This window comes from Collinsella sp. HCP28S3_E12 (genome assembly GCF_052065595.1).
In the GTDB taxonomy this organism is placed as follows: domain Bacteria; phylum Actinomycetota; class Coriobacteriia; order Coriobacteriales; family Coriobacteriaceae; genus Collinsella.
The window spans coordinates 1-95,747 of record NZ_JBQHTS010000008.1 but is presented as its reverse complement, the minus strand read 5'-3'; the positions used below and the strand labels follow the sequence as shown (position 1 = coordinate 95,747).

Here is a 95,747-nt window from a genome sequence, read left to right as displayed (position 1 = left end):
TCGAAGAGCCCGATCGCCGCCTTCCTGGCCTCGATGTCGTGCTTCACCCTCAAGTCGACACGCATAAAAAGCCTCCCATTTCTCATGTCCAAGAAATGGGAGGCAGTTCAAATTAGCTACAAGTGTGGGAAAAATAGCCCCGTTTCATACTTGCTGCTATCAAAAGTAGAGCGGATTACGGGGCAAGATTGGTGATGCCTGACCACAGCAAAAATGGCCTAAATAAAACCGCAGGTAGATGGTTTGTTGAAATTTGCAAATTACCGGAATGGATAGAGGTTGCCAATTCGGCCCCGTAATCCGGCAGGGTTTTGAAATGTTACAAACTTAGCATCAGCCCGAAATCCCATCTAAAGAAAAGTTGCGGTGAAATGGATCCTGTTTGGCCGTTGAAAGGGCTGATTCAGGAACTATTTCACCGCAACTCATCAGGAAGCCTGGGTGTCGGGACCGCTTGTCGCTAGTGGTTATGTGGGCAGTCGGCGCAGCAGCCACTGGTGGCGCTGGTGCTGGACCCGCCACTGCGCTGGTCGGTGTTGTAGAAACCGCTGCCGTCGAACTTAATGCCGCTGGCCGAGAACGTCTTGGATGCCGGGGCGCCGCAGCTGGGGCATACAACCTCGGGAGTCTCGGACATGGGGTGCTCAACCTCAAAAACGTTGCCGCAGCTCGTGCACTTATATTCGTAGCGCGCCATAATACTTCCTTTTCAGCACAAAGCGGGCAGATCGCTCTGCCCGCAAAAATTCAAACGTTTGTAACTGTACCCTATATCGAGGGTTTTATCACGCTTCGCCCCAGAATCTATGGGTGCTGCGCAGGAGCTTCGCAGTTTTCTCTTCGGCCTCCGCAACGTCTGCCTCTTGTGCCTGCCACGTCCAGTTGCCTGTGGCTACACCCGGCACGTTCATACGTGCGTCATCGCCCAGCCCCAGCACATCCTGCAGCGGCATCATCACCAGGGGGGCGTCGCTTGCGAGCGCGTCGCCCATCAGCTTGGCCGCCACCTCAGCACCGCTCGTCTCGTCGCCGCCTGCAAAGGAGCGCGTGCACCAGCCAGCGAGCGTCGAAGTGTCGTGCGTCGAGGTGTACAGGATTTTGTCCGTCGTGGGATGAATTCCGCAGCGAACGTCGTAGTCACTAAACTCCAGTACGTCCATGCCGGGAAAACCGCAGGTCGAAGCCATAGCGCGAACGCCAGGCGTCAGATAGCCCAGATCCTCGGCAATAAAATTGAGCGGACCCAGCTCGTCGTAGGCGGTCTGGAACAGGTCCTTGCCCGGACCAGCAAGCCAGCGGCCGTCGGCACAGGCTTTGCCAGCGGGAATGCTAAAGTAGTTGTGGAAGCCCAGGAAGTGGTCCAGGCGCACGCGGTCGTAGAGCGCGAACGCTCGGCGCAGGCGATCGAGCCACCAGCGATAGCCGCTCTCCTTCATGTGATCCCAGCGGAAGGTGGGGTTTCCCCACACCTGACCTTCGGGCGCAAAGTTGTCGGGCGGCGCGCCGGAGATCTCGATTGCCTTGCCGGTATCGGACAGCCAGAAGTTCTCGGGCTCGCTCCACGCATCTGCCGAATCGTCCGACACATACATCGGGATATCGCCGATGACCTCGATGCCCTTCTTGTGCGCATAGTTCATGAGCTCGCACCAAGCCAGGTCAAAGCGGTACTGCATGTAGGCCTGAAGCTCGGCCTCGTCGTGGAAGCGCTTGTCGTCGATCAGATGCTCGTTGTAGCGCGCGACATCTGCCGGCCAATTGTGGCGCGACTCGCCCTCAAAGTATTTCTTAACGGCCATGTAGACGCAGTACTTCTCGAGCCAATCGGCATTGCGATGTTTAAACGCGGTGTACAGCGGGTCGGCATCTTCGCCACCGTGGGCCTTCCAAGAAGCGAAGTCGGCGGCCAGCTCCTCGTGACTCTCGGGCAGCAGGTCGATGTTACCCGCAAAAGCCGAGGGTCCGGCATAGGGGGAGCGGAAGAAATCCGTCGGGTTGACGGGCAGGACCTGCCAGTAGCGCATGCCCATGGCGGCCAGGTGGTCGATAAAGCGGCGCGTGGGCGCGCCGATCGTACCCGGCTTGCCATCGTCAGTCGGCACCGAGGTAATGTGGCACACGACGCCCGCGCCATGATCGAGCGGCTCCTGCAGGCGCCTCTCGGCATGGTGATAGATGATCGAAGAGCCCAGCGGGTACAGGTCGAGCGTGACCGTACCGTTGTGGATCTCGCACTCGTGGCCGCTGATCACGTCACTCGCGCATTCACCGAGCGCTGGAATCGTCACGCGGTGCGAATTGCGCAGGCTGCGATTGACGATAACAGTCGCAGCCTCGCCGTCTTTGCCCGTGCGGGTGTAGGCTAGGACGTCGTCGTTAAGCGCGAAGGCCTTGATCTCGCCGTCAACCATAAACGGCAACGCGCGGCGCAGGGCGGATGCGTTCTTCACGATGGCCAACGTATCGAAATCGTGGAGCTGGTCCTTTGTCGGCAGGGTACGGCGGTTGCCCGGATCGGTGAGGCCCTCCAGGCCGTACTCATCGCCATAATAGATCGAGGGCACGCCGGGGAAGGTCATCTGCATGAGCGTCGCCAACCAAAAGCGCCTCTTGGCCAGGTCCATGGAGTTCTCGTCCAAGCGCCATTTGCTACGCTCGCTCTCGGGTAGCTGCGACTCGTCGGGACCACCGCCGAGCACCGAGATAATACGCGGACGGTCGTGGCTCGAAAGCAGATTGAGCGCGCAGGCCAGTGCCTCGCGCGGGTAGTTCTCACGCAGTGTCTCGATGTCCTCGGCAGCCTGATAGGCATCTCTGTAGCCCATCAAAAAGCCGATGACCATGTCGCGGAAGGGGTAGTCCATGGCGGAATCGAGTTCGGAGCCCTGCAGATAACGGCGCAGATGGCCATAGCTGATCTTGTTGGAGGCGTCCTCCCAGACTTCGCCGAGCAGCAGCGCATCGGGCTTCTCTTCGAGCACGGCGGCCTTGATATCGGCCAGGAAGTCATCGGAAAGCTCGTCGGCCACATCGAGTCGCCAGCCGTGGGTACCGGCGCGCAGCCACTTGCGAATGACGCCGTCCTTGCCCAGAAGCTTTTTACGCACGAGCTCGGAATTCTCGTTGAGGGCGGGCATGTTGCTCACGCCCCACCAGCAGTCATACGAACCGTCCTCGTGGAAGGTAAACGCATCGCGCCACGGGGAGTCCTCGCTCTGCCACGCGCCGACGCCGGGATAGTTGCCGTAGCGGTTAAAGTAGATCGAGTCGTCGCCCGTATGGTTGAAGACGCCGTCCAGGATGATGGAAATGCCGAGCTTCTCGGCCGCCTCGCATAGCTCCGTAAAGTCCTGCTCGGTTCCCAGAATCGGGTCGATCTTGGTGTAATCGGCCGTGTCGTAGCGGTGGTTGCTCGCGGCCTCAAAGATCGGGTTGAGGTAAATGGCCGTAAAGCCCAGCTCGGCGATGCGGGGCAGGTCATTTTGGATACCCTTGAGCGAGCCGCCGTAAAAATCCCAAGTCTTGATGGATCCGTCCTCGGCACGCTCGTACACGGGCGGCTCGTTCCAGTCCTCGACCATGCGACGCTGGATTCCCTTACGCGGTTTTTCGACCTCGGCCAGCGTGCGTTCGCGCCAGTTTTCGTCGCGGGCGTAGCGGTCGGGGAAGATCTGGTAGACCATGCCGTGCTCGTACCAGGTGGGACGGTTCTCGCGGTGCTTGTAGACGGTAATCTGGAAGGACGGAACCTCGGCGTAGTCGTATACAACGCCCTCGCCGCCGGTGCGACCCTGCGGCGCACCCAAGCGGACCTCGGACTGGCCTTCGATATTGCATATAAAGCTGTACCATACAAGACAGGGCTCGGCGCAGTTGAGCTCACCGGTAAAGATGCCATCGCCCTTGTGCTCCATGGGGATCAAGGTCTCTCCGATGCCGTCGACCCAGGTGCGCAGGGTGAGCGTTGCCTGGTTGGGGTCGGCATCCTCCAAAATCACCGAAAGCGAAACGGAAGTTCCAGTGGTCACAGCGCCAAAAGGAGTGCGAAACTGCGTCAGGCGGCTGTTGTGTATCAATCTCATAGTACGGTCCAGTTCTATACAATCATGGCCAGCGGGTCATGGTCTTAACGCACAGTGCATAAGTATATCCGTTGCACTTTAGTTGTATAAACTACAGTCGCTCACTATCGGCGAACGGTTGTCCTAGAAAATCGTTTTACCAACTATCTACAGAGAAGGGGCGCCCGGTTGGAGCGCCCCTTGTTTAGGGTTTTTATTAGGTTTTAGATCGTCTGTGGACTAGCGGCGCTTGCGGGTGGCCGTTGCCTTGCGGACGGAGGTCTTCTTGGTCGGAGCCTTTTCCTCGGCTGGAGCGGCGGGGGAGACCGGGGCCTTCTTGGCGGGTTCGGTCTTTGCCGTAGCCTTTGGAGCGGTCTTGACCTCGGCGGCCTTCGGTTCCGGCGCGGCCTCTACTGCGGGTTTGTCCTTGGCTTTAGCCTCTGCCTTGGGAGCGGCTGTCTTGGTCGTAGCCTTCTTGGCCGTTGTCGTGGCGCGCTTGCGTGTGGTGGTCTTGGCGGCCGACTTTGCCTCGACCGCTGCCTCGGCCTTGGTCTCGGAGGGCGCCTCCTCGACCTTGACGGCGGGCTTTGCAGCAGCCTTCGGGGTCGTCTTCGCGGCGGCCTTCGTCGTAGCAGCCTTGGTCGCCGGCGACTTCGTAGCCGTGGCCTTCTTGGCGGTTGCGGTCTTGGTTGCGGTCGTCTTCTTGGCAGCGGTCTTGGTCGCGGTCTTTGCCACGGTCTTAGCCTCGGCAGTGGTAGCCTCAGCGGTGGCCTCGGCCTTTACCTCGGGAGCGGCCTCGGCTTCGACGGCCTTCTTGGCAGCGGCGGTCGTACGCTTACGCGTGGTGGTTGCCTTGGCGGCGGTGGTTTTGCTCGTAGCGGCCTTCGTGGTCGTGGCCTTCTTAGCCGTCGTCTTGCGGGTCGTCGTCTTCTTGGCGGTAGGCTTCGCCGTGGGCTTTACCTCGCCGTCGTCAGTCGGCTTCTCCTCGGCCTTGGGCTCCTCGGCAGCAACCGGCTCCTTAACGGGTGCCGCAGGCTCGGCCTCGGCAGCAGCGGGCTCCTTAACGGGTGCCGCAGGCTCGGACTCAGCGGCAACCGGCTCCTCCACAGCCGCAGCAGCTTCCACTGCCACCGGCTCCTCCACAGCCGCCGCAGCCTCCACTGCCACCGGCCTCTTAATCTCTGGGTGCATAAAGAAGTACAGGTCCAGATACTTATCGGCCGAACGTGTCCAGCTAAAGTCCTGGCTCATGGCCTGCGTGACCAGCTGATCCCAGGCCTTGCGGTTATCCCAGAACAGGCGAGCCGCGCGGAACACCGCGTCGCCCATCTCGTCGCCGTTAAAGTGACTAAATGAGAAGCCCGTGCCCTCGCCGGTAAACTCGTTGTACGGTTGCACGGTGTCCTTCAGGCCACCGGTCTCGCGCACAATGGGCAGGGTGCCGTAGCGCATGGCGATGATCTGCGACAGGCCACAGGGCTCAAATTTCGAAGGCATCAGGAACATATCGGCGGCGGCGTACATGCGCTGCGAAAGTGCCGGGTCAAACTCGATACGCGCCGACATGGTGCCGGGGTATTTGCCCTGGAAGTAGCGCAGACCGTCCTCGTAGTCGCGGTCGCCGGTACCCAGCACGGCCACCTGAACGCCACCGGACAGGATGCGGTCGAGCGCGTACATGACCAGGTCCATGCCCTTCTGTCGCGTCAGGCGCGTGACCATCACCATAAGCGGGCGGTCGTCGCGAATCTCGAGCCCCAACTCCTCCTGCAGTTTGGCCTTACATACGGCCTTCCCCGCGCGGTCATCAACCGTGTAGTTGGCGGCAATGCGCTTGTCGGTCGCCGGATCAAACCCCACAACGTCAATGCCGTTGAGGATACCCTGCAGTGCGTAGGAACGCTCGCGCAGCACGCCGTCCAGGCCCTCGCCAAACTCGGGCGTCTGGATCTCGCTCGCATAGGTGGGGCTCACCGTGGTGATGGCATCGGCATAGTGCAGCGCGCCCAGCATATAGTTAATGCTGCAGGCGTCACAGCGCAACTGCGTGGCGGCTGCCGGAATATGCGCCATACCCAGTATGTCTTCCATCACGGTGTCGCTAAACTGGCCCTGGAACGCCACATTGTGGATCGAGAACACGGTCTTGACGCGGTCGTACAGCGGCAGGCCTTGGTAGAACTCTCGCAAGAACACGGGCGCCAGCGCCGTCTGCCAGTCGTTGCAGTGCAGGATGTCGCACTCAAAGCCTTCGGGCAGGTGCTGCAGGCTCTCGGTGATGGCCTTAGAGAAAAACGCGAAGCGCTCGCCGTCGTCAAAGAAGCCGTAGGGATAGTCGCGCGCAAAGTAGTGCTCGTTGTCCACGAACATATAGGTGACGCCGTCATGCTCGAGCTTCTCCAACCCGCAGTACTCGTTGCGCCAGCTCAGGCTCACGTAAAAGTCGGTAAAGTGCTCCATCTGCGCCTTGTACTCGTCCTTGATGGTGGCGTACTTGGGCACCATCACAATGACTTCGGCGCCAGCGCGTACAAGTGCCGCAGGCAGTGAGCCCGCCACGTCACCCAAGCCGCCGGTCTTAACAAACGGCGCGCACTCGGCCGAGGCAAACACGATCTGCATCTTTTTGCTGGTTTGTGCCATTATGTCTCCCATGTTGCAATTCGAGAATAGCCGCCTGGCGCTAACCGGGCGACTATTCTACAAGTTACGTGCGATTATGTGGTGCCAACGTTAACGAGCGATGGTGGTATCGGAAGTTAACGGAGCCTTGCCCAGCACCAGGATATTCTCGGGCGTACCGCGAAGCTCGGTGTTGGTGGGAACCACGTTGTTCTTGTCCAAGATGGCGTTCTCAACACGGGCGCCGCTCTTGATGATGCAGCTCTGGTTGATGATCGAGTTGGTCACCGAGGCGCCTTCCTCGATCACAACGCCGCGCGACAGAATCGAGTTGCGCACGGTGCCCTTGATGATGCAGCCGGCCGAGATGATCGAGTTGCAGGCGTGGCTGCCGGTCGCGTAACGCGAAGGCGGCACGTCGTGGGCCTTGGTCAGGATCGGGCGCTCGGGGTCAAAGAGCTGATCGGCCACGGTCTGGTCGAGCAGGTCCATGCTGCGACGATACAGCGACTTCTCGCTAAATACGCCCACGACCTCGCCCTTGTACTCATAGCTGCACACGTCGATGTTGCCAAAGTCGCCCTGGAGCGCCTCGAGCAGGTCCAGATAGTCGGCGGCCTGGTAGTGGTCGATAATCTCGAGCAGCGTCTCGCGGTTGACGATGCAGCAGTCCATAGAGGCGTTATCGCCGTACGCGACGCCGGAGCTTACGCCCGTCAGGCGGCCGTTCTCGTTGATATCGAGTTTGGTCTCGTCTTCGACGTTGTGCGTGGCCTTGCAGTACACCACGGTCATCTGGGCACCGGATTTCTCGTGCGCCTCGATAATGGTGTTGAGGTCCATGTTAAAGATGACGTTGGTACCCATCATCACAACATAGGGCTTGTCCGAGCGCTGGAACAGCGTCTTGTTGGAGATGATGTCGCGGAGCAAGAAGCGCATGCCGCCCTTGGTGGTGCCATACGCGTTGCCGGGCACCATGAACAGGCCGCCCTTCTTGCGGTCCAGGCCCCAGTCCTTGCCCGAGCCCACGTGGTCGATCAGCGAGCGGTAGTTGCCCGGCATGACAACGCCGACGGTCTTAATGCCGGCATTCATCATGTTGGACAGCGGAAAGTCGATCAGGCGGTAGCGGCCCAAAAACGGAACGGACGCGATGGGGCGATCCTTGAGCAGCACGCTGCCGTAGGTCGAAGAGTAGTTAGCGGTGATATAGCCGATGGCCTTGCGATTGATCATCGGATCATTCCCCCTTCCCGACAACGACGTCATTTCCAACGACGGCCGTATCCTTGGTGGTATCGACAGAGCCGAGCTTCACGCCCTCTTCGACCGTGGAGTTCTCGCCCAAAATAGCGCGGCAAATGTGCGCGCCGCTCTTAACGTGCGCACCCGGCAGCAGCACGGAGTCCTCGACCACGGCGCGCTCCTCGATGATGACATCGGTCGAAAGGATCGAGTGGCGAGCGGTGCCGTAGATCTTGCAGCCATTTGAGACCAGGCAGTCGTCCAGGCGACCGTCCGGGCCAATGTAGTGCGGCGGGCGCGTGGTGATGTTGGACATGATGGGGAAGCTCTTGTCAAACAGATCGAACTCGGGGTTGTTGCCCAGCAGGTCCATCGAGGTCTCGTGGAAGCTGGCGATGGTGCCAACATCCTTCCAAAAGCCGTGGAACTCGTAGCTGTACAGGCGCTTGTCCTCGCCGAGCAGCTTGGGGATGATGTCCTTGCCAAAGTCGTGGCTCGAGCGCTGGTCCAGAGCGTCCTCCTCGAGCGCCTTGATCAGCACGTCGGCCGAGAAGATGTAGATGCCCATGGACGCGAGGTTCGAATCGGGCTTCTCGGGCTTCTCCGTGAACTTGGTGATGCGGCCGTCCTCGGGGTCGGTGGTCAGGATGCCAAAACGGCTGGCCTCCTCCCACGGCACGGGCATAACGCTCACCGTGAGGTCGGCGTTGTTCTCAATGTGCGTCTTGAGCATCTTGCGGTAGTCCATGCGGTACAGATGATCGCCCGAAAGAATCAGGACGTACTTGGGGTCGTTGGACTTGATGTAGTCGAGGTTCTGCGTGATGGCGTCGGCCGTGCCCGCATACCATGCGCCACCGGTTTGCGTCTCGTACGGCGGCAGGATCGACACGCCACCGTCGCGGCTGTCCAGATCCCACGCCTCGCCAGAGCCCACGTAGGCATGCAGCAGATAGGGACGATACTGCGTCAGAACGCCCACCGTGTCGATGCCCGAATTGGAGCAGTTGGACAGCGAAAAGTCGATAATGCGGAACTTGCCACCAAAGCTAACCGCCGGTTTAGCGATCTTTTGGGTGAGTGCCCCCAATCGACTGCCCTGTCCTCCTGCGAGGAGCATCGCGATGCATTCTTTCTTACTCATCGAATTCTCCTTCTGTCATCGATGTTCCTAAACCCATTAGCGACGGGCGCGGCGCTCGGTCGCGCCCGTCGAGTAATGCCGTGCGGCAAAGGGAACTCGCGGCCTTTAGGCGTGCCAGATCTCGTCGCGGTACTCGCGAATGGTGCGGTCGCTCGAGAACCAGCCGCTCGAGGCGGTGTTGAGCAGGGCCTTGCGGTTCCAGGTCTCCTGGTCGCCATAGCTGCCCGTGAGCTTCTCCCATGCATCCACGTAGCTGCGGAAGTCTGCCATAACCAGGTCGGGGTCGTTGTTGTTCATAAGCTCGTTGTAGATGCTCTCAAAGTTGCCCGAAAGGCCGGCAAACGTGTTGTCCTTGAGCTCATCCATCACGAGGCCCAGACGTTCGCGATCATTGTTGAGCGTATCCCACGCAAAGTAGCTGTTCGATGCCCAGAGCTGCTCGACCTCGGGAGCGGTCAGGCCAAAGATCGCCTCGTTCTCGCGGCCGGCCAAATCGGCGATTTCGATGTTGGCGCCGTCGAGGGTGCCCAGCGTAATGGCGCCGTTCATCATGAGCTTCATGTTGGACGTGCCCGAGGCCTCCTTGCCAGCTGTGGAAATCTGCTCCGAAATCTCGGCGGCAGGGTAGATGAGCTGGGCGTTGCTCACGCGGAAGTTGGGGATAAAGCAGACCTTCATGACTTCGTTGACGCGCGGGTCGTTGTTGATGACCTCGGCCACCGAGTTGATCAGGCGGATGGTCTCCTTGGCAAAGGTGTAGCTCGAGGCAGCCTTGCCGCTAAAGATAAAGGTCGTCGGTGTTACGTGGAAGTTGGGATTGGCGATGCGGCGGTTGTAGATGTCCATCACCTTCATGATGTTCATGAGCTGGCGCTTGTAGGCATGGAAACGCTTTACCTGAACATCGAAGACGGTGTTGGGGTCAATAACCAGACCGGTCTCTGCCTTAACGTAGGCGGCAAGGCGCTCCTTGTTGGCGCGCTTGGAGGCACCCACGGCCTTCAGGAACTCGGTGTCGTTCTGAAAACCTTTAAGTTTCTCAAGCTCAAAGGCGTCCTTGAGCCAGCCGTCGCCAATGGCCTCGGTCACGAGCTTGGCATAGGTGGGGTTGGCCTCGGCAAAGAAGCGACGGTGCGAGATGCCGTTGGTCTTGTTGTTGAACTTCTCGGGCGTTAAGGCATAGAAGTCCTTGAGCACATTGTTCTTAATGATATCGGAGTGAATCTTGGCCACGCCGTTGACGCTGTGGCTGCAGATCACGGACAGGTTAGCCATGCGAACCTCGCCGTCCCATAGGATGGCGGTCTGGCGCAGACGCTCCTGCCAGCCTTCCTGCGTAGTATCGAACGACTCATGCCAACGACGGCTGATTTCGTCGATGATCTGGTACACACGGGGGAGGAGCTTGGAGAACGTGCCGATGGGCCATTTCTCCAGGGCCTCGGGCAGGATGGTGTGGTTGGTGTAGCTCACGACCTGCGTCACGATGTTCCAGGCGTCATCCCACTCGAGCTTCTTCTCGTCGATGAGGATGCGCATGAGCTCGGGGCCGCACATGGCGGGGTGCGTATCGTTGGTGTGGATGGCCACAAACTGCGGCAGCAGCTCCCAGTTCGCGCCGTGCTCCTTCTCAAAGGTGTCGAGCAGGCTATAGATACCGGCCGAGACAAACAGGTATTCCTGCTTCAGTCGCAGCAGACGGCCGTGCTCACCGGCGTCGTTGGGGTAGAGGATGGCGCTGATGGCCTCGGCCTCGGCGCGCTCGGCGTCGGCCAGGGCGTAGTCGCCGCGGTTGAAGGCCTCCAGATCGAAGTGCTCCTCGACCGGCTCAGCGGCCCAGACGCGCAGCTTGTTGACGGTCTCGCCGGCATAGCCCACCACGGGGATGTCGTAAGGGACGGCCAGGATGTCCTGCGTGTCCACGGTTCGATAGAACGTGCGGCCGTTCTCCTCAAAGCCCTCGACGCGGCCACCAAACTTAATGGTCACGGCCTTGTCCTGACGACGGACCTCCCAGGGATAGCCGTTGGTGAGCCACTCGTCGGTGGTTTCGACCTGGCTGCCGTTGACGATCTCCTGTTTAAACAGGCCGTAGCGGTAGCGCATGCCGTTGCCGTAGCCGGCAATGCCCTCGGCTGCCATGGAATCCAGGAAGCATGCGGCCAGACGACCCAGGCCTCCGTTGCCCAGCGCCGGATCGGGCTCCTGGCTCTCGATGACGGACAGGTCAAGGCCCATATCGTCGAGCGCCTCGGCGACCATGTCGCGCACGCCAAAGTTGAGCAGGTAGTTGTCAAGCAGGCGGCCGATCAAAAACTCGATCGAGAAGTAGTACACGCGCTTCTTGCCCTCGGCTGCCGCACGGGCGTCGCTCTTGGTGGCAACGGTGCGGGCCTTCTCGGCCACGAGCTTGGCCAGGGCGTTAAAGCGATCCAGGTCGCTGGCGGCCTCGACGTTCTTGCCGCTAATGCTCATGACGGCATCGCGATAGAGCTCGGTAAACTCCTGCTTGTTGTCGAAGATCTTATTCATACGTTCCTTTCCCCCGGGGATGTTTCTCCCGGAACGGTTGTGACTTGTATCCTACGCCCCGCTGGGACGGGTAATTACAGCTGTAACGGCTTTGTTACGCATCCTTAGGTGACGACTTAACAGAAGCAGATTTGGCTTTGGTAGCGGCCTTTTTGGCAGCCGGCTTCTTGGTCGCGGTAGCCTTGGCAGCGGGCTTTGCGGCGGCCTTAGCCTTGGCCTTGGTCGTCGTAGCCTTTGCCTTAGCCGGAGCCTTCTTGGCGGCCGCTGGCTTGGGCTTTACCGAGGACGCACGCTTGCGGGTCGCCTTCTTGGGCTCCTCGACCACGGGCGGCTTATAGCTGCTGGGGCCGCGACGCTTAAGCACCACGCCTGCCAGGCTGGGCACCTTAATCTCGATGGAGTCCATCTGCCCGTTCCAGGGATAGGGCTCGCTCGAGCAGGTGTAGGGCTCCTCGCCAGCATAGCCGCTGCCGCCAAACTCGGGACGGTCGGAGTCAAAGATGACCTCCCAGTCGCCCTCACGCGGCACGCCCACTCGGAAGCTCTCGTAGGCCGCCGGGTCAAAGTTGATCAGGATCACGAGGTCGTCATCGACGTCCTCGCCCTGACGCACAAAGCTCACGATGGACTGCTTGGAGTTGTCCGCGTCGATCCAGGTAAAGCCGTCGTCGTTGTAGCCGCGCTCGTACAGGGCGGGCTCGGCGGTATACAGGTGGTTGAGCGCCTTAATGAACGCCTGATGGTGTGCATGGGTCTCATACTGCTCGGTCAAGAACCACTGAATAGATTCGTAGTAGCGCCACTCGATAAACTGGCCGATCTCGTTGCCCATAAAGTTGAGCTTGGCACCGGGGTGCGTCATCTGGTAGAAGGCGAGCGTGCGCAGGCCGGCAAACTGGCGCCACCAGTCACCCGGCATGCGGCCGATGAGCGAGCACTTGCCGTGCACGACCTCGTCATGGCTCAGCGGGCAGATAAAGTTCTCGGTAAAGGCGTACATGATGGAGAACGTGAGCAAGCCATGGTTGCCGGGGCGCCACGGAAAATCGGTCTGCATGTAGTGCAGGGTGTCGTTCATCCAGCCCATGTCCCACTTGTAGTGGAAGCCCAGGCCGCCGTCCTGCGGCGGATAGGTCACCAGCGGCCACGCGGTGGACTCCTCGGCCATCATCATCACGTCGGGGTAGTGCGCCTCAACAGCGCAGTTGACCTGACGGATAAACGCGCTGGCGTCCAGGTCCTCCTCGGTACCGTACTTGTTGAACTTCTTTTGGCCAGGATCGTCAATACCAAAGTTGAGGTACAGCATGCTGGACACGCCGTCCATGCGAATGCCGTCCACATGGAAGTTCTCGATCCAGTACAGCACGTTGGAGACCAAGAAGGAGCGGACCTCGCCGCGGGCGAAGTCAAACTTGTGCGTGCCCCAGTTGGGGTGAATCTCGTGCTCAAACAGCATGTGGCCGTTAAAGGTGGCAAGGCCGTGGGAGTCGGCGCAAAAACCGCCGGGCACCCAGTCCATAATCACGCCGATGCCCGCCTCGTGGCACGCATCGATAAAGTGCATGAGCTGCTGCGGGTTGCCGTAGCGTGACGTGGCGGCAAAGTAGCCGGTCGTCTGGTAGCCCCAGGAGCCATCGAAGGGGTGCTCCATAAGTGGCATGACCTCGATATGCGTGTAGCCCATATCGCGTACGTAGTCCACGAGCTCCACCGACAGGTCGTCGTAGGTGTAAAACTCGCCGCGCTGCGCAGGGAAGGGGTCCATGGGACCGGGGTAGTTGCCGTACTCGTCCGGCTCGCCCTGTGGCTCGTCTCCGTGGCGCTTCCACGAGCCAATATGCACCTCGTAGATGTTGAGCGGCTGCGACATGTGGTTGTGGCCGGCGCGGCGCTTGAGCCACGCGGCGTCGTTCCACTGGTAGCCATCGAGAGTCCACAGCACGCTCGCCGTTCCCGGAGGGCACTCGGCCTTAAAGGCGTACGGATCGGCCTTGTAGAGCTTTTCTCCCTCGTTGGTCTCGATGAGATATTTATAGAGCTGGCCCTGCTCGGCACCAGGAATAAAGCCTTCCCAGATAGCGCTCGTGTGTACGGGCACCAGCGGGTTGGCTTGTTCGTCCCAATTGTTGAATTCACCGATAACGTGGACGCTCTTAACGTCGGGCGCCCAAACGCAAAAACGCCAGCCGCGCGTGCGCTGCTGCGTGTCGGGATGCGCGCCCATCTTTTCCCAGCTGCGCTCCCACATACCGATGCCAAACAGATAGACATCGTCCTTGGTGAGCTCCGGTGCGTGCGGGGCGGCTTTACGGGTAGCGGGCTTTTTGGTTGCTGGCTTTAGCTTTGTATCGCTCACGTTTGATCCCATCATGACGCGGCAGCGTGTTGCCTTGGTGACTAGATGCGAAAGGTCCAAGGCTGCACGAATCGAAGGGACGGCGATAGCTCTATGATTCGTCCCACCTCGCGCGCTCGGTGGAACTTTCGGCAAAAACCACAATAACACCTGTCCGTTAGTTTTATGGACGAAAGTGGATTTACGGTGGCGTTTAATCGGTGAGCGCCATGTTTATGCCACTGACAGAATTGCGATGGTAAAACTCTTGACAGTTTTACCAATTAGGGTTTCTAGATTTTTAGATTTACGTTTGGTAAAACGTTTTTAGCAGGTTGTTTACCATTTGACATTGAAAGGTTTGCGAATGAACCACACAGCCGCCTCTAATGTTGCTTTTATTTTTGATTGCGACGGCACACTGGTAAATAGCACCCCCGTTTGGGGCTATGCGCAGCCCGAGTTATTGCACCGTCACGGCATTGATGTAACGGTTGACGATTTTGCCCAGTTTGAGCATTTGTCGCTCGAGGACGAGTGCCAGGCCTACCACGACACGTGGGGCATTGGCGAAAATGGCGAGGAGCTGTATCGCGAGCTGAGCGACATCCTGATCGATGGGTACTCCAAGGTGCCGCCGCGCGAGGGGCTCCTCGCGTTTCTGGAGCAGGCGAAGTCGGCCGGCATTGCTATGTGCGTGGCCACGTCCACGCCGGCCGAGCTGGTACAGTCCGCACTCGCGGGTGCGGGGCTTGACGCCTACATGGAGTTTATTACCACGACGGGCGAGGCGGGCCGCTCCAAGCAGTTCCCCGATGTGTACGAGCTGGCGCTGCGCCGCCTTGAGGAGCGCCACGGTCACCAGTTTGAGCGCGCGTGGGTGTTTGAGGACGCTGTCTTTGGCCTTAAGAGCTCTGGCACTGCAGGCTTTAAGCGCGTGGGCATCTATGACCCGCACGGCCGTATGGAGCGCGACGAGGTTCGCGACAACTGCGACATCTTTATCGACAGCTATGAGGACCTGGACCTGGCCCGCGTGCTTTCGTTTGAGGGCTAGGCGAGGGCCGTGGCTTGCAAAGTATTAGTTGTTTGCGGCTCGCCGGTGGTGGCGAGCGCGGATCTGTTGCGTCGACTAGCGGGGGAGTGCGACCACGTTGTCGCCGTGGACCGCGGGCTCGACGCGCTGCTAGGCGCTGGCCTGGGTTGCGACGTGTATGTAGGAGATGCCGACACGGTGAGCGACACCGGTCGCGCGTTGGTGGATGCCGCCGAGGCCTTTGAGGTTGAGCGCCATGACCCCTACAAGGACTATACCGATCTGGCACTTGCGCTCGATTCCGTCCGACGCCGCTGGCCGGGTGCCGAAGTGGTTGCGACCTGCGCCACCGGCGGTCGCCCGGACATGGCCCTGTCTGTGTTAGGGCTACTGGCAGGCTATGCGGACGCCCCCGTCTGGATCGAAGAAGACGAAGTGACGGCCAGAATCCTGCACCAAGACGAGACCTGGACCATCGAGGGTGCCGAGGGCAAAACCTTCTCCATCATCGCCATAGCCCCTAGGACAGTAGTAAGCGAACACGGCCTCGAGTGGGAGCTAGACCACAGCCCTCTAGGCCTGCTAGCCGACACGGGCATCTCTAATGTCGTCAGGAAAGCGGCCAAGATCCAAGTCCACCAAGGAACGGCAATCGCCTACCTCTACAAGTAAGGTGCCGCCGCGTGAGGGTTTTATCGGGACGGTGGCTGAATTAGCTGGTTTTGGCTAAGCCAAAACCAGCTAATTCAGCCCCGTCCCAGGAAAACCCGTAAGGCAGGGCAACAACCCAAAAAAATCTCTTGCATCCCCGCAAACATTCCCCTATAGTATCTCCTCGTCACGGGGGCGTAGCTCAGCTGGGAGAGCGCTTGACTGGCAGTCAAGAGGTCAGGGGTTCGATCCCCCTCGTCTCCACCATCGTGAATGCAAAGGCCTTCGGAAAACCGAAGGCTTTTTTAATGTGTGTCCACGCCACAATCCATAGTGACGCTCGCATCAACCTGTAAAAAGTTGCGCAAATACCTCCCCGTTTTGTACAAAGTTTGTTAGCCAAACATAATAGTTTGAGCAATTCATGCCGCCAGTAATTACATCTCAGGCAGTGCTCACCAACCCACACACCCCCATAAACCTGCGGTAATGTGTGCAAGGCGGCACAATATCCCCCATAACCACGGCAAATAACCAATATGTTGCTCAACACACCCCAAAACGTACGGGCCACCTGCTGTGCTAGGATAAATAACGTTACATGGGTTCAACTGTGCTCATGGCTCCAGCAAGCCGCAAAGCACAGGGTCGATCAGCATCCAGCCGTAACGGCGGTGCCAGATAAACCACGAGCTCCAATAGCGTCGTCATGCGTATCGCATCGAATGACTTTGTTTTTGTCTACGGGCAAGCTGTTCTTTCGATTCGATATTCCATGACTCATCGCAGCAGTCCTATAGCTGTTTGCGTGCGATCCAGTTTTGTTCCCGCTTGACTGGATCGCACGCAGCCAGCTGGGGTTGCGGTCATTTTGCGATACACGTCCGCGACTCTAGCAACTGCACTTATACATACCGTTCACGGTGGGGCAGAGCCACGTGCTTGTCTAACTGGGCTCAGGGTTTGAATATGGAGCGCCTTCGCGCACAAGCGCCCTGGCGAAGCCATAGCCAAACCCCGTGAGCCACACGTAAGACAGCAAGGGGGGTGGTGCTCGTGTGGTATGTAATCCAGGTCATTAACGGTCGCGAAGACGTAATGCGCGAGCGCATCGAGCGCGTGGTGCCGGCTGGCGCTATGCAGGAGCTCTTTTATCCCCAATTTCAAACCGAGATTAAAGTACACGGCGAATGGGTCAAAACGACCAAGCCGCTCTTTCCCGGTTACCTTATCTGCGATACGGCAGATCCCCGCACCGTGCAACAGTATCTGCTGCGCATGGACGACTTTGCCCGGGTGCTATCCCAGGACGGTCAGTTTGTGCCGCTGGCAAAAGAAGAGGTCCAGCTTATTGGCAGCTTTACTCATGTGGGAGACCGCGTAGTGCCCATGAGCGAGGCCTTAAAAGACGGCGACCAGGTCGTAGTGACGGCAGGTCCGCTGCTGGGCCACGAAGGCCTTATCAAAACCATTAACAGACGCAAGAGCACTGCTTATTTGGAGCTCGACCTGTGTGGCCGACGCGTAACCACCCGCGTTGGTCTCGCCGTGCTTTCAGCCGAGCAGCGCGCAATGCGAAACCTTAAAAAGGCGATTGCCTAACTACGGGCGACTGTTTAACGGACAGGGAGGATCCCCGGGGGCGGGGACGTAGACAACGGGATTAATAGGGAAGAGAAGAGCTAATTTGAACACTGAATCCAAGAGTGCAAAGCAAAAGGGGAAGTTGAGCGCCTTCGAACCGTACGCGCTGATGGTCTATGACTTTGCTGCGACCTTTTTCGCGGTGTTTATCGCATCGTGGGGAACGCAGCATTGGGCATCATTTAGCGGGGCTGCGGGCGCATTCCCGGCTGTTACTGTGCTTGCGGTTATCAACGTCATTGTATTTTGGTTTTTCCACATGTACAGCAGCCTTTGGCGCTATGCGAGTATTTCCGAAGCCGGACGTATTGTTGCCGCGGTAACTGTCGGTTCGATTATCGGCGATGTGATCTTTAGCGCACTCTTTGGCAAGGGCATGTCGCTTCGCGAGGACGTCATGGCGTGGGCCATTTTAGTCATTATCTGCGGTGGTGGCCGTTTTGGTATTCGCGCTATGTACGGCAGTCAGCTCTGGCGTTTTAAAAGCAAGTCCGATGCGCACTTACCGCGTACACTCATCGTAGGTGCAGGCGAGACCGGCTCGCTAACCATTAAACGCATGCTCAACGGAGACCCCGATATGATCGGTGATCCCGTTGCCGTTGTTGACGATGATCCCAATAAGCAAAACCAGCGTATTCATGACGTTAAGGTCTGCGGTACTTGCGCCGATATCCCTACTATTGCACACGATTGCGAGGCAGAGCAGATTGTCGTAGCCGTACCGAGCGCCACACATGAAGAGCGTCAGCGTATCTATGACCTGTGCATGAAGACGGGTCTTAGGGTCCTCACACTCCCCAATGTCCGCGATATTCCGCAGGATGGTGTAGGCAGGGTTGCTCTTCGTGAGGTCGAGATCAGCGACTTGCTTTCTCGCGAGGAGAAGTCGCTTGACCTTAACCAGATGGGCTACGTTACCGGTAAGCGCATTTTGGTCACGGGCGGCGGCGGATCTATTGGCTCCGAGCTTGTACGTCAACTGCTTCCGGCAAAGCCTGCGCAAATCGTGTTGTTCGACATTTACGAGAACACTACCTACGAGCTGTATCACGACATCATCAAGACCGCTCATGATCAAGGCACTGATATTCAAGTCTATATCGGCTCCATTACGCATCTTCCAGCGATTACCAAGGTCTTTGAGAAGTACCATCCTCAAGTTGTTTTCCACGCTGCAGCCCACAAACATGTTCCTCTTATGGAACACAACGCCCGCGAGGCAATTGAGAACAACGTCTTTGGCACGCTCAACGTTGTACGCCTTGCCGATAAATATCAGTGCAGCCACTACGTACAGATTTCTACCGATAAGGCTGTTAATCCGACCAACGTTATGGGTGCAACCAAACGTATGGACGAGATGATCGTTCAGTATTACGCGGCCAACAGTAAGACGATCTTTACCGCTGTCCGTTTTGGCAATGTTCTTGGTAGCCACGGTTCGGTTATCCCGCTGTTTAGGCGTCAGCTTCGCGAAGGCGGTCCCATCACCATTACGCACAAGGACATTACACGTTACTTCATGACCATCCCCGAGGCAAGCAAACTGGTCATTACTGCCGGTGCTTTGGCACATGGCGGTGAGATCTTTGTTCTGGACATGGGTGAACCGGTCAAGATCTATGACCTTGCCGTGAACCTCATCACGCTGAGCGGTCTTAAGCCCGGCAAAGACATCGAGATTAAAGAAGTCGGCCTGCGTCCTGGCGAAAAGATGTACGAGGAGCTCCTTATGGACAACGAGCAACTCTTGCCGACTGAACATTCAGAGATTCGCATCTCCACGGCCGAGGCCGACAAGATGGAAGAGATCAAAGACAAGCTTCAGAGGCTTCGTGACTGCCTCGACAAGGATAACGATACGGTCAAGACCGTGCTCGCCGAGGTTGTACCTACGTATCATCCGCAGTTTAACGATTAGGGATAAGGAGCCACGATGGACATTAAGCCTTTTGAGAACAAGGTTTGGCTTAGTTCGCCGACCATGCATGGCGATGAGCTCAAATACGTTACCGAGGCATATGAGACCAACTGGATGTCGACGGTAGGCGAGAATATCAACGAAGTCGAGCGCCTAATGGCCGAAAAGATTGGTTGCGGCTATGCCGTTGCCCTTTCTTGCGGTACTTCTGCGCTGCATCTTGCCATGAAGCTCGCTGGTATTAAGCCGGGTGATGAGGTCCTTTGCAGTGATATGACGTTCGACGCCACGGTGAACCCAGTTGTTTATGAGGGTGGCGTTCCTGTATTTATCGATACTGAGCGTGACACTTGGAATATGGATCCCGTCGCTCTTGAAAAGGCCTTCGAACTGCATCCGACTGCAAAGGTCGTTGTGGCGGCGCATCTTTACGGAACGCCTGGCAAAGTCGAAGAGCTTCGTTCAATTTGCGATGCGCACGGGGCTGTCCTTGTTGAGGATGCTGCTGAGTCACTTGGCGCCACGTATAAGGGTCGTCAGACTGGTACGTTTGGTGACATCAGCGCCATTAGCTTCAACGGCAATAAAATCATTACCGGATCCGCCGGCGGCATGCTTTTGACGGACAGCAAAGAGGCATCTGAAAAAACGCGCAAATGGTCGACCCAATCGCGCGAAGCCGCTCCCTGGTATCAGCATGAGGAGCTTGGTTATAACTATCGCATGAGCAATGTAATTGCCGGTGTCGTGCGTGGCCAGATTCCGTATCTGGAGGAGCATATTGCCCAAAAGAAGGCTATTTACATGCGTTACAAAGAGGGCTTCAAGGGTCTGCCTGTGAGCATGAACCCCTATGACCCTAACGTTTGTGAGCCGAACTTCTGGCTTTCTTGTCTGCTAATACACCCTGAGGCAATGTGCAAACAGGTTCGTGGCGAGAGTGAGGCGCTTTACGTTAGCGAATCTGGAAAGAGCTGCCCCACTGAAATTCTTGAGGCTATTTCTGCCATTAACGCCGAGGGTCGTCCCATCTGGAAACCTATGCACATGCAGCCTATTTATCGCATGAATGCTTTCGTGACGCGCGAGGGCAATGGCCGAGCTAAGACCAATGCGTATATTTCTGGCGGTGCAACGGGTTCAGATGGCTTGCCTTTGGATGTAGGAGCCGACATCTTCCATCGTGGTCTCTGTCTGCCCTCCGACAACAAGATGACTCCCGAGCAGCAGGACGTAATCATCAAAGTGATTAGGAATTGCTTTGAGTAGCCCTGGCAACGAGACTTTCTATCAGCGCTATGGCAAGCGGGTCATTGATCTATGCCTGTCTCTTGTCTTGCTCATTCTCTTCTGGTGGGTACTGGCGATCGTGGCATTTTTGGTACGCGTGAAATTAGGTAGCCCCGTTCTGTTCAAACAGCCTCGCCCAGGTAAGGACGAGAAGATATTTAACCTTTATAAGTTTCGTACCATGACTGATGAGTGCGATGAAAACGGCAATCTTTTGCCCGACGAGGTACGCTTGACAAAGTTTGGCAAAGCTTTGCGTGCGACAAGCTTGGATGAGTTGCCTGAGGTGCTTAACATAGTGCGAGGCGAGATGGCTATTATCGGGCCGCGTCCGCAGTTAGTGCGCGATATGGTGTTCATGACGCCCGAACAGCGCAAGCGCCATCTAGTGCGGCCGGGTCTTTCTGGGTTGGCCCAGGTGAACGGGCGTAACGCCATTGCCTGGGATGATAAGCTCGCCTACGACCTTAAGTACATCGAACGAATCACATTCGCGGGTGATTTCGCCATCTTTTTCAAGACCATAGCCAAGGCTTTCGTGAAACAGGAAGGCATCACCGAGGACGGCATGGCTACCGCCGCTGACTACGGTGACTATCTGCTTGCCGAAGGCCGCGTGACGCGCGAAGAGTACGACGGCCTGCAGGCACAGGCCAGGCAGCTTTTGGAGACTGTGCGATGAATCCTACAACCTGGCATTACTACAACCACGCCCTGCTTCCCGATTGTGCGCCGCACGAGGCTGTGGTCTTTGCGAGCGGAAAGTTCGATGTTCCGTTTAATTGCGGGGGGGGGGGTTCCTCTAATGGCTAGATGGACCTCCGACTTTGACTGCGCGCGTAAAACCAGCTGGTGGTACGAGATCCTGGATCACCCGTTCGATATGGCGTCGTTGAAGGCGAAACGACGTTACGTTGTGAGGAAGGGTATGTCGAACTTTGATGTTCGGGTGGTGAATCCTGGGGAGTATTCAGATGAGATTGCGGATGTGGCCGTGGCTGCCATCGCGACCTACGAGGGCGTGAGCAGTGCCGTCGACTTAGACACTTGGAAGCGCAGGGCCGAGGACTGGACAGGCGACGTGTTCGGTGCGTTCCCCAAGAACGGCGGACCTATGGCCGCTTGGGCGCTGGTGAACGACCACGGCAGTTACGCTGACTTCACGAGCATGAAGGCCGACCCCGCTCAGGAAAGGTTGGAGGTAAATGCCGCTCTTGTAAATGGCATAGTTGATCATTACGCTGATCGTTTGGGGAAAGATTTCTACATCTGCGATGGTGAGCGCAGCGTCCTACATGAGACGGCTTTTCAGGACTATTTAGAGAAGTATTTTGGGTTTCGTAGGGCGTACTGCAGATTGAATGTACGTTTTCGTTTTCCGATTAATTTTATCGTTGGTATTTTGCGACCGTTTCGTAAACACATCGAACGCAAGGGCTCCTTTCTTCAACGACAGATTTGGGGCGTTCTTGAAATGGATAGTGTTGCAAGGGGGTGTGCTGTAAAGTGATTGATAAAAATGTTGATTATGGTTTAGTTTCCATCATTATGCCTTCTTATAATTCCGAGCACTTTATTGCCGAGAGCATTAAAAGTGTACAGGCGCAGACTTATAAGAACTGGGAATTGTTGCTGGTCGATGATCATTCGAATGATGCTACAGTGGCAATTGCCGATTCTTTTGCTGTGAATGACAGGCGTATTCGTGTTTTAGTCAACGAATGTAACTCTGGTGCCGCCTTTTCACGCAATAGAGCCCTGCGTAAGGCTAAGGGTGCGTGGGCTGCTTTCTTGGATAGCGATGATACGTGGGCATCAAATAAATTGCAGTTGCAGCTTAAATTTATGCGCGACAATGATTGCTGCTTCTCTTACACGGAATACGAGACTATGGATGAGAGTGGAAAGTCTCTTGGCCAGCGTTACTCGGGCCCAAAGCGCATCACACGCGCGGGTATGCGACGTTACTGCTGGCCAGGCTGCCTGACCGTAATGTACGACACGCGAAAGGTTGGTTTAGTTCAGATTGCGGACCTGAAGAAGCACAACGACTATGCCATGTGGTTAAGTGTGGCCAAAAAAGCTGAATGTCTGCTGTTGCCCGAAGTACTCGGAAAATATCGCATTCGGGAGTCCTCCATTTCGCATGGCAGTTCGAGAATCAAGCAGGCTGAGCATCTTTACAGGTTGTGGCGCACCGGTGAGGCATGTAGCAGGGTCAGTTCTTTACTACATACGGCTCAGAATATCGCCTGTTCCTTCTACAAGAAAGCTAAATATATCCAAGCGATTAGACGGATTCAGTAATGAATGAACATGTTGAGGTCCTTGTCGCTGCTTTGGGATGCGATCCCGAGCGACTGATAAAAAAGATGAACTTACAATCAGATGCCGTCATTGCCAATCAGTGCGATGAGAACAGAATGTTTGAGTTGAATGAAGGTAATCACTATGTGAGAGTGATGAACTTCAAAGAACGGGGGGTTGGGCTCAATCGTAACAACGCTCTGATGAGAGCCAGGGGTGACTATTGCCTCATTGCAGATGATGACATGCGTTATGTAGATGGTTACGAGGATATTGTTGTACGTGCATTTAGGGATAACCCCGGCGCCGATGTTCTTGTTTTCAACCTAAAGGAAAAGACACCAAGCAGATATTGCATCACAAACAGGCATCGGGTTCATTTCTATAATTTCCTTAGATACGGTGCCGCTCGAATTGCCGTGAGGTTAAGTTCAATTCAACGAGTGAATATCTATTTTCATCTGCAATATGGGGGCGGGACGCCCCATTCCCACGGTGAAGATAATATTTTTCTTGCTGATTGTCTAAAGAATGGATTGAAGATCGTCGCCTTACCATTAGTAATCGCGGAACTTAACGATGAAAGGCCTTCAACGTGGAATGATGGATATACTTCAAAGTATTTCATTGATCAAGGCGCGCTATACAGACGTATAAGCAGGAAGTTCTGGTTTCTTCTTTGTGCTCAAGATGCAATCAGGCACTTTCGGGACTACGGACAAGGCCCAACTAAGACCATACCACTTATGGTTAAAGGTGGACGAAACGCATGATGAATTTAGGGCAAAAGACGGGCCAAAAATTAGAAATTGGCTTCGTATATTTTGCAATTTTCTCTATTTTCTCGTTAACACTCGTTCAACGGGGTACAGAATTCGAAGAAAACATTGATGTTTTCCATATTTTTATTCCTTTCAGCCTTCTCTATCTGTTCATTGCTCTTAGTGTTCTGTGCTTTTTAGTATTATGTGCCCTGAGGGGCATGAGGCATATACAACTCGATTCAATCTGCCTCATGTTGGCCTTATGGATAGTACTCCAACTTGTTGATTCGTTGAGACTTGGCCGGTTTAATGAGCTGCTTGGAGCGGTGGGAATGGCCGGAATCGCCTTAGTCTCTTACGTGATCGGACGTAACACCGTCTGCAGTAAGAAACAACTCGTTATTCTTGTGGAGTTTTTTTTAGTTGCGATATGTTTTCAGACTATTGCTGAGTCATTAATGGGGAGTATTAGTTTTTTCGGCGATCCCTATTATTATAAGCATGATCTGATTATCCCCATTGGAGCAAGCAATTACATTGCTACCAAAATTGTGCCCCTGTTTTTCCTTGCTTTCATCGCTGATGACATCAAGGAAAGGAAAATTGTTATTGCTGCTGTATTTTTGGTTGCTTTGGTTCTTACCAAATCACGCAATGGCATTCTTTGCTTTGTTCTCGTTTCTGCCTTGTATTTTATTATTAATAAAAAAATAACTTCCGTAAAAAAAATATTGATAGTCGCTTGCACATCGGCGCTTGTCTTGTTTCTCCTCCAGGACGGGCTTTTTCACGATTTAACTTTAGTTTATTCGAGTTCTTCAAGTACAGTGGATGGACGCTTTGATTTATGGTCTCAATATGTGGACGCAATTTCCGAACATCTATTCTTTGGGCAAGGAATGGCTCGAGTGAATGGCTTTATAAGCTCGCATAATGTTGTTTTGGATGTTCTGCTTCGAGGCGGCATGGTTGGGCTTGCAATCGTCTTCACTGGAATAGCTGTTTTCTTTCAATTCACCGCTGGAAATAACGGTGCTGTTTATGCCTATAAATGGTTTTTTGTTGCAGAAATGCTTATTTCCATGGCTGAAATTACCTTCTTCACAACCACGAACGATATTACATTTTTTTTCATACTCGGACTGGCGGTATCAAGCAGTTGTCATCGAAATGAGTTCCCCAATGGTTAATCTCCTAATTCTTAATTACAACGATTCTGATACAACGCTCAAATGCGTAGAAAACGCTTTGCTTATTCCCGATATTTCAAAAATACTGGTTGTGGACAATCACTCTACCGATGATTCATACGAGCGTTTGACAAAAGTTGAGTCAGAGCGAGTTTTTGTCATAGCGGCAGATGAAAATAGAGGCTACGGAGCGGGAAATAATCTTGGAATTAAATGGCTTGCAAAGCAAGCTCCTCAAGATCTAATTTTGTTGGCGAATCCAGATACACGAATTGACGCAGTTACTGTTAAGGCGCTCGAGTGCTTTCTGCAAAGCCACTTGGATTATGCTATCGCTTCACCCTTTATGGTTAATCCCCAGGGCGAAAAGCAAATAAACACTGCGTTCAAAATACCTTCTAAGAAGGATTACATTTGCTCGATTGGTTTGATTTATCAGAAATATAGCGGCAAAATGTTTTACGAACGCTTGGATAAATGTACGAGAGACTATGTTCAAGTCGATGGAGTATCGGGCTCGCTTTTCATGATGAGACCGGAGCTTGTTCTTGATGCGGGACTTTTCGATGAAAAATTATTCTTGTACTGCGAAGAGATCGTGCTTGCAATCCGTTTAAATGAAAAAGGTTACAAATGCGCTCTTCTGCCTAATGAGGTGTTTGTGCATGATCATTCGATCTCAATATCAAAGGCTATTAAAACGGCCACAGGAAGACACCGTTTGCTTCTTAAGAGTAAGTGGTATGTGCTAAACCAATATTACTCATTGACAGCCGTTGAAAAAAACATTACAGGCCTTTTGATGTGCATTTCTATGATTGAAATTACATTATGGGCTTTTTTGGGAACTTTAAAATCAATGCTATCGGTCTCTTCTTCGCGTGGAAAGGAATAATTAACGGTATGTCTTATATTTGCAGCAAAATCAAATTGTTGGCGGCAAAGAAGAGATGGCGAAAACGCAACGCACACAATGCAACGCGACTTGGCAACAGAACCTTCGATTTCAATAACATAACGGTAGGTAATTATAGCTACGGTACAATAAATATTTCTACATCTTGTCGTTCTCCTCGTTTAAGGATCGGTTCCTTTTGTTCCATTGCGGAGGGCGTAACTTTCATTACTGAAGACGACCACCCCTTGAACACCTTTTCCACCTTTCCTTTCAAGGTAATGGTCTTAGGTGTCGATGAGCCTGAAGCCCTTTCAAAGGGCGGCATTATTCTTGAAGATGATGTCTGGATCGGTCATGGTGCAACAATTCTCGACGGCGTTACTGTTCACCGCGGGGGGGTAGTCGCTGCGGGTGCGGTCGTATCAAAGGACGTTGAGCCATACACGATTGTTGGAGGAGTTCCTGCACGTCCGTTAAAAAAGAGATTCGATAACGAAACGATTTCGCGATTATCGCAATTTGATTACTCTTCGGTTGACAGATTATTCATCGAGAAGAATCTCGATCTTCTTTATTCTCCGCTTGTCGGCGATACCATTGAGGTTCTGCTAAATGACATAAGGAGCGGGGATGAATTATAAGTCCTTGGTTAGTAATGCTCTTGTAGCGTTCACTGCTCAGGGCATTTCGTTTGTGGCTAGTATTGCCATGTCGCTCCTTGTACCCAAGGTTCTCGGTGTTGCTGCCTATGGGTATTGGCAATTATTTATATTCTACGCTAGCTACTCGGGTTTTTTTACTTTCGGTCTCAACGACGGCATTTACCTGCTTGAAGGGGGAAATTCGCGGGATAAAATCAACAAGAAGGGCGTTAACACCCAATTCCGTTTTGGACTTCTCCTCCAATTGTTGATTGCAGTGTGTATAACAGCGATTGCTGTTATTTGGGCGCCGGAGCAACAGAGAATTTTTGTTCTACTGTCATTTTCCGCTCATACACTACTTTACAATTTATGGGGTTTTTTGGGCTTTGTCTTTCAGGCCATGAACGAGACAAAACTATTCTCATTTTCTTTAATAATCGAAAGGATATTTTTTCTCGTTGCGGTCCTTGCGTTGTTTTTCATGGGGACTTCTTTCTTTGAACCATATGTGATCGCCTATATCTTATCTAAAGTGTGCTCATTTTCTTATTGTCTTATTAACGCACGGGATTTCTTAAACGCGGGATCTTTCGCCTTTCCCGAATCCATGAAAGCAAGCTTTTCGAGCATGAAAGTCGGCTTCAAGTTAATGATCTCCAACATAGCGTCAATGTTAATCTTGGGCGTTGGCCGTGCTTTGGTTGACGGTGCATGGGGAATTGAAGCCTTTGGAAAAGTCTCTTTCTGGCTTTCGATGGTAAGTTTCTTTATTGCGTTCGTTTCACAAGCAAGTATGGTGCTGTTCCCAGCCTTGCGGCAGGGATCTGATAGTGAACGCAGAATCTTCTATCGAAGAATTCGCGATTTAATGGAGATGCTGCTTCCTGCAGTTTATATTCTCTATTTTCCTATCGCTACGGTTCTTTCTTTATGGCTCTCGCAGTACGCCGACAGCATGCATTATTTCGCTATCCTGCTTCCTGTATGCGTTTTTGATACAAAAATGGATCTGTGCTGTACCACTTATTTTAAAGTTCTTCGTGAAGAGCGCATGCTGCTGGAGGTTAATCTCCTAACATTTTTCGGAAGTGCTTTGATATCCTTTATTGGCGTGTATTTTATTAATTCTCTTGATGCGGTCCTTATCGGAATGGTTTTATGCATCATCTGCCGATCCTATATTTCCGAAAGGTATCTTGACACAAGGCTTGATATTCCATCAACTCGTGTGTCTGCTCAGGAAATTGCCCTAACTTGTACGTTTGTTTTACTCGTTCTTTCTTTGCCCTTCACCATTACATTTGTTATCTATCTTGTTGTTTATGCGATTTACCTTGCCGCTAATCGAGAGCTATTCCGTTCTTTACTTGGCTCTTTGAAAGGTCTTCTATCGCACAGGGGATAGTTAGGATTTTAAATTTATAAACACATTAACAGGGGTTAAGTTGTCCTACGCCCATGTCTCAGATCCAATGATCTTTTACGGTTTTATAAAATGGAAGATGGTGCCTTGTGAGCAAGCTGGCCAAACTGCTTCAAACGAGTGTAATTAAGACGTTGCGATTCAATTTACACTATTTCGGCTGGGGGGGGGTACGTCTTCCTGTTCTAGTCTCAAGGAATTATGCTTTTACTCAGTTGCGAGGTAGGGTTGTAGTATTGAATCCTCGGACTGGGTGCATTTTATTAGGTTATTCTGGCGTCGGCATCTTTGATACTCATTTTGACCGTGGGATCTGGCAATGCGCTGGTGAAGCGATTTTTGAGGGCAAGGCCTCTTTTGGTCAAGGATCAAAGATTAGTATTGGCACTAATGGGCTGATGTACGTTGGTAATCTTTTTAGGAATACCGCCAAAGGTGAGTTTGTTTGCCATGATCAGATGAGACTCGGCGCTGGTACTCTTGTGAGCTGGGATACGCTATTAATGGACACTGATTTCCATCAGATTGACCGTAAGCCCGCGAGCGCTCCTGTAATACTGGGGGACAACGTCTGGGTCGGTTGCAGATGTATGGTGCTAAAGGGCGCTTCGGTGCCGAACGGGTCCGTGCTTGCTGCAGGCTCGACGGTTACCAAGGCTCTGACCCCGGAGAGATCGCTCTTTGGCGGCGTAAATAAGCTGCTTCGTACCGGAATTGAATGGAATGAATGACAGCTGCAATTTGAGCGGCTATGAACGGAAGGAAAAGACGGAATCTATGAAAGGCATCATCCTCGCCGGCGGGTCCGGCACGCGCCTGTACCCGCTCACGCTCGTGACCTCCAAGCAGCTGCTGCCGGTCTACGACAAGCCCATGATCTACTACCCGCTTAGCACCCTCATGCTGGCGGGCATCCGGGACATCCTCATCATCTCCACCCCGACCGACCTCCCCAACTTCGAGCGCCTGCTCGGGGACGGCTCGCGCTACGGCGTGAACCTCTCCTACGCCGAGCAGCCGAGCCCCGACGGCCTGGCGCAGGCGTTCACCATCGGCGAGGAGTTCATCGCCGGCGAGCCCTGCGCCCTGGTGCTCGGCGACAACATCTTCTACGGCAACGGCCTGTCCCGCCACCTGACGCGCGCCGTGCAGAACGCCGAGTCTGGCCGCGCCACGGTCTTCGGCTACCACGTCGACGACCCCGAGCGCTTCGGCGTGGTGGAGTTCGATGCGCAGGGGAGGGCCGTCTCCATCGAGGAGAAGCCCGCGGAGCCCAAGAGCTCCTACGCCGTCACCGGCCTGTACTTCTACCCGGGCGACGTCGCCGCCAAGGCCCACAAGGTTCAGCCTTCCGCCCGCGGGGAGCTGGAGATCACCACGCTCAACCAGATGTACCTGGAGGAGGGGACGCTCTCCGTCGTCACCCTCGGCCGCGGATACGCGTGGCTGGACACCGGCACCATGGAGAGCCTGCACGAGGCGGCGGAGTTCGTCCGAGCCGTGGAGCACTCCCAGGACCTTCCCGTGTCCGTGCCCGAGGAGATCGCCTGGGAGAACGGATGGATCACCACCGAGGGGCTCAAGGAGGCCGCGAAGGCCTACGGCAAGTCGGTCTACGGGCAGCACCTGAAGAAGGTCGCCGCCGGCGAGATCGTCAACAGCCCGCGCGAGTACTAGGAACTGAGGAGACATACATATGGCAGAGGAGACCTTCTCCCCCAAGAACATCATCGTAACGGGCGGCTGCGGCTTCATCGGCAGCAACTTCGTGCACTACGTCGTGGACAACCACCCGGGCGTCCACGTGTCCGTCCTGGATAAGCTGACCTACGCCGGCAACCCGGAGAACATCGCCGGGCTGCCCTCCGACCGCGTGGAGCTCGTCGTCGGCGACATCTGCGACGCGGAGCTGCTGGACAGGCTGGTCCCGGGCCACGACGCGATCGTGCACTACGCCGCCGAGAGCCACAACGACAACTCCATCGCCGACCCCGAGCCGTTCCTCCGCACCAACGTCGAGGGCACCTTCCGCCTGCTGGAGGCCGTTAGGAAATACGGCGTCCGCTACCACCACGTCTCCACCGACGAGGTCTACGGCGACCTGGCGCTCGACGACCCGGCCAAGTTCACCGAGGAGACGCCGTATAAGCCGAGTTCCCCGTACTCGAGCACAAAGGCGTCCTCCGACATGCTCGTGCGCGCCTGGACCCGCACCTACGGCCTGCGCACCACGATCTCCAACTGCTCCAACAACTACGGCCCCTACCAGCACGTGGAGAAGTTCATCCCACGCCAGATCACGAACATCGTCGACGGCGTCCGCCCCAAGCTCTACGGTAAGGGCGAGAACGTCCGAGACTGGATCCACACCGAGGACCACTCCTCGGCCGTCTGGGACATCCTCACGAAGGGCCGCATGGGGGAGACCTACCTCATCGGCGCCGACGGCGAGAAGGACAACATCACGGTCCTGCGCATGATCCTCACGGCCATGGGCCGCGACCCCGAGGACTTCGACTGGGTCGCCGACCGCCCCGGCCACGACCGCCGCTACGCCATCGACAGCACGAAGCTCCAGCGCGAGCTGGGCTGGAGGCCGGCCCACACCGACTTCGCCGAGGGGCTCAAGCAGACGATCGACTGGTACGTCGCCAACGAGTCCTGGTGGCGCCCGGCCAAGGAGGCCACCGAGGCCCGCTACCGCGCGCAGGGCCAGTAGGAGGGGAGAGACCTATGACAGATATCGCATTCGAGAAGGACCTCTCCGTCACCGAGACCGGCATCGGGGGCCTGATGGTCGTCGACCTCGCCGTCCACGGCGACTCGCGCGGCTGGTTCAAGGAGAACTGGCAGCGCGCCAAGATGACCGCCCTGGGCATCCCGGACCTCAAGGTCGTCCAGAACAACATCTCCTACAACGACAAGAGGGGCGTCACCCGCGGCATCCACGCCGAGCCCTGGGACAAGTTCATCTCCGTCGCCCGCGGCTCGGTCTTCGGCGCCTGGGTGGACCTGCGCGAGGGCAGCGCCACCTACGGGAAGGTCTACACGACCGTACTGGACCCAAGCAAGGCCATCTACGTCCCGCGCGGCGTTGGCAACTCCTTCCAGGCCCTGGAGGACGGCACCGCCTACACCTACCTGGTGGACGCCCACTGGTCCCTTGAATTGAAGAAGACCTACACCTTCGTGAACCTCGCCGACCCCGAGCTCAATATTCAGTGGCCGATCCCGCTCGATGAGGCCACCGTCTCCGAGGCCGACCTCAACCACCCGATGCTGAAGGACGTCGTCCCCATGGCGCCGAAGCGCACCCTCGTCACCGGTTGCAACGGCCAGCTGGGCCGTGCGGTCCGCGCGCTGGCCGAGGAGCGCGGCGTCGCCAAGGACTTCGACTTCTGCGACATCGACACCTTCGACATGTCCGACCCGGACGCCTACGATCAGTACGACTGGTCGCTCTACGGCACCGTGATCAACTGCGGCGCCTACACGGCCGTGGATAAAGCGGAGACCCCCGAGGGCCGCGTCATCGCCTGGAAGGCGAACGCGACGGGGCCGGCGCTGCTCGCCCGCACCTGCGCCGAGCACGGGGTCACGCTCGTCCACGTTTCCTCCGACTACGTCTTCGACGGCACCGCCGAGGTCCACACCGAGGAGGAGCCCCTCAGCCCGCTGTCCGTCTACGGCCAGACCAAGGCCGCCGGCGACATCGCCGTGGCCGGCTGCCCGCGCCACTACATCATGCGCTCCAGCTGGGTCATCGGCGAGGGCCACAACTTCGTCAAGACGATGAAGGGCCTCTCCGATCGCGTCGCCGACCCCGAGGACAAGCTGGACAAGGTCACCGTGGTCGACGACCAGCTGGGACGCCTGACCTTCACGCGCGACATGGCCGAGGCCATCTTCCACGTGCTGGGCTCGCACGCCCCCTACGGCACCTACAACTGCACCGGCTCGGGCGCGGTCAGGTCCTGGGCCGACATCGCCCGCGCCGTCTTCGAGGCCGCCAACGGCAACGGCGACAGGGTCGTGCCGGTTTCGACCGACGACTACTACGCGAGCGCCGAGGGCCCCGTAGCCCCGCGCCCGGTCCACTCCGCGCTCGACCTGTCCAGGCTGGAGTCGGTCGGTTTCCACATGCCCGACTGGGAGGAAGAGCTGACCATCTACTTAAATAGCTTTTAAGCTATCAAATAGTTAACCATTTAACCATTTTCGTTCTTTGACAATTGGAGAATGACATGAAGATCGCTGTCGCCGGTACCGGCTACGTCGGCCTGTCCCTAGCCGTCCTGCTCTCGCAGCACAACGAAGTTCACGCGCTGGACATCGTGCCCGAGAAGGTCGAGAAGATTAACAACTACGTATCGCCCATTCAGGACGACGAGATCGAGCGCTTCCTGTCAGAGGCCAAGGCGGGGGAGCGCGAGCTCGACCTGCACGCCACCGTGGACGTGGCCGAGGCCTATTCGGGCGCCGACTACGCCGTCATCGCCACGCCGACGAACTACGACTCGGACAGGAACTTCTTCGACACGAGCTCCGTCGAGGCCGCTATCGCCGCCGTGCGCTCGGTGAACCCGGACGCCTGGATCGTCATCAAGTCGACAATCCCCGTCGGCTACACCGCGGGTCTGCGCGAGAGGCTGGGCGACAGCAAGATTTTCTTCAGCCCGGAGTTCCTGCGCGAGAGCAAGGCGCTCTACGACAACCTGCATCCCAGCCGCATCGTGGTGGGCGCGCCCAAGGAGGACGCCGAGGCCGTCGCGGCTGCCGAGCGCTTCGCGCGTCTGCTCGCGCAGGGCGCCGATCCCGCCGAGCTGGAGCGCGTGAACGCCGACGGCTCCAAGGGCATCCCGGAGTTGGTGCTGGGCACCACCGAGGCCGAGGCCGTGAAGCTTTTCGCCAACACCTACCTGGCGCTGCGCGTGGCCTACTTCAACGAGCTCGACACCTACTGCGAGGTCCGCGGCCTCAACACCCGCGACGTCATCGACGGCGTGTGCTTGGAGCCGCGCATCGGCAGCCACTACAACAACCCCAGCTTCGGCTACGGCGGCTACTGCCTGCCCAAGGACACCAAGCAGCTGCTGGCGAACTACAAGGACGTTCCGCAGAACCTGATCGAGGCCATCGTGGAGGCCAACCGCACCCGCAAGGACTTCGTCGCCGACGAGGTGCTGCAGATGGTGTGGGACCGCGTCTACGAGGGCAAGCCGAAGCCGGTCGTGGGCGTCTACCGCCTGACGATGAAGTCCAACTCCGACAACTTCCGAGCGAGCTCCATCCAGGGCGTCATGAAGCGCGTGAAGGCCAAGGGCGTGCCCGTGGTGGTCTACGAGCCCACGCTGGACGCGCCGGAGTTCTTCGGTTCCGAGGTTACCCACGACCTGGAGGTCTTCAAGGCCGGCTGCGACGTGATCGTCGCCAACCGCTGGAGCGACGAGCTCGCGGACGTGGCGGACAAGGTGTACACGAGGGATCTGTTTAAGCGGGACTAGGGGAGAGTATTCCCAGCGGCGACTCTAACCTTGCTTAATAATCTCAATGTCAAGAATGATCCCGTATCAGCTAGCGCCGATACGGGATCATTTAATGTAGGTTTGGACCCCTTGCAGCTAACAGGCAATGAGATTTTTATAGCATGTTAACCTATGAACACCATTGTCTCAGCGTCTACCCCTTCGCTAACCCTAAGTCTCGGTGTATTGAATTCTTCTGGCGATGCAAGCGCGATCGCGGCACAAGCCTGATTGAAGGCGGTTTGCAGGTCGAGTCCGAATCCGATGCTCGAATACAGCTGAGCGGCGAACGCCTTCGCGGCGGAGTCCGATATGGAATTCGTCATGCCTATCGTCGCATCGACATGGCGCAGTATCTTATCAGCCTCCTCATCAGAGTAGCAGGCGTTGAAAACGATCAGCCTAACGTGTTTGGCGGCGGCTCCGACAACCACCGATAGACGCTCTTTATCGAGAAGAGCTGAATTACCAAACTGGTCTTCGAGCACAATACTTCCGTCAACCGCTCCGTGACCACTGAAGTGGACGATGTCGGGGTTAGTCTCATTGAGCACTTGAAGCAGGTCGCTCTGTCGCACCGCCCATCGGTCGTTGAAAACGACGCATTGGGGATTGTCCGACTTGCGTATAGCCTCGTGGATGTCTCGTGCTTCCGCCTCGATTCTGAGACGCACCTCGTCCTCGGGAGACGTGCCGAGGTATAACACCGTAACCTTCTCAGGCATGCTTTCTAGTGTTTCAAGCCTTGTCGCATGATCTTCGATTGTGCGGTTCATTGAGCCCATGGCTCTGTTGAGCTGAAGTGCGTCCTGCTTGTGTTTCTTCGCAGCGGCGTTTTCTATACGCTGCCTTTCGCGTCCGACCTTTGCGGTTGCCGTGTTCACTTCTTTCTGCTTTACTGCGATTTTACCCTGAAGGCTCGCAATCTCCTTCTGCGCGCGCTCCTTGTCGCGCAGGGCGGATTGGTAAGATCGTAGTTTGCTACTACAGGACGATTCCGTACGCGCCTTCGTTGCCGCCGTCTGTGCGGCGTTCGCTTTTGTTTCAGCCGCGGTGAGCTTTGACTGTTCCCTCGCAAGCTTCTTTTGGAGGTCTGTCAATTCGCGCTGCCTTCTATCAAGGGTGCGCTGTTCCTGTTCTAAACTCATGTTGTTACCTTTCTCTATCTCTTCGCATAGGCCTATTGTACTAATCGAAACGTATGACCTGAGGAGTCTTGATTCGGCATTAAAAACTCGACGTAATCGCCTTTTCCTTTCACCGACTGGCAAAACGATTTACACCTAATTTTGGGAATTCATCACAGGCTCTTTCCCCGCTTGTAACCTGATCTCGCTACACTAATAACTGCTGCTACCAGGTAGTTTTCTGGCGCAGTTTCCATTGGCTCTTGCGAAGATCGGAGCGGTTATGTTTGCTGCCGCGTTCCACACCAGCCGTCACTACATCCTGCTTACTGCCATGGCCTGCCTATGCGTTTTGCTGGGTGGGCCTTCTTATGCTGCGGGCGCGGACAGCCTGTTCATCGCGGGCGCCACGTACTACGAGCCGGGCATATCGGGCCCCGGTTGGGCCTGGACCGATGCCGACCATCTGGAGCTTAACGGCTACACGGGCGAGGCCATCGGCGCGGACGACGACCTGGTGGTGACGCTGACCGGGCAGAACACTGTTGTCGAGACGAGCGCGCTCGACGTGGACATCTCGCGTTGCGGCATGGAGGTGTGGGGCGATTTGACGCTCCGCGGTACCGGGTCGCTGACGGCCACGGGCTCGCAGTGCGGGATCTACGTGTCGGGGGCGCTCGCGGTGGATGGCTGTAAGGTTGACGCGCGGGCCGACGGCGCCGGCATCGCGGATGCGCGGGTGGCCGGTGTGATCGCGGACGGTCTTGCCGTTCGCGGCCCCGGGCGCGTTGTCGCCGCGGGCGCGGGCTCCGGGGCGGGCGTGAGCGCCTATGGCGTGTGCCTGCCGAGCGGGGCTGCCGGCGGCGGTGCGGCCGGGCAACTTACCGTAGATGCGTCCTGGCTGGATGCGTCGGGCGCCGAAGGCGGCGTCGCCTGCCTGGGCGGGTCGCTTGCATCCGCGCGCTTTGTGGCGCCTGCGGGTGGGACCTTTGGCACGGGCGGCGTGGTGGGTGCCGACGGGTCCGTGGCAGCGCATGTGACGATCGAGCCCGTGGATACCACGGCGCCGGCGGGGGAGACCGGCGGCCCCGATGTGCCGGGCGATGGTCCGTCCGCCCCTGGCACCGATCCCGCTACCGGCGAGCCCGCTGCGGATCCCTCGGCAAACCCCACACAAAAGCCCGCGGCCGCGACTAAGACGGTGACCACGCCCACAGTGACCGACACCACGGCCGCCAAGGCCTCTAGGCCCAAGGCCGCCACCGCGACGACCGTCTCGCTCCCCAAGGCCGGTGATAACTGCTGGATCGCCGCATCCCTAACGCTAATCTTTCTCGGCATAGCGCTCCTATGCGCCGCGATTCGCTGCTAAGGCGCTCGATTTCCAGAGGCGAAGAGAAAATCGAACCGTCAAGCCCAAACCGATCCCTAGCAACATATCCGTGGCTAGATATTGTCCGGGCCGATGTTACCCTCCATAACTTCTGATTGTTGCCGTCTTGACGATTATGTATCTTTACATTACCTTCTGAAACATATGGCGCACCTTGTCCAGGCGGCTGTTTGGACGGCGGGGCTGGATGACCGGCTGACCGACAGCGGCCTGATATCCTTTCAGCTCTGTAAGGCATACGCTCCGCCCGTTGGTGTAAAAGGCCAGATCAGTACGGTATGCCTGTATACAGCGGGCGGGAATCTCGCCAGTAATGACAACTTCATCCTTTTTTACCTGGGCCGTTTCGATGGTGGCACAGTATTTCGGTGCATCATGATAAGCCCTGGAAAGGTATTCCTGGGGCGCATAGAGGGTGAAGGAGAGATAAGGTTCCAGCAGCTGCGTCCCCGATTCCTTCAATGCCTGTTCCAATACAATCGGGGCCAATGAGCGGAAGTCCGCCGGCGTGCTGACCGGACTGTAATAAAGCCCGTATTCAAAGCAAATCTTACAGTCCGTTACGTTCCAGCCGAACAAGCCCTGCTCCAGCCCGTAACGGATACCATCCCTGACAGCGTTTTGAAAACTCTGGTTCAAGTATCCCAGCGAAACCCGGCTCTCGTATTGTACACCGGAGCCAAGCGGGAGTGGTGTAACAGACAGTCCGATGGATGCCCAAAACGGGTTGGGCGGCACCTCGATATGGATGGTGTGGCTGGCTGCTTTGAGCGGCCGCTCCATATAAATGACGGAGGGTTCCTTCACCGCTGTTTCAATCTTGTACTTTTCCGCCAGCAAAGCGGAAACAACCTCCAACTGCACCCGGCCTAAAAAAGAAAGAATGATCTCGTGGGTGATGGAATCCACCTCGTAGCGCAAAAGCGGGTCAGTATCCGCAATTTGAGTAAGAGCGTCCAGCAGCCGTTCTCTTTGCGCTGCCGTTTTCGGCGCAATCGTCGTCCGCAGCATGGGGAGGGGGGCATCACGCCACCTTTCACGAGGAAGCCGGGTGTCGTCCCCCAATACGTCGTTTAATCCCACGCTGTCGCTGGGAAGGATAACAATTTCACCCGGATAAGCGGTGTCTGTCCGAACAATCTCCCCTTTGGATGGAATACGCATCTCTGTGATTTTCAGCTTTTCTCTCCCGGCCAGAGCCACCGTATCCCGCAGGCGCAGCGTTCCGCTGTATAGCCGCAAATAGATGAGCCGCTGGCCACAATCTGTATACTCCACCTTGAAAACGCTGCCGCATAGGGCGTCGCTCCCCTGTTCCCCAATCGGTTGGAACAGCCCTGTCACCGCATCCATCAACGGTTGAATGCCAAGGCCCTTTTTGGCGCTGCCATGATAGACCGGGAACAGGGAGGCGTCTTGAACCCGCCGCTGTTCCTCCCGCGCAAGTTCTTCCCGGCTGATCGGTTCTCCTGCGATATACTTTTCCAATAATTTATCGTTATTTTCGATGACCGCATCCCATGCTTCTATGTCGGTATTTTCCTCCAGGACTATTTCCGGGGACAGCGACACCGTCTGCTTGATGATAATATCGGCGGAGAGCTTATCCCGAACAGACTGATACACGCCCTGCAAATCAACGCCAGCCTGGTCGATCTTATTGATAAAGATAACGGTGGGAATGTCCATTTTCCGCAGGGCATGGAACAGAATACGGGTCTGGGCCTGCACACCATCTTTAGCGGAGATCACCAAGATGGCCCCATCTAAAACAGCCAAAGAGCGGTACACCTCCGCCAAAAAATCCATGTGGCCGGGCGTATCCACAATGTTGACTTTACATCTGTGCCACTGGAAGGAAGTGACTGCCGCTTGAATGGTAATCCCACGCTGCCGCTCCAAAAGCATGGTGTCCGTCCTCGTTGTCCCTTTTTCGACGCTCCCCGGTTCTGAAATGGCTCCGCTGGCATATAGCAGGCTCTCCGTCAAGGTCGTCTTTCCAGCGTCTACATGGGCAAGAATTCCAATATTGATTATTTTCATGTGATTGTCCTCCCTTTACAGCCCCAAAGGGCATAAAAATCCCCAGCAGTAAAATACTTTTACCGCTGGGGATGATAATCTGCGGACATACACATATACAGCATACACCTGTTTGTGAGTGCTGTTTTTGGGGATATGTCAAAATTGATAAGGCAAAAGTATTCTTAAATTGGGTACAAAAAACTAAGCCCCTACAAAAGGAGCTATCATAATCCTTTGTTCCCACTATTTGATTATAGTTTTATTTAAGAATACCTTGCCGCATATTTTTTACTCCTTTTCTGGATTAAATCATTGTATCACATCAGTTTTTATCACATCAGTTTTAGGAAAGCAAGTACCTAAAAGAAATTTTTCTTCCCCTTATATGTAACAATCATACCGGCTTCCTAGCGTTCAGAATGTTTTCTGCTGTCTGCTGTGGTGTTTGGTTGGAATTGTCCAACCAAAAGCCGATCCGTGGTGTTGTCTGCATTTTACTAAATACAAATTCAATGTATACAGAAAGAAATATATAAGGAGTGGGAGGGATTCCGCCGTAGTCGGCATTGTAGGAAAATCCAAAAGTTTAGATTTTCTCAAAATGCTTATCTTTTGGTCTTTGGTTCGGAATAGTGTAGTGCTGGCGGTCTATCTATTGTTTTCGGTTGCTTGCTTCTTTACCGTACATGAGCATTGTTGCAGGAATTATCCTGAAAGCATGCCCTAGCACCCTGTGCAGCAATGCCTACGACTTTGCGTTTTGTCCCGAGCCCTGCTACGACCGCTGGTTGACCTCGCCGATCCCGAGGACTGGGGTCCCAGTAACCGCATCCTCAAAAACTACCTGTCGTTTTCTTTTAGCCGCGCGGTGTTTTTAACCGAGCGCGACGCGGACCAGACCGCGCCGCAGCTAGCTACACGTTCGCGGTGCCGCAGTTCTATGGTGGCCGAATCCAGCTGCTCCTGCCGCTGTTCCTGACCGGCGACAGGCCCGAGCTGGCGCTGACCATCCAGCGCGAGGACGGCTTTTACGCCGCGCGCCCCTGCCTCAGACTCGACATGGCTTACAACACCGCGCGACTTATCTGCCGCCCCGAGACATCCTGGATTAAGCGATAAATGGTGGTTTAGCTGCGGGTTTGCCGGTTACCTTGGTTGCTTTGGTTTGGCTGGAGCCCACGAATTTAAAATCGAGGGCAAAAAGTTCTTGGTAAACCGCGCGCGGCTATGTTAGTATCTCTTTTGCCGAAAGGCGACGGGCGATTGGCTCAGGGGTAGAGCATATCCTTCACACGGATGGGGTCACAAGTTCGAATCTTGTATCGCCCACCATCAAAAGCACAGGTCAGAGGTGTTAAGCCTCTGGCCTTTTTCTTTTTGACACCAAGGATGACACCAAAACTGACACCAAAAATAAATCTTACTCGTCTAAGGCATCATTTTTGTCGCGCCCTTTTTGCTGATGCTATTGCATGTTTTGTATAAAACGCATGCGTACATTCATTGAATTCCCCATGTGATCCGCGCGCAAATGTGGAGACAGAGACCACACGCCCAGGGCTCCTTCCAGCGGATTTCTATCACACGAGGGATTTTCGGCAGAACTCGTCAAGCTATTGGTTTGCTTCCGGTACTTACCCTCATGATGGCCCAGTAGATAATCGGCCATGCCCGTGATCCGCACGGCCCGCGGCCGAAACCAGGGGAGGCGCAAATGGACGAAATCGTCTGCGCAAACACCGCATTCCGCTACTGGCGCTGCCCGCCGCAGGTGCGCGATCTCTACCCGCGCCTGCCCAACTCCGAAGACGGCTGGCGAGCTCTATCCCAAGCCCCTTTCGTAACCGACGTCCTCAAGGCCCCGATTATCGCTGTAGCTTCGCCAGGTTCTTGTAATCACCACTCGGGATTGCGCTCCACTATTCGCTGGGAAGGGGCATCGGATGCCGGCACAACAATCGACACTCATTTAGGCTTTAGTGTCACCAATCCGCTTAACACGTTATTTACTATGACACGCTTTGTGTCTCAAATAGATCTCGTGCTGGCTATGTACGAACTATGCGGCTGGTTTTCTGTTTTCGAGCCAACCCCCGCTGCCGAAATGCAGCTAAAAATGGCAGAAGAGGAGAATCGCAATTCCAGCACGCAGGATCTGTTCGAACTTGGAGAAAGCGAAGACGAGGTTCCTTGGAAACGAGTTTATGCCCACGCAACCGTAAAGGACCCAGTTAATGAAGGCAAAACGAGCAAGCGTGAGGATGGAAGAGAGGTTACGAAACTCAAAGGTACTTCTCTTTGGATGAGAAAGCCGCTTATCGAACTGAGCGACCTGCATCGATTCGCCGATAAGGTCAAAAGTCAAATGTGGGGAAAGCAGTTTTATGATGCCGCTCAACAGGTTATCGGCATTGCTGCATCTCCACTCGAGGTCGCGGGGGTCCTGCTCCTAAGTCGTTCTCGACGTCTAGGTGGTTCAGGTTTCAGATACGTGTACCTCAACGATTTAACCCCTCTATCCGAGGCAGCCCAAAGCATCGCAGGTCAGAAGGTCTGCTACGGCGACATCGTGATTGTAAACCCAATGCTAATGAAGGCAGTAATTATCGAGATTCAAGGTGAAGTCATCCATGGATCAGGCGCGGTACTTGACCACGATGCGGAACGTATGACTGCGCTCCAGAGCATGGGTTTCGACGTGTTCCTGGTAACCCACGATATGCTTAACGACAAAAAGCAGCTAGACACCATAGTCAAAAGCGTCTGCAGTCGTTTGGGGATTCGATATAAAGCCAAATCCGAGGCGATGAAGCGCGCCGAGACGCGACTGCGAGCAAATGTTTTGTGCAACTGGTTGGAAATCGCGAATTAGCCGGCAACGAGATACTAGAACAACCTTGTTTGCCTGCCAGTAAATTAGTGCCATTTCAAAACCATGCCGGATTACGGGGCTGGACCCGGACCGGCCGTCCATACCCTGCATCTCACGAAATTCGCAAGTCGTCTACCTGCGGTTTTGATTTTACCGATTACGGCATGCCCGAGGGTTCCCGGCCTGGCCCCGTAAACCGGCATGGTTTTGAGATCGCCGGGTGGGCGGGGGCGCGATTGGTCCCGATAATGGGCCTGGTGCCGGCAGGATGGCCGTTGGGCGGATGGCGGCCCGCGCCACGGAAGCGTTAAAACGGCGGCCGGCGGGACTCGAGATGTCCCAAGGGCGCCGGAGAGGGGGCGGCGGCCACGCCGCCGCCCGCGGGGCGCGCCCCGCGGGCCGGATCGGGCACCGCGGGCCCCTCGCTCCCGAGCCCGTACCGCATCCCCGGCCCCGCCGCCGAAAGATTTTTCCGAGATTGTCCTTGCATCGGCGGGGGAGTTCCCGTATAGTACTTCTTCGCACGGGGGCGTAGCTCAGCTGGGAGAGCGCTTGACTGGCAGTCAAGAGGTCAGGGGTTCGATCCCCCTCGTCTCCACCCGAGCATTGAATGGGGCTCCAACGCAAGTTGGGGCCTTTTTTCATATCAATCGTCTTGCAGTTTGTCTTTACTTAGTGGCTGTTGAAGTAAATCCAACCTAAATTGCAAATATGAATGAAATTAACGCCCTACGCCATTGCAGGCCAAAATAAGGCGTCAACGCAATGTAAAGAGGCCAGGCGTGTTGCCCGGCCTCGAAATACTCTGGTGGGCCCTCCGGGATTCGAACCCAGAACCCAGGGATTATGAGTCCCCTGCGCTAACCGTTGCGCCAAGAGCCCTTATGTACTGTGATAATAATTTCAACAATGGAAATTCATTTCCCATTGGGTTAAATCACGATTTGAAATACTACCATGCACAAGCATGTCGCACAACGCACGATCAAACCATGTTTTTAACACCCGGTATTCCCTGACAATCAAGATGCATCACAAGAAATATCACTGGATGGGAATTGTTCAACCCATTATCCCAAGACTGCAAATAGAGTTAACCATCGGCGAACTGGTGCCATTTCAAAACCATGCCGGATTACGGGGCTGGACCCGGACCGGCCGTCCATACCCTGCATCTCACGAAATTCGCAAGTCGTCTACCTGCGGTTTTGATTTTACCGATTACGGCATGCCCGAGGGTTCCCGGCCTGGCCCCGTAAACCGGCATGGTTTTGAGATCGCCGGGTGGGCGGGGGCGCGATTGGTCCCGATAATGGGCCTGGTGCCGGCAGGATGGCCGTTGGGCGGATGGCGGCCCGCGCCACGGAAGCGTTAAAACGGCGGCCGGCGGGACTCGAGATGTCCCAAGGGCGCCGGAGAGGGGGCGGCGGCCACGCCGCCGCCCGCGGGGCGCGCCCCGCGGGCCGGATCGGGCACCGCGGGCCCCTCGCTCCCGAGCCCGTACCGCATCCCCGGCCCCGCCGCCGAAAGATTTTTCCGAGATTGTCCTTGCATCGGCGGGGGAGTTCCCGTATAGTACTTCTTCGCACGGGGGCGTAGCTCAGCTGGGAGAGCGCTTGACTGGCAGTCAAGAGGTCAGGGGTTCGATCCCCCTCGTCTCCACCCGAGCATTGAATGGGGCTCCAACGCAAGTTGGGGCCTTTTTTCATATAGGCACACAAGGTCAAAGGCGGCACCATGATCCTCCTGGTCGACAAGATCGAAAAAAGCTTCGGCGCGCGCGTCCTCTTTAGCGGCGCGTCCTTTCAGATCAACTCCGGCGAACGCTTTGCGCTCGTGGGACCCAACGGCGCCGGCAAAACCACCATGCTCAAAATCATCATGGGTATCGACAGCCCCGACGCCGGCCAGGTCCAGTACTCCAAGGACTGTCAGGTGGGCTACCTCGAGCAGGAAACCAACCTGGAGCACAAGGACACGACCATCCTCGCCGAGGTCATGGCCGCCGCCAAGGAAATCCGGCGCATGGGTGAGCGCGCCAACGAGCTGCAGGCCCAGATCACCGAGCTCTCTGAGCAGGGCAAGGACGTCGACGCGCTCCTTAACGAGTACGGCCAGGTCCAGGACCGCTTTGAGCACTTGGGCGGCTACGAGCTCGAAAGCAATGCCCGCAAGATCCTGTCCGGTCTGGGCTTTAAGGTCACCGACTTTGAGCGCCCGTGTTCCGAGTTCTCGGGCGGCTGGCAGATGCGCATCGCGCTGGCCAAGCTCTTCTTGCGCCATCCCGACCTGCTGCTTCTGGACGAGCCCACCAACCACCTGGACCTCGAAAGCGTCCAGTGGTTGCGCGGCTTTATCGCCAACTACGACGGCGCCGTTCTCATCGTCAGCCACGACCGCGCCTTTATGGACGCCTGCGTCGACCACGTCGCCGCGCTCGAGAACCGCCGCGTGACCACCTACACCGGCAATTACAGCAGCTACCTCAAGCAGCGCGAGGACAACCTGGAGCAGATGCGCGCCAAACGTGCCGCCCAGGAGCGCGACATCGCCCACATGCAGGTCTTCGTCGACAAGTTCCGTTACAAGCCCACCAAAGCCGCCCAGGCGCAGGAGCGCATTCGCAAGATCGAGCAAATCAAAAAAGAGCTCGTCATCCTGCCCGAGGGCCACAAGCACATCGACTTTAAGTTCCCCGACCCGCCGCGCTCGGGCGACATGGTCGTGGGCCTGGAGGGCGTGTCCAAGTCCTACGGCAACAAGCACATCTATAGCGATATCGACCTCAAGCTCTATCGCGGCGAGCACGTGGCGCTCGTCGGCCCCAACGGCGCCGGCAAGTCCACCCTCATGAAGATCATCGCCGGCCTGGAGCCGCCCACTACCGGCACGCGCGACCTCGGTACCAACGTGGGCGTGGCCTATTACGCCCAGCACGCGCTCGAGGGCATGACCGAGTCCAACACCGTCCTGCAAGAAATCGACACCGTCACGCCTAAGTGGACCGTGCCGCAGCAGCGCAGCCTGCTGGGCGCCTTCCTGTTTAGCGACAACGATTCCATCGAAAAGCAGGTTCGCGTTCTTTCCGGCGGCGAAAAGGCGCGTCTGGCCCTGGCTAAGATGCTCGTGGCCCCCGAGGCACTTCTGTGCCTGGACGAGCCCACTAACCACCTGGACATCGACTCGGTGGACATGCTCGAGAACGCCCTGCAAAACTTCCCCGGCACCATCGTGCTGATTAGCCACGACGAGCACTTGGTGCGAGCCGTGGCCAACCGCGTCATCGACATCCGCGATGGCAAGGTCACGGTCTATGACGGCGACTACGACTACTACCTCTACAAGCGCGAGGACCTCGCGGCCCGCGCTGCCGCCGAGGCTGCAGGGGAGAGCACGCCTTCCGCGGCCAAGCCCACCAAAGCCAGCGCCGCCCAGGCCGATACCCCCGCTGCGGCCCCCAAGCCGGCCGAGGGCAAAAAGACCAAGGAGCAAAAGCGCGCCGAGGCCCAGGCCCGCGCCGCGCTCAACAAAAAGCTCAAGGGCGTGCGCAACCAGCTCAAGAAGATCGAGGCCGAGCTCGACAAAAAGCGCGCCCGCTATGACGAGCTTATGGAATTGATGGCGAGCGAAGAGCTTTATGCCGATCAGGATAAGTTCAACGCCGCGCTGGGGGAATATAACGGGCTTAAGCAAGAGCTGCCCAAGCTCGAGGACGAATGGCTGGAGCTTTCCACCCAGATCGAAGAGGAGACCGCGCGTGAACTCTCGTAAGGCCGCTGCCGTGGCGATGAGCATCATCGCCATCGCTTGTCGCATCTGCGGCATCTTTATGAGCGCGATGACCGTGCTACTGTGCTTTAGCGGCCTCTCCGCCAAGCTGCAGATTGTGGGCTTTGTCGTTGAGCTTTCGCGCGCGCTGCCGAGCACCATTGCCGGCTACGGCGTCATCACATCGCCCTTCGGCGGCGTGTTCCGCCTGGATTACGCCATCGTGGCCGTCATCCTGTTTGTGACCGACTACCTGCTCTCGCGCGCCTCGCGCCGTGTCCGCTAGGGGAGCGCCATGTCCAGCAGCTACTTCATGAACCTGCTTGCCAGCGCCGTCGCCGTCATCGTGGGCATCGTGATCCACGAGAGCGCACACGCCGCCGCAGCCTGGGCGCTTGGCGACAAGACGGCCCGTTCGCGCGGCCGCGTCTCGCTCAACCCGCTCAACCATATCGACCCGTTTGGCACCATCATCCTACCGCTGCTCATGCTCGCCGCCGGCGGCCCGGTGTTCGCCTTCGCCAAGCCCGTGCCGGTCTACCTCAACAACCTCAAGCACCCCAAGCGCGACGAGGTCTTGGTGAGCGCGGCCGGCCCCGCATCGAACATCGCACTGGCGTGCCTTGCGGCCGCCATCATGCACGCAGCATACGGCAACCTCTACACCAGCATGTCCTTTGCCGTAGCGTCCCAAATCATGAACTTCGGCGCCACCTTTATCGTGGTCAACCTGTCGCTTGCGTTCTTTAACCTCATCCCGATTCCGCCGCTTGACGGCTCGTCTATCATCGTGCCGTTTCTCAAAGGCAAGGCACTCGCCAACTACTACCAACTTCAGCAATACGCCATGCCGATTCTTATCATCGTGCTGTATCTGCTGCCCATGTGGACCGGCATCGATGTGATCGGCCGGTATTTCGACGTTACCGTGTATCCGCTCGCTGGGCAGCTGCTTAACTTCGCAATCGCCGGCATCTAGGGTAAACTTACAGGTCGACTGTGCAAAACGGTCGCAGCATACACCCAAACCGCGCCGCGAAGGCGCCGTCAAAGGAGGTCGAAGATGTCGTATCGCGTGTCGACGCAGGTCTACAGCGGACCGTTCGACCTGCTGCTGCAGCTGGTAACCCGCCAAAAAGTAGATATCGGCGCCATCTCTATCAGCGAGGTGGCCGAGCAGTACCTGGCCGAGGTCGAGCGTATTGAGGCGCTGGACCTGGACGTGGCGAGTGACTTTCTGCTGGTCGCGGCAACCCTTTTGGACATCAAGGCCGCCTCGCTGGTGCCGCAGGAGGCCCCCAGCAAAGCCGACGACGATGACGAGATTGACGAAGACCTCGAAGAGCTCAGTGCACTCGACGGCGACGCCCTGCGCGAGGTCCTGATCCAGCGCCTGATCGCCTACAAGCAGTTTAAGGGCGCGGCGGCGGCTCTTGGCGCGCGCATGCAGGCCGAAAGCCGCATGCATCCACGTGTGGCCGGTCCCGACCCCGAGTTTTTGGGCCTTATGCCCGACTACCTGGCCGGTATCACGCTGCGCGGCCTCGCCGTCATCTGCGCCGACCTGGACGGCAAGCGTCAGACCTTCCTGCTGGAGGCCGAGCACGTGGCGCCGCATCGCGTACCGCTCGACCTGACGGTGGCCTCGGTCGACCGCTTTACCATGGCGCACCAAACTTGCACCTTCCGCGAGCTGTTAGACGGCGACGCCACCACCGAGCAGCTCGTCGTCACCTTCATGGCCATGCTCGAACTCGCCAAGCGAGGCTCGCTCACCCTGAGCCAGGACGAGATCTTTGGAACCATCCGTATCAACCGCGTCGAGGGCGCCGAGGCCTACGTGCCCGGCGAGGGCCCCGAGCTCACCGAATAGGAGCGGCAACCATGTCAACCCTTTCCACGCTAGATGCAAACAGCCTCAAAGGCGCCCTCGAGGCGCTCCTGCTGGTTTCGAGCGATCCGGTGAGCGCGCCCGCGCTGGCAGATGCGCTGGATATCGCCCCGGGCGAGTGCGCGTCGCTTTTGGCCGAGCTCAAAGTTGAGTACGAGGAGGCCAATCGCGGCTTTCAGCTGCGCGAGGTCGCCGGCGGCTGGCGCCTGTTTACGCATCCCGCCTACCATGACGTGGTCGAGGCCTATGTGCTGAGCTGGGATACGCAAAAACTGTCGCAGGCGGCACTCGAGACCCTGGCCGTCATCGCCTACCACCAGCCCGTTACGCGCGAGGTGGTCAAGGGCATCCGCGGCGTCAACTCCGACGGCGTCATCGCGTCGCTCGTTGACAAGGGTCTGGTGCGCGAGCTCGGTCGCGACCCCCAGCGCGGTCAGGCCATCATTTACGGCACGACCAACGCCTTTTTGGAGAAGTTTGGTCTGCGCTCCACCCGCGACCTTCCCGATCTGGAGCAGTTTGCCCCCGACGAGCAGTCGCGTCAATTTATCCGCGAGCGCCTGAGCGGCCGCAGCATTCAGTCTACGCTCGAGGAGCAGGTCGAGGACCTGGACGAAGAGCGCGAGCTGCTGGATACCGATGTTGAGGATGTCGAGGCAGTCGGTGGCGAGGAAACACTTGCCACCGACGACGCTGCGGAGGATACGCATGACGAGGACTAGCGAAGCAGGGGAGACGCGTACCGCTGGCGCCACGGGCGCGCCCGCGATCGACCCCCAGCCCGTCTACCCGCACACCATGCGCCTGCAGCGCTTTTTGGCGCGCGCGGGCGTGGCGAGCCGCCGCGGCTCGGAGGACCTGATGACCGCCGGCCGCGTGACCGTCAACGGCCAGGTCGCGACCGAACTGGGTACCAAGGTCGATGTGGACCGCGACCATATCGAGGTTGACGGCATGCCCGTCAAGCTCAACCAGGGCGCCGTGTACCTGATGCTCTACAAGCCGACCGGCTATCTCACCACCATGAGCGATCCGCAGGATCGCCCCTGCGTGGCCGACCTTGTCCCGCGCGACCGCTTTCCGGGGCTCTTCCCGGTGGGTCGCCTGGACCGCGACACCACAGGCCTTTTGCTCTTTACCACCGACGGCGACCTGTCGCAGGACCTGCTGCACCCCAGCAAGCACGTCTACAAGACCTACCAGGCGCTCGTGGACGGCCACCTGACCGATCGCGACTTGGAACCGCTGCGCCGCGGCATCGAGCTCGACGACGGCCTGTGCCAGCCGGCAATCTGCCGCGTCATTACCGCGCGCGAGGCCGAGGCGGTGGCTCCGCAGGGTGTGAAGCCCGGCACCACCGCCGTGGAGGTCATTATCCGCGAGGGGCGCAAGAACCAGGTCAAGCGCATGCTGAGCAAGATCCACCACCCGGTGATCCGCCTGCACCGCTGCAACTTTGCCGGCCTGGAGCTCAAGGACGTGGCCAAGGGCTCGTGGCGCGAGCTCACCGACCGCGAGGTGCAGATCCTCAAGGCCGGCGGCATCCCGCCCAAGCAGGCCGGCGCCAAGCGCGGCGCTGCGCCGGCGACCAACACCGCGACCCGCACGCGCCACCACGGCAGCCACGGCTCCGCGCCCAAGCGCAACACCTACCGCGAGCGCTACACGGGCTAGCCAGTCCGCCAGCAAGCAGCGCCCGCGTCCCATACCAGCACGTCAACCACCGAAAGGAAGCATTGCATGATCGTCGCCATCGACGGCCCCGCCGGATCCGGCAAGTCCACCATCGCCAAGGAGATCGCCCGCCAGCTGGGCTTTAACAAGCTCGACACGGGCGCCATGTATCGCGCCGTCACCTTCGCCGCGCTCGACCGCGGCATTGATCTGGATAACGAGGCTGCAATCGACGCCCTCGCCGAACAAATCGAGATTCGCTTTACCAACGGCACCGGCGAGGACACGCGCCTGACCATCGACGGCGCGGACGCCTCGGCTGCCATTCGCACCCCGCAGGTGGACGCCAACGTCTCCAAGGTCTCGGCCTACCCGGGCGTACGCGCCGCCATGCTTATCCATCAGCATCGCGCCGCCGAGGACCGCGACATCGTGGCCGAGGGCCGCGACATCGGCACCGTCGTGTTCCCCAACGCGCAGGTCAAGGTCTTTCTGACCGCCGACCCGCGCGAGCGCGCCCGTCGCCGCGTGCTGCAGCGCCACCAAAACGATGCCCAGCCGCTCACCGAAGAGCAGCTCGAGGCCGAGGTCGACGAGACGCTCGACGCCCTCAAGCAGCGCGACAAGCTCGACAGCAGCCGCGAGGTCGCGCCGCTCGTGCCCGCCGAGGACGCCGTGCACGTCGACTCCACCGCACATACCATCGACGAGGTCGTCTCGATAATCGAGGACCTCATCAACCAAAGGAGGTAGCTCATGCGCCTGTTTAAGCAGACGCCCGAGGATTACTACAACGCGCCTTATGCCGAGTTCCCCGTGCTCATCCGCGGCACCGTCTTCGTGGTCATGGGCATCCTGTGGGTCTTCTCCAAGCTCATGTGGCGCTGGAAGGTAGAGGACAGCGACCTGCTGTTTGAGCGCCAGGAAGGCCGCGGCAGCGTGGTCATCTGCAACCACACCTCGATGGCCGAGCTCCTTGCTGTAGAGACGGCGCTGTTCTTTGGCGGCCGCCGCATCCGCCCCATTTTTAAATCTGAGTTTGCCAAGAGCAGGATCGTGCGCTGGGCCTTTAGCCGCGTGGGTGGCATTCCCGTCGAGCGCGGCACCGCCGACATGAAGTGCCTGCGCGCCGCCCAGCATGCACTGCAGCGCGGCGAGGACGTCCTGATCTTCCCCGAGGGCACGCGCATCCGCTCGCGCGAGATCAAGCCCGAGGTCCATGGCGGTTTTGCGCTTATCGCCCAGATGGGCAAGGCGCCCGTCAACCCGCTCGCCATCTGCGGCTGGTCCGATATCACGCCTGCGGGCAAAAAGCTCATGCGCCCCAAAAAGTGCTGGATCCGTGCCGGCAAGGCCATCTCGCTATCCGATGCACCGGCCGAGCTCAAGCGCAAGGAGCGCCTGGCATGGTTTGAGTCCGAGGCCATGAGCCGCGTCTACGCCATGCGCGACGACCTGTGCGCCGAGCACCCCGGCAGGTTCTAGCCATGGGCGAGGAAGTCATGAATACCGCCGCGACCGCCGCTGAGGAGGTCGTCCCCACCATCGAGATCGCAGCGCATGCCGGCACCTGCTACGGCGTGCAGCGTGCACTCGACATGGCGCTGGCCGCCGCGCCGCAGGCAGGGGAGAGCGCTCAGGTCCACACGCTGGGTCCGCTCATCCATAACCCCATCGTGGTGCGCGAGCTCGCCGAGGCAGGCGTCGGTCTGGCAGACACCCTGGACGACGCCGCATCGGGCACCGTGATTATTCGCGCCCACGGCGTGGTGCCGCAGGTAATCGAGGCTGCTCGCGAGCGCGGCCTTACCGTGGTCGATGCCACCTGCCCCTACGTGAAGAAGGTCCATGTGGCGGCCGAGCGCCTGGTGCGCGAGGGCTACCGTGTGCTCGTCGTGGGCGAGCCGGGCCACCCCGAGGTCGAGGGCATCCTGGGTCACGCCGGCGATGACGCGCAGGTCGTGAGTTGCGCCGCCGATGCGGACGCACTGCCGCTCAAGGGCAAGGTGGGCCTGGTTGTGCAGACCACCCAAACCGCGCAGAACCTGGCCGAGGTCGTGGCCTCCATCACCCCGCGCGTGCAGGAGCTGCGTGTGATCAACACGATCTGCGCTGCCACGAGCGAGCGCCAGCAGGCGGCCGCTGCACTTGCCAACCGCTGCGACTGCATGGTCGTCGTGGGCGGCAAAAATTCGGGCAATACGCGCCGCCTGGCACAGATTTGTGCCGATGTCTGCGAGCACACCCATCACATCGAGGAAGCATCCGAGCTTGAGGCCGCATGGTTTGCCAACGCGCGCCGCATCGGCATCACCGCCGGAGCCTCAACTCCGCAAGAACACATCGAACGCGCCGTTGCGCGCATCAAGGAGCTTTGTCGCTAATCATGGACCAGACCGTACCCGCATACGCCGCCGAGGTGGCCGATTACGGGCGCAGCCGCGACCCCGAGCCGGGTGAGGGCGCGCTCGTAAAGAACGTGCGTCCCGAATCGCCCGCATGGGATGTAGGTATCGAGCCGGGCATGCGCGTGCTCACGGTCAACGGCGAGCGACTCACCGACATGATCGTGTGGCTCTGGGAGGCCGACGAGGACACCGTCGAACTTGAGGTTCTCGACCCGCACGACGGCACCGTCACCCCCGTGGAGCTTGACCGCTTTCCCGGCGAGGACTGGGGCCTTGAGTTCGACGGCCCCATCTTTGACGGCATGCGCACCTGCGTAAACGCCTGTGTGTTCTGCTTTATGACCATGCTGCCCAAGGGCGGCCGCTCAACGCTCTATATTCGCGATGACGACTACCGCCTGAGCTTTTTGCAGGGCAACTTTGTCACGCTGACCAACCTTTCCGACGAGGACGTGCAAAACGTTATCGACCGCAATATGAGTCCCATGAACGTGTCGGTCCATGCCGTAAGCCCCGACGTCCGCCGCCGCATGATGGGCCGCAACGCCCAGCGCGGCATGGACGTGCTCGAGGCCATCATGGCCGCCGGCATCGAGATTCACGCGCAGATCGTTTTGTGCCCCGGTATGAACGACGGCGAGGAGCTGCAAAAGACCCTACGCTTTTGCGAGGAACACGAGCAGATCACGAGCCTGGGCATTGTGCCGCTCGGTTTTACCAAGCATCAGAGGCGCTTTACCTGGTCATACAGCGACAAACCTGAGCTCGCGCGCGAAACCATTGCCATGATCCGTCCCTTCCAGGATCGTGCCTACAAGCGCTTTGGCCGCCACACCTTCCAGATGAGCGACGAGTTCTATCTGGACGCCGGCATCGAGCCACCCCAGGCCGATTTTTACGACGGCTACCCGCAGTATTACGACGGCATCGGTATGATCCGCTCGTATCTGGACGAGACCGACGACGTGCTTGCCGCCGACGCCGAGCGTCTGGCCCGCGTCCGCGCTGGCATCGCCGGGCGCAACCAGCGCCTCCTGTGCCTCTCCGGTACCAGCGCGCGCGACACCGTGGCGCGCTTTGTGGAGTCGCCACGGGGCCTTGCCGGCACCGTCACCGCTATCGAAAACCGTTACTTTGGCGGCAACGTGGACGTGACCGGCCTCATCGTCGCCTGCGACATTCTGGAGCAGCTGCCGCAGGACCTCTCGGGGGTTATGCTCTTTGTGCCTAAGCTCATGTTCAACGCTGACGGCATGACGCTTGACGAGTATCATCGTGACGATTTACTCGCAAGCCTTGAAGCTCGCGGCGCCGAGGTTCATGTGGTGTCGACCATGCCGCATGAGCTGCTCGATACCCTGGAGCATATCCTTGGCATTGTGCCCGCAGGCTCTACTAATTCCGCTGACCCTACCCATTAAAGGAGTGCAGATGAAACCTATCGTCGCCGTCGTCGGACGCCCCAACGTGGGCAAGTCCACGCTCGTTAACCGCCTGGCCCAGACCTCGGACGCCATCGTCCATGAGTCCCGCGGCGTAACGCGCGACCGCTCCTACCACACGGCCGATTGGAACGGCCGCGAGTTCACCATCGTCGACACGGGTGGCATCGAGCCGCTCAAGAGCGATGACGTCTTTGCCACGTCCATCCGCGACCAGGCCCTCGCCGCCGCCGAGGAAGCCGCCGTCATCCTGTTTGTGGTCGACGGTCGCACCGGCGTCACCGAGGAGGACGAGTCGGTCGCCCGCATGCTCAAGCGCTGCGACAAGCCGGTCTTTCTGCTGGTGAACAAGCTCGACAACCCTGATCGCGAAAACGACAGCATCTGGGAGTTTTATTCGCTCGGCATCGGCGAGCCAACGCCGCTCTCGGCCCTGCACGGCCACGGCACGGGCGACCTGCTCGACGACATCGTTGCCCTGTTGCCCGAGGAGGAGGACGAGGTCGCCGACGAGTTCCCCGACGCGCTGAACGTCGCCATCATCGGCCGCCCCAACGCCGGTAAGTCCTCGCTGTTCAACCGCATCCTGGGTGCCGACCGCTCTATCGTGTCCAACATCGCCGGCACCACGCGCGACGCCATCGACACCGTCGTGGAGCGCAACGGCAAGCACTACCGCATGGTCGACACCGCGGGCATTCGCAAGAAGAGCACCGTGTACGAGAACATCGAGTACTACTCCATGGTCCGCGGCCTGCGCGCCATCGACCGTGCTGACGTGGCACTGCTCGTCGTCGACGCCTCCGTGGGCGTTACCGAGCAGGACCAGAAGGTCATGGGTCTTGCCATCGAACGCGGCTGCGCCATCGTCGTTCTGCTCAACAAGTGGGATCTGCTCGACGACGACCGCAAGCGCGAGGCCTGCATGGAGACCGTCGACCGCCGTCTGGGCGTCATGGCTCCCTGGGCCCAGTACCTGCGCATCTCGGCCCTGACCGGCCGTGGCGTCGAGAAGATCTGGGCGATGGTCGACGCTGCCGAGAAGACGCGCTCGCAAAAGATCACCACCTCGCGCCTCAACACCTTCCTCACCGACCTGCGCGAGTTTGGCCACACCGTGGTGGACGGCAAGCGTCGCCTGCGCATGCACTACGTGACCCAGACGGGCGTCAACCCGCCGACGTTTACGTTCTTCGTCAACCACAGCGACCTGGTCAACGACACCTACCAGCGTTACGTGGAGAACCGTATGCGCTCTACCTTCGATTTTTCCGGCACGCCCATTCGACTCTTCTTTAGGAAGAAGGAGCAAAAGGATGCATAATCCGATTCTGCTGACCGCCATCGGCGCCGTGGTCTCGTTCTTTATCGGAGCGATTCCGTTTGGCCTGATCCTGGGCCGCGTGTTCAACCACACGGATATTCGCAAGGCGGGCTCCGGCAACATCGGCACCACCAACGCCCTGCGCGTAGCCGGCCCCAAGGTCGCCGCGCTCACGCTGCTGCTCGACTGCTTGAAGGGCGCCATCTGCGTCCTTATCGCGCGTCCGCTCATTGCAAGCGTGGGCTATGGCTTCCCGGTGAGCATCATGGCTCCCGGTGCCGCCGGCGATTGGATGCTCGGTGTCATTTGCCTGGCTGCCGTGTGGGGACACATCTTCTCGCCCTACCTCAACTTCCACGGCGGCAAGGGCATTGCCGTGGGGCTGGGCGTCATACTCGCCTGGTACTGGCCCATCGGACTTTCGCTACTGGGCATGTTTATCGTGGCCGTCGCCATCACCAAGTATGTGTCGGTGGGCTCGCTTGCCGCTGCCATCGGTCTTCCCATCGCCGCCTGCGCGGTCTTTCCGTACAGCAGCCTGGGCCTCAAGTTTTGCATGGCAATGATCGGCATCACCGTGGTGTGGGCCCATCGCTCGAATATCAAAAAGCTCATGACGGGTAAGGAATCCAAGCTCTCGTTTACCAAGCGCGTCACCGAGCCCGACGATAAGTAGGAGAGAGTCATGAATGTTGCGCTGATTGGCTCCGGCTCCTGGGGAACCGCCGTCGCCGGCCTTGCCGCCGCGCGAGCCGAGCGCGTGACCATGTGGGCCCATAGTGAGCAGACGGCCGCCGGCATTAACGGCGAGCACCGCAACCCGCGCTATCTGGTGGACTACGTGCTGCCGGAAAACGTTGTCGCCACGACGGACCTGGCCCAGGCGCTCGACGGCGCCGACGCCATCATCTTTGCCGTGCCCTCCATGCACCTGCGCGACGTGTGCCATCGGGCAGCGCCGTTTATCGATACCGAAACTCCGGTCCTGTGCCTTACCAAGGGCATTGAGCCCGAGTCCGGCATGCTCATGAGCGAGGTCATCGCCAGCGAGATCGGCAACGAGGCGCGTGTGGCGGCGCTCTCGGGCCCCAACCATGCCGAGGAGATATGCCGCGGCGGACTTTCCGCCGCCGTCATCGCCAGCAAAGACTCGCAGGTAGGGGAGACCTTTAAGGACCTGCTCCTATCCACGGCCTTCCGCATCTACCTGTCGCAGGACATGACCGGCGTCGAGGTTTGCGGCGCCATGAAAAACGTCATCGCCATCGTGTGCGGCATCTCCGCCGGTACCGGCGCGGGCGACAACACGCTCGCCCTTATCATGACGCGCGGCCTGGCAGAAATCAGCCGTCTGGTACACGCCCGCGGCGGCCAGGCCATGACCTGTATGGGTCTTGCCGGCATGGGTGACCTTATTGCCACCTGCACCTCCGAGCATTCGCGCAACCGCACCTTCGGCTACGAGTTTGCCCACGGCGTATCGCTCGACGAGTACCAGGCGCGCACGCATATGGTGGTCGAGGGCGCCGTCGCCGCCCGCAGCGTGAGCGAGCTCGCCCGTTCGCTGGGCGTAGACATTCCGCTCACCTTTGCCGTGGAGCAAACGCTCTACAACGGTGTTACTTTGGATAGGGCGCTCGAGATCCTTACCGACCGCGTCCCCTCTCAAGAGTTCTACGGACTCACCGACTAGCGCAGAAAGGCTACTACCATGGGTTCCATCAAAATCGCTCCGTCCGTCCTCTCAGCCGACATGGCCAACCTCAAGGGCGAGCTCGACAAGATCGCCGGCGCCGACTTTGTGCACTTCGACGTCATGGACGGTCACTTTACCGGCAACCTCACCTTTGGCGTCGAAATCCTCAAGGCCGTCAAGCGCTCCACCAAGGTGCCGGTCGACGCGCACCTGATGGTGTCGAACCCCGACGAGACCGTCGATTGGTATGCTGACGCCGGCGCCGATATGATCACCGTGCACTACGAGGCCTCCACGCACCTGCACCGCACGCTCACGCATCTGCAGCAACGCGGCGTCAAGGCCGGCGTGGTGCTCAACCCCGCCACGCCCGTCTGCGTGCTCGAGAGCATCATCGAGGTCGTCGACATGGTGCTGCTCATGAGCGTGAACCCCGGCTTTGGCGGCCAGAGCTTTATCCCGGGCACGCTGCATAAGCTCCACGAGCTCAAGGCCATGTGCGAGCGCCACGGCGTGTCGCCCATGATCGAGGTCGACGGCGGCATCTCTTCCAAAAACATCGCCGAGGTCGTCAAGGCCGGTGCCGATGTCCTGGTAGCCGGCTCCGCCGTATTTAAGTCCGAAGATCCCGCCGCCGAGGTTGCGCTGCTGCAGAAGCTGGGCAACGAGGCCGCACAGGAGGCATAAACCCTTATGACCGCAGGTCAAAACCGCATACCCGTGAATCTTGACTATGCCGCCTCGACGCCCATGCGCGCCGAGGCGCTCCTTGCGCAGCGCGAGTACGACGAAAGCGAGCTTGCAGGCGTCAACCCCAACTCGCTGCACTCGCTCGGCCGCAAGGCTGCCGCACGTCTGGAGGTTGCACGCCGCGAGATCGCCCGCAGCTTTGGCGCGCGCGTTCGCCCGTCCGAGATTGTCCTAACCAACGGCGGTACCGAGGCCAACCAGCTGGCGCTCCTCGGACTTGCCGAGGGTGCTCGTCAGCGCGATCGTAAGCGCGAGCGCGTGATCGTGTCTGCGATCGAGCACGATTCGATTCTGGACAACCTGCCGCTGCTGCGAGCCGCCGGCTTTACCGTCGACCTGGTGCAGCCCTGCCGTGCGGGCTACATCGAGCCTGCCGAGCTGAGCGACTTGTTGGGCGACGACGTCGCGCTCGTGAGCATCATGGCCGCCAACAACGAGACCGGTGTGGTACAGCCCATCCGCGAGCTTGCCGCGGCTGCGCACGCCGCGGGTGCCCTGTTCCACACCGATGCCATCCAGGGCTATCTGCATATTCCGCTCGATGTGACCGAGCTGGGCGTCGATGCTATGACCGTTGCAGCACACAAGATTGGCGGCCCCGTAGCCTCCGGCGCGCTCTACGTTAAGACCCGCACGCCGCTGCGCCCCCGCATCTTTGGCGGAGGACAGGAAGCCGGACGTCGTGCCGGCACGCAGGACCTGCGCACGCAGCTGGCCTTTGCCGCTGCCGCCTCGTCTCTGGCGCCCCATGTGGCTCAGGAGCGCGAGAAGCTGCAAGCCCTTTCCGACAAGCTCTACGCCACGCTTACGGCCCATCCACGCATTCACGCTACCATGGGCGACTACACGCAGGCCGACCGTCTGCCCGGCATGGTATCGATCTATATTGACGGCATGGACTCCGAGGAGCTCATCATCAAGCTCGACGCCGCCGGTTTTGAGGTATCGGCCGGATCGGCATGCTCGAGCGGCAGCATGGACCCGAGCCACGTGCTCAGCGCCATGGGCATTGGTCGCGAGCAGGCGCTGGGCGCACTGCGCATCTCCTTCGATGACCGCGTGAATCCGGCCGATCTGGACGACTTTGCCCAGACGCTGCTCACGATCGTAGGTGCCGCATGATCGTCGCCGAGCTCGAGCGTGCCCTGCTGACACGCTATCCCAAGACGGACGCCGAGCCCTGGGACCACGTAGGCTTATCCATTGGCGACCCCGACGGCGAGATCCGCGGCGTTGCCTGCGCGCTTGACGCTACCAGGGACAACGTGCAGCGCGCCTTGGAAGCCGGAGCCAACGTGTTGCTCACGCATCATCCCGTCTACATCAAGGCGCCCGAGTCGTTTTGCCCGCCCAGCGCAACGCGCCCCCAATGCAGCGCGGCGCTCTACGAGGCGGCCCGCTGCGGGGTGAGCATTATCTCGCTCCACACCAACCTCGACCGCTCGCACGAGGCACGCATCTGCCTAAGTAAGCTGTTGGACGCGGCGCCTGCAAGCTCGTTGGAGCACGTAGACGACCCCGAGGCCTGCGGCCTGGGAGTTTTTGCGACACTCAACGACCCGTGCACGCTGCGCGATCTTGCCGCCCGTGCTGCCACGGCCTTTAGCAGCGACCCACGCGTATGGGGCGATGCCGAGCGCCCGTGCCGCACCGTCGCCATTCTGGGCGGCTCCCTCGGCGACTTTGGGGAGCTTGCCATCGCCGCCGGTGCGGATGTCATCGTGACGGGCGAGGCGGGCTATCACGTGGCGCAAGATCTTGCCTTGCGCGGGCTGAGCGTGATTCTGCTCGGCCACGATCGCTCCGAGGAGCCGTTCGTGGATATCTTGATGAACTCTGCGGTTGACGCCGGGGTCGACCCCCGTCATGCGAATAAAATACTGAACCCTTGCCAATGGTGGACTGTGACAAAAGGAGAGAACTTATGAGCGCCGGCGCTACGCTACTCAAGCTGCAACAAATCGATTTGGAGCTCGCCCGCAACAAGAGCGAACTTGCCAATATGCCGGAGCTCAAGGAGCTCGCCTCAAAGCGCAAAACCTATGTAAAGCTTAAGTCCGAAATGACCAAGCTCTATGCTCAGCGCAAGGACCTCGACATTGAGCTGGACGATCTCAACACCACCGAAATCCAGACCAACAACGCCATCGAGGCCGCCAAGAAACGCCACGTCGACGGCTCTGACTACCGCGAGGTCCAGGATCTGGAAAACGAGCTCGCCACCCTGGCCAAGCGACTGGACAAGATTGAGCACACCCGCAAGGATGTCGTTGTCGCCCACAAGGAGGCGCTCGAGCGTGAGGCTCGCGCGCAGGCCATCATCGCCAAATTCGAGGAGGGCGTGAAGGCCGACACCAAGGCCGCCCGTGCCAAGGCCGCCGACCTGCAGGCCCAGATTGATGCCGCCACCAAGGAGCGCACCGCGCTTGCCGCCACGCTGCCGACCGACGTGCTCACCGACTACGAGCGTCTGCTCAAGCAGTTCCGTGGCCTGGCCGTCGAGACCATCAAGGGCAACATCCCCACGGTCTGCCACACCGCGCTGCAGGCGTCGTCCATGAGCGACCTCAACCACGACGGTAGTGAGATTACGCACTGCCCGTACTGCCACCGCCTGCTCGTGCTCCCCAACAAGGAAGCCTAACAATGACGACGGCACCCGACAATTCAATGCAACTTGAGGGAAAAACGATCCTGTTGGGCATTACCGGCGGGATCGCCGCCTATAAGTCGTGCAATATCGTGCGTCTGCTGCAAAAGCGCGGCGCACGCGTCAAGGTCGTTATGAGCGAGCATGCCACGGAGTTTGTGGGCCCGCTCACCTTTCGCGCGCTCACGGGCGAGCCGGTCGCTGTAGGTCTTTTCGACGACCCCTCCGACCCCATCCACCATATCTCGCTGGCGCAGGAGCCCGATTTGGTGGTCGTGGCGCCCGCGACGGCCAATATCATCGCCAAGATGGCCAACGGCATCGCCGATGACCTCATCTCCACTACGCTGCTTGCCACGCCGCGTCCTATCGTGGTCGCGCCGGCCATGAACAATGGCATGTGGAAGGCGCCGGCTACGCAGGCCAACATGACCACGCTGCGCGAGCGCGGTGTCCACGTTGTGGGTCCGGGAAGCGGCTACCTTGCCTGCGGCGATGTGGACACGGGACGCATGAGCGAGCCCGAGGACATCGTCGAGGCCGTCTGCAAGCTGCTCGACCCCGCTCCTCAGGACCTTGTGGGCAAGCGCATCGTGATCACCGCCGGCCCCACGCACGAGCCGATCGACCCCGTGCGCTTCATTGGCAACCGGTCATCGGGCAAGATGGGTATCGCCCTGGCGGGGGAGGCCGCGCGCCGCGGTGCCGCCGTCACGCTCGTGCTGGGACCGACATCGCTCGACGTTCCCCGCGGTGTAGCGTGCGTGCGCGTACAAACCGCCGCGGAAATGTTCCAGGCTGCGCTGAGCGCCTTTCAGACGGCCGACGCGGCCATTTGTGCCGCCGCCGTCGCCGACTACACGCCTGCGGCCCCGGCGGACCATAAACTCAAAAAGGCCAACGAGCGCCTGGATCGAATTGAGCTCGTCGAGACCGTTGACATCCTGGCCGAGCTCTCACGCCAAAAGGGCGATCGCCGTGTGATCGGCTTTGCGGCCGAGACCGATAACGTCGTGGAGTACGCTCAGCGCAAACTCGTGCGCAAGGGTTGCGATGCCATTATCGCCAACGATGTCTCGCGCGCCGATTCGGGCTTTGGGACCGATACCAACAAGGCCTGGATAGTGAGTACAGCGGGCACGCAAGAACTTCCCGTACTAACAAAACCCCAGCTCGCAGATACAATTTTAGACTTGCTTCAAAATTTGTAAAAAAGTTCTTGCACAAGGACAAAGTTTCGGGTTACTATACTCCCTGTTGCGAGCGAGAGCAGAGCAACAAACAAATGCTTCGGGACGTGGCGCAGCTTGGTAGCGCACTTGACTGGGGGTCAAGGGGTCGCTGGTTCGAATCCAGTCGTCCCGACCAGAAGTTTGCAGGTCAGGCACCTAGTGCCTGGCCTTTTTTTATCAGGAATCATCAGGGAATCACCGGCTGTTTTTTAGCCAATAAAGACACGCCCTTCTACCTGCACTTTTGTAGAATCTCGGTTTTAATGGATCCCCCCTTCACTTTCTTTCCATATTTGTTGAATTCACTGATTCGTTTTGATTCCACATTTGTAGTCTATCTAGCCTAAATTTTTCTACATACGCGAAAATCACCTACCTGTGCCTAGCTACTGCGGCTACGACATCCAAGCCAACTGTCCCGCCCTGCTTCACTAATTCCCCGCACGTTCGCACGGAACACCGACACCGCCCAAGGGCCGCGATACTTTTTCGATTTCTTTCGGCAGCGAGAGGAAGGCTTCCGTGCCTGCCGAAACAAGGCACTGCGCTCCAAAAAGCTAACGCCGCGGGTATTAAGCCGACACCGCTACGGTGCCACCGGCCATCGCTGCGGGCACCTGCGGCGTAATCGCCCCAGAGTCCGCCATCTGGGCCGCCATGCCGGCGAAGTCCTAGGCGACGGCATGAGCGTGCGGCTCAGGGCGGCGTTCGCGCCGTCATTCTCGTGCGACCTCAAGAGAGTGCGTCGGCGCGGGCTCGACTAGGGCGAGCTCGCCACCGTCATCGACTTCATCGTCGAGAACGCCCCGAAGCGCTGGAGGAACTTCATAGACGCCGCATGCGCACGCTCAAGGGCGCATTGAGGGGCAGGGCTGAGGGCTTTAGGATCGGGGCTTGGGACTAGAAGGGGGCTCGGAAGTCGCGGGTCAGGATTCGAACATCGACCCACGCGCTTGGCGATTCTTACCAGTTCAGACGGCTTGCAGGCTATTCGCGCTGCGGGAGGGACTCGCACCACTGCAGCAATGCGCTCAACATAGCGGGCTTGTCTTGCACGAACTGTTCACGCCTCACACCGCGGCGCGGCTCAAAGCGTATGACGTAACCCCTTTTGTCCAGGAACACGTCATAGCTTTCGGGGGCGCCGGGCAGGTTCAGCGCTACATGGCGCGTGCTGCGAATGCGTTGCGGCGCCTCCGTAAGAGACTCGTTGGGCAGCTGACCGCCGCATATCTCTTCTAGTGCGCGGAAGCGGCGTCCGAAGCTCAGGTAACCGTGGCAACCGCTGTCTGCATGCCCGGCACAGCAGAACTGCGTTTTATAACCCTTATCGTTCAGTATGCGCACATGGGGCTGCAGCTCGTGGTCGATCGCTACCAGGTGATCAGGGCGCTTGCCGCATTCGCATTCGCCCAAGGGCTTAAAGCACTTCGGGCACACGAACAGCATGCACTTCATGGTTTGCTCGGGCGTGAGCTCCCTGATTCCCAGGGCTGCGATTTCTGCCGCAGGGGCTTCGGGCTGCACGCAGGGGCAGCCGCTTGCGCGCAGAATTGCGTCGATGCGAGCCACGGTGGTGCGCTCCATTTTCAGGGCGATGGCTTCGTCGCGCATCGCGCCAAACGCTTCGATGTCTTTCGTAACTGCAGAAAGCGGGGTTCGCCGAGAGATGTACACGAATGCGTTCTTTTCCCTCGCAGCGGGTTCGCCCTCAATCTTCACCGTGACGCCGGCTTTTGCATAGGTGCCGTACTGCACGCCATTCGCTTTGTCCAGCGTCTGGACCTCGCCCCGCGTGAGACCATGCCACAGCACGCCTTCCACAAACGATCCTTCCATGCGCATGATGGTGGGACGGCCCTTCGCGTCGCACGCCAGCGTGTAGCCATAGAGCTTCGCCTTGGTTGCATAAACATGGTGACCGCCCTCGAGCTTTTTGGCAATGCGGTCATGGCTGATGTCAAAGCCATATGCGAAGTACGGGGTTTCCGCATACTCGCGGGTGTCGGCGGAGTGTTCGCGCGCGTCGAACGCCGGGCCAGAGGGGCGATTAAAGTTGTGCACGTCAAACTCAGGCAGGCTGTTGCACCAGTCGAGCAGGGTGCGCAGCAGGGCTTTGCGCTGCCTTTCGAACTCATCCAGCGTAAGGGAGTAGCTAAGGTCTGCCCGCAGCGCGGGGTCGCTGCTGCGCACCGCGCGGAACCCTTCGGGGACGTCGATCTTGTAACCGAACTCGCCTGGGGTCTTGATTGACAAGTAGATGCGGTGAGACCCGCAGAAGGTGGCCTCACTCGCTTCCATCACCTGGTAGCGCTTAGAGCGCAGGATGCGTCCATGCTGCTGAAGGCCACGGGGGAAACGGCGTGCGTAGTAACCGGTGTAACGGCATGTGCAATCGGCGATCTGGTGACCTTCACCGCACACGAAGTCGGCGTATTCGCGTGCAGCGGGGAGGTCGATCTTGGCTGCGCCATACGCCGCCGACTCTTCTTGCGCGCGCAAGCGGTCCAGGCTGTCGGCGCGCATGTCGGACATCTGCGCCAAGGTTGCCTCATCAAGCTGCATCACGCGGCCGGCTTCGACCACGCGGTCGATGTAATCGTACTTTTCGGTGTACCTGCGCAGCGGGGTGCGCTCAGAGATGTAGACCATCGCCTCAAGGGTTGCGGGAACCACATCGCCTTCGCGCCCAACGGTCACCGTTTCCTTGCGGTAACAACCAGATGCAATGCCTTCGTAGCGGTCGAGAGACGCCACGTGAGAGCTATCGAGCGCCCACAGCGCGCCTTGCACATGCGACCCCTCGCGCTTGGTGATGGTGAGGTATCCGGCGGTGTCGAACGCCAGTTCATAGCCGTTCAGGGTCGCTTTGCCCAGCAGCACCGCGCCGGGGCAGCGGGTTTCAACTTGATGGATATCAAGGTTGCTACCGTACGCGAAGTTGATGATCGAGGGTGCAGTCTCGGGGTGACGGGCTGAGGCGTTGTTGCGCTTCTCGTTGTACTTCATGGTTCACGCCTTTCGGTGTTGTGATGGGCTTCGGTCGCTCGAGCTGATTGCAGCATACAGTCTGAAGCCGAAAAGGCGTGAAAACCTGAGATTGTCATTTTAAGAAATAGAACGAAAAGGACGGCCATGCACGAAATCGCGCAGGCAGAAAGTGCTGTTCGAGGCGCATCCTGCGAAAGGATACCCGTTCAGAAGGGTTGTTGCCAGTTTTTATCGATTCGATTTTTTACGAGCGCACGAAGAGGTTGCGTTTAGAAAAACGCAAGGGCGGCTGTTTCGCCTGTAAGCAAACATGAAATCGGCCGCAGCGGTACCGCCTGGGAGGGCGGACGAGGGACTTGGCCGCAACCTAATCCCCGGGTGCGGCTGCTACGCTCACTACTTGAGAATCGTCGACCGCCCAGTATCTGCCATCCAAAAGTTTAAACACGATATAGCTGCCGTCTTTGCTTATTTCGGCGGCGTTTACGCATTTCTGAAGATCGGCGTGGCGCGCGTAGCGGCCGTCGAGCTTATCTCCATTTACAAGCACGACTTCAAGATTGAGACCCATCTTCTCATACATAACGATACGATCCGAATCGTCCACGCCCTTGCTTGAGTCGAAGTCGGGCCTTTGCCCACCGCGGCGAATCCCTCGTTCAGTCAATGCCCTGTCGATCCCGCCCTTTGCGTAGTCGCTCAGCTGGGAATAGATTCTGCCAGCGAGATCATCGGCCAAGACGCGCTCTGGGTCCCCGCCTGACCGTTCCGCTCGAAACTCGCCTAATGCCGACAGCATCAGGTACACCTCATGCAATCGCAGCGGCAGGAAGATCGGGTGAGCCGTCGACTTCAGGCCGCCGCGGCTTGTCGGCTCGGCCTTGATGTAGGAGTCGCCAAAACGCACGCCGCCTGCCAGGGCGCTCAGGCGTTTTTGCACCGCCGTGCGCGAGCAGCCCAGGTACGCGGCGATCGCTTGCTGGGTCATTCCCTTATGCGCCGCTTTGAGCAGCATGAGATTTGCCTCGTCCGTGCCTATGAACGATTTGTCCAAGTTGTAGTGGCGCTTTTTTGGGGCGCCGCCAATCTCGTTGCCCTTTTCGAACAGCTCGTGCACGCTCAGGAACAATTCATGGCGGCCGTTGCTTTGGGGGCCTTCCTCTGAGTTGGCATAATCTGCCAGCGCCTTGCAAAACGAGCGATAGTTTTCGTCAGTGACGAAAGTGGGCCACTGCATGTTGTGAAAGCGTGTGCCTTCACGTGTGTCGGCGAATTTCGCATACGCAGACTCAGGATCGCAACCGACCCTTTCCGCAATTTCCGCAACTCTCATGCCAATCCCTTCCGCAACCCAATCACACGCACGAAAAACCTATCAAGCCAGAAGATTGATGTGGCAAAAAAGAAGAAGAGGCATTACACCCCTCCTTCCGGACAGCCTGTATCCCGGTTCCCTGCCTGCCAGTTCGCCCTCCCCGAAACCCTCGGGGCGCTATGGGGTCGAGCCCCTCCGCATGGAAAATTCTATCGCGGCCATGCCCGCTATGCGTGTCACGCACACCACGCCAAACGTCAGGTTTACCAGCCGGGACTGAGCCCTCTTTCGAGAGCAGGGTTATATTAGCATCTACAAACTCGAAAAACCCTGCCGCATTTGAGGAGTACCAAGAAAACGGTCTACACCTTGAATATCAACCTCATCCGAACACCTCCCGCATTCACACGAACATGTACGGATGAATGCGGGAATCCGATACCCTGAGGGCCGGATCGGCCGGCCCACTAGGCACGAGCGGGACACGGTCCAGAGGATGCCGGAGCGCAGGGTCCCGTGCAGGGAGATCGCGGGGGAGCCGGGCAGGTCGCCCTAGACGGTGAGCGCCGAGGTGCCGTCGCGCCCACCCATGAAAAGAGGGTTTCTTTGCGGGCGCCGCATCCGCACGCCCCCGCAAAGAAACCCTCGCACTCGCATCTCTACCTGCGAACCCGCACGCGCCCTCGCGCACGCGCCGCGGCAGCTGCTAGTCGCGGTAGAACGAGCCCATGTAGCGGATGTACTCGTCCTCGGTGTGGTTGGCCTTCCAGTCGTGGACGGAGTCCTTGTTGCGCTGGCCGGCGATGACGGAGAGCTCCTTACCCAGCTTCTCAAAGGCCTCGTCGACGCACTCCTCGGGGGTGAGGGCGATCTTCATGACGGCCTCGCCCTGCGGGCCGCCGGGGAGGTTGGACAGCAGGCTGGGGGTTAGGGTGGTGCCGAGGGTGATGACCTCGACGTCGACACCGGTGCCCTCGCACTCGCAGGCCACGGCCTCGGTCATCTTGAGGATGAAGGCCTTGCCCGCGCCGTACTGGCCGTTCCAGGGGCTGGAGCTGATGCCGGTCATCGACGAGACGTTGATCACGGCGCCGCGGTCCTGGGCGGCAAAGATCCGCATGTAGTGGTGGAAGCACTTGAGGAAGGTCACGACGTTGACGTTGATCATGGCCTCGTGCTTCTCCCAGGGAGTGTCCTGGATCTTGCCGAAGCTGTGCAGGCAGGCCACGTAGCTCATGAAGCCCATGTCCAGGCCCTCGGTCGCGGCGAAGACGGTCTCGGCAGCGTCGGGCTGGCTAAAGTCGGCGCGCACGACCTTGGTCTCCACGCCGTAGGTCTCACGGATCTCGCCGGCGAGCACGTTCAGCTTCTCCTCGCGACGGCCGACCATGACGACATTCATGCCGCCGGCGGCGATCTTCTCGCAGAACGCCTTGCCGACGCCCTCGGTCGCGCCCAGGATCAGGCCCCACTCACCGTACTTTTCCCTCAGGTTCATACTGCATCCTCTCTCTCGATGCCCATGCGGGCACCTCTCCTTTAGCGTGCGGCCGCTCAGCCGCATACGGTGCGCCATTATGCGCTGAACAAGAGGGGAGTGCGTTCACGACTTTGCGAACGAGCCCGAAACAACGATGAACGGTGTCGGTCTATCACCACAATGAAACCCTTGCAGTATCAAGAGGGGAGGTGCTGGCGGGTGGAACCAAAAGGTGAACGCCGCCCTGGCGTGAGCGGCGTTCGATGTGGTTTTACCCACCTTGGTAGCTATTCACCAGGAGGGCATTGCGACCTCCGGTCGCCTTTGCTGTATCCACTTGTGTGCCCATGTACAAAGGGATGCATCGCTATTCTGCGCCGGTGCTCGACGAGCGCGTGCGCTGGGCGCTCATCAGCGGCTACCTCTACGGCGTGCGCGACGCGCTGCTCACCCTCAACAATAACTGTAGCTGCAACTACCAACATAGCCCTCGCGGCTACTTCCTGTGAGAGTTTTTGTTAAAGCAACTGCGCGAGAGTCCTCGTGGCACCCAGCAGCGTCCTCCACATGTCTGGACTCTCTATGCTTACGCTGGATAGACATCGCCAGAACGGGTATAGTATCGAGAGTTTTGTCGTTTACCAGCGGGGGAGTCCTGTGGGCATCAAAAAGAAGATCAAAAAGGAGCTTATCGGCACCTCCGATTACCCGTCGAATAAGATTTTCACGATCTCCAATTTCATTACCTTCACGCGCCTGGTCCTCACGCTGGTCTTCCTGTACCTGTTTGTGACGGACAACAACCGTGTCGTCGCCATTGTCATCTATGCCATCGCGGCCTCCACCGACTGGATGGACGGTCAGATTGCCCGTATGACTAAAACGGTCTCGTGGCTCGGCAAGGTTATGGATCCCATCTGCGACCGTGCGCTGCTATTTACAGGCGTTTTAGGTCTCGTGGTTCGCGGCGAGCTTCCCATCTGGGTCTGCGTGCTCATCATTGGGCGCGATATCTACCTAGGCATCGGCACGCTCATCGTGCGCCACTACCACCGCCGCCCCATCGACGTAGTATTTCCCGGCAAGATTGCCACGGCGCTGCTCATGACCGGCTTCTCGCTCATGCTGCTGGGCTTTCCCACCGTGGACGGCTGGCATCTGCTGCCCGCCACGTTCACGGCCTTCCCGGGCCTCAACGGCAGCCCGGTACCGCTCGGCATCTTCTTTGTGTATGGCGGCGTCATCTTCTCCATGCTCACCGCTGTAATCTATTCCATTAAGGGTGGAGCGGCCATTAAACAGGCTGTTGCGCATCCAGAGGACGAAGACGTCGACTTTCTTAACCCCGAAATCGAAGACTAAGCCATTGGGGTATTATTACGTACAGTTCATTCTTTGCGGCATGTCCGCGTTAAGTTAGGGGTTGTCATGGACAACATGGTTAACAATATGCCTCAAAACGATAAGACTGCCGACGCAACCTGCGTCTTCCGTGTGCCTTCGAGCGACGTTACCGTTCCCGATCTTATGGCGAACGTTCGCATCACTGCCCCCGTTCTGTCTATTGTCAAGGGGCCGCAGACCGGTGCTGCCTTTGAACTCGAGGATGATGTGACCACCATTGGCCGCGATCCGGCAAACGGCATTTTCCTCAATGACATGACCGTATCGCGTAGCCACGCACGCATTATTCGCGAGGGTCTGGCTGCTCGCATCGAGGACTTAGGCTCGCTCAACGGCACGTGGGTTGATGGCGCCATCGTCAATGCCGCCCCGCTGCACGACGGATCTTCCGTCCAGATCGGTACGTTCACGCTCATCTACCACGAGAGCACGCCGGAGCGCATCGAAACCGGTGAGTAGGGCATGGCCGAACGCAACTATCTGAGTATCGGCCAGGTCGTCAATTTACTTCGAGGCGCATACCCCGATCTTTCGAACTCAAAAATTAGATTTCTAGAAGATGAGGGGCTCATCACCCCTCATCGTACGCCTAAGGGGTATCGCCAATACTCCAAGGAGGACGTTGACCGTCTAGAGGTCATTCTGCACCTGCAGAAGACGCGCTACATGCCGCTCAACGTGATCAAGCAACGTCTGGAAAACGCTACAGATCTCTCCACGCTTGCCTACGAGGTGGGTCTGCTGTCCGATGTTCCGCTCAAGACGGAACCAAAGGAAACCAAGCAGAAACTGCACCCCATCGAGACCATTCCGGATATGTTGGGCGTCGAGATCTCGTTTATTCGCTCCTTGGCCGAAAACGACCTTATTCGCATTATCAAGAGTCCGCAAAACCGTGAGCTCGTCGACGGGCGCGATTTTCCGATTATCCGCTACTGTTCCGAGCTGTCACGCTTTCATATCGAGCCGCGAAACCTTCGTCAGTACGTATCATCCGCCAACCGCGAGTCTTCGATGTTCGAGCAAGTGCTCGTGAGTATGCTTGGCATGGACACCTCAGATGACGAACGCGATGCCAAGCTCGAACGCGCGTTTAAGAAGTTACATGACCTCACCGAGGGCGTGCATACTGCGCTGCTCAAGAACCGCGTATTTGAGTCACTCAACGCCGTAGTCGAGGACGCCGATATCGATGCCCTCGATGAGGAGATCGCACGCTCCGAATCAACCAAGGCCAAAAGCGAAGAGGCATCTGCCTCCGCGGTCCCCGTGCGCGAGGAATCCCTCGTGCAGCCGCTTAAGGTTGTCGCCCCCTCGCACACCGGCACCGCCAGCGCGGACAAATAAACGCTTCTACAAACCAGCCTCCCATGAAAGGTCACACCATGTACGACTTCGAATCTCACATCGTCGACATCCCCGACTATCCCGAGCCCGGAGTCGTCTTTAAGGACATCACGCCGCTCTTTAGCAATCCCGAAGCACTTAAAGCCATGGTCGACGCGCTAGCGGAGCATTTCTCCGGTATGGGCATCACTAAGGTTGTAGGACCCGAGGCTCGCGGTTTTATGGTAGGCGTGCCTGTTGCCGTGGCACTCGGCGCGGGCTTTGTTCCTGCACGTAAACCGGGAAAACTGCCACGTAAGACCGTTAGCCAGGAATACGAGCTCGAGTATGGAACCGATTCGATTGAGATTCACGTCGATGCCATCAGCTCTAAAGATACCGTGTTGATTCTGGACGACTTGGTCGCGACGGGCGGAACCGTCGAGGCAACAGGTAAACTGGTGCGAGATATGGGCGCAAAGCTCGTAGGTTATGGTTGTATCCTTGAGCTTGCGTTTCTTAATCCGCGCAAGAAGCTCACGCCTTCTAACGAGGACGTTGAGCTCTTTAGCCTGGTAACGGTGGACTAGCCGCTACCCTTAGATACCGGAAAGGAAGCTCCATGCGCACAGCAAACACGCACAAAAACATGGCACGCTGCGCAGCTACGGCAACCCTCGCTTGTGTTTTGGGCTTGGGCCTCGCGGCTCCTGCCTATGCCGATACCGCGTCCGATCTTGCCGCCGCTCGTACCAAACTCGAGCAGATCGGTACGCAAACCCAGCAAATTCATGAAGAACTCTCCGCTCAGACGCAGGAGCTTGATCAGACTGCAGGCGAGATCACGCAAAAGCAGCAAGAGATTGCCGAGGGCCAGGCAAAGCTTTCGAGCTACGTTGCCGGTGAGTACAAGACCGGCGGTCTGAGTCTCCTTCAGGTTCTGACGGGCGTCGACGATCTGGGCGATATGCTCAACCGTTTGTTCTACTACGGCAAGGTCTCCGACAAGCAGGCCCAGACCATTCAGGAGGTCAAGGACCTTAAGCAGCAGCTCACCGATAAGCAGGCCGAGCAGGAGAAGAACGTCGCCGCGACGCAGAAGAAGGTCGACGAACTCAACGCCCAGCAGGCTGAGGCCCAGAGTGTCGTAAACTCCCTGGATTCACAGCTGCAAGCCGAGCTTGCTGCCGAGGCCGAGGCGAACGCCGCGCTGCAGGCTGGCATAAATGCCAGCACCGCCGAAAAGGCCACGGTGAGCAACGACACCGCCGGTACGACCGAGAACACCAACAATAGTGGCGGTACGACCAACAATGGCGGCGGCAACACGCCCGCGCCCGCGCCCGCTCCTGCTCCCACGCCGCAGCCCTCGACGCCCGCCCCGGCACCGGCCCCTTCCGCGCCGAGCCAGTCCGTTGACGGCGGCAGCGTTGTCTCTCGCGCTTATAGCAAGCTTGGTTGCGCTTATTCCTGGGGCGGTATTGGCCCGAACAGCTTTGACTGCTCCGGCTTTGTAAGCTACTGCCTCACCGGTCGCTACTGCCGCCTGGGCACTACCGGCACCTTCATGGGTTGGCCCCGTGTTTCTGATCCTCAGCCGGGCGACGTCGTTGTTAACTCTTACCACACCGGCATCTACATTGGTAACGGCCAGATGATCCATGCTTCCGACTACAGCACGGGCGTTATCATCAGCTCCGTTGCCGCTGGCATGAACAACAATTATATTTTCGTTCGCTATTAAGTGTTTTAACTCAGCTAACGAAAGTGGACCTCGTATCCTTTGGGAGCGAGGTCCATTGTTTTATCTCGACCGCCCATTTTGTGTGTAAACTACAATCTAGTTTTGAATACTAGATATGCGCAGCATCTGTCCAAAAGATAGCTATAATTGTTGAGGAACAACTAGAAAGGACCCTCAATGAGCTGGGCACTCATCTCAGATTCGAGCTGCAATCTTCGCGATTGGCAACCAACCGCACCTCATACCACCTTTGCATTTGCACCCCTTAAGATCCGAGTGGGGGAGCGTGAATTTGTCGACGATCACTCGCTCGATGTTCACGAGCTTAATGTTGCCATTCAATCGGAATCCAGCGCATCATCGAGCTCCTGCCCAAGCGTAGGGGAGTGGGCTGAGCTCTTTAAGCTCGCCGACAAGACGATCTGCATGCCCATCTCCGAGGGCGTCTCGGGAAGCTACAATGCCGCGGCCACTGCGCGTGACATGGTGCTTGCCGAAGAGCCCAATCGTAAGATTCACCTGGTTAATTCGCGCGCAGCAGGCGGCAAGATGGACCTGATCTTCTTACTGTTTGATCGCTATCTTGCAAGTAAACCGGATGCCTCCTTTGAGGAAGCCTGCGCCTACTTCGATAGCTTGGAGCAGAACAGCAAGATCCTCTTTAGTTTATGCAATTACGAAAACCTTGCGAAGGCCGGACGTATCCCCAAGGCGGCCGGTGTTATTGCCAACAAGCTCAACATCCGCATTTTGGGCACGGCGAGCGAAGCGGGCGAAATTGAACTCGTTGGGCATACGCGTGGCGAAAAGAAGATGCTCACCAAGATTGTCGACACCATGGAGGCCGAGGGTTTCACGGGCGGCGAGGTCATCATCGATCACGTTGAGAACGAAGCTGGAGCCCAGGCGCTTGCCGACCGCATTGTGGAGCACTGGCCGGGCTCCAAGACTATCATCATGCCCTGCAACGGCCTAGATTCCTATTACGCCGAGATGCATGGTCTCATCATCGGCTACGGCATGGGCGTGGCTTCGGGCCAATAAAGCTCAACCAAGCAAAAACGCGGGCGGGACAAAGTGACTGATGGCTCTTTGTCCCGCCCGCGTTATACGTCGCCTAGCTATTAAACCCATTGAACTTGAGGTAGCTCATCAGGTACGCCTTCGATACAAAGGACGAAACCGCACTGCGTACGAGCAATGACTCGCGCGTAACCTGATGTGCGGTATCGGGCACGGGAGTCTGCTCAAGGGAAAAAGCCGCACGAATCGATGCCTCAAGTTGATCGACTACATAATCGAAGGCCGTCGGAGCGTCGTAGCTCAAGCGCTGAATATTAAAGAGCGCCTGAACCGCAGCGATGGGCAGCACCTGCTTAAAGATACAAATGGCGATGAGACGCGCAATCTGCTCACGGCCATACTGCTTTTTAACCGGAGCAGGAACGAGGCCGACCTTTACGTAGTTATTGATCATCGAAGGCGTAATAACGGGCTGCTCTACGCAAATCGAAAGCGGCTCCATCCACAGTGCAACATATTCAATAACCTGATCGCGATAGAGCGTTACGTTGGGCAGCTGGTCATAGCGTGGCAGGCTCAACGCATTGAGTTTACCCGCCATATCGGACTGAATAAATGCATCCGGCAGCACCGTCGGCTGAATATCCTCCGGCTTAATGCTGACCGATGTATCGGACATCGGGATAACATGTTTGACGTGGTTCATAAGAGGCCTCCGTTCGTTTTCTATATTGTATTCTAGATTATCTAGTTTTGCATACCACATAGCCGCTAAGTAAAAGTGGTTGGACAGCACATTGGCGCACCGTCCAACCACTTTGCAAAAAGATAGCAACCTTACATAAGATATATTATCGTACTTATCCTCGTAAGAAGGCGTATGCGCTGGTAGCCGCTATGGCTCCGTCCGAAACGGCAGTCACAACCTGGCGTAAACGCTTGGAACGGATATCGCCGGCAGCAAACAAGCCCGGCGTGCGCGTGGCCATCGAGTCGTCGGTAACGATACCGCCGTCAGGCGCCAGATCCACCAGATGCTGTACAAGCTCAGTATGGGGCTGTGTTCCGGCAAAGACAAAGATGCCAAACGAGCCAGGATCGAAGGACTCGGAATAGGTATCACCAGTGGCGTTGTCCTTAAACGTGATAGTTGTAGGCATGGCCTCGCCCGATAGCTCCACAATACTAGTTTGGTACCTAACAGAAATATTATCTTTAGAGAGCACCTTTTGAACCACGCCATCGGGAGCACGGAACTGATCGCGGCGCAAGACGATGGTCACGCTGCTGGCAATTTCTGATAAGAACAGGGCTTCCTCGCAGGCAGCATTACCGCCGCCAATGACAAAGACCTGTTTGCCACGAAAGAACATGCCGTCGCACGTGGCGCAATACGAAACGCCGCGACCGCGATACGTATCCTCGCCAACAAAACCAGCAGATCGCGGCGTGGCACCCATGCAAGCAATAACGCTTGAGGCCACCGTGTCGCCCGTATCGTGATGCACCGTAAACAGCGCCGCATCCGCATCGTAATCGATACCAGTCACCATGCTCCATACGACCTGCGCACCCAGGCCCTCTGCATGCTGCTGAAAACGCTCGCCGAGTTCGGCACCGCTCAAGAGCGGAATGCCCGGATAGTTTTCGACCTCATTGGTTGTGGCGATCTGTCCTCCCGACATGCCTTGCTCAATCACGGTCGTCGTTAGGTTGGAGCGCGACGCATAAATGGCTGCAGCATAGCCCGCTGGGCCGCCGCCGATAATCGCAACATCGATCGGCTGATTGGTAGTCATGGAGTGTCCTCTCATCGAAACATTGGCGTTCTTTGCGCTCATACCCAAATTTAGGAGAACATGACAGTCATGCACTACAATGATTCTTTGCGAAACAACGATGAAGGGGAGTTATCGATGGATCAAACGCAGATGGGCAATGACGCTCCCCTGCCCACGCAAAGCGCCCCTCAATCGGAACAATTGAAGCCGTCACCCGGACAAAAGCCCTTAGTGACCATTGTCCACGCATCGGTTGGTTCGGGACACAAAGCGGCAGCAAACGCTATCGCACAAGCATTCGAGCTTATACGCGGCACCAAGGGCATACCGCAGGATGTCGAGATTGAGGTCTTGGATATCCTCGATTTTGGACGCATAAAATTCGACGGCAACAAAACGGCCGCATCGTTTACCGGCGCCACACGCCCAATTTATGACTTGACCTGGCGATATACCCTTACCGGACACCTGCTTTGGGGCGGCGGCACGGCATGGTCGCGCATTATGTTTCCCGCATTTAACGAATACGTTCGCACTCGTAGGCCTATTGCCGTGGTCGCCACACATATCACGGCAGCCAACGTTGCGGTTGGTGCGCGCGTCATTACGGGCATCGACTATCCCGTCATTTGCGTGCCGACCGATTACGAAGTCGAGGGCTGGTGGCCCCATAAGGACACTGACTTATTCTGCGTGGCAAACGAGTTTATGGCCGAGACGCTCCGCCCACGCAAGGTTCCCGAGGCAAAGATTCGCATTACGGGCATCCCCATTCGCGCTGGATTTGACACGGATTACAATCGTGAGGAAGAACTCGAGAAGTTCAATCTCCCTATCGACAAGACCATTGTGCTGGTAATGGCCGGCGCCAGTTTGCCTCAACCGTACGTTCGCTTTCGCGCGGCGATGGACCACACCCTCCCCTTCCTCCGTAGCTTCGAGGATATGCACTTTGTCTTTTTGCCGGGCAAGGACACGGAATACGCCACGCGCCTGAAAACGCTCTTCGAAGCCATGAAACTCGAAAACGTCACGGTCCTTGACTATGTCGATGACATGGCAGCGCTCATGCACGGCTGCGATCTGGCAATTCTCAAATCGGGTGGACTCACTGTTACCGAATGCCTGTGTGCACACCTGCCGATGATTCTGCTGGGCAAGTCCTATGGCCAGGAAAAGGCCAACACCACCATGCTCACCGACTTGGGCGCCAGCATGCATGTCACCACCGCACGCGAGCTCATCGTGACGCTGCGCCATCTCCACGATCATCCCGAGTCGCTCAAGGCACTGCTCATCAATGGCGAAGTGCTACGCCGTCCACACGCGGCCGAGGACATCGCCATCGCAACCATGGAACTTGTAGGCAAGCCCCAAAAGCGCAAACGAGCCTTCTGCCGCTTCTACTGGGGCGATAAGCCTGCGCACATCCGCTAGCGTCTTAACGTCCGCTGCTCGGCGGGAGCCGCCCATATATCATTCCATGCTCAAACATTCTCGCTGCGCTGCGAAACTGCGCGTGGAACGATATATGGGCGGCTCCCGCCGAGCAGCTACGTTTACGTGCTAGCAGCTATGCCAGATTCCCCACCATTAGAATCTGCAAAGGCGAAACCGGAAAATTCAAATGTAGTAAGCCAATGCGACAAAGGGACTGTTCCTTTGTCGCATTGGCTTACTAGAATGTAAATATTTTTCAAGCGAGTAGCCGCCCGCCCGCCTCTCACACATATCGTTCCACGCGCAGTTTCGCAGCGAGCGAAGCGAAGCGAGAATGTTTGAGCATGGAATGATATGTGTGAGAGGCGGGCGGGAGGGATACGAGCGCCCCCGCGAGAATGTTTGAGCATGGGATGATATATAGGCGGGTCGGGCTGGTCAGCGGACAGTACGTAAACGACTAAGCGACGCCGCTAGAACCGAAACCGCCGGCTCCTCGGTCGGTTTCGTCTAGTTCGTCTACCTCCACGAGATTGACCGTGGGAACTTCTTGGATGACGAGTTGAGCGATTCGGTCACCCTTGTTGATCTGGATTTCATTGGATGGATCCAGGTTGATAAGGATGACTTTAAGCTCACCTCGATAGTGGGCGTCTATAAGACCGGGCGTGTTGACTATAGACAGACCCTGCTTAATAGCCAGGCCACTGCGAGGCTGAACGAAGCCAGCGTATCCATCGGGCAGCGCGATCGCAAGGCCAGTAGAGACCAAGCGTCGCTCGAAGGGCTTAAGGGTACAGTCCTCATTGGCACGGAGGTCCAAACCGGCATCTGTGGGATGGGCGTATTTGGGAAGCTCGATCGTAGGGTCGAGACGCTTAATGTTGACTGTAATGTTGGACATAAAATCACCTTAGCTTGTCGAGCTCTTGCAAAAACTCATCGATGTCTTTGAAATCGCGATAGACCGAGGCAAAGCGAATGTAGGCCACCTTGTCGATCTTGGCCAAGCGCTTAAGCACCATGTCGCCCAGGTCGTGGGACGTAACAGCCGTCAGCGTACGGGAACGCAGCTCCACCTCGATGTCATCGATGAGCTCATTGAGCTTTTTCGTGTCGATGTCGCGCTTAATCGTAGCGCGCATTAGGCCGACCAGCAGCTTATTGCGATCGAACCGCTGCCTTGACCCGTCAGATTTGATGACCTCGATGGGGTCTTCGCATCGCTCGAATGTTGTGAAGCGATAGTTGCACGAACAACATTCACGACGGCGTTTAATGGTGTTATTAGATTCCTGCATACGGGAATCGACAACACGGGTATGTGCATTGCCGCATCTGGGACAGCGCATGGTACCACCTCCAAAACGATAACAAGGGTACCATGTGCCGGAGTTTAAATCTTACGAACGCGCAGGAACTTTAAGAACGTCACCCGCATCGAGTGACCCATGCTCCAGATGATTGACACTGCGAATTATGTCAGAAGTCTCCTGCGTAGAAAGACCGTCAACAGAATGCTCCTGAGCAAGCGACCACAAGGAATCGCCAGACTGAACACGGACGGTCTCATAGGTAACGTTAGATGCCGACTCGGCATATGCGGCGTGACGAGCGCTGAAGATCGAGGTAGCAAGTACAAAGAAGAGCGTGAGCGCAACGGCCAGGGCGACAATCGTCGAGGCCTTCAGAGCAACGGGGGCCGAAGTCGTGGCGACGCACTGGCTGCGGACGGGCTTGCCAGGCAGTGTTTGAAAACCAGATCGGCCGCCTTTGACAACCGTGAAAGCCGGCGCCGCAGGCGTCTCGAGCTTAAGGGCGAGGTTTCCCTGGACCATATCCGTTGCATTCATCATGTTCTCCTCTCGCGTTTTTTGACGAGAACTGTTTTATCAAGCCGCGAGGACAAAAAAGTCTAGCGCGGGAACGAGTGTTCGGTTATTATTATCTTCGAACAGTTGTTCCTGTCAAGCAAACATAGAACATTTGTTTGGTTTAGGTAGAGAGGAATCCCTGATGGCTCGCAAAATTACCAAGCGACAGCAGCAGATTTACGACTTCATCAAGGAGTATCAGCAGGAAAAGGGCTATCCGCCCAGCGTGCGTGAGATGGCTTCGGCTGTGGGTCTTTCCTCCCCTAGCACCGTACATGCACATCTCTCCGCACTGGAAGCACGCGGCCTGCTCAAACGTGACGCCACCAAACCTCGTGCCCTAGAACTCTTTGACGAGGACGGAGCCTCCGTCTCCATCTCAAAGTCCGATGAGCCCGCGGCACCCCGCGGAACCGTATCGCTACCCCTCGTGGGCCGTGTCGCCGCAGGGATCCCCATCCTTGCCGAGCAGAATATCGAGGACACCTTTACCATCCCGACCGAGATCGCAACGGACCAGGGGTCTTTTATCCTCGAGGTCCACGGCAATTCGATGATTAACGTCGGTATCCTTAACGGCGACTATATCATCGTTCGCGAACAGAAGAGTGCCATGAATGGCGAGATCGTTGTGGCCATGATCGATGGCTCCGCAACGGTCAAAACGTTCTACAAGGAGCAGGGACGAGTTCGCTTGCAGCCCGAAAACGACACCATGGAGCCCATCTATGCGACAAATCCGACGATCCTGGGCAAGGTCGTTGGATTGATGCGCCGGTTCTCGTAATGCAAAACCGCATCACGGTCTTTGATACCATTCGCGGATTTACCATGCTGTCGATGGCAGGATTTCATGCTTGCTACGATCTTGCCTATCTTTATGGTTGGGATATGCCCTGGTTTACTCAGACCATCTTCCAAGACATCTGGCGTGCCAGCATCAGTTGGGTATTTTTGTTTATTGCCGGCTGGATGTGCACCCTCTCGCGCAACAACATCAAGCGTGCCGTCAAATATGCCGCTGCCGCTTTTGTCGTATGGGTCGCGACTACGCTCGTCTCAGTCGATGACTCGGTGAACTTCGGCATCATGTTCTGCATGGCGGCCTGCACCGCCATTGTCGCGCTCGCTCGTCCGGTGATCGTTAAAGTGCCGTCGGTATGGGGTATAGCAATTTGCCTCACACTTTTTACCCTTACCTGGAGCATTCCTAAAACGGTTTATCCTATCCCCTATTTAGCTTGGCTGGGTTTCCCAAGTCCAGACTTTGTCTCTGGTGATTACTATCCAGTCATACCATTCTTATTTATGTACCTTGCAGGCTTCTTTGCCGCCCACACGACTCAGGAAGCAAACTATGAGGCGCCGGGATGGGCCTATGCGAATCCCATCCCGGCGCTCGCAAGTCTCGGGCGCCATGCGCTGCCGTTCTACCTGCTTCATCAACCGGTTATCTTGGGTGTACTGGAGCTGATTTACTCTGTTCGATAACGCTCGAGACGCGGTGCGATACGGGCTGGAAGCTTTGCCACAATACGAACGCCGTCCTCGAGGTATTCCTCGTGCAGAAGGGTTCCCTGTTCGTGCACGAGCGTGATTAACGCGCCCTCTCGATACGGGATATCGGCCGAGAGCAACACGTCCGTAGCGGCCGCTTCACGAGCGATGCGATCGACTAAGTCATCAAGGCCCTCACCCGTCTGAGCCGAGAACAATACCGCCTCGGGATAGCGCCGGCGAAAGCTCAAGCGGTCGACGCTATCGAGCAGATCGATTTTATTGAACACGGTAAGCGTCAGGCGCTCACCGGCACCAATCTCGTCAAGGACACGATCAACCGCCTCAAGCTGACGCTCGTAATCCTCATCGGAAGCATCCACAACTTTAAGAACTAAATCGGCGCCGAGCACCTCGGAAAGCGTAGATTTAAACGCGTCGACCAGGCCATGGGGCAGCTTTTGAATAAAGCCAACGGTATCAGTGATCGTCATGCCACGGCCACCGGGTAAACGATACGAGCGCGTCGTAGGATCGAGCGTGGCAAACAGCTTATCCTGCGAAAGTACCGTGGATCCCGTCAATCGATTAAGCAACGTCGACTTACCGGCATTGGTGTAGCCAGCCAACGCTACGCGAAACGCCGGCGATTCAATACGGCTTTTCGATTGCACATCACGACGTTGTTCAACCTGTTTCAATTCGCGGCGAAGAGCTGCGATCTTATCGCGAATCAGGCGACGGTCGACCTCGAGCTGGCTTTCGCCCTGGCCAAAACGCGATCCAATGCCGCCACGCGTCTGTTCCTTAGCAAGGTGGCTCCACATACCTCGCAGACGGGGCAGCAGATACTGCAACTGAGCCAGCTGCACCTGTAAGCGACCCTCACGCGTCTGGGCATGCAGGCCAAAGATATCCAAAATCAACGCCGTACGGTCAATAATCTTGACCGGTTCGCCCACGGCTTTCTCAAGATAGGACTGCTGTGAAGGAGTCAAGTCGTCGTCGAAGATTACAACATCCGCATCCATACGATGCACCAAACCGCATAGCTCCTCGACCTTACCGGAGCCGATAAACGATTTGGGATAAGGTTTGACCAGACGCTGAGACAAGCGTGCCACGCATTGGGCTCCAGCAGTGTGAGCCAAGCGCTCGAGCTCGTCGAGCGAACGGTCGAGCGGCCAGGCGTTATCGCGCCACTCAACACCAACCAAGACGGCACGCTCAGGTTCAGGTGCCGTGGGAACCAAGGGAAAACGTGCCATTAGGCAGCCTCGATACGACGGTAGATATCATCGACGACCTCATCGATCGTAAACTCATCCATATCGAACCACACGATGCGATCGTCACGCTTAAACCAGGAAAGTTGGCGCTTGGCATAGCGACGTGAGCGCATCTTAATAAGCTCGCGGGCCTCATCCATGGTAATAGCGCCTCGCAAGGCATCAATAATCTCTTTGTAACCGATTGCCTGCATCGACGTGAGTGCATCACCCAGGCCCTGGTCCATAAGGCCACGGACCTCATCAACCAGCCCTTGCTCAAACATAAGGTCGACACGCAGGTTAATGCGCTCATACAGCACTTCACGGCTACGCGTCAGACCAAACCACAAGGCATGATAACGCTCACGTGGAACGCTGAATTTGGACTTCTGCTGGGCATACGACACACCGTCATCGTGCATCTCGAGCGCACGGATCACGCGACGCACGTTATGAGGATGAATCACGGCAGCCGATTCCGGATCACGCTCGGCAAGCAGGGCATGCATAGCTTTCTCGCCAATACGCTCGGCAAGCTCCTGATAACCCGTGCGACGTTCGTCCTCGAGCTCTCCCGAAGGAAAATCCATTTCATCGAGTGCAGCCTTAAGATACAAGCCCGTGCCGCCGCAAAAGACCGGAAGCCGTTGCTCACCAAGCAAACGCTCGATATGCGCCCGGGCATCAGACTGATAGAGCGCAGCAGAATACGCGACGCCCGGGTCCACGATATCGACAAGGCGCAGGGGCACCGAGCACTCCTCGGGCATCATCTTGGCCGTACCGATATCCATACCGCGATAGATCTGCATCGCGTCACACGATAACACTTCAGACGACAGACGAGAGGCCAGGCGGTCGGCAACATCACTCTTGCCGACCGCCGTCGGACCGACGATCGCTACGGCAGAAAGGTTTGTGCCGGGGGAAACCATTAGCGAGGCTCACCCACAACGGAGCCAGACAGATACCACGTCTTGGCGACATCCACATCGACGTCGACAATTTTGCCGATAAGCTGATCGATGCTATAGCCAGCGGGAATCGGCGCATGCACTGTCTGATTCTTAGGACTTTTACCAAGAAGGACAGCGTCGTTTTTCTTGCTCGTGCCCTCAATAAGCGCAGGCACCACGGTGTGAAGCTCGCCCTGGTTATACTCGTATGCCGTCGTCTCGATAACCTTAACCAGACGGTTAAAACGCTCAAGGATAACCTCATGCGGGGTGGGATCATAGATCTCAGCTGCCGGGGTACCGGCGCGCTTGGAGTAAATAAACGTGTAGGCCTGGGCATAGCGAACCGTCTCGGCAAGCGAGAGCGTCTGCTCAAAGTCTTCCTCGGTCTCGCCCGGGAAGCCCACAATGATGTCGGTCGAAAGCGCAATTTCGGGCATACGGTTACGAATGCGATCGACCAGCCCCAGATAATCCTCGCGCGTGTACCGACGATTCATCTCTTTAAGGATGCGCGTGGAACCCGACTGAACGGCTAGGTGAAGCTGCGGCATAACGGCAGGTGTCTCGGCCATAGCATCGATGGTCTCGGGAAGCAAATCCTTGGGGTGCGAAGAAGTAAAGAAGATACGCTCGACGCCCGTATCACCCACGGCGCGCAGCAGATCGGCAAAGCGCGGCTTGCCAAAGAGATCGCGACCGTAGGAGTTTACGTTTTGCCCCAGCAGCGTAATCTCGCGCACACCCTGACGCACCAGACCCGTCACCTCGTCGACAATCTCCTCGAAGGGGCGGCTCTTCTCGCGACCACGGACGTACGGCACGATGCAGTACGTGCAGAAGTTGTTGCAGCCCGTCATGATGGGCACCCATGCATGATACTGCGTCTCGCGATGCCACGGCATACTCATGGCGTCCGTATCTTCATGCTCATTCGTGCGGATATGGCGCTTGCCATCCATAAACGCCTCGGCGATAAGCTCCGCCACGTGCGCAATCGAATGCGTACCAAAAATAACGTTGACGTTATCGACGTTGGTGAGCAAGCCCTCGCCATCGCGCTGAGCGATGCAGCCACCCACGGCGACCACACGCTTGCCCGAAGGAGAAGGGGGAAGACTCTTGCAGGAATTGCACTGACCGTACAGGCGCGTATCGGCAGCCTCGCGCACACAGCACGTCATGAATACGACAATATCGGCATGCTCCGGATCGAGCGCCATAAGACAGCCATAGGAATCGAGCAAACCGCTCACGCGCTCGGAGTCGTGCTGATTCATCTGGCAGCCGAATGTGCGGATAAAATAGGTTTTACCGGCAAGAATATCGCGTACGAAACGCTGGTCCATGAGCTTACATCCTAACGATGATATCGACGGGGCACAAAGGTGCTACAAACGTGCGAAAACTCGCTTACGCAACAGGCTTAACGTCGTCCATGACGACATTGTCCATAGCAGCCCGATTAATCTGGTGAACGTAGATAGAGAGACGGATTGCCGTGCGAGACTCCCCGTTAATGAGGATGTCAGAGAACACCGGCGCACAAGAGACATCAAAGCCAGTCGGAATCAGAAAACCTCGCGCAATGGCAACGGCCTTTATGGCCTGGTTGACGGCGCCGGCACCGACGCACTGAATGTTGACGGGAACGCCATCTTTGACCATACCGGCAATGGCGCCGGCAACGGACGCGGGCGATGATTTGCTTGATACCTTCAGGCAATCCATGAAGAAACTCCTGCGTTTAAAAGTACGTTTTAACTGCAATAACTGTATCGTACCGAGCGGACTCGGTAAAGATGCTACTCCTCTTTGGCAAGATCGAACGTCACGGTGATGCGATCACGTGAAACGCGAATCTTAGGGTCGCCGCACAGATTGAGGTAATACCGGGCGGCGAGGTCATTGAAGTCGCGCTCAACAGCACGCGAAAACTGCGCCATGTCATCCTTGGCAATGCGAAGGCCTCGACGGTCCTTGGCAAGATCGACTGGAGCTGGCAAATGCGTGGTGGAATCGCGCTCGCGCAGCAGACGCGCACACACGCCGCGAACGGGCTTAATCTGTCCTGACAGAATACGGTGGGCAGTACGCTCGGACATCTCGAGACCCAGCCCGGAGCAAATCCGGATAAAATCCTCGGCATCCGAGGCAAGACCTAAACGATCGATAACCGGAAGCTCACACTCGTCATCGATAAAGAGCAGGCGTGACGTATCGAGACGACTGGAAGCCTGGGCATACAGGGTCGCAGCGATCTCGGACGGAGAGCCCAGATACACGTCGCAGTCGCGCAGCTCCTCAAGGGCAAACTCGCAGGCTGCGCGAATGATATTGTGAGGACCACGAGCGCATACATAGCGGCCGTCTTCGTCTTTAACCGCCTGAGGCCAGCTCGACTGGTCGGCGCGCTCAGCCAAGCGATCGGTATCAACGCACACCTTAAACGCTGAGCCCAAATCGACGCCCGATGTAACAACGCGTGCCTCATCGGTGTTCTGCTTGATAGAGAACAGCGCCATACCACGACCGTGAACACCCCAACGGTCCATCTTCATGCTCTCGAGCTTGGAGGTGACACGGGCATCAAAGATACGCTCCTGCATATCCTGCGGCACACCCGAACCGTTATCCAGGAAAAGGAGGGTACGAACACCCTCCTCCTTGGTCGTGGCTAGATAGACCTTATCGGCTCCGGCATCGCGAGCATTACGCAGCATCTCGATGACAATGTCCTCTACATGCTGAATGTCATGCTTGGCCTGACGGCGCTCGGCCTCCGAAACGCGGAGGCGGACATACCCCTCGCCAAGGTTTTCCTCGACGCGAAGGTTGCCCTCCCCCGACATCGACGCGATAAATGAGATGAGCTCGTTCGCGTCGTTCATGTTATTTAGCGATATCGACGGCACGGCTCTCGCGAATCACGACAACGCGCACCTGACCGGGATACTCCATCTCTTCCTCGATCTGATGGGCGATATCGTGCGCAAGCACCGTGGACTGGGCATCGGAAATCTTATCCGGCTGAACCATGACATGGACCTCGCGACCGGCCTGCATAGCATAGGTACGCTCGACGCCGTCATGAGAGTTGGCGATCTCCTCGAGCTTCTCAAGGCGCTTGATGTAGCTCTCGGCCGACTCGCGACGGGCGCCGGGACGAGAAGCGGAAACAGCATCGGCAGCCTGGACCAGAACGTCGAGCACCGTGTTGGGGTCGACATCGGCATGATGGGCCTCGATTGCGTGGACGATAACGGGCTTCTCGCCATAACGGCGGGCAAGCTCGGCGCCAATCACAGCATGCGGACCCTCAACGTCGTGGTCGATGGCCTTGCCCAGGTCATGCAGAAGACCCGCACGCTTGGCGGTCACAACATCCAGACCAAGCTCGGAGGCCATGATGCCGCACAGGTCGGAGACCTCAAGCGAGTGCTGTAGCACGTTCTGACCAAACGAGGTGCGGTAACGCAGAGCACCCAGGGTTTTGACGATCTCGGGATGCAGGTCGTGGATACCGGTATCGAAGGCGGCCTGCTCGCCGGCTTCGAGCACACGCTGCTGAACCAAGTCAGCGGCCTTGTGGTACATCTCCTCGATGCGGGCGGGGTGAATACGACCGTCGGCAATGAGGTTCTCGAGCGCCACGCGGGCGGTCTCACGACGGACCGGATCAAAGCTCGAAAGCACGACAGTCTCGGGGGTGTCGTCGATCACAAGGTTGACGCCGGAAACCTGCTCGAAAGTACGGATGTTACGACCCTCGCGACCGATGATGCGGCCCTTAAGGTCATCGGAGGGAATATGAACGGACGTGACGGTGACCTCGGCGGTATGGTCGGCAGCACAGCGCTGGATCGCCAGGGAGAGAATCTCCTGAGCGGTCTTGTGGCACTCGGCGCGGACCTGTTGCTCGGACTCACGGATAATGGTGGCCGCCTCATGGGTAACCTCGCCGCGGACCTTGTCGAGCAGCTCATTGTGAGCATCCTCGCGCGTAAGGTCGGCAATACGCTCGAGCTCGGAGGTCTGCTTGGCGCAAAGCTCCTCAAGTTCGCGAGAGCGCTTCTCGACCTGACCGGCCTGGCTGGACAGCTGATGCTCGCGCTTATCGAGCGCATCGTTGCGTCGGTCGAGCGATTCCTCGCGCTGCATCACGCGATTTTCGAGCGCGCGAATCTCGCTCTTACGCTGCTTGTCCTCAGCCTCGGCGGCCTGTTTGTTCTTGATGATCTCTTCCTTAGCCTCGAGCAGAGCCTCTTTTTTGAGGGTCTCGGCCTGACGCTTAGCATCACCGATCAGGGACTCTGCCTGCGCGTGTGCCGACTGAATCTTTTCTTCGGCCTCGTGAAGACTACCCTGCTTGGCGGTGCGCATGTAGGCAATGGCGACGATGGCACCCAAAACAATGCCAACGAGCGCTGCAATGATAAGCGGCATGCTCACTCCTTTTTATGGAATCGTTACACAACAAAGCGAACCGTCCATACGAACGGCTCGCGACATTTGAGTAATATGGGCGCAGCTTATGCGGGTCGGATACAGATAAACATATAAACAAACTCATCGCAGATGAGCACATATCACAATGCAAATGACAGTAATTATCCTACGTTGAACCGCAACAACTGTCAAATCAACGCACCCAGCACGGCGCCTATCGAGCGGTGAACGGCAGGAGCGTAACGTGCGCATGCTTAAACGTCGCATTTCTCGCTTAAGGCATCGAGGCGCGCCTTAACGGCATCCGCGGCAATGTGATAGGAAAAGCCCTTGCCCATCAAAAATCTGACGAGCTTTTCGAATGCACGTGCCTCGGGAACGCGACGCTTAGCGAGCAAAGCCGATGCGCGAGCCAAGTCGTCATCCTCGGCAAAATAAGCCTCGGGATACCCTGGAATCTCATCAAGTGCAACATGGCGACGCTTGAGTTCAGTCTCGATTTTGCGCTGTCCCCAACCACGACGCTTACGCTCCTCGATAAAGTACGAGCAAAAGCGGTTCTCATCTAAAAAACGATACTCGATGGCACGATTGACGGCAAAGTCGATCGCGGGCTGACGAAAGCCATAGCGCGCCAACTTATCGCGCACCTCGCCCGTAGCATGATCGCGACGCGAAAGCATCTCGGTCACCATGGTGAGCGCACATTTGCATTCGATAAGCTGTACCGCCTCGCGAAAGTCATCCCAGTCGCAGGGAAGATCGAGACGGTTCTGAACGTACACACGTGCCACACGCACGGGAATCCAAATGGATCGTTCAAAACCGCCCTCCAGATCGCAATCGATATGTGCACAGGGCTTTTTAGACGCATAACCGCTCGAGAACGAGGAGGCCGTCTTCTTATCCGGAAAAACGACCCTAGCCTCGGTCACCGTATACGACATGTCGCCATCCGTTACTCGTCGTCATCGTCGAGCATCGCGGAGCCATCGATGGCATACAGCTCGTCAAACTCCTCGGGGGCGGGCTGATCGGTCAACTCAACCTCGGAGGGGGCATCATCGTCATATTCAAGACCGCAGGCAAGGCGAACCTTGTGCTCGATCTCGTCGGCGCAATCGGGATGCTCGCGCAGGAACGTCTTAGCGGCCTCGCGACCGTTGCCGAGTTTGTCCTCACCATAGGCAAACCAAGACCCCATCTTTTTGCATATGCCGCACTCGACAGCCATATCCAGAATCGAGCCCTCTTTAGAAATGCCGGTGCCATACATGATGTCAAATTCGGCCGAGCGGAACGGAGCAGCCACCTTGTTCTTAACGACCTTGGCACGTACGCGATTGCCGATAACCTCGTCCTTGAGCTTGATGGTATCGATTTTGCGAATATCGATACGCACGGAAGAGAAAAACTTGAGTGCGCGGCCGCCTGTGGTGGTCTCGGGGTTGCCGAACATGACGCCGATCTTCTCGCGCAATTGGTTAATGAAGATGCAGGTTGTGTTGGACTTGGCAAGCGAGCCGGCGAGCTTGCGGAGCGCCTGACTCATCAAGCGAGCCTGCAGACCCACCGTCGTGTCACCGATCTCGCCCTCGATTTCGGCACGCGGAGTCAAAGCGGCAACAGAGTCGACGACGATGGCGTCGATGGCACCGGAACGCACAAGCATGTCAACGATCTCGAGCGCCTGTTCACCCGTATCGGGCTGGGAAATCAGCACCTCGTCGATATCGACGCCGATGCGCGCGGCGTAGGTGGGATCAAGCGCATGCTCAGCGTCGATAAAAGCCACGACACCGCCCATGGCCTGCGCCTCTGCAAGAATCTCGAGCGAAAGCGTTGTCTTACCGGAGGACTCGGGGCCATAAATCTCAACGATACGGCCGCGCGGCACGCCGCCGATACCCAAGGCGGCATCGAGCGCCAGAGAGCCCGTCGGAATAGCCTCGACCTCGAGCTCGGGACCGCCGTCGCCATACCTCATAATAGAACCCTGGCCGAACTTCTTCTCGATCTCGGCCTTGGTAGTGGCGATCATCTCGTCGCGCTCTTTACCCGTCGTGCGCGTATGAACGGTACGTACGGGACCTGAATTCTTGGCCATGAATAGCCCTCCTCTTAACAACCTGAATCGATGATAAACGAACGGCTGTTCGTGGTCAACCGTTCAGGTTCATCATATGCACCCGTCCATTCCAAAACCCGACCAAACGCCGACCAATCACCGACCAAACGCTTGACCATGCCAATCGCAAATACGAGTGTTCGTACAAATTAAAGACATGTGCCAGCGCAAGCGCATTCCTTGCCAAAGGTCCCTATCTCCACAATTAAGGGGCCCTAAGGCCCCTTAAAACACGTCTATTCCATGGAATTGAGCACGCGGACAATGCGTTCCAAAGCCTCAGCGACCGCATAGGCACGGACGCACGACCGATCACTATCGTAGTGACAGCGCGCAGACTCAACGACCGTCGCTCCCCCATCGGCCGCACGATACGCCCAGCCGATATAGAACGTGCCAGCGGGGTCTTGCTCGGTACCGCCGCCGGGCCCAGCGTAGCCCGTTGCGCTCACGGCGACATCGCTCTGATAGAGGTCCAGCGAGCCCGCGGCCATCTCACGCGCCGTCTGATGCGACACGGCGCTAAACCGATCGAGCGTTTCCTGCTCGACGCCGAGCACGCGATGTTTGATCTCATCGCAGTAGGTCACCGCACCGCCACGAAGCACCGCCGAGGCACCCGGGATATCGGCAATCGTCGAGGCGATCATGCCCGCCGTCAGCGACTCCGCCGTCGACACCGTCACGCCACGGGCACTCGCGCGCTCGACAATATCGCGCGCCAGCTCCTCGTTGTTTGCGGCGATCTGCAAATAAGGCTCCGTCATGCCCACCAGGACCTAGACCGAAAAGACGATCTTACGGCAGTTCCAGAAGTACTGGGCACCCGAGATAATGGTCAAAATGACAGCGATGACGTACAGGAAGCGCGACACCGAATAGACACCGAGCAGCAACGATGCCGGCCCCAGCTGAAGACCGGCCATCGCAAAGACGCACAGATAACCACAGATGGAGACCATCGTGGTCGCCGTCTTGTACTTGCCGAGCTTATCGGCGGCAACGACCACACCGGCAGCACTCGCGACCATGCGAAGTGCGCTCACCAACAGCTCGCGGAACAGGATAATGAACACGGACCACACGGTCACCGCGCCAAAATCCAAGAACAGCAGCAAGGCCGAGAACACCAGCAACTTGTCGGCGATGGGGTCCAAGAACTTGCCGAAATCGGTGATCTCGTTGCGTGAGCGCGCCAGATAGCCGTCGACCTTATCGGTGCACGACAGGATCACATACAGAATGAAGGCAGCGGCGGCGAGCGGGCCGTCGAAGGTGCTCCAGTCCGTACCGGCAACGCTCGCGTGAGACAGGGCCGAGACGATCATGAACACCGGAATAAAGACGATGCGAACGCACGTCACGATGTTGGCGGGCGTCCAAACGCTCGTCAGTTCCTTATTGCTCTCGTTTGCCACGACGCTCTCCTACTCCACAACATGGCCGATAAGCTCATAGCAGAAGCTATCGGTAAACTCGACGGTCAAAATATCGCCCACGGACGCCTCGCTGGCGTCCAGATGCACCGCGCCATCGGAATCGGGCGCCTGGAACCAGGCATGACCGATCAGCTCGGCGCCGTCCTCGGTCTCCTCGATACCGTCGACGATTACCTGGGCGCGCTCGCCCACATGGGCTGCCGTGGCGGCAAAACCCAGCGACTCGGCCAGATCCATGGCCTCTTGGGCGCGCTCGAGCTTGACCTCCTCATCGACCTGGCCCTCCATATTGGCGGCCAGGCTGCCCTCCTCCCGCGAGTAGGCAAAGACGCTCGTATAGTCAAAGCCGACGGTGTCCATAAAGTCGATAAGATCACGGAACTCGTCGTCGGTCTCGGTCGGAAAGCCGACCATGGCCGTGGAGCGAATCACGATGCCGGGAATACGATCACGGAGATCGCGGAACAGTTCCTCGAGCTCCTGACGCGAACCGGAGCGACGCATGGCCTTGAGGATGCGCGCGTCGCAGTGCTGCACGGGGATATCGATATACGGCAATACCTCGGGCGTATCGCGAATCGTCTCGATAAGCTCGTCGGTCATGCCCTCGGGCTGCAGATAGAGCACACGAACCCAGACGTTGTGCGGGCGTACAGCCTCGGCGACGGCGCGCAGCAGCTGCGCCAGATTGCGCGGTGAAGCCTCAGCGGCGTCCTCATCGGCAAAGTCGGTGCCCCAAATGCCCGTGTCCTGGCCGATCAGCACGATCTCGCGCACACCGCCGGCAACCAGGTCGCGCACCTCGGAGATAATGCTTTCGGCATTGCGCGAATGATAGCGACCGCGAATGTAGGGAATCATGCAGAAGCTGCAAAAACGATTGCAGCCATCGGAGATCTTGACGTAGGCGACAGCGCCCTCGACGGTACGCTTGACCTGCGGGATATAGGCAGCGATTTCACGCTCCACACCAAGAACGCCATCGATGACAGAGACGATACCGTCTTCCTCATCGGCCTTCACAAATGCCGCGACCTCGGGCAGCTCGTCGGGCAGGTCGTCGCCGTAACGAGACGGCACGCAACCGCACATGACAATGGGGCAGGAGCGAACGCCGTCCTGCACCTCGTTAGCGAGCTCGAGCGTGGTCTCGATGCTCTCAGACGTCGCCGAGGTAAGAAACGAGCACGTATTGACAATGGCGATATCGGCATCCTGAGGATCGAATGCCTCCTCGTAGCCCGCAGCGGCCAGCAGCGAACGCATGCGGTCGGTATCGACCTCGTTCTTGGCGCAGCCAAGCGTGATATAGAGTACGGAACCCAACGGAGTATCCATGTTGGAGAGCGGTCCTTTCGAGTAATTTAGCGGTAGTTGGTAAACTGCAGCGGCTGGCCGTAGTCCTGGTCGCGCAGGAACTGAATCACCGTCTGTAAAGCGTCCTTAGAAGCCGAGGAAACGCGCAGCTTATCGGCCTCGATGGTCACCTTGACCTTAAGCTTTTGATCCTTGATGTCTTTATTGATCTTCTTTGCGGTCGCCTGGTCGATGCCCTCGACGATATGACCGAGCACGCGCACGGTACCGCCCGAAGCCGCCTGCGGGGCGTCCCAAGAGACAGCCTTGAGGTCGATACCGCGCTTGATGAGCTTGGAGCTCAAAACATCGATGATCTGCTTGGAGACAAAATCGGCCGGAGCGTTAATCGTAAAGAGCTTGTCGCCCTTCGAAAGCTCGATGGTGGCGCCGGAGTCTTTAAGGTCATAGCGCTGGGAAATCTCGCGGGCGGTCTGCTGGAAGGCGTTATCGACCTCCTGCATGTTAACCTCGGACACAACGTCGAAGCTGGAATCTTTAGCCATGGTTCTTCCTTTCGGTACGGGGAGCCTTAGTAGCTGTCGTACGAATAGTCATCTGAATCGTTCACTGTCTGGCCGTCGGATGCCGTGTCGGTGCCGACGGTAGACTGGGCATCGGTGCCGTCGGCATTATCGGTACCGTCGGCATTATCGCCGTTCGCGGAGTCAGCGTTCTCCTTCTTAGGAACGGTAATGGTCACGCGCGCCACACCCGATGTCTTGGTGTCATAGCGAACCTTTTCACCATTCTTGGTGACCGTGACATCGGAGGGCTTGGACGTGGTGATCTCAATCGAGGACTCGGGCGTGTACTCCTGCTCAAAAGGACCGGTCGCTTGAGCGCCATAGACCGATTTACCGTCGACCTTGACCTCGATCCAGGCGGTCTTGCCCTTGGCAACAGAGACCTTGACCTTGGTGACCTCGTCCTCTTCCGTTTCCACCGTCGCCTTGGCGGCATCGGAACCGGCCGCATCCGTCGCCTCGTCGGCGTCTTCGTCCTCGTCAGTGGATTCGGTCTTCTTGGAAGAGTTCTTAGTCGTCGTCTTGGTAGCCACGGGTGTCTCGGGCGTCGACTCGGGTGCAGCAGAGCCGCAACCACGCAGGAGTACCACGATGAGCAAAATCAACAGTAGCACCACGGCACCGATGCCGACGTAAATAATGCGCGGATCGATCGTGTTGTATTGAGAGGCGCGCCCAACGCCGCGTCCGCGATTGGAGCTACCACGACCATTACCCTGCGGTATGCGGCCGCGACCGCTATCGGGACGACCACGATAGCTACTCTGGCGCTGCGAACCCCGCCGGCCCGGACGCGGCGCAAGCTCGCCACGGCCCTGATAGCCGCGCTGGCCAGAGCGAGGCGCCGAAGAGCGCTGCCCATAGGGCTGGGATTGCGAACGGAGGCGCGGCGTCACCTGCGTGGTATCGGCGTCGGAATAGCCATCGCGGGAACGCCCGGCGGATACTCCGCGATAGCTACGACCGGAGTATCCGCCGTCGCCGTAACCGGCGCGAGGATCGCGACTCAACCCGCGAGCGGCGGGAAGCGCACGGTCATCTGGCAGGGGCGTACTGCGAAAACGATCTCGCTGAGAACGAATTTCCTCGCTGGAGCCCGTCTCGGTGATATAGCCCGCCTGCGGAGGGCGCTGGCCGTACCGTGTCGTACGACCACCCTGAACCATCAAAAAACGACCGTTATCGACCGAAGAACGCGAGTTAACGTAGCCGGCAGCATCCTGAAAACGACCGCCCTGCTGCGAGGTATCGCGTTCATATGCCATGAGGTCGTCAAAATAAGCGTTGACGACCTCGCGCGGGTTAAGCCCCAAAAAGCGAGCGTAGCTCGAAATCATGCCCTGCGCATAGCCACGCGGGGGCATCGATGCAAAGTTACCAGTCTCGAAAAACTCGATGATCTGCGGCCTGATTTTGATGGTGTTGGCGACCTGCTGGATGGAAAGGCCCATCCGGCGACGCTGCTCGAGCAGCATGTCACCAAAGCGTGCAGCCATCAGAATCCTCCAAACTCACGATCTTCACGTACCATCTCGGCGTCGACAGACTCCAGCGCGGCGAGCCCTTCGTCATCCAGCAGGACCTCGCGCGGCTTGGAACCGTCGGGCGGGCCGACGACGCCCTTTTCTTCCAGCATGTCCATAATACGCCCGGCGCGCGCATAGCCAACCTTGAGGCGGCGTTGCAGGCCAGATGTGGAGCCCAGCTGCGATTCCACCACAATATGGGCGGCCTCCCAGATAAGCGGGTCATCATCCTGCGGCTCGGCAACGCCCGTGCGAACAATGCCGCCACCAGCCATGGACATGGAAGCAGGCGCCACGGCAGACAGAATCTCCTCGTGGTAGTCGGGCTCGCTTTGCGACTTAACGAACTCGACGATCTCGTTGATCTCATCATCCGAGACAAAACAGCCCTGGATACGGCGGGGCTTGCCCCAGTCGACCTTGGAGAACAGCATGTCGCCCAAACCGGTGAGCTTTTCGGCGCCCATCTGGTCGATAATGACGCGGGAATCGATGCCCGTGGCCACGTTAAAGGCGATACGATTGGTGATGTTGGCCTTAATGAGGCCCGTCACCACGTTGGAGCTGGGGCGCTGCGTAGCCACGATAAGGTGAATACCGGCGGCACGGCCCAGCTGGGCGATACGAACGATCGAGGCCTCGACATCCTTGCCGGCAACCATCATCAGGTCCGATAGCTCGTCGATGATAATGACCAGATAGGGCATCTTTTGCGGCGGGTTATCGTAGTGTTCGAACTCGCCGGCGGCCTGCTTTTCGTTATACGTCGAGATCTTGCGAACGTTGAGGCGCTCGAACACCTTCAGGCGACGCTCCATCTCGGAAACAGCCCATTGCAAGGCACTCGCAGCCTGCTTGGGTTCGGTCACCACGGGCACATAGAGATGGGGCAGGCCGTTATAGCCGGCAAGCTCAACGCGCTTGGGGTCGACCATGATCAAGCGAACGTCCTCGGGAAGCGCGCGCATGAGCAGGGTCGTGATGATGGAGTTGATCATGACCGACTTACCGGAACCGGTGGTACCGGCAATAAGCAGGTGGGGCATCTTGGCGAGGTCGGCGACAACCGGCGTACCCTCGGCATCGCGGCCGATGGCCAGCTCGAGCGGACCGCCCTTCACATAGGGAAGCACGTCGCCCAGGTTAACGTTCTGGCGCTTGCGATTGGGAATCTCGATACCCACAAGCGAGGTGCCGGGAATCGGCGCAAAGATACGCACCGACTGGGCGGCAAGCGAAAGCGCGATATCGTCCTCGAGGCTCGAAATCTTGCTCACGCGCTCGCCCTCGCCGGGCTGCAGCTTAAAGGTCGTCACCGTGGGACCGGCAATCCAGCCGACGACGCGAGCGCTACGGCCAAACTCCAGCAACGTGGACTGCAGCGACTCGGCCGTCTGCTCCAACTCCTTGTCAGAAGACGCGGCGGACGCCGACTGCGGGTTGGCGTGCAGGATTTCGAGCGGCGGGAGTTTGAGGCCATCCTCTTGCTCGCCCTCGACATCGGCAGCAGTGCCGTCAGCTCCCCCATCGCCGGCTGCAACAGGAGCAGCGGAAGCCGTTGGGGTGGAGGCGTCGGCAACCTTGGGATGCTTCAGGAAATCGGGGATCTGCGGGGCAGCAGACACGGGGTTCACGGCAAACGGCGGCTCGGACTCGTCGACCTTGTCCGGGTCGTCTTCCATCGAAAGCTGTCCGGTGACCTGTCCTCGCCTGTCTTGGCGACGTGGCAGCAAAGTTGTCTTGGCGGTCTCGAGCGGACACTCGTCATCCTCGTCATCGCCCGCGGTGAGTTCGATTTCGCTATCGGACCAAGACGGGTCGGGCTCACTCGTGTTGAGCTTGGGCGCGGCCTTGCCCTTGTTGGCATGGCGACGCGGCAGCAGCGTGGTCTTGGCGCGCTCGGCCTCCACAGCCTCGGACACGTCGACAAACGGATCATCGTCCTCGTCATCATCGTCCAGAACAGGGTCCGCGTCATTGCCCATGACCGTGGTCACGGCCATATCGGAGCCCTTCTGACGAAGAATGCTCAGGTGCGGACGGGCGACGCCGGGAACCGACAGGGCCTCTTCGTCGCCCCACGGGCTCGCATTGACATCGGCACGACGGCGCTCGGCAAAATCGGCAGCGCGATCGCGCGCAGAGCGCAAAACGCCACCCACCGAAAAGCCGATGATAACAAAGCCAACGACGGCCAAACCCAACAGGACCACCATCGCGATAGGTTTACCCAGGGCATTCTGCAGCGCACTCGCAATAAACGCACCGATGTAGCCGCCCGAAGCGGACAGGTTTTGCGGCACAAACATGAGGTCGCACGAATCGCTCGTGCCCGGCACCATCAACGAAAGAATGGAGACGACGGCGATAAAGACAACGGCGCCACCCGCGACCGAGCGAATGTTGAGCGGCGAGTCCTCACCCAAAAAGAGCGTGGCGGCAAACAGCAAAATGACGATCGGCAGCACGTAGGCGCCCAGGCCAAAGCCAAGATGGTAGAAACCGGCAACCACTGCCGTCACGGGTGCCGTTGCCGGAGAAATCACGGCAATGAAAGACGCAATCGCCAAAACGGCAATAACCACGCCGGCGATATCGCGGTTGGCCGAAGGCTCGACCAGGGGCTCAACATCGTCGAACTCGGCCTCGTGGCCCTTATTGGCACGAAGATGGGAACCGGCACCCTTAGCAGATGCCGGTTGGTTGTTGGCTTTATTGCCTTTGGCGTTTTGTGCAGATCCGCGCGCCAAACTAAACCTCCATGACGACCGGGATGATCATCGGACGGGTGCGCGTACGGCTCCAAATGAAGTTGGAGAGCGAATCGCGCACGGCCTTGCGAATGGCATCGGAGCCACTGCTCGTAAAGCTAAACTTGCCCTTCTCGATCGTCTTCATGATGGATGCGGAGGCATCCTCGGAGAACTGATCGTCGATGGCAAATGAAACGCCACGGCCCGAGAACTCAATAGCCTCGATCTTCTTATGCTTGAGCGAAACGATGGCGACGGCTGTGACCATACCGTCATTGGCGAGCTTCTGACGATCGCGCAGGACGATGGGGTCGGTATCACCGATGCGCAGGCCGTCGACGTAGACGACGCCGGACTCGACGGGCGTGCCGCGCTTGACAATACCACCGCGCATCTCGAGCGTGTCGCCGTTATCGAGGATAAAGATGTGATCATCCTTAATACCCATCTTACGGGCAAGCTGGGCATGGGCACGCAGGTGCACGGCCTCGCCGTGAACCGGCATAAAGTAGGTGGGCTTGGCCATGGCCATCAGAAGCTTGAGCTCCTCTTGGCTGCCGTGACCCGAGACATGGACGAGGGCGCGATTCTTATCCCACACGTCGCAGCCAAGCTTGGCCAGGCTGTTGACGACCTGCTGGACGGCCTTCTCGTTGCCGGGAACAGGGGTCGCCGAGAGGATGACGGTATCGCCCTCGTGGATGGAGAGCGTCTTGTGCTCGCCGTTGGCCATGCGGGACAGCGCCGACAGCGGCTCGCCCTGAGAGCCGGTGCACATGACGACGATCTTGTCGTCAGGCAGGTTATCGATATCGAAGGCATCGATGATATCGGCATCGTCGATGTTGAGGTAGCCCAGCTCGCGCGCCACGCGGGTGTTGGTGAGCATGGAACGTCCGGTCACGACGACCTTGCGGCCGCACTTGCGGGCGGCGTCGCAAATCTGCTGCAGGCGATGGATATGGCTCGAGAACGACGCGACGAACACGCGGCCCGGGGCATTCTTGATGGCGTGCAGCAAGTTGGGGCCGACTTCGGCCTCGGACTTGGTAAAGCCCGGAACCGTGGCGTTGGTGGAGTCGGAAAGCAACAGGTCGATGCCCTGCTTGGCAAAGCGACTGATGGCGGCATAATCGGGCGTGACGCCATCGATGGGCGTCTGGTCGAGCTTAAAGTCGCCCGTGTGCATAACGGTGCCCTGGTTGGTGCGAATGAATACGCCCAAAGCGCCCGGAATTGAGTGCGTCATAGAGAAGAAGTCGAGCGAAATGCCACCAAGATTGACATGGCTACCGCCCTTGACCTCGCGGAACTTGGGCGCGCGGATGCGGAACTCGGAAAGCTTGCCCTCGATGAAACCAAGCGTCAGCTTGCTCGAGAAGATGGGCACCTTGTTGTTGAGGTCCTGCAGCAGGTACGGAAGCGAACCGGTATGGTCCTCGTGGCCGTGGGTGACGATGATGCCGCGGAGCTTCTCCTCGTTCTCCAGAACATAGGTGTAGTCGGGGAGCACCAAATCGATACCGGGCTGGGAGTCGTCGGGGAACATAAGGCCGGCGTCGACGAGCACCATGTCGTCGCCGCACTCGAAGACCGTCATATTCTTGCCGATGCCGTCAAGGCCTCCGAGCGGAATGATCTTCAAGGGAGATGATTTTTTAGCTGCCATAGGTTCGTGCGGTTTCCTTTCTTCGAAACGGGTCTGGAACAACCGACGGGGCGCTTCTGGCAAACCGACCGCCGGGAACGTACAAACATGCATCACGGAGTCGATGCAGTAACCGCATTATGATACCCATTTGCCCACCAACAGACCACCCATGCATCAAAGCCCCATCCAAACCGGTCTATCCCGCCGGGGGGGGGGGGGGGGGGGGGGGGGGGGGGGGGGGGGGGGGGGGGGGGGGGGGGGGGGGGGGGGGGGGGGGGGGGGGGGCGGGGGGGGGGGGGGTGGCTGGGCGGGGGCGCTGATTC

At 58.0% G+C, this 95,747-nt stretch carries 80 protein-coding genes, 6 tRNA genes and 1 pseudogene; 54 read left to right on the top strand and 33 right to left on the bottom strand.

The window, feature by feature from the left end; all coding sequences use genetic code 11:
• Positions 1-460: 460 nt before the first annotated feature.
• The 7 genes from ACTNBY_RS04865 to glgB form a co-directional block, all read right to left on the bottom strand.
• Complete coding sequence (locus ACTNBY_RS04865) at positions 461-697, bottom strand: FmdB family zinc ribbon protein (RefSeq protein ID WP_154518065.1); 237 nt, start codon at positions 695-697, stop codon at positions 461-463.
• 88 nt (positions 698-785) lie between these two features.
• Positions 786-4,082 carry a 4-alpha-glucanotransferase gene (locus tag ACTNBY_RS04860; protein WP_441063622.1) on the bottom strand — a complete coding sequence of 1,099 codons (3,297 nt, stop codon included), beginning with the start codon at positions 4,080-4,082 and terminating at the stop codon, positions 786-788.
• Between the two features lie 219 nt (positions 4,083-4,301).
• The gene (gene glgA / locus ACTNBY_RS04855) at positions 4,302-6,704 is read right to left on the bottom strand and encodes a glycogen synthase GlgA (RefSeq protein ID WP_441063620.1); all 2,403 of its coding nucleotides are present in this window, start codon (positions 6,702-6,704) and stop codon (positions 4,302-4,304) included.
• Between the two features lie 90 nt (positions 6,705-6,794).
• Entirely contained in the window at positions 6,795-7,922 is a 1,128-nt protein-coding gene (glgD, locus tag ACTNBY_RS04850; protein ID WP_441063618.1) for a glucose-1-phosphate adenylyltransferase subunit GlgD, read from the bottom strand.
• A gap of 4 nt (positions 7,923-7,926) precedes the next feature.
• A complete protein-coding gene (locus ACTNBY_RS04845) occupies positions 7,927-9,075 on the bottom strand; it encodes a glucose-1-phosphate adenylyltransferase (RefSeq protein ID WP_427795157.1) in 1,149 nt (382 codons plus the stop codon).
• A gap of 105 nt (positions 9,076-9,180) precedes the next feature.
• Entirely contained in the window at positions 9,181-11,607 is a 2,427-nt protein-coding gene (locus tag ACTNBY_RS04840; protein ID WP_441063617.1) for a glycogen/starch/alpha-glucan phosphorylase, read from the bottom strand.
• Between the two features lie 94 nt (positions 11,608-11,701).
• Positions 11,702-13,981, bottom strand: coding sequence for a 1,4-alpha-glucan branching protein GlgB (gene glgB / locus ACTNBY_RS04835; RefSeq protein ID WP_441031236.1), 2,280 nt, complete (start codon positions 13,979-13,981; stop codon positions 11,702-11,704).
• A 331-nt stretch (positions 13,982-14,312) separates the two neighbouring features.
• Between glgB and ACTNBY_RS04830 the strand changes: the two genes are divergently transcribed.
• The 19 genes from ACTNBY_RS04830 to ACTNBY_RS04740 all read left to right on the top strand — a co-directional run bounded on the left by ACTNBY_RS04830 (position 14,313) and on the right by ACTNBY_RS04740 (position 33,220).
• Positions 14,313-15,002 (top strand): HAD family hydrolase, encoded by a 690-nt coding sequence (locus ACTNBY_RS04830; RefSeq protein WP_441063616.1) that lies wholly within the window; start codon positions 14,313-14,315, stop codon positions 15,000-15,002.
• A gap of 9 nt (positions 15,003-15,011) precedes the next feature.
• Positions 15,012-15,653 carry a thiamine diphosphokinase gene (locus tag ACTNBY_RS04825; RefSeq protein WP_441063615.1) on the top strand — a complete coding sequence of 214 codons (642 nt, stop codon included), beginning with the start codon at positions 15,012-15,014 and terminating at the stop codon, positions 15,651-15,653.
• Positions 15,654-15,823: 170 nt separating this feature from the next.
• Positions 15,824-15,899, top strand: a tRNA-Ala gene (locus ACTNBY_RS04820).
• 789 nt (positions 15,900-16,688) lie between these two features.
• The gene (gene loaP / locus ACTNBY_RS04815; protein ID WP_441063613.1) at positions 16,689-17,234 is read left to right on the top strand and encodes an antiterminator LoaP; all 546 of its coding nucleotides are present in this window, start codon (positions 16,689-16,691) and stop codon (positions 17,232-17,234) included.
• Positions 17,235-17,358: 124 nt separating this feature from the next.
• Positions 17,359-19,200, top strand: a complete 1,842-nt coding sequence (locus ACTNBY_RS04810) for a polysaccharide biosynthesis protein (RefSeq protein WP_441063612.1) — start codon at positions 17,359-17,361, stop codon at positions 19,198-19,200.
• A gap of 15 nt (positions 19,201-19,215) precedes the next feature.
• Positions 19,216-20,469 (top strand): DegT/DnrJ/EryC1/StrS family aminotransferase, encoded by a 1,254-nt coding sequence (locus tag ACTNBY_RS04805; RefSeq protein WP_441063611.1) that lies wholly within the window; start codon positions 19,216-19,218, stop codon positions 20,467-20,469.
• Entirely contained in the window at positions 20,462-21,172 is a 711-nt protein-coding gene (locus ACTNBY_RS04800; RefSeq protein WP_441063610.1) for a sugar transferase, read from the top strand. The genes ACTNBY_RS04805 and ACTNBY_RS04800 overlap by 8 nt, the downstream gene beginning before the upstream one ends.
• A gap of 246 nt (positions 21,173-21,418) precedes the next feature.
• Positions 21,419-22,000: a hypothetical protein gene (locus ACTNBY_RS04795; RefSeq protein WP_441063608.1), complete on the top strand. Its 582-nt coding sequence runs from the start codon at positions 21,419-21,421 to the stop codon at positions 21,998-22,000.
• On the top strand, positions 21,997-22,797 hold the full coding sequence (locus ACTNBY_RS04790) for a glycosyltransferase family 2 protein (RefSeq protein ID WP_441063607.1): 801 nt from the start codon (positions 21,997-21,999) through the stop codon (positions 22,795-22,797). Before ACTNBY_RS04795 ends, ACTNBY_RS04790 begins: the two co-directional genes overlap by 4 nt.
• Positions 22,797-23,570, top strand: a complete 774-nt coding sequence (locus tag ACTNBY_RS04785) for a glycosyltransferase (protein ID WP_441063605.1) — start codon at positions 22,797-22,799, stop codon at positions 23,568-23,570. Before ACTNBY_RS04790 ends, ACTNBY_RS04785 begins: the two co-directional genes overlap by 1 nt.
• Positions 23,567-24,751: an O-antigen ligase family protein gene (locus tag ACTNBY_RS04780; RefSeq protein WP_441063603.1), complete on the top strand. Its 1,185-nt coding sequence runs from the start codon at positions 23,567-23,569 to the stop codon at positions 24,749-24,751. The genes ACTNBY_RS04785 and ACTNBY_RS04780 overlap by 4 nt, the downstream gene beginning before the upstream one ends.
• Positions 24,744-25,646, top strand: a complete 903-nt coding sequence (locus ACTNBY_RS04775; RefSeq protein ID WP_441063602.1) for a glycosyltransferase — start codon at positions 24,744-24,746, stop codon at positions 25,644-25,646. The genes ACTNBY_RS04780 and ACTNBY_RS04775 overlap by 8 nt, the downstream gene beginning before the upstream one ends.
• Before the next feature lie 8 nt (positions 25,647-25,654).
• Positions 25,655-26,290, top strand: a complete 636-nt coding sequence (locus tag ACTNBY_RS04770) for a CatB-related O-acetyltransferase (protein WP_441063601.1) — start codon at positions 25,655-25,657, stop codon at positions 26,288-26,290.
• Positions 26,280-27,698 (top strand): lipopolysaccharide biosynthesis protein, encoded by a 1,419-nt coding sequence (locus ACTNBY_RS04765; RefSeq protein ID WP_441063600.1) that lies wholly within the window; start codon positions 26,280-26,282, stop codon positions 27,696-27,698. Before ACTNBY_RS04770 ends, ACTNBY_RS04765 begins: the two co-directional genes overlap by 11 nt.
• A gap of 107 nt (positions 27,699-27,805) precedes the next feature.
• Positions 27,806-28,447, top strand: a complete 642-nt coding sequence (locus ACTNBY_RS04760; protein WP_441063599.1) for an acyltransferase — start codon at positions 27,806-27,808, stop codon at positions 28,445-28,447.
• A gap of 46 nt (positions 28,448-28,493) precedes the next feature.
• Positions 28,494-29,393 (top strand): glucose-1-phosphate thymidylyltransferase RfbA, encoded by a 900-nt coding sequence (gene rfbA, locus ACTNBY_RS04755; RefSeq protein WP_441063598.1) that lies wholly within the window; start codon positions 28,494-28,496, stop codon positions 29,391-29,393.
• Between the two features lie 19 nt (positions 29,394-29,412).
• Positions 29,413-30,435, top strand: coding sequence for a dTDP-glucose 4,6-dehydratase (gene rfbB, locus ACTNBY_RS04750; RefSeq protein WP_441063597.1), 1,023 nt, complete (start codon positions 29,413-29,415; stop codon positions 30,433-30,435).
• Positions 30,436-30,449: 14 nt separating this feature from the next.
• The gene (locus ACTNBY_RS04745; protein WP_441063596.1) at positions 30,450-31,904 is read left to right on the top strand and encodes a sugar nucleotide-binding protein; all 1,455 of its coding nucleotides are present in this window, start codon (positions 30,450-30,452) and stop codon (positions 31,902-31,904) included.
• 56 nt (positions 31,905-31,960) lie between these two features.
• On the top strand, positions 31,961-33,220 hold the full coding sequence (locus ACTNBY_RS04740) for a nucleotide sugar dehydrogenase (protein WP_441063595.1): 1,260 nt from the start codon (positions 31,961-31,963) through the stop codon (positions 33,218-33,220).
• Positions 33,221-33,366: 146 nt separating this feature from the next.
• Here the strand turns inward: ACTNBY_RS04740 and ACTNBY_RS04735 are convergent, their stop codons facing one another.
• Positions 33,367-34,389 (bottom strand): hypothetical protein, encoded by a 1,023-nt coding sequence (locus tag ACTNBY_RS04735; RefSeq protein ID WP_441063593.1) that lies wholly within the window; start codon positions 34,387-34,389, stop codon positions 33,367-33,369.
• 262 nt (positions 34,390-34,651) lie between these two features.
• Between ACTNBY_RS04735 and ACTNBY_RS04730 the strand changes: the two genes are divergently transcribed.
• A complete protein-coding gene (locus ACTNBY_RS04730; RefSeq protein WP_441063591.1) occupies positions 34,652-35,740 on the top strand; it encodes a hypothetical protein in 1,089 nt (362 codons plus the stop codon).
• 144 nt (positions 35,741-35,884) lie between these two features.
• Here the strand turns inward: ACTNBY_RS04730 and tet(W) are convergent, their stop codons facing one another.
• Positions 35,885-37,804 (bottom strand): tetracycline resistance ribosomal protection protein Tet(W), encoded by a 1,920-nt coding sequence (tet(W), locus tag ACTNBY_RS04725; RefSeq protein ID WP_441063590.1) that lies wholly within the window; start codon positions 37,802-37,804, stop codon positions 35,885-35,887.
• A gap of 888 nt (positions 37,805-38,692) precedes the next feature.
• On the opposite strand from tet(W), the pseudogene ACTNBY_RS04720 reads away from it, so the two are divergent.
• From ACTNBY_RS04720 to ACTNBY_RS04705, 4 genes and pseudogenes are all read left to right on the top strand, one after another.
• Positions 38,693-38,905 (top strand): annotated as a pseudogene (locus ACTNBY_RS04720) (DUF3825 domain-containing protein); the annotation flags it as partial.
• A 138-nt stretch (positions 38,906-39,043) separates the two neighbouring features.
• Positions 39,044-39,118, top strand: a tRNA-Val gene (locus tag ACTNBY_RS04715).
• A gap of 382 nt (positions 39,119-39,500) precedes the next feature.
• A complete protein-coding gene (locus ACTNBY_RS04710) occupies positions 39,501-40,658 on the top strand; it encodes a hypothetical protein (protein WP_441063588.1) in 1,158 nt (385 codons plus the stop codon).
• 525 nt (positions 40,659-41,183) lie between these two features.
• Positions 41,184-41,256, top strand: a tRNA-Ala gene (locus ACTNBY_RS04705).
• 208 nt (positions 41,257-41,464) lie between these two features.
• On the opposite strand, the gene ACTNBY_RS04700 is transcribed toward ACTNBY_RS04705, so the two are convergent.
• A tRNA-Ile gene (locus tag ACTNBY_RS04700) sits at positions 41,465-41,540 on the bottom strand.
• Positions 41,541-42,247: 707 nt separating this feature from the next.
• Between ACTNBY_RS04700 and ACTNBY_RS04695 the strand changes: the two genes are divergently transcribed.
• The 20 genes from ACTNBY_RS04695 (at position 42,248) to ACTNBY_RS04600 (ending at position 59,629) form a co-directional block, all read left to right on the top strand.
• Positions 42,248-42,320, top strand: a tRNA-Ala gene (locus ACTNBY_RS04695).
• 75 nt (positions 42,321-42,395) lie between these two features.
• Positions 42,396-44,429: an ABC-F family ATP-binding cassette domain-containing protein gene (locus ACTNBY_RS04690; RefSeq protein ID WP_441063586.1), complete on the top strand. Its 2,034-nt coding sequence runs from the start codon at positions 42,396-42,398 to the stop codon at positions 44,427-44,429.
• The gene (locus ACTNBY_RS04685) at positions 44,416-44,712 is read left to right on the top strand and encodes a hypothetical protein (protein WP_441063584.1); all 297 of its coding nucleotides are present in this window, start codon (positions 44,416-44,418) and stop codon (positions 44,710-44,712) included. Before ACTNBY_RS04690 ends, ACTNBY_RS04685 begins: the two co-directional genes overlap by 14 nt.
• Before the next feature lie 9 nt (positions 44,713-44,721).
• Entirely contained in the window at positions 44,722-45,405 is a 684-nt protein-coding gene (locus ACTNBY_RS04680; protein ID WP_441063582.1) for a site-2 protease family protein, read from the top strand.
• Positions 45,406-45,489: 84 nt separating this feature from the next.
• On the top strand, positions 45,490-46,299 hold the full coding sequence (locus tag ACTNBY_RS04675) for a segregation and condensation protein A (protein WP_441063581.1): 810 nt from the start codon (positions 45,490-45,492) through the stop codon (positions 46,297-46,299).
• 11 nt (positions 46,300-46,310) lie between these two features.
• A complete protein-coding gene (gene scpB / locus ACTNBY_RS04670) occupies positions 46,311-47,039 on the top strand; it encodes an SMC-Scp complex subunit ScpB (RefSeq protein ID WP_441063579.1) in 729 nt (242 codons plus the stop codon).
• The gene (locus tag ACTNBY_RS04665; RefSeq protein WP_441063578.1) at positions 47,026-47,991 is read left to right on the top strand and encodes a pseudouridine synthase; all 966 of its coding nucleotides are present in this window, start codon (positions 47,026-47,028) and stop codon (positions 47,989-47,991) included. The genes scpB and ACTNBY_RS04665 overlap by 14 nt, the downstream gene beginning before the upstream one ends.
• Positions 47,992-48,057: 66 nt before the next feature.
• Positions 48,058-48,744: a (d)CMP kinase gene (gene cmk, locus ACTNBY_RS04660; RefSeq protein ID WP_441063576.1), complete on the top strand. Its 687-nt coding sequence runs from the start codon at positions 48,058-48,060 to the stop codon at positions 48,742-48,744.
• 3 nt (positions 48,745-48,747) lie between these two features.
• Positions 48,748-49,476, top strand: a complete 729-nt coding sequence (locus ACTNBY_RS04655) for a lysophospholipid acyltransferase family protein (protein ID WP_441063574.1) — start codon at positions 48,748-48,750, stop codon at positions 49,474-49,476.
• A gap of 2 nt (positions 49,477-49,478) precedes the next feature.
• The gene (locus ACTNBY_RS04650; protein WP_441063572.1) at positions 49,479-50,375 is read left to right on the top strand and encodes a 4-hydroxy-3-methylbut-2-enyl diphosphate reductase; all 897 of its coding nucleotides are present in this window, start codon (positions 49,479-49,481) and stop codon (positions 50,373-50,375) included.
• Positions 50,376-50,377: 2 nt separating this feature from the next.
• Positions 50,378-51,820, top strand: a complete 1,443-nt coding sequence (locus tag ACTNBY_RS04645; protein ID WP_441063571.1) for a DUF512 domain-containing protein — start codon at positions 50,378-50,380, stop codon at positions 51,818-51,820.
• 10 nt (positions 51,821-51,830) lie between these two features.
• The gene (gene der, locus ACTNBY_RS04640; RefSeq protein WP_154516463.1) at positions 51,831-53,165 is read left to right on the top strand and encodes a ribosome biogenesis GTPase Der; all 1,335 of its coding nucleotides are present in this window, start codon (positions 51,831-51,833) and stop codon (positions 53,163-53,165) included.
• Positions 53,158-53,841, top strand: coding sequence for a glycerol-3-phosphate 1-O-acyltransferase PlsY (gene plsY / locus ACTNBY_RS04635; protein ID WP_441063570.1), 684 nt, complete (start codon positions 53,158-53,160; stop codon positions 53,839-53,841). Before der ends, plsY begins: the two co-directional genes overlap by 8 nt.
• Positions 53,842-53,850: 9 nt before the next feature.
• Complete coding sequence (locus ACTNBY_RS04630) at positions 53,851-54,858, top strand: NAD(P)H-dependent glycerol-3-phosphate dehydrogenase (protein WP_441063569.1); 1,008 nt, start codon at positions 53,851-53,853, stop codon at positions 54,856-54,858.
• Positions 54,859-54,876: 18 nt separating this feature from the next.
• Positions 54,877-55,548 carry a ribulose-phosphate 3-epimerase gene (rpe, locus tag ACTNBY_RS04625; RefSeq protein WP_441063568.1) on the top strand — a complete coding sequence of 224 codons (672 nt, stop codon included), beginning with the start codon at positions 54,877-54,879 and terminating at the stop codon, positions 55,546-55,548.
• A gap of 6 nt (positions 55,549-55,554) precedes the next feature.
• The gene (locus ACTNBY_RS04620; protein WP_441063566.1) at positions 55,555-56,733 is read left to right on the top strand and encodes a cysteine desulfurase family protein; all 1,179 of its coding nucleotides are present in this window, start codon (positions 55,555-55,557) and stop codon (positions 56,731-56,733) included.
• Positions 56,730-57,539, top strand: a complete 810-nt coding sequence (locus ACTNBY_RS04615; protein WP_441063565.1) for a Nif3-like dinuclear metal center hexameric protein — start codon at positions 56,730-56,732, stop codon at positions 57,537-57,539. Before ACTNBY_RS04620 ends, ACTNBY_RS04615 begins: the two co-directional genes overlap by 4 nt.
• Positions 57,536-58,255, top strand: a complete 720-nt coding sequence (locus ACTNBY_RS04610) for a zinc ribbon domain-containing protein (protein ID WP_441063564.1) — start codon at positions 57,536-57,538, stop codon at positions 58,253-58,255. The genes ACTNBY_RS04615 and ACTNBY_RS04610 overlap by 4 nt, the downstream gene beginning before the upstream one ends.
• Positions 58,256-58,257: 2 nt before the next feature.
• Entirely contained in the window at positions 58,258-59,472 is a 1,215-nt protein-coding gene (gene coaBC / locus ACTNBY_RS04605; RefSeq protein ID WP_441063563.1) for a bifunctional phosphopantothenoylcysteine decarboxylase/phosphopantothenate--cysteine ligase CoaBC, read from the top strand.
• 80 nt (positions 59,473-59,552) lie between these two features.
• Positions 59,553-59,629, top strand: a tRNA-Pro gene (locus ACTNBY_RS04600).
• Between the two features lie 851 nt (positions 59,630-60,480).
• On the opposite strand, the gene ACTNBY_RS04595 is transcribed toward ACTNBY_RS04600, so the two are convergent.
• The 3 genes from ACTNBY_RS04595 to ACTNBY_RS04585 all read right to left on the bottom strand — a co-directional run bounded on the left by ACTNBY_RS04595 (position 60,481) and on the right by ACTNBY_RS04585 (position 65,297).
• A complete protein-coding gene (locus tag ACTNBY_RS04595) occupies positions 60,481-62,502 on the bottom strand; it encodes a gamma-glutamylcyclotransferase family protein (protein ID WP_441063561.1) in 2,022 nt (673 codons plus the stop codon).
• Between the two features lie 349 nt (positions 62,503-62,851).
• Positions 62,852-63,817 carry a hypothetical protein gene (locus ACTNBY_RS04590; RefSeq protein ID WP_441063559.1) on the bottom strand — a complete coding sequence of 322 codons (966 nt, stop codon included), beginning with the start codon at positions 63,815-63,817 and terminating at the stop codon, positions 62,852-62,854.
• Positions 63,818-64,505: 688 nt separating this feature from the next.
• A complete protein-coding gene (locus tag ACTNBY_RS04585) occupies positions 64,506-65,297 on the bottom strand; it encodes a 7beta-hydroxysteroid dehydrogenase (protein WP_154516391.1) in 792 nt (263 codons plus the stop codon).
• A gap of 341 nt (positions 65,298-65,638) precedes the next feature.
• On the opposite strand from ACTNBY_RS04585, the gene ACTNBY_RS04580 reads away from it, so the two are divergent.
• From ACTNBY_RS04580 to ACTNBY_RS04550, 7 genes are all read left to right on the top strand, one after another.
• Positions 65,639-65,788, top strand: a complete 150-nt coding sequence (locus ACTNBY_RS04580; protein WP_441015440.1) for a hypothetical protein — start codon at positions 65,639-65,641, stop codon at positions 65,786-65,788.
• Positions 65,789-65,936: 148 nt separating this feature from the next.
• Complete coding sequence (locus tag ACTNBY_RS04575) at positions 65,937-66,641, top strand: CDP-alcohol phosphatidyltransferase family protein (RefSeq protein ID WP_441063557.1); 705 nt, start codon at positions 65,937-65,939, stop codon at positions 66,639-66,641.
• Between the two features lie 66 nt (positions 66,642-66,707).
• Positions 66,708-67,142 (top strand): FHA domain-containing protein, encoded by a 435-nt coding sequence (locus tag ACTNBY_RS04570; protein WP_195838557.1) that lies wholly within the window; start codon positions 66,708-66,710, stop codon positions 67,140-67,142.
• Between the two features lie 3 nt (positions 67,143-67,145).
• A complete protein-coding gene (gene ftsR, locus ACTNBY_RS04565) occupies positions 67,146-68,030 on the top strand; it encodes a transcriptional regulator FtsR (protein ID WP_154516382.1) in 885 nt (294 codons plus the stop codon).
• Between the two features lie 38 nt (positions 68,031-68,068).
• Complete coding sequence (locus ACTNBY_RS04560) at positions 68,069-68,599, top strand: adenine phosphoribosyltransferase (protein ID WP_195838556.1); 531 nt, start codon at positions 68,069-68,071, stop codon at positions 68,597-68,599.
• A gap of 32 nt (positions 68,600-68,631) precedes the next feature.
• On the top strand, positions 68,632-69,753 hold the full coding sequence (locus ACTNBY_RS04555; protein ID WP_441063555.1) for a coiled-coil domain-containing protein: 1,122 nt from the start codon (positions 68,632-68,634) through the stop codon (positions 69,751-69,753).
• A 177-nt stretch (positions 69,754-69,930) separates the two neighbouring features.
• The gene (locus tag ACTNBY_RS04550; RefSeq protein ID WP_441063554.1) at positions 69,931-70,797 is read left to right on the top strand and encodes a DegV family protein; all 867 of its coding nucleotides are present in this window, start codon (positions 69,931-69,933) and stop codon (positions 70,795-70,797) included.
• Positions 70,798-70,870: 73 nt separating this feature from the next.
• Here ACTNBY_RS04550 and ACTNBY_RS04545 read toward each other — a convergent pair whose 3' ends face one another.
• Both ACTNBY_RS04545 and ACTNBY_RS04540 read right to left on the bottom strand, forming a co-directional pair.
• A complete protein-coding gene (locus ACTNBY_RS04545) occupies positions 70,871-71,482 on the bottom strand; it encodes a DUF1836 domain-containing protein (RefSeq protein WP_441063552.1) in 612 nt (203 codons plus the stop codon).
• Positions 71,483-71,636: 154 nt separating this feature from the next.
• Positions 71,637-72,575, bottom strand: a complete 939-nt coding sequence (locus tag ACTNBY_RS04540) for an NAD(P)/FAD-dependent oxidoreductase (protein WP_441063551.1) — start codon at positions 72,573-72,575, stop codon at positions 71,637-71,639.
• Positions 72,576-72,692: 117 nt separating this feature from the next.
• Here ACTNBY_RS04540 and ACTNBY_RS04535 point away from each other — a divergent pair, with 117 nt between their 5' ends.
• Complete coding sequence (locus tag ACTNBY_RS04535; RefSeq protein ID WP_441063550.1) at positions 72,693-73,994, top strand: MGDG synthase family glycosyltransferase; 1,302 nt, start codon at positions 72,693-72,695, stop codon at positions 73,992-73,994.
• A 463-nt stretch (positions 73,995-74,457) separates the two neighbouring features.
• Here the strand turns inward: ACTNBY_RS04535 and dut are convergent, their stop codons facing one another.
• Genes dut through ACTNBY_RS04520 form a run of 3 tightly spaced genes read right to left on the bottom strand, consistent with a single transcriptional unit; the run spans position 74,458 to position 75,850 of the window.
• On the bottom strand, positions 74,458-74,901 hold the full coding sequence (dut, locus tag ACTNBY_RS04530; RefSeq protein ID WP_427717456.1) for a dUTP diphosphatase: 444 nt from the start codon (positions 74,899-74,901) through the stop codon (positions 74,458-74,460).
• Between the two features lie 4 nt (positions 74,902-74,905).
• Positions 74,906-75,349: a transcriptional regulator NrdR gene (nrdR, locus tag ACTNBY_RS04525; RefSeq protein ID WP_427717459.1), complete on the bottom strand. Its 444-nt coding sequence runs from the start codon at positions 75,347-75,349 to the stop codon at positions 74,906-74,908.
• A gap of 51 nt (positions 75,350-75,400) precedes the next feature.
• Positions 75,401-75,850 carry a LysM peptidoglycan-binding domain-containing protein gene (locus ACTNBY_RS04520; protein ID WP_427717462.1) on the bottom strand — a complete coding sequence of 150 codons (450 nt, stop codon included), beginning with the start codon at positions 75,848-75,850 and terminating at the stop codon, positions 75,401-75,403.
• 163 nt (positions 75,851-76,013) lie between these two features.
• Here ACTNBY_RS04520 and lexA point away from each other — a divergent pair, with 163 nt between their 5' ends.
• Positions 76,014-76,658 carry a transcriptional repressor LexA gene (gene lexA, locus ACTNBY_RS04515; protein ID WP_427794759.1) on the top strand — a complete coding sequence of 215 codons (645 nt, stop codon included), beginning with the start codon at positions 76,014-76,016 and terminating at the stop codon, positions 76,656-76,658.
• Positions 76,658-77,362, top strand: a complete 705-nt coding sequence (locus ACTNBY_RS04510) for a heparan-alpha-glucosaminide N-acetyltransferase (RefSeq protein WP_427748033.1) — start codon at positions 76,658-76,660, stop codon at positions 77,360-77,362. The genes lexA and ACTNBY_RS04510 overlap by 1 nt, the downstream gene beginning before the upstream one ends.
• On the opposite strand, the gene hflX is transcribed toward ACTNBY_RS04510, so the two are convergent.
• The 15 genes from hflX to ACTNBY_RS04435 all read right to left on the bottom strand — a co-directional run bounded on the left by hflX (position 77,347) and on the right by ACTNBY_RS04435 (position 95,442).
• Entirely contained in the window at positions 77,347-78,636 is a 1,290-nt protein-coding gene (gene hflX / locus ACTNBY_RS04505) for a GTPase HflX (protein ID WP_427748031.1), read from the bottom strand. The genes ACTNBY_RS04510 and hflX overlap by 16 nt on opposite strands.
• The gene (gene miaA, locus ACTNBY_RS04500; protein WP_441063549.1) at positions 78,636-79,574 is read right to left on the bottom strand and encodes a tRNA (adenosine(37)-N6)-dimethylallyltransferase MiaA; all 939 of its coding nucleotides are present in this window, start codon (positions 79,572-79,574) and stop codon (positions 78,636-78,638) included. The genes hflX and miaA overlap by 1 nt, the downstream gene beginning before the upstream one ends.
• Positions 79,574-80,944, bottom strand: a complete 1,371-nt coding sequence (gene miaB / locus ACTNBY_RS04495) for a tRNA (N6-isopentenyl adenosine(37)-C2)-methylthiotransferase MiaB (RefSeq protein ID WP_427717472.1) — start codon at positions 80,942-80,944, stop codon at positions 79,574-79,576. The genes miaA and miaB overlap by 1 nt, the downstream gene beginning before the upstream one ends.
• A 64-nt stretch (positions 80,945-81,008) precedes the next feature.
• Positions 81,009-81,326: a stage V sporulation protein S gene (locus ACTNBY_RS04490; RefSeq protein WP_118079896.1), complete on the bottom strand. Its 318-nt coding sequence runs from the start codon at positions 81,324-81,326 to the stop codon at positions 81,009-81,011.
• Positions 81,327-81,400: 74 nt separating this feature from the next.
• Entirely contained in the window at positions 81,401-82,486 is a 1,086-nt protein-coding gene (locus ACTNBY_RS04485; protein WP_441063548.1) for an ATP-binding protein, read from the bottom strand.
• A 1-nt stretch (position 82,487) separates the two neighbouring features.
• Positions 82,488-84,041, bottom strand: coding sequence for a ribonuclease Y (rny, locus tag ACTNBY_RS04480; protein ID WP_441063547.1), 1,554 nt, complete (start codon positions 84,039-84,041; stop codon positions 82,488-82,490).
• A 257-nt stretch (positions 84,042-84,298) separates the two neighbouring features.
• Positions 84,299-84,991: a regulatory protein RecX gene (locus tag ACTNBY_RS04475; RefSeq protein ID WP_154516334.1), complete on the bottom strand. Its 693-nt coding sequence runs from the start codon at positions 84,989-84,991 to the stop codon at positions 84,299-84,301.
• A gap of 11 nt (positions 84,992-85,002) precedes the next feature.
• Positions 85,003-86,151, bottom strand: coding sequence for a recombinase RecA (recA, locus tag ACTNBY_RS04470; RefSeq protein WP_154516331.1), 1,149 nt, complete (start codon positions 86,149-86,151; stop codon positions 85,003-85,005).
• Between the two features lie 257 nt (positions 86,152-86,408).
• A complete protein-coding gene (locus ACTNBY_RS04465; protein WP_441063545.1) occupies positions 86,409-86,924 on the bottom strand; it encodes a CinA family protein in 516 nt (171 codons plus the stop codon).
• Between the two features lie 27 nt (positions 86,925-86,951).
• Positions 86,952-87,500 carry a CDP-diacylglycerol--glycerol-3-phosphate 3-phosphatidyltransferase gene (gene pgsA, locus ACTNBY_RS04460; protein ID WP_229770672.1) on the bottom strand — a complete coding sequence of 183 codons (549 nt, stop codon included), beginning with the start codon at positions 87,498-87,500 and terminating at the stop codon, positions 86,952-86,954.
• A gap of 99 nt (positions 87,501-87,599) precedes the next feature.
• A complete protein-coding gene (gene rimO / locus ACTNBY_RS04455) occupies positions 87,600-88,949 on the bottom strand; it encodes a 30S ribosomal protein S12 methylthiotransferase RimO (RefSeq protein ID WP_427748025.1) in 1,350 nt (449 codons plus the stop codon).
• A 26-nt stretch (positions 88,950-88,975) separates the two neighbouring features.
• The gene (locus ACTNBY_RS04450) at positions 88,976-89,473 is read right to left on the bottom strand and encodes a YajQ family cyclic di-GMP-binding protein (protein ID WP_118079877.1); all 498 of its coding nucleotides are present in this window, start codon (positions 89,471-89,473) and stop codon (positions 88,976-88,978) included.
• Positions 89,474-89,499: 26 nt separating this feature from the next.
• Positions 89,500-90,990, bottom strand: a complete 1,491-nt coding sequence (locus ACTNBY_RS04445; protein WP_441063544.1) for a RodZ domain-containing protein — start codon at positions 90,988-90,990, stop codon at positions 89,500-89,502.
• Entirely contained in the window at positions 90,990-93,770 is a 2,781-nt protein-coding gene (locus ACTNBY_RS04440) for a DNA translocase FtsK 4TM domain-containing protein (RefSeq protein ID WP_441063543.1), read from the bottom strand. The genes ACTNBY_RS04445 and ACTNBY_RS04440 overlap by 1 nt, the downstream gene beginning before the upstream one ends.
• A 1-nt stretch (position 93,771) precedes the next feature.
• Positions 93,772-95,442, bottom strand: coding sequence for a ribonuclease J (locus ACTNBY_RS04435; protein ID WP_117654800.1), 1,671 nt, complete (start codon positions 95,440-95,442; stop codon positions 93,772-93,774).
• Positions 95,443-95,747: the final 305 nt, after the last annotated feature.

What these genes read in the sequence shown, in the direction of transcription:
- ACTNBY_RS04865 (WP_154518065.1), bottom strand. Translation starts at nt 697, where the DNA reads ATGGCGCGCTACGAATATAAGTGCACGAGCTGCGGCAACGTTTTTGAG.
- ACTNBY_RS04860 (WP_441063622.1), bottom strand. Translation starts at nt 4,082, where the DNA reads ATGAGATTGATACACAACAGCCGCCTGACGCAGTTTCGCACTCCTTTT.
- glgA (WP_441063620.1), bottom strand. Translation starts at nt 6,704, where the DNA reads ATGGCACAAACCAGCAAAAAGATGCAGATCGTGTTTGCCTCGGCCGAG.
- glgD (WP_441063618.1), bottom strand. Translation starts at nt 7,922, where the DNA reads ATGATCAATCGCAAGGCCATCGGCTATATCACCGCTAACTACTCTTCG.
- ACTNBY_RS04845 (WP_427795157.1), bottom strand. Translation starts at nt 9,075, where the DNA reads ATGAGTAAGAAAGAATGCATCGCGATGCTCCTCGCAGGAGGACAGGGC.
- ACTNBY_RS04840 (WP_441063617.1), bottom strand. Translation starts at nt 11,607, where the DNA reads ATGAATAAGATCTTCGACAACAAGCAGGAGTTTACCGAGCTCTATCGC.
- glgB (WP_441031236.1), bottom strand. Translation starts at nt 13,981, where the DNA reads ATGATGGGATCAAACGTGAGCGATACAAAGCTAAAGCCAGCAACCAAA.
- ACTNBY_RS04830 (WP_441063616.1), top strand. Translation starts at nt 14,313, where the DNA reads ATGAACCACACAGCCGCCTCTAATGTTGCTTTTATTTTTGATTGCGAC.
- ACTNBY_RS04805 (WP_441063611.1), top strand. Translation starts at nt 19,216, where the DNA reads ATGGACATTAAGCCTTTTGAGAACAAGGTTTGGCTTAGTTCGCCGACC.
- ACTNBY_RS04795 (WP_441063608.1), top strand. Translation starts at nt 21,419, where the DNA reads ATGTCGAACTTTGATGTTCGGGTGGTGAATCCTGGGGAGTATTCAGAT.
- ACTNBY_RS04785 (WP_441063605.1), top strand. Translation starts at nt 22,797, where the DNA reads ATGAATGAACATGTTGAGGTCCTTGTCGCTGCTTTGGGATGCGATCCC.
- ACTNBY_RS04780 (WP_441063603.1), top strand. Translation starts at nt 23,567, where the DNA reads ATGATGAATTTAGGGCAAAAGACGGGCCAAAAATTAGAAATTGGCTTC.
- ACTNBY_RS04775 (WP_441063602.1), top strand. Translation starts at nt 24,744, where the DNA reads ATGGTTAATCTCCTAATTCTTAATTACAACGATTCTGATACAACGCTC.
- ACTNBY_RS04770 (WP_441063601.1), top strand. Translation starts at nt 25,655, where the DNA reads ATGTCTTATATTTGCAGCAAAATCAAATTGTTGGCGGCAAAGAAGAGA.
- ACTNBY_RS04765 (WP_441063600.1), top strand. Translation starts at nt 26,280, where the DNA reads ATGAATTATAAGTCCTTGGTTAGTAATGCTCTTGTAGCGTTCACTGCT.
- rfbA (WP_441063598.1), top strand. Translation starts at nt 28,494, where the DNA reads ATGAAAGGCATCATCCTCGCCGGCGGGTCCGGCACGCGCCTGTACCCG.
- rfbB (WP_441063597.1), top strand. Translation starts at nt 29,413, where the DNA reads ATGGCAGAGGAGACCTTCTCCCCCAAGAACATCATCGTAACGGGCGGC.
- ACTNBY_RS04745 (WP_441063596.1), top strand. Translation starts at nt 30,450, where the DNA reads ATGACAGATATCGCATTCGAGAAGGACCTCTCCGTCACCGAGACCGGC.
- ACTNBY_RS04740 (WP_441063595.1), top strand. Translation starts at nt 31,961, where the DNA reads ATGAAGATCGCTGTCGCCGGTACCGGCTACGTCGGCCTGTCCCTAGCC.
- ACTNBY_RS04735 (WP_441063593.1), bottom strand. Translation starts at nt 34,389, where the DNA reads ATGAGTTTAGAACAGGAACAGCGCACCCTTGATAGAAGGCAGCGCGAA.
- ACTNBY_RS04730 (WP_441063591.1), top strand. Translation starts at nt 34,652, where the DNA reads ATGTTTGCTGCCGCGTTCCACACCAGCCGTCACTACATCCTGCTTACT.
- ACTNBY_RS04710 (WP_441063588.1), top strand. Translation starts at nt 39,501, where the DNA reads ATGGACGAAATCGTCTGCGCAAACACCGCATTCCGCTACTGGCGCTGC.
- ACTNBY_RS04690 (WP_441063586.1), top strand. Translation starts at nt 42,396, where the DNA reads ATGATCCTCCTGGTCGACAAGATCGAAAAAAGCTTCGGCGCGCGCGTC.
- ACTNBY_RS04680 (WP_441063582.1), top strand. Translation starts at nt 44,722, where the DNA reads ATGTCCAGCAGCTACTTCATGAACCTGCTTGCCAGCGCCGTCGCCGTC.
- ACTNBY_RS04675 (WP_441063581.1), top strand. Translation starts at nt 45,490, where the DNA reads ATGTCGTATCGCGTGTCGACGCAGGTCTACAGCGGACCGTTCGACCTG.
- scpB (WP_441063579.1), top strand. Translation starts at nt 46,311, where the DNA reads ATGTCAACCCTTTCCACGCTAGATGCAAACAGCCTCAAAGGCGCCCTC.
- ACTNBY_RS04665 (WP_441063578.1), top strand. Translation starts at nt 47,026, where the DNA reads ATGACGAGGACTAGCGAAGCAGGGGAGACGCGTACCGCTGGCGCCACG.
- cmk (WP_441063576.1), top strand. Translation starts at nt 48,058, where the DNA reads ATGATCGTCGCCATCGACGGCCCCGCCGGATCCGGCAAGTCCACCATC.
- ACTNBY_RS04655 (WP_441063574.1), top strand. Translation starts at nt 48,748, where the DNA reads ATGCGCCTGTTTAAGCAGACGCCCGAGGATTACTACAACGCGCCTTAT.
- ACTNBY_RS04650 (WP_441063572.1), top strand. Translation starts at nt 49,479, where the DNA reads ATGGGCGAGGAAGTCATGAATACCGCCGCGACCGCCGCTGAGGAGGTC.
- ACTNBY_RS04645 (WP_441063571.1), top strand. Translation starts at nt 50,378, where the DNA reads ATGGACCAGACCGTACCCGCATACGCCGCCGAGGTGGCCGATTACGGG.
- der (WP_154516463.1), top strand. Translation starts at nt 51,831, where the DNA reads ATGAAACCTATCGTCGCCGTCGTCGGACGCCCCAACGTGGGCAAGTCC.
- plsY (WP_441063570.1), top strand. Translation starts at nt 53,158, where the DNA reads ATGCATAATCCGATTCTGCTGACCGCCATCGGCGCCGTGGTCTCGTTC.
- ACTNBY_RS04630 (WP_441063569.1), top strand. Translation starts at nt 53,851, where the DNA reads ATGAATGTTGCGCTGATTGGCTCCGGCTCCTGGGGAACCGCCGTCGCC.
- rpe (WP_441063568.1), top strand. Translation starts at nt 54,877, where the DNA reads ATGGGTTCCATCAAAATCGCTCCGTCCGTCCTCTCAGCCGACATGGCC.
- ACTNBY_RS04620 (WP_441063566.1), top strand. Translation starts at nt 55,555, where the DNA reads ATGACCGCAGGTCAAAACCGCATACCCGTGAATCTTGACTATGCCGCC.
- ACTNBY_RS04615 (WP_441063565.1), top strand. Translation starts at nt 56,730, where the DNA reads ATGATCGTCGCCGAGCTCGAGCGTGCCCTGCTGACACGCTATCCCAAG.
- ACTNBY_RS04610 (WP_441063564.1), top strand. Translation starts at nt 57,536, where the DNA reads ATGAGCGCCGGCGCTACGCTACTCAAGCTGCAACAAATCGATTTGGAG.
- coaBC (WP_441063563.1), top strand. Translation starts at nt 58,258, where the DNA reads ATGACGACGGCACCCGACAATTCAATGCAACTTGAGGGAAAAACGATC.
- ACTNBY_RS04595 (WP_441063561.1), bottom strand. Translation starts at nt 62,502, where the DNA reads ATGAAGTACAACGAGAAGCGCAACAACGCCTCAGCCCGTCACCCCGAG.
- ACTNBY_RS04590 (WP_441063559.1), bottom strand. Translation starts at nt 63,817, where the DNA reads ATGAGAGTTGCGGAAATTGCGGAAAGGGTCGGTTGCGATCCTGAGTCT.
- ACTNBY_RS04585 (WP_154516391.1), bottom strand. Translation starts at nt 65,297, where the DNA reads ATGAACCTGAGGGAAAAGTACGGTGAGTGGGGCCTGATCCTGGGCGCG.
- ACTNBY_RS04580 (WP_441015440.1), top strand. Translation starts at nt 65,639, where the DNA reads ATGCATCGCTATTCTGCGCCGGTGCTCGACGAGCGCGTGCGCTGGGCG.
- ACTNBY_RS04570 (WP_195838557.1), top strand. Translation starts at nt 66,708, where the DNA reads ATGGACAACATGGTTAACAATATGCCTCAAAACGATAAGACTGCCGAC.
- ftsR (WP_154516382.1), top strand. Translation starts at nt 67,146, where the DNA reads ATGGCCGAACGCAACTATCTGAGTATCGGCCAGGTCGTCAATTTACTT.
- ACTNBY_RS04560 (WP_195838556.1), top strand. Translation starts at nt 68,069, where the DNA reads ATGTACGACTTCGAATCTCACATCGTCGACATCCCCGACTATCCCGAG.
- ACTNBY_RS04555 (WP_441063555.1), top strand. Translation starts at nt 68,632, where the DNA reads ATGCGCACAGCAAACACGCACAAAAACATGGCACGCTGCGCAGCTACG.
- ACTNBY_RS04550 (WP_441063554.1), top strand. Translation starts at nt 69,931, where the DNA reads ATGAGCTGGGCACTCATCTCAGATTCGAGCTGCAATCTTCGCGATTGG.
- ACTNBY_RS04545 (WP_441063552.1), bottom strand. Translation starts at nt 71,482, where the DNA reads ATGAACCACGTCAAACATGTTATCCCGATGTCCGATACATCGGTCAGC.
- ACTNBY_RS04540 (WP_441063551.1), bottom strand. Translation starts at nt 72,575, where the DNA reads ATGACTACCAATCAGCCGATCGATGTTGCGATTATCGGCGGCGGCCCA.
- ACTNBY_RS04535 (WP_441063550.1), top strand. Translation starts at nt 72,693, where the DNA reads ATGGATCAAACGCAGATGGGCAATGACGCTCCCCTGCCCACGCAAAGC.
- dut (WP_427717456.1), bottom strand. Translation starts at nt 74,901, where the DNA reads ATGTCCAACATTACAGTCAACATTAAGCGTCTCGACCCTACGATCGAG.
- nrdR (WP_427717459.1), bottom strand. Translation starts at nt 75,349, where the DNA reads ATGCGCTGTCCCAGATGCGGCAATGCACATACCCGTGTTGTCGATTCC.
- ACTNBY_RS04520 (WP_427717462.1), bottom strand. Translation starts at nt 75,850, where the DNA reads ATGAATGCAACGGATATGGTCCAGGGAAACCTCGCCCTTAAGCTCGAG.
- lexA (WP_427794759.1), top strand. Translation starts at nt 76,014, where the DNA reads ATGGCTCGCAAAATTACCAAGCGACAGCAGCAGATTTACGACTTCATC.
- ACTNBY_RS04510 (WP_427748033.1), top strand. Translation starts at nt 76,658, where the DNA reads ATGCAAAACCGCATCACGGTCTTTGATACCATTCGCGGATTTACCATG.
- hflX (WP_427748031.1), bottom strand. Translation starts at nt 78,636, where the DNA reads ATGGCACGTTTTCCCTTGGTTCCCACGGCACCTGAACCTGAGCGTGCC.
- miaA (WP_441063549.1), bottom strand. Translation starts at nt 79,574, where the DNA reads ATGGTTTCCCCCGGCACAAACCTTTCTGCCGTAGCGATCGTCGGTCCG.
- miaB (WP_427717472.1), bottom strand. Translation starts at nt 80,944, where the DNA reads ATGGACCAGCGTTTCGTACGCGATATTCTTGCCGGTAAAACCTATTTT.
- ACTNBY_RS04490 (WP_118079896.1), bottom strand. Translation starts at nt 81,326, where the DNA reads ATGGATTGCCTGAAGGTATCAAGCAAATCATCGCCCGCGTCCGTTGCC.
- ACTNBY_RS04485 (WP_441063548.1), bottom strand. Translation starts at nt 82,486, where the DNA reads ATGAACGACGCGAACGAGCTCATCTCATTTATCGCGTCGATGTCGGGG.
- rny (WP_441063547.1), bottom strand. Translation starts at nt 84,041, where the DNA reads ATGCCGCTTATCATTGCAGCGCTCGTTGGCATTGTTTTGGGTGCCATC.
- ACTNBY_RS04475 (WP_154516334.1), bottom strand. Translation starts at nt 84,991, where the DNA reads ATGTCGTATACGGTGACCGAGGCTAGGGTCGTTTTTCCGGATAAGAAG.
- recA (WP_154516331.1), bottom strand. Translation starts at nt 86,151, where the DNA reads ATGGCCAAGAATTCAGGTCCCGTACGTACCGTTCATACGCGCACGACG.
- pgsA (WP_229770672.1), bottom strand. Translation starts at nt 87,500, where the DNA reads ATGATCGTCTCGGCCCTGTCTCACGCGAGCGTTGCCGGTACGGACTGG.
- rimO (WP_427748025.1), bottom strand. Translation starts at nt 88,949, where the DNA reads ATGGATACTCCGTTGGGTTCCGTACTCTATATCACGCTTGGCTGCGCC.
- ACTNBY_RS04450 (WP_118079877.1), bottom strand. Translation starts at nt 89,473, where the DNA reads ATGGCTAAAGATTCCAGCTTCGACGTTGTGTCCGAGGTTAACATGCAG.
- ACTNBY_RS04445 (WP_441063544.1), bottom strand. Translation starts at nt 90,990, where the DNA reads ATGGCTGCACGCTTTGGTGACATGCTGCTCGAGCAGCGTCGCCGGATG.
- ACTNBY_RS04435 (WP_117654800.1), bottom strand. Translation starts at nt 95,442, where the DNA reads ATGGCAGCTAAAAAATCATCTCCCTTGAAGATCATTCCGCTCGGAGGC.